The organism is Ruegeria sp. CDSC054 (assembly GCF_059610645.1).
The window spans coordinates 454,158-567,204 of sequence record NZ_JBXWOA010000001.1 but is presented as its reverse complement, the minus strand read 5'-3'; the positions used below and the strand labels follow the sequence as shown (position 1 = coordinate 567,204).

At 57.4% G+C, this 113,047-nt stretch carries 110 protein-coding genes and 1 tRNA gene (2 of these 111 only partly in view); 54 read left to right on the top strand and 57 right to left on the bottom strand.

All coding sequences use genetic code 11. The features are described 5' to 3' along the window. The 6 genes from AC2FGC_RS02815 to AC2FGC_RS02790 form a co-directional block, all read right to left on the bottom strand. Positions 1 to 172, bottom strand: partial view of an MFS transporter gene (locus AC2FGC_RS02815; protein WP_496781389.1) — the start only. 1,043 nt of this gene lie to the left of the window's left edge; the window shows 172 of its 1,215 coding nt (coding positions 1–172); the start codon lies at positions 170 to 172; the stop codon falls past the left edge of the window. A 62-nt stretch (positions 173 to 234) separates the two neighbouring features. Beyond that, positions 235 to 855: an ImuA family protein gene (locus AC2FGC_RS02810; protein ID WP_496720082.1), complete on the bottom strand. Its 621-nt coding sequence runs from the start codon at positions 853 to 855 to the stop codon at positions 235 to 237. A gap of 60 nt (positions 856 to 915) precedes the next feature. Next, a complete protein-coding gene (locus tag AC2FGC_RS02805; RefSeq protein ID WP_496722418.1) occupies positions 916 to 1,497 on the bottom strand; it encodes a retropepsin-like aspartic protease family protein in 582 nt (193 codons plus the stop codon). Between the two features lie 39 nt (positions 1,498 to 1,536). Then, on the bottom strand, positions 1,537 to 2,160 hold the full coding sequence (locus AC2FGC_RS02800) for a MarC family protein (protein WP_496722419.1): 624 nt from the start codon (positions 2,158 to 2,160) through the stop codon (positions 1,537 to 1,539). Beyond that, complete coding sequence (locus AC2FGC_RS02795; RefSeq protein ID WP_496781388.1) at positions 2,157 to 2,549, bottom strand: ACT domain-containing protein; 393 nt, start codon at positions 2,547 to 2,549, stop codon at positions 2,157 to 2,159. The genes AC2FGC_RS02800 and AC2FGC_RS02795 overlap by 4 nt, the downstream gene beginning before the upstream one ends. Further along, entirely contained in the window at positions 2,546 to 4,396 is a 1,851-nt protein-coding gene (locus AC2FGC_RS02790) for an ABC-F family ATP-binding cassette domain-containing protein (RefSeq protein WP_496781387.1), read from the bottom strand. Before AC2FGC_RS02790 ends, AC2FGC_RS02795 begins: the two co-directional genes overlap by 4 nt. 108 nt (positions 4,397 to 4,504) lie before the next feature. Between AC2FGC_RS02790 and AC2FGC_RS02785 the strand changes: the two genes are divergently transcribed. Further along, positions 4,505 to 5,707, top strand: coding sequence for a multidrug effflux MFS transporter (locus AC2FGC_RS02785; RefSeq protein ID WP_496722424.1), 1,203 nt, complete (start codon positions 4,505 to 4,507; stop codon positions 5,705 to 5,707). Positions 5,708 to 5,821: 114 nt separating this feature from the next. Further along, positions 5,822 to 6,244, top strand: a complete 423-nt coding sequence (gene ndk, locus AC2FGC_RS02780; RefSeq protein ID WP_496722426.1) for a nucleoside-diphosphate kinase — start codon at positions 5,822 to 5,824, stop codon at positions 6,242 to 6,244. A 57-nt stretch (positions 6,245 to 6,301) separates the two neighbouring features. Here ndk and AC2FGC_RS02775 read toward each other — a convergent pair whose 3' ends face one another. Continuing rightward, positions 6,302 to 6,649, bottom strand: a complete 348-nt coding sequence (locus AC2FGC_RS02775; protein ID WP_496722428.1) for a TfoX/Sxy family protein — start codon at positions 6,647 to 6,649, stop codon at positions 6,302 to 6,304. A gap of 162 nt (positions 6,650 to 6,811) precedes the next feature. Here AC2FGC_RS02775 and AC2FGC_RS02770 point away from each other — a divergent pair, with 162 nt between their 5' ends. The 3 genes from AC2FGC_RS02770 to AC2FGC_RS02760 are packed head-to-tail and all read left to right on the top strand — an operon-like array spanning position 6,812 to position 9,549. Continuing rightward, complete coding sequence (locus AC2FGC_RS02770; protein ID WP_496722430.1) at positions 6,812 to 8,326, top strand: CHAD domain-containing protein; 1,515 nt, start codon at positions 6,812 to 6,814, stop codon at positions 8,324 to 8,326. Positions 8,327 to 8,329: 3 nt separating this feature from the next. After that, on the top strand, positions 8,330 to 9,085 hold the full coding sequence (locus AC2FGC_RS02765; RefSeq protein ID WP_496722432.1) for a ParA family protein: 756 nt from the start codon (positions 8,330 to 8,332) through the stop codon (positions 9,083 to 9,085). Then, complete coding sequence (locus tag AC2FGC_RS02760) at positions 9,082 to 9,549, top strand: CYTH domain-containing protein (RefSeq protein ID WP_496781386.1); 468 nt, start codon at positions 9,082 to 9,084, stop codon at positions 9,547 to 9,549. Before AC2FGC_RS02765 ends, AC2FGC_RS02760 begins: the two co-directional genes overlap by 4 nt. On the opposite strand, the gene AC2FGC_RS02755 is transcribed toward AC2FGC_RS02760, so the two are convergent. From AC2FGC_RS02755 to AC2FGC_RS02715, 9 genes are all read right to left on the bottom strand, one after another. Beyond that, on the bottom strand, positions 9,546 to 10,916 hold the full coding sequence (locus AC2FGC_RS02755) for a sensor histidine kinase (protein WP_496781385.1): 1,371 nt from the start codon (positions 10,914 to 10,916) through the stop codon (positions 9,546 to 9,548). The genes AC2FGC_RS02760 and AC2FGC_RS02755 overlap by 4 nt on opposite strands. Beyond that, entirely contained in the window at positions 10,909 to 11,589 is a 681-nt protein-coding gene (locus AC2FGC_RS02750) for a response regulator transcription factor (protein WP_058273791.1), read from the bottom strand. Before AC2FGC_RS02750 ends, AC2FGC_RS02755 begins: the two co-directional genes overlap by 8 nt. Positions 11,590 to 11,770: 181 nt before the next feature. Continuing rightward, on the bottom strand, positions 11,771 to 13,213 hold the full coding sequence (locus tag AC2FGC_RS02745) for a Do family serine endopeptidase (protein ID WP_496722440.1): 1,443 nt from the start codon (positions 13,211 to 13,213) through the stop codon (positions 11,771 to 11,773). 755 nt (positions 13,214 to 13,968) lie between these two features. Continuing rightward, complete coding sequence (locus tag AC2FGC_RS02740; protein ID WP_496722443.1) at positions 13,969 to 14,568, bottom strand: nucleotidyltransferase family protein; 600 nt, start codon at positions 14,566 to 14,568, stop codon at positions 13,969 to 13,971. Positions 14,569 to 14,599: 31 nt separating this feature from the next. Further along, positions 14,600 to 17,017, bottom strand: coding sequence for a GcvT family protein (locus AC2FGC_RS02735; protein WP_496781384.1), 2,418 nt, complete (start codon positions 17,015 to 17,017; stop codon positions 14,600 to 14,602). Between the two features lie 203 nt (positions 17,018 to 17,220). Beyond that, the gene (locus AC2FGC_RS02730) at positions 17,221 to 18,531 is read right to left on the bottom strand and encodes an HlyC/CorC family transporter (RefSeq protein ID WP_496722447.1); all 1,311 of its coding nucleotides are present in this window, start codon (positions 18,529 to 18,531) and stop codon (positions 17,221 to 17,223) included. A gap of 63 nt (positions 18,532 to 18,594) precedes the next feature. Then, the gene (locus AC2FGC_RS02725) at positions 18,595 to 19,548 is read right to left on the bottom strand and encodes a site-specific tyrosine recombinase XerD (RefSeq protein ID WP_496722449.1); all 954 of its coding nucleotides are present in this window, start codon (positions 19,546 to 19,548) and stop codon (positions 18,595 to 18,597) included. A 2-nt stretch (positions 19,549 to 19,550) separates the two neighbouring features. Continuing rightward, complete coding sequence (locus AC2FGC_RS02720) at positions 19,551 to 21,074, bottom strand: hypothetical protein (RefSeq protein WP_496722452.1); 1,524 nt, start codon at positions 21,072 to 21,074, stop codon at positions 19,551 to 19,553. After that, positions 21,064 to 21,213, bottom strand: a complete 150-nt coding sequence (locus AC2FGC_RS02715) for a hypothetical protein (RefSeq protein WP_170557697.1) — start codon at positions 21,211 to 21,213, stop codon at positions 21,064 to 21,066. Before AC2FGC_RS02715 ends, AC2FGC_RS02720 begins: the two co-directional genes overlap by 11 nt. A 79-nt stretch (positions 21,214 to 21,292) precedes the next feature. On the opposite strand from AC2FGC_RS02715, the gene AC2FGC_RS02710 reads away from it, so the two are divergent. Both AC2FGC_RS02710 and aroB read left to right on the top strand, forming a co-directional pair. Continuing rightward, positions 21,293 to 21,880 carry a shikimate kinase gene (locus tag AC2FGC_RS02710; RefSeq protein WP_496722454.1) on the top strand — a complete coding sequence of 196 codons (588 nt, stop codon included), beginning with the start codon at positions 21,293 to 21,295 and terminating at the stop codon, positions 21,878 to 21,880. Beyond that, positions 21,881 to 22,993, top strand: coding sequence for a 3-dehydroquinate synthase (gene aroB / locus AC2FGC_RS02705; RefSeq protein WP_496722456.1), 1,113 nt, complete (start codon positions 21,881 to 21,883; stop codon positions 22,991 to 22,993). Here the strand turns inward: aroB and AC2FGC_RS02700 are convergent, their stop codons facing one another. After that, positions 22,994 to 24,064 carry a site-2 protease family protein gene (locus AC2FGC_RS02700; protein ID WP_496722458.1) on the bottom strand — a complete coding sequence of 357 codons (1,071 nt, stop codon included), beginning with the start codon at positions 24,062 to 24,064 and terminating at the stop codon, positions 22,994 to 22,996. It lies immediately after the preceding gene. Between the two features lie 18 nt (positions 24,065 to 24,082). Beyond that, entirely contained in the window at positions 24,083 to 24,589 is a 507-nt protein-coding gene (ssb, locus tag AC2FGC_RS02695; protein ID WP_496722461.1) for a single-stranded DNA-binding protein, read from the bottom strand. Positions 24,590 to 24,796: 207 nt separating this feature from the next. On the opposite strand from ssb, the gene AC2FGC_RS02690 reads away from it, so the two are divergent. Then, entirely contained in the window at positions 24,797 to 25,378 is a 582-nt protein-coding gene (locus AC2FGC_RS02690) for a lytic transglycosylase domain-containing protein (protein WP_496722463.1), read from the top strand. A gap of 62 nt (positions 25,379 to 25,440) precedes the next feature. On the opposite strand, the gene AC2FGC_RS02685 is transcribed toward AC2FGC_RS02690, so the two are convergent. The 5 genes from AC2FGC_RS02685 to miaA all read right to left on the bottom strand — a co-directional run bounded on the left by AC2FGC_RS02685 (position 25,441) and on the right by miaA (position 33,168). After that, complete coding sequence (locus AC2FGC_RS02685) at positions 25,441 to 27,528, bottom strand: dipeptide ABC transporter ATP-binding protein (protein ID WP_496722466.1); 2,088 nt, start codon at positions 27,526 to 27,528, stop codon at positions 25,441 to 25,443. A gap of 91 nt (positions 27,529 to 27,619) precedes the next feature. Next, a complete protein-coding gene (locus tag AC2FGC_RS02680; protein ID WP_496722469.1) occupies positions 27,620 to 29,083 on the bottom strand; it encodes an ABC transporter permease in 1,464 nt (487 codons plus the stop codon). Between the two features lie 12 nt (positions 29,084 to 29,095). Beyond that, positions 29,096 to 30,142 (bottom strand): ABC transporter permease, encoded by a 1,047-nt coding sequence (locus tag AC2FGC_RS02675; protein ID WP_496704324.1) that lies wholly within the window; start codon positions 30,140 to 30,142, stop codon positions 29,096 to 29,098. 135 nt (positions 30,143 to 30,277) lie between these two features. After that, positions 30,278 to 31,948 (bottom strand): ABC transporter substrate-binding protein, encoded by a 1,671-nt coding sequence (locus AC2FGC_RS02670; RefSeq protein WP_058273778.1) that lies wholly within the window; start codon positions 31,946 to 31,948, stop codon positions 30,278 to 30,280. Positions 31,949 to 32,274: 326 nt separating this feature from the next. Continuing rightward, on the bottom strand, positions 32,275 to 33,168 hold the full coding sequence (gene miaA, locus AC2FGC_RS02665; protein WP_496781383.1) for a tRNA (adenosine(37)-N6)-dimethylallyltransferase MiaA: 894 nt from the start codon (positions 33,166 to 33,168) through the stop codon (positions 32,275 to 32,277). A gap of 97 nt (positions 33,169 to 33,265) precedes the next feature. On the opposite strand from miaA, the gene pyrH reads away from it, so the two are divergent. Further along, complete coding sequence (gene pyrH / locus AC2FGC_RS02660) at positions 33,266 to 34,018, top strand: UMP kinase (RefSeq protein ID WP_109312162.1); 753 nt, start codon at positions 33,266 to 33,268, stop codon at positions 34,016 to 34,018. Between the two features lie 53 nt (positions 34,019 to 34,071). On the opposite strand, the gene AC2FGC_RS02655 is transcribed toward pyrH, so the two are convergent. Next, entirely contained in the window at positions 34,072 to 34,449 is a 378-nt protein-coding gene (locus AC2FGC_RS02655; protein ID WP_496722475.1) for a VOC family protein, read from the bottom strand. Between the two features lie 274 nt (positions 34,450 to 34,723). Between AC2FGC_RS02655 and AC2FGC_RS02650 the strand changes: the two genes are divergently transcribed. From AC2FGC_RS02650 to AC2FGC_RS02615, 8 genes are all read left to right on the top strand, one after another. Further along, positions 34,724 to 35,950: an aminotransferase class V-fold PLP-dependent enzyme gene (locus AC2FGC_RS02650; RefSeq protein ID WP_496781382.1), complete on the top strand. Its 1,227-nt coding sequence runs from the start codon at positions 34,724 to 34,726 to the stop codon at positions 35,948 to 35,950. A 54-nt stretch (positions 35,951 to 36,004) separates the two neighbouring features. Beyond that, positions 36,005 to 37,429, top strand: coding sequence for a cryptochrome/photolyase family protein (locus AC2FGC_RS02645; protein WP_496722479.1), 1,425 nt, complete (start codon positions 36,005 to 36,007; stop codon positions 37,427 to 37,429). Between the two features lie 69 nt (positions 37,430 to 37,498). Next, entirely contained in the window at positions 37,499 to 38,707 is a 1,209-nt protein-coding gene (locus tag AC2FGC_RS02640) for a class I SAM-dependent methyltransferase (RefSeq protein WP_496781381.1), read from the top strand. 16 nt (positions 38,708 to 38,723) lie between these two features. Then, positions 38,724 to 39,164, top strand: coding sequence for a TrgA family protein (locus tag AC2FGC_RS02635; protein ID WP_496722483.1), 441 nt, complete (start codon positions 38,724 to 38,726; stop codon positions 39,162 to 39,164). 32 nt (positions 39,165 to 39,196) lie between these two features. After that, the gene (locus AC2FGC_RS02630; RefSeq protein ID WP_496722485.1) at positions 39,197 to 40,312 is read left to right on the top strand and encodes an NUDIX domain-containing protein; all 1,116 of its coding nucleotides are present in this window, start codon (positions 39,197 to 39,199) and stop codon (positions 40,310 to 40,312) included. Positions 40,313 to 40,381: 69 nt separating this feature from the next. After that, entirely contained in the window at positions 40,382 to 41,416 is a 1,035-nt protein-coding gene (locus tag AC2FGC_RS02625; protein WP_496781380.1) for a cysteine synthase A, read from the top strand. Next, positions 41,416 to 43,845, top strand: a complete 2,430-nt coding sequence (locus AC2FGC_RS02620; protein WP_496722489.1) for a DUF3772 domain-containing protein — start codon at positions 41,416 to 41,418, stop codon at positions 43,843 to 43,845. The genes AC2FGC_RS02625 and AC2FGC_RS02620 overlap by 1 nt, the downstream gene beginning before the upstream one ends. Before the next feature lie 90 nt (positions 43,846 to 43,935). After that, positions 43,936 to 44,025, top strand: a tRNA-Ser gene (locus AC2FGC_RS02615). Between the two features lie 46 nt (positions 44,026 to 44,071). Here the strand turns inward: AC2FGC_RS02615 and AC2FGC_RS02610 are convergent. Beyond that, positions 44,072 to 45,103 carry an AbrB family transcriptional regulator gene (locus tag AC2FGC_RS02610; protein WP_496722491.1) on the bottom strand — a complete coding sequence of 344 codons (1,032 nt, stop codon included), beginning with the start codon at positions 45,101 to 45,103 and terminating at the stop codon, positions 44,072 to 44,074. 110 nt (positions 45,104 to 45,213) lie between these two features. Between AC2FGC_RS02610 and AC2FGC_RS02605 the strand changes: the two genes are divergently transcribed. Continuing rightward, entirely contained in the window at positions 45,214 to 45,891 is a 678-nt protein-coding gene (locus tag AC2FGC_RS02605; protein WP_496722493.1) for a GntR family transcriptional regulator, read from the top strand. Positions 45,892 to 46,020: 129 nt separating this feature from the next. Here AC2FGC_RS02605 and AC2FGC_RS02600 read toward each other — a convergent pair whose 3' ends face one another. Then, positions 46,021 to 46,899 carry a LysR family transcriptional regulator gene (locus AC2FGC_RS02600; RefSeq protein WP_496781379.1) on the bottom strand — a complete coding sequence of 293 codons (879 nt, stop codon included), beginning with the start codon at positions 46,897 to 46,899 and terminating at the stop codon, positions 46,021 to 46,023. A gap of 106 nt (positions 46,900 to 47,005) precedes the next feature. On the opposite strand from AC2FGC_RS02600, the gene AC2FGC_RS02595 reads away from it, so the two are divergent. The 3 genes from AC2FGC_RS02595 to AC2FGC_RS02585 are packed head-to-tail and all read left to right on the top strand — an operon-like array spanning position 47,006 to position 48,653. Continuing rightward, positions 47,006 to 47,347: a hypothetical protein gene (locus tag AC2FGC_RS02595; RefSeq protein ID WP_496781378.1), complete on the top strand. Its 342-nt coding sequence runs from the start codon at positions 47,006 to 47,008 to the stop codon at positions 47,345 to 47,347. Between the two features lie 3 nt (positions 47,348 to 47,350). Continuing rightward, a complete protein-coding gene (locus AC2FGC_RS02590) occupies positions 47,351 to 47,605 on the top strand; it encodes a hypothetical protein (protein WP_496781377.1) in 255 nt (84 codons plus the stop codon). A gap of 43 nt (positions 47,606 to 47,648) precedes the next feature. Continuing rightward, positions 47,649 to 48,653, top strand: a complete 1,005-nt coding sequence (locus AC2FGC_RS02585; RefSeq protein ID WP_496722501.1) for a GlxA family transcriptional regulator — start codon at positions 47,649 to 47,651, stop codon at positions 48,651 to 48,653. Positions 48,654 to 48,660: 7 nt separating this feature from the next. Here the strand turns inward: AC2FGC_RS02585 and AC2FGC_RS02580 are convergent, their stop codons facing one another. The 5 genes from AC2FGC_RS02580 to AC2FGC_RS02560 form a co-directional block, all read right to left on the bottom strand. Beyond that, a complete protein-coding gene (locus AC2FGC_RS02580; RefSeq protein WP_496781376.1) occupies positions 48,661 to 49,221 on the bottom strand; it encodes a sarcosine oxidase subunit gamma in 561 nt (186 codons plus the stop codon). Beyond that, positions 49,214 to 52,159 carry a sarcosine oxidase subunit alpha family protein gene (locus AC2FGC_RS02575; RefSeq protein WP_496781375.1) on the bottom strand — a complete coding sequence of 982 codons (2,946 nt, stop codon included), beginning with the start codon at positions 52,157 to 52,159 and terminating at the stop codon, positions 49,214 to 49,216. Before AC2FGC_RS02575 ends, AC2FGC_RS02580 begins: the two co-directional genes overlap by 8 nt. Next, positions 52,156 to 52,443, bottom strand: coding sequence for a sarcosine oxidase subunit delta (locus AC2FGC_RS02570; protein ID WP_496722507.1), 288 nt, complete (start codon positions 52,441 to 52,443; stop codon positions 52,156 to 52,158). The genes AC2FGC_RS02575 and AC2FGC_RS02570 overlap by 4 nt, the downstream gene beginning before the upstream one ends. A 13-nt stretch (positions 52,444 to 52,456) precedes the next feature. Next, a complete protein-coding gene (locus tag AC2FGC_RS02565) occupies positions 52,457 to 53,707 on the bottom strand; it encodes a sarcosine oxidase subunit beta family protein (RefSeq protein ID WP_496781374.1) in 1,251 nt (416 codons plus the stop codon). 77 nt (positions 53,708 to 53,784) lie between these two features. Next, positions 53,785 to 54,648, bottom strand: coding sequence for a LysR family transcriptional regulator (locus AC2FGC_RS02560; RefSeq protein WP_496722511.1), 864 nt, complete (start codon positions 54,646 to 54,648; stop codon positions 53,785 to 53,787). A 107-nt stretch (positions 54,649 to 54,755) separates the two neighbouring features. Between AC2FGC_RS02560 and AC2FGC_RS02555 the strand changes: the two genes are divergently transcribed. The 6 genes from AC2FGC_RS02555 to AC2FGC_RS02530 are packed head-to-tail and all read left to right on the top strand — an operon-like array spanning position 54,756 to position 60,454. After that, complete coding sequence (locus tag AC2FGC_RS02555; RefSeq protein ID WP_109311679.1) at positions 54,756 to 55,355, top strand: amino acid synthesis family protein; 600 nt, start codon at positions 54,756 to 54,758, stop codon at positions 55,353 to 55,355. Beyond that, entirely contained in the window at positions 55,327 to 56,106 is a 780-nt protein-coding gene (locus AC2FGC_RS02550) for an alpha/beta fold hydrolase (protein ID WP_496722514.1), read from the top strand. The genes AC2FGC_RS02555 and AC2FGC_RS02550 overlap by 29 nt, the downstream gene beginning before the upstream one ends. Then, a complete protein-coding gene (locus AC2FGC_RS02545) occupies positions 56,103 to 57,023 on the top strand; it encodes a flavin reductase family protein (RefSeq protein WP_496722516.1) in 921 nt (306 codons plus the stop codon). Before AC2FGC_RS02550 ends, AC2FGC_RS02545 begins: the two co-directional genes overlap by 4 nt. Then, entirely contained in the window at positions 57,023 to 58,057 is a 1,035-nt protein-coding gene (locus AC2FGC_RS02540) for an LLM class flavin-dependent oxidoreductase (protein ID WP_496722518.1), read from the top strand. Before AC2FGC_RS02545 ends, AC2FGC_RS02540 begins: the two co-directional genes overlap by 1 nt. 8 nt (positions 58,058 to 58,065) lie before the next feature. After that, complete coding sequence (locus AC2FGC_RS02535; RefSeq protein ID WP_496722519.1) at positions 58,066 to 59,544, top strand: aldehyde dehydrogenase; 1,479 nt, start codon at positions 58,066 to 58,068, stop codon at positions 59,542 to 59,544. Between the two features lie 43 nt (positions 59,545 to 59,587). After that, on the top strand, positions 59,588 to 60,454 hold the full coding sequence (locus AC2FGC_RS02530) for an urea carboxylase-associated family protein (protein WP_496722521.1): 867 nt from the start codon (positions 59,588 to 59,590) through the stop codon (positions 60,452 to 60,454). Here AC2FGC_RS02530 and argE read toward each other — a convergent pair. Together argE and AC2FGC_RS02520 are read right to left on the bottom strand one after the other, a co-directional pair. After that, entirely contained in the window at positions 60,451 to 61,608 is a 1,158-nt protein-coding gene (gene argE / locus AC2FGC_RS02525) for an acetylornithine deacetylase (RefSeq protein WP_496722523.1), read from the bottom strand. The two genes, AC2FGC_RS02530 and argE, sit on opposite strands and share 4 nt — an antisense overlap. Further along, positions 61,605 to 62,789: a M24 family metallopeptidase gene (locus AC2FGC_RS02520; protein ID WP_496781373.1), complete on the bottom strand. Its 1,185-nt coding sequence runs from the start codon at positions 62,787 to 62,789 to the stop codon at positions 61,605 to 61,607. The genes argE and AC2FGC_RS02520 overlap by 4 nt, the downstream gene beginning before the upstream one ends. A 195-nt stretch (positions 62,790 to 62,984) precedes the next feature. Here AC2FGC_RS02520 and AC2FGC_RS02515 point away from each other — a divergent pair, with 195 nt between their 5' ends. The 7 genes from AC2FGC_RS02515 (at position 62,985) to AC2FGC_RS02485 (ending at position 71,219) form a co-directional block, all read left to right on the top strand. Further along, positions 62,985 to 64,130: a M24 family metallopeptidase gene (locus AC2FGC_RS02515; RefSeq protein WP_496781372.1), complete on the top strand. Its 1,146-nt coding sequence runs from the start codon at positions 62,985 to 62,987 to the stop codon at positions 64,128 to 64,130. Then, complete coding sequence (locus tag AC2FGC_RS02510) at positions 64,127 to 64,834, top strand: maleate cis-trans isomerase family protein (RefSeq protein ID WP_496722528.1); 708 nt, start codon at positions 64,127 to 64,129, stop codon at positions 64,832 to 64,834. The genes AC2FGC_RS02515 and AC2FGC_RS02510 overlap by 4 nt, the downstream gene beginning before the upstream one ends. A 149-nt stretch (positions 64,835 to 64,983) precedes the next feature. Next, the gene (locus tag AC2FGC_RS02505) at positions 64,984 to 66,075 is read left to right on the top strand and encodes an ABC transporter ATP-binding protein (protein ID WP_496781371.1); all 1,092 of its coding nucleotides are present in this window, start codon (positions 64,984 to 64,986) and stop codon (positions 66,073 to 66,075) included. 112 nt (positions 66,076 to 66,187) lie between these two features. Continuing rightward, entirely contained in the window at positions 66,188 to 67,279 is a 1,092-nt protein-coding gene (locus tag AC2FGC_RS02500; protein WP_496781370.1) for an extracellular solute-binding protein, read from the top strand. 69 nt (positions 67,280 to 67,348) lie between these two features. After that, the gene (locus AC2FGC_RS02495) at positions 67,349 to 68,620 is read left to right on the top strand and encodes an ABC transporter permease (RefSeq protein ID WP_496722532.1); all 1,272 of its coding nucleotides are present in this window, start codon (positions 67,349 to 67,351) and stop codon (positions 68,618 to 68,620) included. Positions 68,621 to 68,625: 5 nt separating this feature from the next. Continuing rightward, positions 68,626 to 69,837, top strand: a complete 1,212-nt coding sequence (locus AC2FGC_RS02490) for an ABC transporter permease (protein WP_108858770.1) — start codon at positions 68,626 to 68,628, stop codon at positions 69,835 to 69,837. A 161-nt stretch (positions 69,838 to 69,998) separates the two neighbouring features. Continuing rightward, positions 69,999 to 71,219 carry an aminopeptidase P family protein gene (locus tag AC2FGC_RS02485; RefSeq protein ID WP_496781369.1) on the top strand — a complete coding sequence of 407 codons (1,221 nt, stop codon included), beginning with the start codon at positions 69,999 to 70,001 and terminating at the stop codon, positions 71,217 to 71,219. 21 nt (positions 71,220 to 71,240) lie between these two features. Here the strand turns inward: AC2FGC_RS02485 and speB are convergent, their stop codons facing one another. Further along, positions 71,241 to 72,215 carry an agmatinase gene (gene speB / locus AC2FGC_RS02480; RefSeq protein ID WP_496781368.1) on the bottom strand — a complete coding sequence of 325 codons (975 nt, stop codon included), beginning with the start codon at positions 72,213 to 72,215 and terminating at the stop codon, positions 71,241 to 71,243. 150 nt (positions 72,216 to 72,365) lie between these two features. Here speB and AC2FGC_RS02475 point away from each other — a divergent pair, with 150 nt between their 5' ends. The 3 genes from AC2FGC_RS02475 to AC2FGC_RS02465 all read left to right on the top strand — a co-directional run bounded on the left by AC2FGC_RS02475 (position 72,366) and on the right by AC2FGC_RS02465 (position 74,759). Then, complete coding sequence (locus AC2FGC_RS02475) at positions 72,366 to 73,208, top strand: glycosyltransferase family 25 protein (protein ID WP_496722539.1); 843 nt, start codon at positions 72,366 to 72,368, stop codon at positions 73,206 to 73,208. Between the two features lie 127 nt (positions 73,209 to 73,335). After that, positions 73,336 to 73,704: a group I truncated hemoglobin gene (locus AC2FGC_RS02470; RefSeq protein ID WP_199528462.1), complete on the top strand. Its 369-nt coding sequence runs from the start codon at positions 73,336 to 73,338 to the stop codon at positions 73,702 to 73,704. Beyond that, positions 73,701 to 74,759, top strand: a complete 1,059-nt coding sequence (locus AC2FGC_RS02465; protein ID WP_109311633.1) for an adenylate/guanylate cyclase domain-containing protein — start codon at positions 73,701 to 73,703, stop codon at positions 74,757 to 74,759. The genes AC2FGC_RS02470 and AC2FGC_RS02465 overlap by 4 nt, the downstream gene beginning before the upstream one ends. A gap of 8 nt (positions 74,760 to 74,767) precedes the next feature. On the opposite strand, the gene AC2FGC_RS02460 is transcribed toward AC2FGC_RS02465, so the two are convergent. From AC2FGC_RS02460 to guaA, 9 genes are all read right to left on the bottom strand, one after another. Then, positions 74,768 to 75,382 carry a TetR/AcrR family transcriptional regulator gene (locus AC2FGC_RS02460; RefSeq protein WP_058271885.1) on the bottom strand — a complete coding sequence of 205 codons (615 nt, stop codon included), beginning with the start codon at positions 75,380 to 75,382 and terminating at the stop codon, positions 74,768 to 74,770. Positions 75,383 to 75,485: 103 nt separating this feature from the next. After that, complete coding sequence (ppk2, locus tag AC2FGC_RS02455; RefSeq protein WP_496722542.1) at positions 75,486 to 76,355, bottom strand: polyphosphate kinase 2; 870 nt, start codon at positions 76,353 to 76,355, stop codon at positions 75,486 to 75,488. 49 nt (positions 76,356 to 76,404) lie between these two features. After that, positions 76,405 to 77,358, bottom strand: a complete 954-nt coding sequence (locus AC2FGC_RS02450; protein WP_496722544.1) for an alpha/beta fold hydrolase — start codon at positions 77,356 to 77,358, stop codon at positions 76,405 to 76,407. After that, positions 77,348 to 78,265 (bottom strand): homoserine O-acetyltransferase MetA, encoded by a 918-nt coding sequence (metA, locus tag AC2FGC_RS02445; protein ID WP_058271457.1) that lies wholly within the window; start codon positions 78,263 to 78,265, stop codon positions 77,348 to 77,350. The genes AC2FGC_RS02450 and metA overlap by 11 nt, the downstream gene beginning before the upstream one ends. Before the next feature lie 39 nt (positions 78,266 to 78,304). Next, positions 78,305 to 79,177, bottom strand: coding sequence for an ATPase (locus AC2FGC_RS02440; protein WP_496722546.1), 873 nt, complete (start codon positions 79,175 to 79,177; stop codon positions 78,305 to 78,307). Between the two features lie 49 nt (positions 79,178 to 79,226). Continuing rightward, the gene (locus tag AC2FGC_RS02435) at positions 79,227 to 80,123 is read right to left on the bottom strand and encodes a DMT family transporter (protein ID WP_496722548.1); all 897 of its coding nucleotides are present in this window, start codon (positions 80,121 to 80,123) and stop codon (positions 79,227 to 79,229) included. Between the two features lie 104 nt (positions 80,124 to 80,227). Next, on the bottom strand, positions 80,228 to 81,355 hold the full coding sequence (locus AC2FGC_RS02430; RefSeq protein WP_496722550.1) for an OmpP1/FadL family transporter: 1,128 nt from the start codon (positions 81,353 to 81,355) through the stop codon (positions 80,228 to 80,230). 121 nt (positions 81,356 to 81,476) lie between these two features. Then, positions 81,477 to 82,382 carry a DMT family transporter gene (locus tag AC2FGC_RS02425; protein WP_496722552.1) on the bottom strand — a complete coding sequence of 302 codons (906 nt, stop codon included), beginning with the start codon at positions 82,380 to 82,382 and terminating at the stop codon, positions 81,477 to 81,479. Between the two features lie 97 nt (positions 82,383 to 82,479). Continuing rightward, the gene (guaA, locus tag AC2FGC_RS02420; RefSeq protein WP_496781367.1) at positions 82,480 to 84,039 is read right to left on the bottom strand and encodes a glutamine-hydrolyzing GMP synthase; all 1,560 of its coding nucleotides are present in this window, start codon (positions 84,037 to 84,039) and stop codon (positions 82,480 to 82,482) included. A 91-nt stretch (positions 84,040 to 84,130) separates the two neighbouring features. On the opposite strand from guaA, the gene AC2FGC_RS02415 reads away from it, so the two are divergent. Next, positions 84,131 to 84,571, top strand: coding sequence for a GNAT family N-acetyltransferase (locus AC2FGC_RS02415; RefSeq protein WP_496781366.1), 441 nt, complete (start codon positions 84,131 to 84,133; stop codon positions 84,569 to 84,571). A 133-nt stretch (positions 84,572 to 84,704) separates the two neighbouring features. Next, positions 84,705 to 86,249: a trimethylamine methyltransferase family protein gene (locus tag AC2FGC_RS02410; RefSeq protein WP_496722559.1), complete on the top strand. Its 1,545-nt coding sequence runs from the start codon at positions 84,705 to 84,707 to the stop codon at positions 86,247 to 86,249. On the opposite strand, the gene AC2FGC_RS02405 is transcribed toward AC2FGC_RS02410, so the two are convergent. Continuing rightward, on the bottom strand, positions 86,250 to 86,549 hold the full coding sequence (locus tag AC2FGC_RS02405) for a DUF6477 family protein (protein WP_496781365.1): 300 nt from the start codon (positions 86,547 to 86,549) through the stop codon (positions 86,250 to 86,252). A gap of 240 nt (positions 86,550 to 86,789) precedes the next feature. On the opposite strand from AC2FGC_RS02405, the gene AC2FGC_RS02400 reads away from it, so the two are divergent. Next, positions 86,790 to 87,899: a DUF6456 domain-containing protein gene (locus AC2FGC_RS02400; protein WP_496722563.1), complete on the top strand. Its 1,110-nt coding sequence runs from the start codon at positions 86,790 to 86,792 to the stop codon at positions 87,897 to 87,899. A 52-nt stretch (positions 87,900 to 87,951) separates the two neighbouring features. Then, positions 87,952 to 88,875: a hydrogen peroxide-inducible genes activator gene (locus AC2FGC_RS02395; protein WP_496722565.1), complete on the top strand. Its 924-nt coding sequence runs from the start codon at positions 87,952 to 87,954 to the stop codon at positions 88,873 to 88,875. Between the two features lie 47 nt (positions 88,876 to 88,922). Here AC2FGC_RS02395 and AC2FGC_RS02390 read toward each other — a convergent pair whose 3' ends face one another. Next, on the bottom strand, positions 88,923 to 89,471 hold the full coding sequence (locus AC2FGC_RS02390) for a peroxiredoxin (RefSeq protein WP_496722566.1): 549 nt from the start codon (positions 89,469 to 89,471) through the stop codon (positions 88,923 to 88,925). 263 nt (positions 89,472 to 89,734) lie between these two features. Here AC2FGC_RS02390 and lipA point away from each other — a divergent pair, with 263 nt between their 5' ends. Further along, complete coding sequence (gene lipA, locus AC2FGC_RS02385) at positions 89,735 to 90,685, top strand: lipoyl synthase (protein ID WP_496722568.1); 951 nt, start codon at positions 89,735 to 89,737, stop codon at positions 90,683 to 90,685. Further along, complete coding sequence (locus AC2FGC_RS02380; protein ID WP_496781364.1) at positions 90,682 to 91,824, top strand: amidohydrolase; 1,143 nt, start codon at positions 90,682 to 90,684, stop codon at positions 91,822 to 91,824. Before lipA ends, AC2FGC_RS02380 begins: the two co-directional genes overlap by 4 nt. Positions 91,825 to 91,828: 4 nt before the next feature. On the opposite strand, the gene AC2FGC_RS02375 is transcribed toward AC2FGC_RS02380, so the two are convergent. Together AC2FGC_RS02375 and hpt are read right to left on the bottom strand one after the other, a co-directional pair. Further along, positions 91,829 to 92,188 carry a hypothetical protein gene (locus AC2FGC_RS02375; RefSeq protein ID WP_496722572.1) on the bottom strand — a complete coding sequence of 120 codons (360 nt, stop codon included), beginning with the start codon at positions 92,186 to 92,188 and terminating at the stop codon, positions 91,829 to 91,831. Between the two features lie 131 nt (positions 92,189 to 92,319). Next, the gene (gene hpt / locus AC2FGC_RS02370; protein ID WP_058271886.1) at positions 92,320 to 92,862 is read right to left on the bottom strand and encodes a hypoxanthine phosphoribosyltransferase; all 543 of its coding nucleotides are present in this window, start codon (positions 92,860 to 92,862) and stop codon (positions 92,320 to 92,322) included. A 71-nt stretch (positions 92,863 to 92,933) separates the two neighbouring features. Here hpt and AC2FGC_RS02365 point away from each other — a divergent pair, with 71 nt between their 5' ends. Then, on the top strand, positions 92,934 to 93,380 hold the full coding sequence (locus tag AC2FGC_RS02365) for a type II toxin-antitoxin system RatA family toxin (protein ID WP_058271887.1): 447 nt from the start codon (positions 92,934 to 92,936) through the stop codon (positions 93,378 to 93,380). Positions 93,381 to 93,417: 37 nt separating this feature from the next. Then, positions 93,418 to 94,713: an MmgE/PrpD family protein gene (locus AC2FGC_RS02360; protein WP_496781363.1), complete on the top strand. Its 1,296-nt coding sequence runs from the start codon at positions 93,418 to 93,420 to the stop codon at positions 94,711 to 94,713. Here the strand turns inward: AC2FGC_RS02360 and pyrC are convergent. Beyond that, the gene (gene pyrC / locus AC2FGC_RS02355) at positions 94,710 to 95,747 is read right to left on the bottom strand and encodes a dihydroorotase (protein ID WP_496781362.1); all 1,038 of its coding nucleotides are present in this window, start codon (positions 95,745 to 95,747) and stop codon (positions 94,710 to 94,712) included. The two genes, AC2FGC_RS02360 and pyrC, sit on opposite strands and share 4 nt — an antisense overlap. 154 nt (positions 95,748 to 95,901) lie before the next feature. Between pyrC and AC2FGC_RS02350 the strand changes: the two genes are divergently transcribed. Further along, positions 95,902 to 96,810: an AAA family ATPase gene (locus AC2FGC_RS02350; RefSeq protein WP_496722580.1), complete on the top strand. Its 909-nt coding sequence runs from the start codon at positions 95,902 to 95,904 to the stop codon at positions 96,808 to 96,810. Then, entirely contained in the window at positions 96,810 to 98,066 is a 1,257-nt protein-coding gene (locus tag AC2FGC_RS02345; protein WP_496781361.1) for a vWA domain-containing protein, read from the top strand. Before AC2FGC_RS02350 ends, AC2FGC_RS02345 begins: the two co-directional genes overlap by 1 nt. A gap of 3 nt (positions 98,067 to 98,069) precedes the next feature. On the opposite strand, the gene AC2FGC_RS02340 is transcribed toward AC2FGC_RS02345, so the two are convergent. After that, complete coding sequence (locus AC2FGC_RS02340; RefSeq protein ID WP_496722585.1) at positions 98,070 to 98,570, bottom strand: hypothetical protein; 501 nt, start codon at positions 98,568 to 98,570, stop codon at positions 98,070 to 98,072. Between the two features lie 241 nt (positions 98,571 to 98,811). Here AC2FGC_RS02340 and AC2FGC_RS02335 point away from each other — a divergent pair, with 241 nt between their 5' ends. The 5 genes from AC2FGC_RS02335 to AC2FGC_RS02315 all read left to right on the top strand — a co-directional run bounded on the left by AC2FGC_RS02335 (position 98,812) and on the right by AC2FGC_RS02315 (position 104,742). Then, entirely contained in the window at positions 98,812 to 99,780 is a 969-nt protein-coding gene (locus tag AC2FGC_RS02335) for an XdhC family protein (protein WP_496722588.1), read from the top strand. Beyond that, positions 99,777 to 100,778: a molybdopterin-binding protein gene (locus AC2FGC_RS02330; protein ID WP_496781360.1), complete on the top strand. Its 1,002-nt coding sequence runs from the start codon at positions 99,777 to 99,779 to the stop codon at positions 100,776 to 100,778. Before AC2FGC_RS02335 ends, AC2FGC_RS02330 begins: the two co-directional genes overlap by 4 nt. 153 nt (positions 100,779 to 100,931) lie before the next feature. Further along, positions 100,932 to 101,417 (top strand): (2Fe-2S)-binding protein, encoded by a 486-nt coding sequence (locus AC2FGC_RS02325; protein WP_109311614.1) that lies wholly within the window; start codon positions 100,932 to 100,934, stop codon positions 101,415 to 101,417. 79 nt (positions 101,418 to 101,496) lie between these two features. Next, positions 101,497 to 103,857: a xanthine dehydrogenase family protein molybdopterin-binding subunit gene (locus AC2FGC_RS02320; protein WP_496781359.1), complete on the top strand. Its 2,361-nt coding sequence runs from the start codon at positions 101,497 to 101,499 to the stop codon at positions 103,855 to 103,857. Between the two features lie 93 nt (positions 103,858 to 103,950). Further along, complete coding sequence (locus AC2FGC_RS02315) at positions 103,951 to 104,742, top strand: FAD binding domain-containing protein (RefSeq protein WP_282168405.1); 792 nt, start codon at positions 103,951 to 103,953, stop codon at positions 104,740 to 104,742. A 48-nt stretch (positions 104,743 to 104,790) separates the two neighbouring features. Here AC2FGC_RS02315 and AC2FGC_RS02310 read toward each other — a convergent pair whose 3' ends face one another. Beyond that, on the bottom strand, positions 104,791 to 105,678 hold the full coding sequence (locus AC2FGC_RS02310; protein WP_496781358.1) for a MurR/RpiR family transcriptional regulator: 888 nt from the start codon (positions 105,676 to 105,678) through the stop codon (positions 104,791 to 104,793). A gap of 101 nt (positions 105,679 to 105,779) precedes the next feature. Here AC2FGC_RS02310 and AC2FGC_RS02305 point away from each other — a divergent pair, with 101 nt between their 5' ends. Both AC2FGC_RS02305 and AC2FGC_RS02300 read left to right on the top strand, forming a co-directional pair. Further along, positions 105,780 to 106,550: a beta-keto acid cleavage family enzyme gene (locus AC2FGC_RS02305; protein WP_282168403.1), complete on the top strand. Its 771-nt coding sequence runs from the start codon at positions 105,780 to 105,782 to the stop codon at positions 106,548 to 106,550. After that, on the top strand, positions 106,547 to 107,869 hold the full coding sequence (locus AC2FGC_RS02300; protein WP_496781357.1) for an aspartate aminotransferase family protein: 1,323 nt from the start codon (positions 106,547 to 106,549) through the stop codon (positions 107,867 to 107,869). Before AC2FGC_RS02305 ends, AC2FGC_RS02300 begins: the two co-directional genes overlap by 4 nt. 88 nt (positions 107,870 to 107,957) lie before the next feature. Here AC2FGC_RS02300 and infC read toward each other — a convergent pair whose 3' ends face one another. The 7 genes from infC to cobA form a co-directional block, all read right to left on the bottom strand. Beyond that, entirely contained in the window at positions 107,958 to 108,539 is a 582-nt protein-coding gene (infC, locus tag AC2FGC_RS02295; RefSeq protein WP_496722603.1) for a translation initiation factor IF-3, read from the bottom strand. Positions 108,540 to 108,666: 127 nt separating this feature from the next. Further along, a complete protein-coding gene (locus AC2FGC_RS02290) occupies positions 108,667 to 109,500 on the bottom strand; it encodes a ferredoxin--NADP reductase (RefSeq protein ID WP_113789088.1) in 834 nt (277 codons plus the stop codon). A 107-nt stretch (positions 109,501 to 109,607) separates the two neighbouring features. After that, entirely contained in the window at positions 109,608 to 110,015 is a 408-nt protein-coding gene (locus AC2FGC_RS02285) for a DUF934 domain-containing protein (protein WP_496781356.1), read from the bottom strand. Continuing rightward, positions 110,012 to 110,773 (bottom strand): phosphoadenylyl-sulfate reductase, encoded by a 762-nt coding sequence (locus AC2FGC_RS02280; protein ID WP_109311607.1) that lies wholly within the window; start codon positions 110,771 to 110,773, stop codon positions 110,012 to 110,014. Before AC2FGC_RS02280 ends, AC2FGC_RS02285 begins: the two co-directional genes overlap by 4 nt. Continuing rightward, positions 110,763 to 112,427, bottom strand: a complete 1,665-nt coding sequence (locus tag AC2FGC_RS02275) for a nitrite/sulfite reductase (protein WP_496781355.1) — start codon at positions 112,425 to 112,427, stop codon at positions 110,763 to 110,765. Before AC2FGC_RS02275 ends, AC2FGC_RS02280 begins: the two co-directional genes overlap by 11 nt. A 68-nt stretch (positions 112,428 to 112,495) precedes the next feature. Next, positions 112,496 to 112,810 (bottom strand): DUF2849 domain-containing protein, encoded by a 315-nt coding sequence (locus AC2FGC_RS02270; RefSeq protein WP_170557547.1) that lies wholly within the window; start codon positions 112,808 to 112,810, stop codon positions 112,496 to 112,498. Further along, positions 112,810 to 113,047, bottom strand: partial view of a uroporphyrinogen-III C-methyltransferase gene (gene cobA / locus AC2FGC_RS02265; RefSeq protein ID WP_496739888.1) — the end only. Its footprint extends 539 nt past the window's final position; the window shows 238 of its 777 coding nt (coding positions 540–777); its start codon lies off the right edge, out of view; the stop codon is at positions 112,810 to 112,812. Before cobA ends, AC2FGC_RS02270 begins: the two co-directional genes overlap by 1 nt.

Genomic DNA, 113,047 nt, shown 5'->3' with positions numbered 1-113,047 from the left:
TGGCCAATGTGTAAGGCATCGCGGCCTCGGCACGTCCGGCGTTGAATTGGGTTTCGATGGCGGGCATCACAACGATGACGGCCCACATTCCCACATTGGCCACGGTTGCGATGATCAAAGTGATCGCAAGTCGCAGCCAGGAGTATCGGCTATCGTGGATCGCGTGGCTCATCCTGAAACGCTAGGGCTCGGCCCTTGCTTTGGCCAGTCACAAACCCCGTGAGGGGGGCGTGATCACACGGGTGTGTCTTCTGTGGCGATCTGTTGCAGGTGCAAACCGGCTCGCGGTTTGGTCTGCGTGGCATGCCAGCTGACCGGGGGCAGGGCGCGGGCGCGGCGGCGGGTTAGGGTCCAGCGCCGGGCCTCTGCCTGATGGTTTGCGGCCATGTGCCAGCGCGTCTCTACCCCCTGTGCACCACCGTCACCAGGGGTCAGCAGCATCCCAAGCGGAGCCCGCCCCATCGCACCACCCTGTTCTGCGGCCAGATGCATGCGCCGCACTGGCGTCAGCCCCGGCGCGCCCGGCAGATCACCGACAACCAGAGGCATGGCCGCGCTGCGCAGCGCCTCTTCTACGCACCACAGCAGGTCTTCGGACCGGGTCGGGCGCACAAAGATGAACCGGGCGGGGTCGGCAAAGGCCATCATGCCATCGGGATTAAGCTGGCCGGGCTCCCATGCGGGCGCGATCCACAGCACCGGCCCCTGCATCTGCCCCGCCAGCCACATGGCAAAGCTGCGCCGGGCGGGGCCGCAAGCCTCGTGCACGCGGGCCAGTTGCAGTCTGATCTGCGGATGAAGATCTATCCCCGGCACCTCACGTGCGGGTTTGCGGCCAAGAAGATGTGTAGACATGCTGTCAGGTTAGCATGTTCTTGTTTTGTTCTCAATTGTGGAATTGCGACAACGGACGTCTTAACGCGACAAAAGCAGGCGGCCATTGGCGAACTGGATATTCGAGAACCGATGCAGGTAATCCATACCCAGCAAGGATTTGTCCAATTCCCCTTCGTTTACCCAGGCCGAGATATTCTGGTCCGTGATCGGCCCCAATGCCAGCGTGTCCAGGCGCACCGGCGCGGTACGCACAACGCCATTGGCCGTATTTGCCCGGCCGAAATAATTCAACTGATCGGGATCAATCCCAACACGTTCGGCATCCCGCGAGCTTAGAACAATCTGGCTTGCGCCAGTGTCCACCAGAAAGGTGATCGGTTCTCCGTTCACATCAATGGGCAGATAATAGTGTCCGTCGGAGGCGCGCGGAACCTCTATGGTCTGGCCGGTGACATTCATTTGCGGGGCAGGGCCAACAGTGGTGCGGATGTCTTCCCACAGGCCGACAACGGCAATGACACCGATAAAGATAAAGACCCACGCCAAAGCCTGTTGCAGCGTTTTGTTCAAAGACTGGCGGTTTTGCGCGACAAACCACGCCACAACGGCCGTACCAAGCACGGCCAGATATACCAAACGTCCAATGTTGTCGCCGTCCATAGCGCTCCTCACCATATTCACTGAAAGATATATGGGGTTTTACGACGCAAATCCAAAGGCCTTGAGGCCGTCCAGGATGAATTGAACCGACAACGCCGCCAGCAGCATCCCCAACAGCCGCGTCAATACGTTCAGGCCGGTTTTGCCCAGCAAGCGCGCAATCAGGCCGCCGGACAGGAAGAAGGTCAAAACCACGGCCATGACGGCCAGCATGACGATACAGGCCTCGACAATGCCAAGAATACCCGGGTGCTGTCCGGCCAGCAGGATAATCGTCGCAATTGATCCGGGACCGGCGACCAGCGGAATGGCCAGCGGGAACACGGACGGGTCGTGGTGTTCCTCTTCTTCCTCGACTCGGTCTTCACGGCGTTTGGTGCGTCGTTCGAACAGCATGTCCAATGCTGTAAGGAACAACAACGCGCCCCCGGCGACCTTGAAGGCCTCCATCGAGATACCGACAAAACCCAGCACCGCTTCGCCAAAGGCGGCAAAGGCAATGAGTATGCCAGAGGCCACAGCACAGGTGCGATAGGCGGTCCGGCGACGGGCGCGGGCGTCCATGTCCTGAGTTAAAGCCACAAAAATCGGCGCGGTGCCAAAGGGGTCAATCACCACGAACAGGGTGGTGAAGGCAGTGATGAAAAAGGCGAAGTCGATCATTTGCCGGCACCTTGTTGGAGGTCTAACAGAACGGCCACAGCTTTTTCCGCCAGATTGCTTGGAACATAGACGTGGTCATGGTGATACCCCGCGACCATGTTTGCCGGAATTCTACTTTGGGCAAGAGCATCGGACACAGCGGCAGTCAAGCCAACGCCTTCCAGTGAGGAATGAACCCGCAACGTTATGCACTTCATACTGATGGCGCCAGCGGGTGCTGCGTCGATTGGCACGATAAGGGACAGTCCTTCGGCCTCCATGCAACTGGCCCGCGTTCCTTCGGGCCAAGCTTTGTCATGCGGCCAAACAACAAAGGCGAATTCTGCGTCCTGAAGTTCAGGGCGCATGCCTGCGATCATGGCAGTCGTTTCGATTACGGGTTTCGTCATGTCGCTTCGGCCTTTTCAAGACGCTCTGCGGCGACAACCCAAAGGGCCTCGGCTTTTTGCATGGCTTCGACCACTTCGGCAAACTTCCGGTTCCACGTTGCAAGATCGTTTTTCCTGTCGTCCTCGTAAAGCGCAGGATCTGCCAGTTTGGCCGACAGTTTATCATGCATATCCGTTAGCTTCTCGATCCGGTCCTCGCATTTGCGAAGATCCGCCCGCAGGTTCAGCACTGCCTCGCGCGAGGGGCGCTTGGGCTTGATCACTTGCGGTTTCTCTTTGGCCGGTTTGTCGCGTCCCAGCAGCATGGTGCGATAGGTCTCGAGATCTCCCTCGAAAGGTTTGACCGTTCCGTTCGAAACCAGCCACAGATGGTCCGCGACCAGCGACAATAGGTGCATATCGTGGCTGACCAGAACCACCGCACCGGAATAGGCGGTCAACGCTTCGACCAGCGCCTCACGGCTTTCGATATCCAGGTGGTTGGTCGGCTCGTCCAGGATCAACATATGCGGCGCGTCGATGGTGGCGATCAGCAGAGACAGGCGTGCCTTCTGGCCGCCCGATAGACGACCAACCTTGGTTTCAGCCTGATCCGCGTTCAGCCCGAACCCCGCCAGACGCGACCGCCACTTGCCCGGCGCCTCGTTCGGGCGCAGGCGTCGCAGATGGTCCAGCGGCGATTCGTCCACATAAAGCTCATCCACCTGATGCTGCGCAAAATAACCAATCCGCAGCTTGTTGCTGCGGGTCATCTTGCCAGTCATTAAAGGCAGGCGGTCGGACAGCAGCTTGGACAGGGTCGACTTGCCCTGACCGTTCTTGCCCAGCAGCGCGATCCGGTCATCCTGGTCAATACGCAGGTTCAAGCGGCGCAGCACCTCGGTTTCACCATAGCCCGTCACGCCGCCTTCAATCTGAATGATCGGCGGGGACAGCTCTTCTGGCTCTGGGAAGGAGAATGCGCGCAGAGCGGCCTCTTGAGGGGTTGAAACCAGCTGAATGCGCTCGATCATTTTCAAGCGTGACTGGGCCTGAACTGCCTTGGATGCCTTGTAGCGGAAGCGATCCACGAAACTCTGCAGATGGGCGATCCGGGCCTTGGCTTTCACGTTCTCGGATTCCGCCTGTGCCAGTCGTTCAGCGCGGCGTTCGGCGAATTTGTCATAAGGAACCGCGTAATAGGTCAGCTTGCGGTCTTCCAAATGTAGGATCGACCCCACCGCGCGGTTCAGCAGCCCGCGGTCGTGGCTGATGATAATGACGGTATGCGGATATTTGGCCAAATAGCTCTCCAGCCACAGCGCACCTTCGAGGTCCAGATAGTTCGTAGGCTCGTCCAGCAGCAGCAGATCGGGCTGTGAAAACAGCACAGCCGCCAACGCCACGCGCATCCGCCAGCCGCCCGAGAAGTCGGAGCAGGGGCGCAACTGGTCGTCATCATCAAACCCAAGACCTTTGAGGATCGAGGCAGCGCGCGCCTCGGCAGACCAGGCGTCGATATCTACCAGTCGTGTCTGGATTTCGGCGATACGTGTGGGGTCGGTCGCGGTGTCGGCCTCGTCCATCAGCGCACTGCGCTCAGTATCGGCCGCCAGAACCGTGTTGATGAGCGACACATCCGAGGAGGGCACCTCTTGCGCCACTCCGCCAATCCGCGCGCGCTTGGGAATTGTGATATTGCCGGATTCCAGCGCCAATTCGCCCCGGATCAGCCGGAACAGGGTTGTCTTCCCCGTGCCGTTCCTCCCCACAAGGCCTACCTTGTGCCCATCGGGAATGGTTGCGCTGGCCCCATCGAACAGAGGGCGGCCTTCAACCGCGTAGGTTATGTCTTGAATCCGTAGCATGACGCGCTCTTAGCAGAGCCTTGGTGCCGCCGCCAGCAGCTTGATATGTTCAATATCCAGGCAATGTGTTAGCGCTGATCCGGTTGGCATTACTCGACGGTTTTCATCATGCGCGCGGCTCAGACGCCTCCTTCTTTGGTCACTTTGATCTTCGCTACGGCGTTGTCGGTGCTGTCGTTGAACATGTTCCTGCCGTCGCTTGCGAGGATGGCCGAGGGCTTTCAGGTCGACTACGGACTGATTAACTTGTCAGTCGCCGGGTATCTGGCGGTGTCCGCCGTGTTGCAATTGATCATGGGGCCGTTGTCCGACCGATATGGTCGCAGACCGATCCTGTTGATTTGTATGGTATTTTTCACAGTGGCCTCCGTTGGCTGCGTATTGGCCGAGTCGATCTGGATATTCCTCGGTTTCCGTCTGCTTCAAGCAGCGGTGGTGGCCGGACCCGTGCTGTCCAGCGCCTCGATCAGGGATCTCTATGCCCCGAACGAGGCCGCCAGCAAACTGGGCTATGTTGCGATGGCAATGGCTTTGGCACCGATGCTAGGCCCAATGCTGGGCGGCGCACTGGATATGCTGTTCGGTTGGCGAGCCGGGTTCATTTTGTACTCGGTCCTGGGGGCGGGGATGCTGGTGCTCTTGTGGGCGGACATGGGTGAGACAAATGCGAACCGATCCGCAACATTCTCGGCTCAGCTAAAGGAATACCCGCACCTGTTTCGCGCGCGTAGGTTCTGGGGTTACGCGCTGTGTGCCGCGTTCTCGATCGGCGGGTTCTTCAGCTTTATCACCGGTGCGCCATTGGTCGCCGCGGTCTGGTTCGACCTGAGCCCTGCCATGCTGGGTCTGGGGATCGGAATTATTACCGGCGGCTTCATGGTGGGCAATTTCATTACCGGGCGCATAGCAGCACACACGAAGCTGACGACGATGATCCTGATCGGTCGGGTCGTTGCCTCGATTGGCCCTTTCTGCGGGTTGCTGCTGTTCACAGCAGGTCTGGGCTCGGTCTGGGTGTTTTTCGGCTCGGCAATTTGCGTGGGCTTCGGTAACGGGCTGACGAATGCCAACGCCTCGGCCGGCGTAATGTCCGTGCGACCCAATCTGGCGGGCAGCGCCGCGGGGCTTTCTGGTGCGCTGATCGTGGCGTTGGGAGCCATTCTGACCTTGATGACCGGCGCATTTGTTAGCCCCGAAAATGGGCCCTATCTGGTGTTGGGCATGATGTTCGCCAGCAGCTTTGTCGGATTGCTTGCGGTGCTTTACGTTCGCCGGATCGACGCGTCAGAGCCCTTGCCGGACACAATCTGATCGCCAAGACCCATTGGCGCAATCATTCCACTTTTCATGAGGCACATACCGTGTTAGGCGGCGCGCGATGGATTTCGGCGCGTACCTCGCGCCATATAGTAAGGAGAGGCCGATATGGCACTGGAACGCACATTCTCGATCATCAAACCTGATGCAACCCGTCGCAACCTGACTGGCAAGATCAACGCCAAGTTCGAAGACGCTGGCCTGCGCATCGTTGCGCAAAAGCGCATTCACATGACCAAAGCTCAGGCTGGCAAGTTCTACGACGTGCATGCCGAGCGTCCGTTCTATGACGAACTGTGCGAATTCATGTCCTCCGAGCCGGTTGTCGTTCAGGTTCTGGAAGGCGAAGGCGCCATTGCAAAGAACCGCGAAGTCATGGGCGCAACCAACCCCGCAGACGCAGCACCCGGCACCATCCGCGCCGAGTTCGCTGAATCGGTTGGCGAAAACTCGGTCCACGGTTCGGACGCGCCTGAAACTGCTGCCGTTGAAATCGCGTACTTCTTCTCGGGCATCGAACTGGTCGGCTAATCCGCCGTCAGACGAAGTTCAGGGCCGTATCCCATTGGGGGTGCGGCCTTTTTCGTTTCAGACCTGTTTAAGATCTTTCGGCGCAACGCGTATACCTATCGCATCCAGATCAGAAATCATCTGGGTTTCCGGGGCGGTGCTGACGCTGGTTTTTATCGCGTCGAACTTTTCGCGCAGCGCCTTCTTTTCCTCGCCCTTGCAGTCGTTCCAGGCGCGCCCCTGTAATCCCATCACCAGCACGTAGTATCCAATGAAATGCGGCCGGGTTCCCGCCTGTAATAGCCGTGCGTAGGCCTCATCCGCCCCCAAATCGCGCAATTCCTGCGCAGAATGAATGCCTGCGCGTGCGCAGGATTGCTCAAAAGCCGGGCCGAGATTGCGGATCGATGAAACAGGATCAGACATACCCCCGTCTTAGCCAAATGTCCGGACAGAGTCATTCGGTTGTTCGAGCAGAATCAGATGTTCTGGTCATTGCTGTTGATCAACGGAGTTAGTCGTTGATCGGATCGCAGGAATATGAATTCATGATCACGTACTGGATCCTCGGTGAAAGGGACGCTCTTAATGGCTCGGGTCAAAAACTGTTTTGTTATCCCGGGAGCATTCGATGAGGCGGGTTTTACCAAATCTTTAAAAGAACTGGCATTGCGGTTTGAGGCCGCTGAACCTGCTGGAAATTTTGATATTCTGGATTGTCATGACCAATCCCTCAGGGCATCTGCCAAAGTTTTGATCGAGACCGATGAGTCTTTGATCCTTTTGCACGGTGCCCGAGCCGTAACCCAGTGGTGCAAGGGTAAGGGCAAGTTCGTGCAGGAATTGCCTGTCGGACCCGTCAAGGCAGGTCTAGCGGGCTTTCCCAAGTTGCGCGCGTTGATGAGCGTCGGGGCGGGCAGGGCCAAACACCGCTCGTTTGCCATTCTGGGTGACCTGCAAAAGACGCAAGTGCGCGGCACGATGATGTTGATGTCCTCGGATCAGGGGCAGGTAACAGTTGTAACCGTTCAACACATGCGCGGATATGACCGGGCGTATAGGACTGTTTGTGAAAAGCTGACTAAGTTGGAGGCTGGCAAAAGCAAGGCGAAGCCATTGTTCGACTGGTTGTTTCCCGACGCGACCATATACAGGGCCAAGCCCGAAATCCGCGTTAGTAAACAAGAACCATCAATTGAAGTCGCCACCAACATCATTCGCACCTATCTGGCGGTCGCGCGCCAAAATGAGGCTGGCGTGATCGATGATATCGATACTGAATTTCTGCATGACTACCGCGTTTCTCTGCGCCGCGTGCGATCTGTGATCAGCCTGTTCAAGGGTGTGTTTTCGCCCGAACAAACCGCTGCACTAAAGCGCGAGTTTTCCGGTTTGATGGAACCCACTAGTCGCGTTCGGGATTTGGATGTCTATCTGTTGGAAAAAGACAGTTACTTCAATCTTATACCGCCGAACCTTCATGAAGGTGCCGTGACCATGTTTGCGCAATTCGAAAAGGAACGCAGCCAGGCACTTGGCCGTCTGTCCCGGCGCTTTCGGACGCAGAGCTATGACAATCAGATGAAAAAGTTGACCGAGCTATTTGCTGATCCGACAAACCTGCAGCCTGGCCCAAATGCAGATCGGCCTGCCTATGAATATGCGCGCGCGCTGATCTGGAAGCGATATCGCAAAACCTGCAAACTGGCGCGACGTATCACCTCGGACACGCCTGATGAAGATGTTCATAAGTTGCGGATCGACTGCAAAAAACTGCGTTATCTTATGGAGTTCTTTGCCCCTTTGTTCGTTGAAAAGGCATTTAAAACGATCATCAAGCCATTGAAAAGGCTGCAGGATAATTTGGGTCTATTCAATGATTTCTCGGTCCAACAAGAGGCGCTTCTGAGCTTTGTTAAACAGCACACCAATATGCAAGGCCGCGCTGATGCGCAGTTGGCCTTGTCCGTGGGCGGGCTGATTTCTGTTCTGGATCAACTCCAAAAGGCAGAACGCGACCGAGTCATTGCAAATTTCAAGCACTTCGACAGCCCGGACATCCGGCACCTGTTCCGCAGTTTGTTTCATCAAAAGGAGGGCTGAAGAGTGAAGATCATTGCCTGTTACAGCAACAAGGGCGGTGTGGGTAAAACCGCCACCTCGGTCAATCTGGCGCATGCCTACGCAGCAGCAGGGCACAAGGTTTTGCTATGCGACCTGGATCCGCAAGGGGCGTCTGGGTTTTATCTGCGCGTCAAGCCGTCCAAAAAGCTGACAGATGCACGGTTTTTTGACGATGTCGCGCGCTTTACCAAGTCCATTCGAGCCAGCGATTTCGAAGGGCTGGACGTGCTGCCAGCAAACATGACCTTCCGGGATTTTGACGTCTTCCTGTCGCGGATGCGGAACAAACGATCCAGGCTGAAAAAAGCGCTGATCTCGGCGGGCAGCGATTATGAGGTGATCATTCTGGATTGCCCGCCCAACTTTTCGACCCTTTCGGAAAACATCTTCAAAGCCGCAGATCTGATCGTGATTCCGGTCATCCCGACGACGCTGTCTGAGCGGTCTTTCGATCAGTTGGTCGGTTTTTTCGATACCAACAAGTTGTCGAAGAAAAAGCTGACAGCATTCTTTTCCATGGTGCAACAGCGCAAGACCCTGCACCTTGAGACGATGGATGCGATGCGAAAGCTTTATCGAAAGCGGTTCCTGCACAGCTCAATCCCGTTTGCGGCGGATATCGAACGGATGGGGCAGAACCGTGCGCCGGTCAGTGAATTCGCCCCGCGCAGCGCCGCCAGCCTGGCATATCAAAAGCTGTACGATGAGATGGAAAACGGAGTGGTGTCAAAGCGATGAGCACCGAAATTGAACGCAAGTTTCTGGTGGCGGATCGGCCCGACCTGAGCGGCGCTGATAAGGCCGTCGTCCGCCAAGGTTATCTGACTGCACTGGACGATTCCACGGAATTGCGTCTGCGGCAAAAGAATGACAGGTATTTTTTGACGCTCAAAGGAGCGGGCTCCTTGGTGCGGGTGGAACGCGAGGCCGAGATCACGGCCGAGCAATTCGAAACCTTCTGGCCGGAAACCGAAGGACGTCGGGTTGAGAAAGAACGCTATACCGGAAAAATGCTAGACGGTCGGGTGTTTGAGCTGGACATCTTTCTGGGAAGCCTCGCGCCGCTGCGGCTGGTCGAGGTGGAGTTCGATACAGAGGCCGAGGCGCAGGCATACACGCCGCCCGACTGGTTCGGAACAGATGTGACGGCAGATAAACGTTACAAAAACAAGATGATGGCGATCAATGGTGTGCCAATCTAGGGCTTACGCGCCAGTTTGATTGTTGCCTCAAGGCCAGGTTCGCATTTGCGCGCCTCGAATGCGCCCTGATGCATGTGAGAAATCGCCGCCACCAGCGCCAGACCCAGGCCTGAGTTGCGCTCGGTCCTTGCGGGATCGAGCGTCACAAACGGCACCTGCAAACGTGGCAAATCCTCTTCAGGGACACCAGGGCCCCGGTCACGCACGCTCAGGCAGGTGTAGGGACCGCTTTCTGACAGGGTGATCGTGATTGCCGTCTTTTCCGGGGCATAACGCATGGCATTTTCCAGAAGATTTGACAGCGCTTGAGACAGAAGCGGGCGGTGCCCCTGAACAGTGTGGGCGGTGCCGACGACCTCAAGCGAGATGCCCTGATCGGCGGCAACTGGTTCGTACAACTCGACGACGTCACCGATCAGTTGCTGCAAGTCCACGGGTTCGAACTGTTCCCGCCCGACACCGGCCTCGGCGCGAGAAATTTCGGTCAACTGCCCAAGAACGCGCAGCACGTGGTCGATTTCCGCTGTCGCGCGTGCCACGTCGACGTCGCGGTCCAGATCGCTTTTGGATGGGTCAGACAGTGACTCGACCCTTTGACGCAGGCGGGACAGCGGGGATCGCAGGTCATGGGCGATTGAATTCGAGGTTGTGCGCAGATTGCTGATCAGTTCCTCAATCCGGTCCAACATGCTGTTCAGGGTTCCGGCCACTTGATCCAGCTCGTCCCCGGTTCCGCGCAAAGGCATGCGGCGGGACAGATCACCTGACACGATGTTTTCCGCTGTTCCAGCAAACTCGGACAGGCGAGTGAACACCAGCCGCGTGAAAAGCCAGCCGGTCAAAAGGCTTAGCGCCAGTGCAATTGCAAGCGCCAAGCCAACCGCGCGCAACAGCGCCCTGTCAAATTGCTGCCGTGCAAGGGCATCACGACCTACTAGCAGGCGTTCGCCGCCCGGCAAGCGGACCGAGGCGGCCGAGATCGGGACCAACTGGTCGTTATCGGCGCGGCGTAGTTCTAGGTCGACCCAGCCACTGCCTGCCGTGACGTCCGCAGGCCAGTGCTTGAGGTTGCCAGCCAGCTTTACACCGAACCGGTCAGTCAAAAGATACAAAGCATCCCGTTCGGACGCGGTTGGAATCCTGCGTTCAATGGCTTGCAACAGCCCGAATAGGCCGCGCCGTTCATATTCATCGGCCAGACCGGTTAATTCGGCGGATACCACTGAACGGGTCTCGCCCTCGATACTGCGATTGGCGGTGAAGTATACAAGCCCCAGCACGATGGCCGTCAGCAATGTGCTAAGAACCATGCTGGCTAGAACGAGGCGGGTGCGAGAATTATTGAACGAAAGTCGCAGGTTATCCATCGGATATCATGTAACCCGCACCTCGAACCGTTTCAATCAACGGCGGCCTGTCGCCTTCATCCAACTGGCGGCGCAGTTTTGAGATATGGACGTCGACCACGTTGGTATTTGGGTCAAAATGGTAATCCCAGACACCTTCCAGCAGCATGGTGCGCGATACGACGCGGTTCTTGCGGCGCAGGAAGAATTCAAGGATCTGGAACTCACGCGGGGTCAGGGAAATCTCTTGTCCATCGCGGGTGACTTTGCGTGTCAGTAAGTCCATTTCCAGGTCGCGGCAGGTCAGCGTCGCGGTTTCCTCAGATTCCTGCGGGCGCCGCAATAGGGCTTCGATCCGCGCGTGGAGTTCCTGAAACGAAAATGGTTTGACCAGATAATCATCCGCACCCGACCGCAACCCCTTAACCCTTTCGTCAACCGCGCTCATTGCGGTCAGCATCAGGGTAGGGGTCTTGACTCCAGCCGCCCTTAAGGATCGGATCAGCGAAAGGCCATCAAGACCGGGAAGCATCCGGTCCAGCACGATGGCGTCAAACCCACCATCCGTGGCGTGGTACAGACCCTCGCGGCCATCTGCGGCCTGCTCGACCACATAGCCTTCTTCGCCAAAGCCCTTGGCGATGAACTCACGAGTGTCCTCGTCATCTTCGACGATCAGCAGGCGGCGGCTCATGTTTCGGGTTCCTTTCTATCGGGATTTAAACACAAATTTCCTGAAAAGCACATGATTTGCGTAAACTACGTGCCGGGTGCGTTGCAGCGCACCCGGCAGTCCCGGCGGAATGCGGACAATTCAATCCGCCGAGGAGGCGCACGCCAGAAATCCCCATCAAATGGCGCACGCGGACTTCGGGTCAGGCGATTTCCACCGCCACGAAGATCTGGTTTCCGCCCCGGTTGATCAGCACCAGTGCAGGGTCAGTCTTTTCGCTGTCCAGCGCAGCCTTCAGCGCGTCGGGTGAGGCGGTTTCCTGACCGCCCAGTTTTACGATCACGTCGCCGCGTTGCAGACCGGCCTTGGCGGCAGGGCTGTCGGGCTTCAGATCAGTGACGACCACACCATCGACATTCTCAGCTACGCCCATTTGTGCGCGGTTGCTGTCGGTCAGCGGTGCGACGGTCACGCCCAACGCGGTGCCCGAGATACCTTCGTCCACCGATTTGTCGATCTCGGCCGAGGCGCTTTGATGCTGTCCGATTGTCAACTCGATCTGTTGCTCTTTTCCATCACGCAGAACGGTCATGACACTGTCGGTACCGACTTTGGTCGTGCCGACAAGGATCGGCAGGTCGCTGCTGGAATCGACGGCTTCATCGTTGAAGGTCAGGATAACGTCACCTTGCTCCAACACGCCCTCTGCGGGGCTGCCCGCGACGACATCTGACACAAGTGCGCCGGTCGAGGCATCGATCCCCATGGCCGCCGCGATCTCTGGGCTGACATTCTGGATTGAAACACCAAGCCAGCCGCGGCTGACCTGACCATCGTCACGCAGATCGGCGGCGATATGTTCAACGATGTTCGAGGTCACGGCAAAGCCCAGACCAACGGAACCGCCGGTGGGCGAGTAGATGGCCGAGTTCACGCCGATCACTTCGCCTTCCATGTTGAACAGTGGACCGCCCGAGTTGCCCTTGTTGATGGCCGCATCGGTCTGAATGAATTCAGCGTAGGGCCCGGCCGAGATATTGCGGCCTTTGGCCGAAACGATGCCCGTGGTCACGGTCGAATGCAGGCCAAACGGGTTGCCGATGGCCACGACGTCCTCACCCACGCGGATAACGTCGCTGTCCCCGATCTCAACGGCTTGCAGCGACTCGCTGGCGTTGATCTTCAGAACGGCGATGTCAGTCAGCGGGTCGGTGCCCACGATTTCGGCTTCGAAACTACGGTCGTCGCTCAGACGGACGGTCACGGTCGAGGCATTGTCGACAACGTGGTGGTTGGTGATGATGTACCCGGCTTCGTCGAGTACAAACCCCGATCCCAAGCCTTGCGATAGTCCACGCTGCGGTGCCTGAAAGCCCTCAGGCGCTCCGAAGCGTTTGAAGAACTCTCCAAAGGGGTGGTCTTCCAAATCAAAATTCTGTCCCTGTCCCGGTGCTTGCACGGGCACAATGTCCTGTTCGGCAATGATGGTCACCACCGAGGGGGACACGCTTTCAACCAGATCAGCCAGGGCTTCGTCTGCCAGCGAGGGCAGGGCGGTCGTGGCCAGCAGCGCGGCGCCAAGCGCGGATGCGCCAACGAGGCCTGTTGCACGTGGCAAAAGCAGTGAGGATTTACGGATGCTCATTTTTGTCTCCTGTTTATTTCACGCGATTGCAGCCGCGCGTTAACCGAGGAGATGAGGCATCAACCTGTGAGTTTCCTGTGTTGAGGATTAAGAAATCTTAATTTCGCCACAAACAGGTCGTCGTATGCGGACGGTTTGCCGAGATAATGGCGAATCGCTTGTCACGAATCAGCGATTGTTGCCAATTTGAAAGTCAAACCCTGATTTAACCTGAATTGATTCAGTTTTGGTAACAAAGGATCACTGGAAAGCCTTGGCGAAAATCCGCTCACCTCTTGGTTGTGGTGCGTTGCTGCAACCTGAGCAAATTAAGTACATATGCACCCAATAACTTTTATATATTACTAATAAAGAATATGCATAACGTCAGGTTTGGACCAAAATGGTCAGTTCATTGATCTTCTATAGGTAGATTTCGCCTCGGCGGGATGTTGCGCAAAAACCATTCCGAGACGCCAAAAATTAACCGTTCTTTCCAATTTTACATTGTTTGGAAGCACCGTTTGGGTGACGATGATCTTGCCCAAGCGAAGGGGGAGCCGACGGCACTAGGGGGTGCCAACGGCTTGTCACAGTCACTGGAAACGCTGAGCGGCATGTTAACGAGGGGGTCTTGTTTAGGTTCAGCGGCGGAATAGCCAGGGTGCCATAGGCATTTTTGGCAGCGTTTTCAGGATTGGTGAAAAGTGGTAGTCCTGTTTTGGGCAAACGGCCTGGTCGGTATCGACCAGGCCGTTTCTATTTTGGCAGGCTGGCTATGTGGCCCGCCTGGCCCGCCAGCGCGCCCAATCCTCGGGCGTGTCTAAATCCAACAGGGCGTTTTGGCCGGGCAATGGTTGAAGATGCACTGCATTCTTATGCGCCTGCACAACGGACTGCGCGCCCTCATCGCCTGTAAGTTGCCTGAGCTCTCTGAACAGCGGACGAGCAAACACAACCGGATGGCCGGGCTTTCCTGTGGCTGTCGCCCCACGCCAGATCAAGCAATTTGGATATTCTTGGATAGACTCTGCGACCTGCTTCAGGTCACCAACTGTGATTTCCGGCAAATCTGCCAGTAAAACCATGACAGCCCTGGCATCGGCGGGCACATGCGCAAGAGCACCGCGCAAACTGGCGTTCATGCCCTCATCAGCGTCGGGTATTTCAACTGCAACAACATCCATACCTTTCAAGGCGTCCTGGCGAGGATGCGGGGCAGGCGGTAACGCAACGATCACCGGGCCTACCTGCAACGCTGTTTGTGCGGATCGCCGTAGCAGGGGCATGCCATCGACGTTTTGCATCAGCTTGTCCGTGCCAGCCATGCGGCGGGATTGTCCGGCGGCCAGAAGAATGATGGGAATATCTCTCATGCAATCACATAGCCGCCATGGCCATCTTTTGTCATCCCCGCATGCGTGCACCGTCCGCATCGAACAGTGGGGTTGAGATCGCGCGCGCCTTGCGCATCTGGCCCAGTATCTCAATCTCGACCTCTAATTCGTCGCGTATACGGTCCGAGGGCAGGAAGCCCATGGCGATGGATTTCCCGGCATAGTGTGAATACCCGCCCGAGGTGCAGAATCCGACGACCGCACCATCCAGCCAGATCGGCTCATAGGCATTCACGTCGGCGTCGTCTGCATCCACTTCGAACGAGACTAGCTGGCGCGCGGTCCCCTCGGAGCGTTCAAGCTCGGCTGCGGCGCGACCGATAAAGCCGGTGTTCTTCGTGAAGGCAATAAAGCGATCCAGCCCGGTTTCCGCGGCAGAGTAGTCGGGTGAGAACTCGCTCATCCAAGACCCAAAGAACTTGTCCAACCGCAGGCTCATCATCGCGCGCATGCCAAATGGCACCATGTCGTGGGGCTGACCGGCCTGCCAAAGGGTCCACCACAATTGCCGTTGGGCCATCGGATCACAGTAGATTTCGTACCCCAGATCGCCTGTGTAGCTGACCCTTTGAACGGTGCAGTCGGTCATGCCGATGGTCATGCGGCGAACATCAAGGAACCTGAGGTCAGAAATGTTCGTGCGGGTGCATGCCGCCAGCACTTCTACGGCATTTGGGCCTGCGATCTGGAACCCGTTCAATCGGTCGGAAACATTTTCAATGGAAACGCCGTCTTCCTGATGTTGCAGGAACCAACGCATGTGAAAGGCCTGACTGCCATATGAAGCAGTCAACTGGAATTCGGTCTCGTTCAGGCAAGAGACAGTGAAGTCCCCGATCAGCTTGCCCTTATGCGACAGCATCGGCGTCAGGGACAACCGCCCCGGATTTGGAATTCGTCCGGCCATGACCCGATCCAGCCAAACTCGTGCGCCGGGACCAGTGATGCGGTACTTGCCGAAATTGTGGACTTCATTGATGCCTACGCTGTTGCGAACAGCTCGCACCTCGCGCCCGGTTGCCTCGAACGCATCCGAGCGTCGGAACGAGGGCGTTTCATAGCCCGGCTCATCGCCTTGCGCAAAATAGTTCGCAACCTCTAGCCCGTATTGCTGACCCCAAACCGCGCCCAGATCGCTGAAGATATCGTACATCGGGGTGGTCCGGTTCGGACGCGCGGCAGGCAGTTCTTCGTTGGGGTAGGCGACACTAAAGCGTTTCTGATAGTTCTCGATCACCTTCGGGCGCGTATAGCCAGGCCCGATCCAGTCGCCGAAGCGGGCGACATCCATGGCGAACACATCGCGCTCAGGCTCTCCTTCGATCATCCATTGCGCCAACGTTAGGCCAACCCCGCCGCCCTGACTGAAACCCGCCATCACGCCACAGGCGGACCAATAGTTGCGCATGCCCGGCACCGGCCCGACGAGCGGGTTGCCATCGGGCGCAAAGGTAAACGGTCCATGGATCACCGATTTGACACCAGCCTCGGCCAGAACGGGGAAGCGTTTGTAGGCAAATTCGATGCTGTCGGTGATCTTGTCATAATCGTCGGGCAGCAGTTCGTGGCCGAACTCCCACGGTGTGCCATCGACAGCCCAGGGTTTGCAGGGTTGTTCATAGAACCCAATACACAGCCCGCGCCCTTCCTGCCGCAGATAGCTTTCTCCGGCGGGATCCATCACATGCGGATGCTCGCCGCCAGCATCGATGATCGCTTCGATCTGAGGGATCGAGTCTGTCACCAGATATTGGTGTTCCATCGGGTGCAGGGGGAAATAGACGCCTGCCATCGCGCCAACCTCGCGCGCCCAAAGGCCACCGGCATTGACGATGTGTTCGGCATGGATCGTACCCTTGTCGGTAACCACATCCCATGTCCCATCGGTGCGTTGGATGGTCTCGCGTACCATGCAGTGCGTTTCGATCGTAGCGCCTCCCATCCGGGCCGCTTTGGCATAGGCATGGGTGGTCCCCGACGGATCCAGATGACCGTCCAGCGGATCATAAAGCGCACCGATGATCCCGTCGGTGGCGGTGATAGGAGCGATCTTTTTGATCTCATCCGGACCAACGATTTCCGTCTCCAACCCCATGAACCGATGCTTGGCGCGTTCTGCCAGCAACATGTCGAACCGATCCTGATTATCTGCCAGCGTCACTCCGCCCACATGATGCAGACCGCAGGACATGCCGGTAATCTCTTCCAGCTCTTTATACAGCCGGATCGTATACCCCTGCAGCGCCGCCATGTTGGTGTCGCCGTTCAGGGTGTGAAACCCACCCGCTGCGTGCCAGGTCGACCCGCTGGTCAGCTCGGAGCGTTCCAACAGCATCACGTCCGTCCACCCCAGCTTGGTCAGGTGATAGAGTACGGAACATCCAACGACTCCGCCGCCGATGACTGCAACTTGGGTTGTGAGTTTCATGCACGTCTCCTGATGGCTATGCCGTCAGTCTCAATAGGAAAGCTGCCTTTGCAATAGCTTCAGCGACAGAAAGTGTCGCGGAAGGCGATCCGGGTTCAGCACCTGCTGGCGACCCCAAACAGGAAGGATACGGTGGTTGTCCAAAAGAAAACCGGCGCTCGGATCAGAGCGCCGGTGGATTCTTGCAGTTTTTTGGGTTGTTCTCAGAGAGGTCGAACTTTCAGTTCGGTGATCCGGTTGCCTTGACGTTTTGTCACCTCAAAGCGGAAGCCGTGAAAGGAAAAGACCTGACCGACGGTTGGGATCATTTGCGCTTCGTGAATGACCAGACCGGCGATGGTATTTGCCTCATCGTCAGGCAAGGACCAATCCATCGCGCGGTTGGCGTCGCGGATCGTGGTGGCCCCTTCGACCAGAAACTGCCCATCTTCGGTTCGGGTCACGGATACGTCTTCGTCGATGTCGAACTCGTCCGCGATCTCGCCCACGATTTCCTCGAGGATATCCTCAAGCGTGATCAGCCCGCGCAGCGAGCCATATTCATCCACTACCAGTGCAAAGTGGCTGTGCATCCGAAGGAATTCGCGCATCTGATCGTCCAGAGTGGTGGTTTCCGGAACAAAATAGGGGTCGTTCGCGACCTTGAGGATGTCGAATTCTTTCAGTCGGTTATCAGCGTTCTCACTGCCGCCGGCATGGGCGTACATCGCGCGGAACAGGTCCTTGGCGTGGACGACACCAACGATGTTTTCCTGTTCGTCGCGAAACACGGGCAGGCGGGTGTGGCTGCTTTTCAGACATTGCTGAAGGATGGCCTCGGGCGAAGCGTCTGCATCGATCATCTCAATATTCGAGCGGTGCAACATGATCTCTTCAACCGTACGATCGCCCAGATCCAGCGCGCCAAGGATACGGTCGCGGTCTTCCTTTTCGACCACGCCTTCGGAATGACCAAGCTGCAACGCACCGGCGATTTCCTCGCGCACGGCCAGAATGTTGCTGTCCGGGTCGATCTGGACGCCAAACAGGCGCAGAACACCACGGACCAGCAAACGCACGGCTGCAACGATGGGTGAAAACACCGTCACGACGACGCCGATGATCGGTGCCACGGCAGCGGCGGCCTTTTCCGAATTGGTGATCGCGTAGGTTTTGGGCAGAACCTCGGCAAAGATCAGGACTAGAAGGGTCATTACAAGCGTTGCCAACGCAACGCCGCTTTCACCGAACAGCCGTGTGAAAAGCGCAGTCGCAAGCGATGCGGCAAGGATGTTGACAAGGTTGTTGCCCAACAGGACCGAACCGATCAGTCGTTCGTTATCGTCAGTGATGTCCAGGGCCTTCTGCGCACCGCGCGACCCTTTGTCGGCCTGCGCACGCAGTTTTCCGCGCGACGAGGCGGTCAATGCCGTTTCAGAACCCGAGAAAAAGCCCGATAGGACAAGCAAAAGTAGAATGGCGCCTGTGGTAAACCAGAATGCGCCGTCGATCAGAGAAGCAGAAGAGGGTTCCATCGGTCCTTGGTTGTTCGTGATACTGCATCCGTTATGGGGGTGCGCATGCTGTGGATCAAGGGGTTAGCCGTCGTCATCGCCGTCTTTCGCCAGCGGGTGATGTTGCAACACAAGCTCTGACAGGCGTTCGTCCAGGACATGGGTATAGATTTCCGTGGTCGCCACGTCGGCATGGCCCAGCAGGGTCTGGATCGACCTCAAATCGGCGCCATTCGCCAGAAGATGCGTGGCAAAGGCATGGCGCAGGGTGTGTGGCGTCACTTTTTCCGGCGAAACGCCGCCTTCTACGGCCAGTTCCTTGACCAGCAGGAAAAACCTGTGCCGGGTCAGATAGCCGGATTTACCGCGAGACGGAAACAGGAACTTGGAACGCTGAGCACCGTCTGCAACCTGCTTGTCCTCGGCCTCGTCCCTGATAAGCAACCACGCCGCCAACGCATCGCGCGCCGGAGGCGACAGTGGTACCATCCGTTCCTTGCCACCTTTGCCCAGCACTAGCAGCATCCGGGGGTCACCCCGGGCCGAGGAGACTGGCAGCGAAACCAATTCGGTCACCCGCATTCCCGTGGCGTACAGAACCTCCATCAGGCAAGTGTTGCGCACCCGGTCTGCATCTTTGCGGCCGGTGCGGCGCGCGGCCTCAAGCAAACGATCGACTTCAGCGACATCCAGCGTTTTGGGCAGGCGTTTTTGTCGACCGGGGCCTTTGATCTGAATGGCGGGGTTAGCTTCAAGCCAACCTTCTTCGAAGGCGAACCGGAACAGTTGCTTGATCGCGGACAACCGACGTGCGCGCGTGGAACGGGACAGGCCCTGTGCGTCGCAATCAATCAGGTATTGCTCAATCTGTTCTCTCTGTGTGTCAGGAAAACCCGTTTTTCGACGTTCCAACCAGGCCGAGAATTCTTTCAGATCGCGGCCATAGGCCAGCAGCGTGTTGGTCGCAGCGCCCAATTCAGCGGCCTGAGCTTGTAAAAAGGTGGAAATCCACAAGTCCTGCGTCGCCGGGGCCGCCACGATCAGCGGTCCTGCAGGATCAGCAAGTTCAGTGCGGCGCGGCGGGCGGTGTCCTCAAGACCCACACGGCGCAAAGTCGCGATAGCCGCTGTCAGGTCGACAAGGTTGCCGCGCGACCCATGCGCGAACCGCTGCATGGTCTCCAAGATCGCTTCCCCCAGCTGATCATTGTTTAGCATCGTTTCGATATTCGGCGGGACCGGAGCAGCCCATGCAAACCCTTGCGCAACCGCATCCGCCAGAGGCGAAGGAGAGCGCGCGCGCCCCGGATCTCCTTGCGCTAACGCCGCCAGAAAGTGATTTTCGTCGGATTGACCGGGCACAGAAAGGGCCGCCGTTTCATACAGTTCAGACAACAGCAGGATACGCCAGCGCAGCTGTTCCGCCGACGGGTCCGTCAGCTCTATCTGCGACAGGCGTTCTGCGAACAATTCTGCAAAGGGTACCTCTAATCCGATCAGGCGCATTTGCGCCCACACGGTCTTCAAAGCCCGAGCGATTTTCTCGGGATCGCGTGAATCCAGCGCAGACTCGAACCGTTGCACGGCCGAGACCCTGTCCCAAACTGCGCCGGACGCGGCTGGAGAGCGCTCGGTATACAGCCCCAGCAATTGGTTGGGGGTCAGCGCGCCGATGCGGGTCAGCCGCTCAGCCGCTTCGATCTGCGCTTTCCACCCGGCTACGTCCCGCAGGTCGGCATTTGCAAAGGCACGGGGCAGAGGGGCCGATGGCAGGCGTTCTCCGATCGCCTCAAACAGGCGAAAGGTCAGTGGGCTGGGATCATCTGGTTGCGGAAGGTATTCGGCTTCTTCAAACAACTCGGGGCTGAGAAAGCGATCCAGCACATCCAGCTCATCTGGTGGCAATATCTGCAATGCGTGCGCCGCTTCCAGTGTGAGGGCGGCTGATGGCCAGTCTCCGCGCCGCGCCTTGCAGAAAATCTGTGCGGCGTAGTCCTGAGACAGGTGTGGCTTCGCGATCAGCGACGTACAGCTGCGATCCTCGTCCCCGGTGAGCAGGGTGGCGTCAAACCAGCGCTGGAACCTTTCGCGTGTGTCGGTCGGACCGGCCAATTGGACCAGCGATTGCGCCGGGTCGGCTGCGCCAAGTTGCATCAATCGGTCGATGCGGGCCAATAGTAGCGTTTCCTCGGCGCCGGAACTGGCAGGTGCGCGGGCCTCGGACAGGATCAGCGTAAACAACAACCGCTGCATGGCGGGGTTATAGCGAACCGGCACATCGGTGATCAGCTCAGCCAGCCGGTCGGCATCACTATTCTGCCAAAGGTGCACCGGCAGGCCAGTCACCGACGACGACACAAGCCCCAACGGCTGTGACAGTGCCTCAAGCGGAGAGACTTGGATATCCGGCTGAATGCCCGTCTCCGTGACCGGTGGTTCCAACAGGACAGTCCCTGGCAGGTTTTCCGGAGGGTCCGTCAGCCAATCGATGACGGAAAGAGGAGCCTGTTGCGCCTGCGCTGAACCGGCCAGCAATAAGGCAGCCAGTGCGGCTTTATTCAACATTCAGGATTACCGGCTCTCGGATCTCGTCTTGCGGGGCCGAGAAATCCACCCCGAATATCGGACCCAGATACGCATATCCCACCAGCCCGACAAAACACAGGCAAACAATATATATCAGGAACTTGATCAGACGGCCCATTGCTCAACGCTGCCCCAATTTTGTCTTTTGCCATAGTTATAGCTGGCATTTTTCGTAAGATCACGTCATTCACGTTGAAATGAGCGAAATTAAGCATAACGCCCACACAGAAGGTACTGATGCGGTCTTTGAACTGCACAAAACCGTCGTTCTTGTTGGCATGATGGGGGCCGGAAAGACGGCTGTAGGCCGTGCATTGGCCGCAAGGTTGGGCGTTCCGTTCCTAGACAGTGACGCCGAGATCGAATCGGCCGCCAATATGACCATCCCCGAGATTTTCGAGCGTGACGGTGAGCCGTTCTTTCGTGCCAAGGAAAGTCAGGTCATTGGGCGCCTGCTGGACGAGGAAAAAGGCATCCTGTCAACTGGCGGCGGCGCGTTTCTGTCTGAGCTGAATCGCCAGATGATCACCGAACGCGGGGTCTCGGTCTGGCTGCGGGCTGATTTGAAGGTGTTATGGAACAGGGTCAAACACAAGGACACGCGGCCTTTGCTGCGCACGGCTGACCCTTATGCGACCTTGCGCGACTTGTACGAAGCCCGCGTTCCGGTTTATGCGCAGGCAGGGCTGACGGTTGAATCCGATGGCGAAACCTCGATTGAAAATATGGTGGACCGGGTGGTGGAGTCGATGTTGACGCGCCCCGACGTATTGGAACGGAAGTAAATGCACCAAACCGTACATGTAGAGCTGGGCGAACGCTCGTATGACGTGGAAATCGGGCCCGACCTGCTGGCACAATCCGGCACAATGATTGCACCCTTATTGCACCGGCCCAAGGTCGCCGTTCTGACGGATGAGAACGTGGCCGGGTTGCACCTGAATGCGTTGCGGGATGGTCTGGCAACTGCTGGTATTGAGATGACCTCGCTGGCCTTGCCCGCGGGCGAAGCCACAAAAAGCTGGCCGCATTTCGAGCGCGCGGTTGAATGGCTTTTGTCGGAAAAAGTCGAACGCCGCGATGTGGTCATTGCCTTGGGTGGCGGGGTCATTGGAGATCTTGCGGGATTTGCCGCGGCCGTTTTGCGGCGCGGTGTCCGTTTCGTCCAGATACCGACCTCTTTGCTGGCGCAGGTGGACAGTTCTGTTGGCGGAAAAACCGGGATCAACGCACCACAGGGCAAGAACCTGATTGGGGCATTCCATCAGCCGTCTCTGGTTCTGGCGGACACTTTGGTTCTGGGCACCATGACACAGCGGGATTTCCTGTCGGGTTATGGCGAGGTCGTCAAATACGGCCTGCTGGGCGATGCTGCGTTCTTTGAATGGCTCGAAGCTAACGGTCCCGACGTTTCGGTTGGCGATATGGCCGCGCGCGTGCGGGCGGTGACACGCTCGGTTCAGATGAAAGCCGACATCGTAGCCCGCGATGAGACAGAGCAGGGCGACCGTGCGCTGCTGAACCTTGGGCACACTTTCTGTCACGCGCTCGAAGCGGCAACCGGGTATTCGGATCGTCTGCTGCACGGTGAAGGCGTAGCCATCGGCTGTGCGCTGGCGTTTGAGCTGTCCTCACGTCTTGGGCTGTGCTCACAGGAGGAGCCAAGCCGTGTTCGGGCGCACTTGCGTGCAATGGGAATGAAAACCGATCTGGCCGACATTCCCGGAGATCTGCCGGGTGCCGCGGCACTGGTTGATCTGATGGCGCAGGACAAAAAGGTCATCGATGGCCAGCTTCGGTTTATTCTGGCCCGCGGGATCGGGCAGGCGTTCGTAACTTCGGACGTCCCAAGGGACGCTGTATTGTCCGTGCTGGAAGACGCATTGGCGACGGTCTGATCAGCGTCCGCGGATCACCATCAATTCTCCGATGTTTTCGCGGGTGATGTAGCCAACCATTGCGCCGGCCTGCGTGCAAACTGCGACGGCGGGAGCACCCTTGTGTAGCTTTTCCAGCACGGTTTCCAAGCCGGTGGTCAATTCAACACGCGGGATCTCGGTTTCCATGATTGAAGTTGCCAGATCGGACCGAGGTGCCTCTTGCGCCATGGCAGTAAACAGCGTGCCGCGCGCAATAAAACCAAGCAAGTCTCCATTCGAACCCAACACGGGGAACTCGTGTTGCGTGGTGTGAATGACGGCCTGTGCGGCGGTTGCAAGCGTGTCGTTGGGCGATAGGGAGTGAAACTCGGTAATCATAGCGTCGCGGGCCAGCACCCGCCGCGCGACCGAGCGCATGGCCACATCGTGGCTTTCGGCATTGGCCGCGACGAACACGAAGACGGCGATCAAAACCAGCAGGGGGTTACCAGTGCTCAACCCAAGAAAACCAAACGCCACCGCCACGACCTGACCCGCAAGGGCGGCGATACGTGTGGCTTTTACCCGGTCCATCTTCAGACACAAAAGCGCGCGGAATACCCGGCCGCCATCCATGGGGAAGGCCGGGATCATGTTAAATACGGCCAGCAGCAAGTTCACATAGGCCAGCCGGTTCAACAGCCCGGCACTGGTCGAATCGATCCGGGCCAGGGAATCCAGCGTCATTCCGGCCCCCATGGCCATCAAAACGATCCAGATCACAATATTTACCGCCGGCCCGGCCAGAGCGACCCAGACTTCTTCCATGGGCTTCTCGGGCATCCGTTCTAGCCGGGCGAGCCCGCCGATAGGCAGCAAGGTGATGTCAGGGGTTTTGATGCCGTAGCGCCGCGCCATCAGCGCGTGGCCGAACTCGTGCGCGACAACGCAGGCAAACAGAGCCAGAACAAAGATCAGGTTGTCGATCGCGGCGGGCACCCCGCCTTGGGAATAGGCCGCAAAGGCGACCCAGCCCAGTAGCAGAAAAAAGGTGACATGGACCCTCAGTTCCGACCCCAGTATTCGGCCGAGAGAGAAGGACCATGTCATGTTGCGTCTCCGTTTGTCTTAGAACGGAATCTCGTCGTCGTCGATTCCGCCGGATGCAGGTGCAGGGGCAGGGGCGCTGGACTGTCCGCCATAAGGGTCGCCATAGCCGCCGCCCGCCTGACCGCCGCCATAGCTGCCTGACTGTCCGCCGCCGTAACTGCCTCCGCCTTCACCGCGTGCATCCAGCATCACAAGGGTCGAACCGAACCCCTGAAGAACAACCTCAGTCGAGTAACGGTCCTGCCCAGATTGGTCCTGCCATTTGCGGGTCTGCAATTGCCCTTCGAGATAGACCTTCGAGCCTTTGCGCAGATATTGCTCCGCCACGCGGACAAGCCCTTCGTTGAAGATCGCGACCGAGTGCCACTCGGTGCGCTCACGACGCTCGCCAGTATTGCGGTCTTTCCAGGTTTCGGATGTGGCGATGCGCAGGTTGCATACTTTGCCCCCGTTTTGGAAATTCCTAACTTCAGGATCGCGGCCAAGATTTCCGACCAGAATGACCTTGTTGACTGAACCTGCCATATATTTCCCCGTTCTTGTCTGTGTCGAGCGCGCCCGAATCTGACGCGAAGTTGCTACGCGACCCTATACGGCCTGCGTCATGGTTAAAACACAGTTGATGTGTGCAACGGTTGGCAAGAAACTACGCAGGTTCTGTTTACCAAGCTTTTATTCTTGCCTGAAATACCTATACTCATTCGGGTTCGAGAGCGAGCGGGATTGGCATAAATGCGTTTTCAAGTTGGTTGTTTTTCTGTTCTGTGCCTTGCGCTGGTTTCGGGTCCGGCAGCAGCGGACACCCTGTCCACCAAAAGCCGCAAGGACATCTTCCTCAAACAATCCAAGATTCTGGACTCGCGCGCAGCCACTCAATACCGCGATTCTGAACGGCTGAAGCCAAAGACCGCGCAGCCATCTCAGGTCATCAAGCGGTATAATGGTAAATATCGCGGCCAATACCTGGCGCTGGCGCGGCAAGCAGCCCGGAAACACAGTGTCCCGGAAGAGTTGTTCTTGCGACTGGTGCAACAGGAAAGCGGATGGAACCCGCACGCGGTGTCTCACAAAGGAGCACTGGGTCTGGCGCAGCTGATGCCTGGAACCGCGCGCCTTTTAGGTGTGAACCCGCATGATCCGAAGCAAAATCTGGAAGGCGGGGCCCGTTATTTGTCGTGGCAGTATCGCAAGTTCAAATCCTGGCGGCTGGCGCTGGCGGCTTATAACGCCGGTCCGAAAGCCGTGGAAAAGCACGGCGGCGTGCCACCTTACAAAGAAACCCAGAACTATGTGAAAGTGATCTGGGGCGGCTGAAAAACTACCAACCCAAGTCAGAAAAGAACCGGCGCTGTGGCCGGTTCTTTGCGTTTGGGCTGTTACTCGGCCGCGATTTTGATGACCGGCTCCATGCGGGCCAGAACCTCTTCGGAAAGATGGCACTTGACCTGATGCCCGTCCGAAAGGGTTTTCACCGGCGGCACATCTTTCTCGCACAGTCCGCCCGGCACTTCGGATTTCCAGCGACAGCGCGTCTGGAAAGGGCACCCCGGGGGCGGGTTCATGGCCGAGGGGATATCACCATCCAGAACGATATGCGCTTTTTCAACCGACGTATCCGCGATGGGAACAGCACTCAGCAACGCTTCGGTATAGGGGTGATAGGGCGGCGAAAACACCTGGTCGGTGGTCCCCAGCTCGACCACATGGCCCAGATACATCACCATCACCCGGTCGCTGAGATAGCGCACAATCGACAGGTCGTGACTGATGAACAGCAAGGTTGTCTTGTGTTCGCGCTGAATCTCCATCAACAGGTCGGTCACCGCCGCCTGCACAGACACATCCAATGCCGACACAGGTTCGTCCGCAACTACGATCCGCGCATCGCCTGCAAAGGCGCGCGCGATACCGACGCGCTGTTTCTGTCCACCGGACAACTGACGCGGCATCCGATCGGCAAAGGCGCGCGGCAGCTTCACCAGGTCCAACAATTCCAGCATGCGTTGTTTTCGCTCAGCCTCGGAATTGCCGATGCCAAAAATTTCCAGCGCGCGGATGATCTGCCGCCCAACGGTCATCGAGGGGTTCAGAGTGTCAAACGGGTTCTGGAACACCATTTGAACTTCGCCCACGGTTTTGGCGTCACGTTCTTCGATGGGCACATCTTCGATGTTGCGGTTGTCCAGAAGGATTTGCCCATCTGTGGCTGTTTCAAGCCCCATCAACACTTTGGCAAAGGTGGATTTACCGCACCCAGATTCGCCTACAATCGCCAGCGTCTCAGACTCATGCGCCTCAAAGCTTAGCGTTTCGTTGGCTTTGACTACCTTCTTCTCACCGCCCCCGAACAACGCATTGGCGGCTACCTCATAGTATTTCTTGAGGTTGTCCATTTTCAGGACAACGCGACCGATTTCACCTTTTTCTTTCTTGTCGGCCAAAGTGATCGGGGCGTTCCAGTCAATCTCCTTGTACTTCAAACAGCGTGTGTGGTGGCGGTCATTGCCGGGCACAGGCTCCATCAGAATGTTCTGCGCGTCGCAGCGGCCTTCTTCGAAATAGTCGCAGCGCGGGCCAAAGTTACAGCCTGACGGGCGTTCGTGGGGCAGGGGGAAGTTCCCCGGAATAGCCACCAATGGGCGGGCGTTCTTGTCTGCCCCCGGCAACGGGATCGAGCGGAACAGCGCCTGCGTATAGGGGTGCTGCATCTCGTCGAACACATCGTGTATCGAGCCGCGCTCAACCGCCTCACCCGAATACATCACGCAAAGCCGGTCACAGGTTTCCAGAACCAGACCAAGGTTGTGCGAGATGAACAGCATCGAGGTGCCGTATTTCTTACCCAAATCCCTGACCAGCTCGACTACGGCGGCCTCTACCGTCACATCCAGTGCGGTTGTCGGTTCATCCAGAATCAACAGCGCCGGCTTCGACATCAGCGCCATCGCGATCACGATACGCTGCTGCTGCCCCCCTGACAGCTGATGGGGGAACGAGTTCAGCATCCGCTCGGGGTCGGGGAGGCGTACGTCCGTTACCACTTCCAATGCGCGGGCATGGGCCTCTTCCTTGCCGACTCCCTCGTGGATCATCGGCACTTCCATCAATTGCTTGCCGATCTTCATCGCCGGGTTCAGCGAGGCCATCGGTTCCTGATAGATCATCGCGATCTCATTGCCGCGGATATCGCGCAATTCATCCGCGCTCATCTCGGCCAGATCGCGGCCTTTGAACTTGATCGAACCGCCTACAACCCGCCCGTTCTTGCCGAGGTCCTGCATGACCCCAAGTGCCACAGTGGACTTGCCGCAACCGGATTCTCCGACCAGTCCAACAGCCTCGCCGGGCTGTACGCTGACCGAAAAATCCATCACGGCGGGAATTTCCCGAAGGCGGGTGAAGAAAGAAATCGAAAGTTTGTCGATCTCAAGAATCGGGCCGTCATATTCCGCCAATTTGTTCATCTTGTATCTCCTCGCGAGAGTCCGGGGATCCCCTTCATCTGGCTAAAAACATCCTGGGGGTCCGGGGGCAAAGCCCCCGATCGCTCTCACATCAGTCCTTCAGGCTTTCTTCGCGCAGTCCATCCGCAAGCAGGTTCAAACCAAGAACCAGCGACAGCAAGGCAAAGGCAGGCGGAAGGGCAGGGTGCAGATAGATAGAAAGTAGCTTGCGCCCTTCATTGATCGTAGAGCCCCAATCGGGGCTTTCCGGAGGCAGTCCCAATCCGAAGAAACCCAAGGTTCCCAACAGGATCGTGGTATAGCCGATACGCAGACAGAAATCGACGATCAGCGGGCCACGTGCATTGGGCAGGATCTCCCACAGCATGATGTACCAAGGGCCTTCGCCACGGGTCTGTGCCGCCGCCACGTAATCCCGTGTTTTGATGTCCAGCGCGAGACCGCGCACGATGCGGAAAACCGTAGGCGAGTTCACGAAGACCACCGACACAAACACCACAAGGATACCGCCTGGGATATCGAACAGGTCCAGATAGGTCGGCAGACCCCAAATGCTGTAGTCATCCGTGTTGATGACGTAACCACCGGTCGAAATCAGCGACAGATACAACCACAGTGCGATACCCAGAACCCCGATCAATAGCGGAGTGCGGAAATTCGGGCGGGTATAATACCGCGAGTTTAGCAGAACGCCGATAAACAGTATCGGGAACACGAACAAAACGGCCGCCATATAGTTCGGCACACCTGTCGCCACGATTTCCGGCGTGACCAGCAAGTAGAACAGCAGGATGACCGGGAAAGCCAGGATCAGATTGGCAAGGAAGGACAGGAACGTGTCCAGACGTCCGCCATAGTACCCGGCTGGTAGACCAAGAGTGATCCCGACCATAAATGCGAACATGGTCGCAAGCGGAGCGATCTGAACCACGATCCAAGCACCTTTGACCATTCGGCTAAAGACGTCGCGGGCAAGGTTGTCGCCGCCCAGAAGGTACCAGGCATACTCACCTTCTTCGGGACTTGGCAGTGGTGTTCCCGGCACTTTGTTCTTCATGCCCGATACCTGAACCAACGGGTCATGAGTGATGATCAGATCCAGCGCACCGAAGATGCCGGTGAAGACCCAGAACATCACAAGGCCAAAACCGATCATGCCGATGGGGCTGTCGAACAGTTTGCCGTAAAGGCCGAGGCGACGTTTGAAGGCAATCGACATTGCAAACAGGATGATCAGCGATAACCACACAGGAAGAAACTGCTGCGAGATCGCTCCGATTATACCGGCACTGGTCCCCATGAGGATGCCAAGCACGATGTAGGCCAAGGCAAGCGCGACACAGGCGGAAAAGCTGTATCTCAGAGCCTTTTGTGTTAGCCCACGTAGCCCGTTGCCGCCGCTTATGGTGCCGTCGATATTCACGCTCATCGGGGATTCGGGCAGCACAATGCTTCCGATAATCCAAACGACGATTGATACGATCAACGCGGCAAGCGCGATCATCAGGATAGGGTTCAGAATGGCGATAGAGCCGGTCCAGCTTAGAGGTTCCATGATCTATCTCCCTTAAGAAATACGGATGCGCGGGTTGAGGTAGACATAGCCGATATCGGAGATCAGCTGCGTCACCAGCACGACAAAGACCGACACGACCGAAATCGCCAGCAAGAGCTGAATGTCGTTGTTGCCTGCAGCCTGTACCAGTGCCCAACCGAAACCTTTGTAGTTGAACAGGGTTTCAACAATCACCACGCCATTCAGCAGCCATGGGAACTGCAGCATGATGACGGTAAAGGGCGCGATCAGCGCGTTTCGCAGCGCGTGCTTCATAACGATGTTGCCAAAGGAAACACCTTTAAGCCGCGCGGTTCGGATGTACTGCGCCGTCATGACCTCGGTCATCGACGCGCGGGTCATCCGGGCGATATAGCCCATCCCGTACAGTGAGATGGTCAGTACCGGCAGGAAGAAGTTCTCGAAGGTTGGGTTGTCCATCGCCGACGTCGCCGTGCCCTTGAACCATTTCAGGCCGACGGTCGACGAGGTGAAGATCGCGATGAAGATCACGCCCGACACATATTCCGGTGTCGCCGTGGTAATGATCGAGAATGTGGACAGGGACCGGTCCAATGCTGATCCTTCGCGCATCCCGGCCAACACACCCACCAGCAGCGCAGATGGCACCATCAGAACCAGAACCCAGAACATAAGATAGCCGGTATTGCCGAGACGTATGCCGACGATTTTGCCGACATCATCCTTGAAAACGGTTGAGTAACCCCAGTCACCCTGCAATACGCCGCAATATCTGGGAGTCGTTTCCTCGGTCGATCCCGGGCGGGTACACGTTCCAAGGAACGTTCCGTCGTCAAGTGTCTTGGAAAAGCCAGGGAGAACGCCCAGCCATTGACCGTACTTGACGAGAGTGGGTTGCAGATAGCCGCGATTGTCCAACCAGGTCTCAACCTGTTCGTCGGACATCCGCTGGTTGCCCTGCGTTTTCGCAAGCTTTTCCAGGTTCGGGTAGAGGTTGGTCAGAAAAAAGACCACGAAAGTCAGGCACAATGCAGTGAGTAGCATGACGCCGAACCGTCGGAGGATGAATAGTCCCATGATGGCCCCTGTTGTTCGGGTGTTCCGCAGATCATTGGACCATTGTCTGGCCTCGGACATCCGACCCCGCGTCGGCCTGTCTGCGGCTGGAAAGGGGCGCCCTGTTCAGGCGCCCCCATTAACGTCTGGCAGGTTTTAGGCCGCCCAGCCCCACTTATAGTGGTGGTGCTCGAAGGACACGTGCATGTCGGTGCCAACAAGCCCGTCTTTCATGTGGCGGTACAGCGAACGCCAGTAAGGCTGAATGGTCACGCCTTCCTCCTGGATCATCGCCTCGCCCTTGGCGACCACTTCACGGCGCTTGTCGGCATCCGCGATGGCCAGTGCTTCGGTCAGAAGCGCGTCAAACTCGGCATTTGCCCAGCCGAATTCGTTCCAGGCTTCACCGGTACGATAGGCCAGAGCCCAGATTTGCACGCCCAGTGGACGGTGGTTCCAGTTGGTCGAGCTGTAGGGGTATTTCGCCCAGTCGTTCCAGAAGGTGTTACCCGGCAGAACGGTCCGCTTGACCTTGATACCCGCGTCACGCAGCTGCGCTGCAACCGCGTCGGTGGTGTTCCGGCGCCAGTCGTCATCGATCGAGATCAGCTCGTGCTCGAAATCGATCATTCCGGCTTCTTCCATCAGCGCACGTGCGCCTTCCGGGTCCACTTTCTGCGGTGGCAGTTCGTAGTAGTCCGGGTGGATCGGACCAACATGGTGGTTTTCCGCAGGCGAACCGCGGCCGCCATAGCCCAGTTCCAGACAGATCGAGTTATCAACCGCCATTTGCAGAGCCTGGCGCACACGCTTGTCTTCGTATGGCTTCTTGCCGTCGATCTCGGCCAGCTGGTTCGGACGGATGACAATGGTGTTCATGGTCACAACTTCGGATTTGATGTACCCGAGGCTGTCCATCACGTCGATGAATTCACCAACCGATTCATACAACATGTCGACTTCGTCGGATTCCAGCGCGGCCAGCCAAGCGGACGGGTCGGTGCCGTAGTCAATGTAGACGATGCTGTCCAGTGCCGGGCGACCAAAGATCTCTTCGCCCCACCAGGTGTGGTTCTCGTTGCGAACGAGGGTGGCTTTCACGCCGACTTCCAATTCCTGCACCAGATATGCGCCGGTGCCCACATTGTTGAGCAGATCGGTTTCACTGAACGAGCTGTGTACAATAGCCGCCGGATAATCTGCCATGCCCGCAATCAGCGAGATGTCAGAAGCTGGCAGGTTCAGTTTGACGGTGTTGGCATCGACAACTTCGATTGCGCCGTCAATGGCCTGACCAGATTCAGGATCGATCAGTGTCGCAAAGCGACCTGCCATCGAGTTGGTTTCCGAACTCTTGTCACACCAGCGCCCAATGTTGCGGGCCACATCTTCCGCGGTGAAGTCGTCACCGTTGTTCCATTTGACGCCCGGGCGGACTTTCAGAGTGTAAACGGTTGCGTCGTCGTTGACTTCCCAGCCCTCCAGCAACATGCCGCGGAACGTACCGTCCGAGTTGTACTCGACCAGATACTCGAGCGTGCCGCGGGTGACGTTCGCGATCTGCGACCAGTCATAGGTGCGTGGGTCCTTCAGGGCGCGCACTTCCTGCTGAACGCGCAGGGTGCCGCCTTCTTTCTTTGCGTCTTCACCGGCCGCACGTGCCGGGGCGGCCAGTCCGATCATGCCATAGGCTGCGGCCGCGGTGACCCCAAGACCGGTGGTACGGGTCAAAAACTCGCGCCGGTTCAGTTTGCCGTCCCGATATTCCTGTGCGTGCATTTCTGCCGCCCAGTGCATCGGTGCTCCGGTCATTGTTTGATTATTCATTAACGTTACTCCCTGTGAGACAGTATTTTTTGGATGAAGTGTCGAACCGCTCAGGCCGGAATGCTCCGGCCGGCAGGTTCATTGGTCTTCTGATCTCGGATTTCGGACATCCCCATGACCGACATTCGGCACCAGAATTTGGGTGAGGTCAATGTTCGAAATCGTCATTCGAGGTACAAAAACGACATTGACGGGCTGAGTTTATCGCTATCAGCATTTTCAGCCCCAGGGGAATCCCTTGGCAGGTTCAGTTTCGCGGCAGTGGATTCGCCGCGAATTCCTTGAACGTGTGTTCGCGATCAATGCGACTTCAACCGCATCAGGTATCACTTTGATAAGTCGACTCGATTCCAACTTTTCATGCGGGCGCGAAACCAGGTGCGCTGTCGTTTGGCGAATTGGCGGGTCGAAATCGTGGCCCGTTCGCGGGCTTCATCCAACGTCATGGTGCCGTCGATATAGGCCATCAACTCGGGTACTCCGATGGCTTTGAATGCCGGAAGCGACGGATTATAGCGGTCCCGCATCCTTTCAACCTCGTTCAATGCACCGGTGTCCAACATCAGGTCAAAGCGGCGCGTGATGCGGTCCAAAAGCCATTGTTTATCCACGTCGAAAACGATGGGCACTGTGTTCTTCACGTCCAAAACCGGGGGTGGTGTGGCGTCTTGCCAGTCACTGAGGTTTCGACCGGTGGCATTGTACACTTCCCATGCCCGCTGAACACGGGCGCGGTTTTGTGTGTCGATCCGGGCTAGAGTATGCGCATCCACACCCGCGATCAGAGTCTGCAAGGTCAGGCTGTCCGCCTCGGCCCGGATTTCGGACGGTGTAGGTGGAATATCGGCCATACCTTCGGTCAGCGCAGAAAAATATAGGCCGGTGCCCCCTACAATGATGGGGCGTGCGCCGCCGGTCAGCAGTGGTTTCACCTCGCGCAACCAATGGCCGGTGGAGTAGTCTTGGTCACATGAGATATGTCCGTACAGAAGATGCGGTGCGCGGGTTTCCTCCTCAGCCGACGGGCGGGCGGAAATCACGCGCCAGCAATCGTAGACCTGGCTGGCATCGGCGTTCACGATGACGCCACCGAACTGCTCGGCGATCAACAGGGCAAGGGCGGACTTTCCAGATGCAGTGGGGCCTGCAATCAATACAGGTTTCCCATCAGGAATGGGGGGCAGGCGGTCCAATATCTGTGATCTTGCGGGTTCGGTCATCTCGGACTGCCTCATTCCTTACCAATCGCATTGAACCTGCGGCGGTTTTGCTTCATTTTGCGCCTGAAAATAAACCCGTGCCAGCCCGGAGCGCAACATGACCATTTCCCCGACCACCGACACCGCCGAAATCACAAAGGCAAGGTATGATCGCGTAATGCTGAAAATCTCGGGCGAGGCGCTTATGGGCGATCAGGGGTTCGGTCTGCATCCGCCTACAGTTCAGCGCATCGCGCAAGAGATCAAATCGGTGCACGATCTGGGCGTCGAGATCTGCATGGTGATTGGCGGCGGGAATATCTTCCGCGGTCTCAGCGGATCGGCACAGGGGATGGAACGGACTACGGCTGATTACATGGGCATGCTGGCAACGGTCATGAACGCGCTGGGGATGCAGTCCGCGTTGGAAGAAATCGGCGTTTTCACCCGGGTAATCTCAGCCATCCGCATGGACGAGGTGTGCGAGCCCTATATTCGCCGTCGCGCCGTGCGCCACCTTGAGAAAAAGCGGGTCTGCATCTTTGCTGCCGGCACCGGAAACCCGTATTTTACCACCGACACTGCCGCGACCCTTCGGGCCAACGAAATGGCATGTCAGGCGATCTTCATGGGTAAGAACGGCGTCGATGGTGTTTATGATAAGGACCCCAAGGAACACGCGGATGCCGTGCGGTACGACACCGTCAGCTATGATGATGTTCTGGCCAAACGCCTGCGGGTTATGGACGCGTCGGCCATTGCACTGGCGCGCGACAACAATCTGCCGTTGATTGTCTTCGGGCTGGACGAACCGGGCGGGTTCCGGGGCATTTTGGCCGGTGAGGGGACCTACACCAAAGTTCAGGGTTAACGCTGGCCTCAACGTTCAGGATCAGGCCGGGCCAGGTTGCCCGGCCTTTTTGCTTAAGTGCCTTCAAAGAAGCCCACGGAGTTGCCATCGGGATCCGTTGCATAGAAGAACCGACCAGCCGGTATTTGGATCGGGTCGGAAATGACTTTTCCACCAGCTGTTTCTACGCGCTTCATTACGTCCTCCAAAGCGCCATCTGCAGCCAGATGTAATGTTGGGCCGTGACCTTGTTGCGCAGGTTTGCCGGGATAAAGGTGCAGCGCGACACCGGTGGCGGGATCGGCGGGTTTGAAAACAGCCATGGGGTTTGGGGCATTCGGGTCAAGCTCGAGTGTTGCGCCGGTCACTTGCGTATAAAAGGCGATGGCCTTCTCCATGTCCTGTACGGGCAATTCGCCCCACACAAGAAAGTCCTTGGGTTTGTAAGTCATGTTCGTCCCTCACAATCGTTGGAATGTGGACACTGTGCCAAATCCTGATGACAGATTCTGACACCAGCGGCGATGCTTGACCGAGTTGCGATCGTCAGGTTATCTGAGCCCGTCACAGGAGCAGGAGGATATCTGTCCCTGGGGCTGCCGCCGAACCATAAACTTGTGACTGGATCGCGGCTTGGCTGGAAGACCTGCCATGTTTTCGGAGCGGTCCGGGATCATGAAAGGACCGACAATCAGGACGTGGACAAAAACCAAGGAGAGAGGCGGGATGACATCCCTTGATATCGATTTTGTACGTGGGCAGTTCCCCGCGTTTTCCGAGCCCAGCCTGCAAGGGCAGGCATTCTTCGAAAACGCTGGGGGATCATACACTTGCAAGCAAGTGCTCGATCGCCTGACGCGGTACTACACCCAGCGTAAAATTCAACCCTATGCACCCTATGAAGCCAGCCGTCTGGCGGGTGAGGAAATGGATGAGGCCCGCGCACGCATGGCGGCCATTCTGGGGGTCGAGACGGATGAGCTGAGCTTTGGCCCTTCGACCACGCAGAACACCTATGTCCTAGCGCAGGCTTTTCGCCAATGGATGCAACCGGGCGAGGCCATTGTTGTCACCAATCAGGATCACGAGGCAAATTCAGGTCCGTGGCGGCGGCTAGCGGACGAGGGGATCGAAATCCGCGAATGGCAGATTGATCCCGAAACTGGCTCGCTGAACCCGATGGACCTGGAAAACCTGCTGGACGAAAATGTTCGTGTGGTGTGCTTTCCCCATTGCTCAAACGTGATCGGAGAGATCAACCCGGTGACTGAGATCACCGCGATTGCTCATGCCGCGGGGGCATTTGTGTGCGTGGACGGGGTGTCCTACGCGCCACACGGGTTTCCGAATGTGGGTGATCTGGGGCCGGATATCTATCTGTTTTCGGCCTACAAAACATACGGACCGCATCAGGGGTGTATGGTCATCCGGCGTACGCTAGGTGAAATGTTGCCGAACCAGGGGCACTACTTCAACGGCGACGTGCTGTACCAACGGTTTGCTCCGGCGGGGCCGGACCATGCCCAGATCGCGGCCAGCGCGGGGATGGCGGATTACATTGATCTGCTGTGCGACCATCATAGCGGGCCAACCGGCGAAGCGGCCGAGCGTGGTTCATTCGCCCATGATCTGATGCGCTCGCACGAGGTTGCATTGTTGCAACCGGTTTTGGACGCAGTCAAAGACCGCAACGCCGTTCGCCTGATCGGAACATCCGATGCCAACCGCCGCGCGCCGACTGTGGCCCTGGCGCTGAACCGCAATGCAGAAGCCGTTGCCGCTGATCTGGCTGGATATGGCGTCATGGCTGGTGGCGGAGATTTCTATGCCGTGCGTCCGTTAACCGCGATGGGGGTCGATCTGGATCAAGGCGTGCTGCGGGTCAGTTTCACGCACTATACGTCTCAACAGGAAATTGATCAGCTTTTGAATGCACTAGACGACGTTTTGTGATCCAATTCCGCCTCTGCTTCGTAACCGAAGAAAGAAGAAAAGAGCAGGGCGGACATGGAACAGCAGCGGTCACCGATTATCATGTGGTTCCGACGGGATTTGCGCCTGTCGGACCATCCTGCACTGAGCGCCGCGGTTGAGAGCGGGCGAACAATCATACCAGTTTTTATTTTGGACCACTCGGTCCAGGCTTTGGGCGCAGCACCGAAATGGCGGCTTGAATTGGGCCTTAAGGCTTTTGCAAGGACGCTAGAGCTGTCTGGCAGCCGCCTGATCTTGCGTCAAGGGGATGCGCTGACCGTTCTGCGGCAGCTTGTCGTCGAAACCGGTGCAAGCAGCGTTTACTGGACCCGCGCATATGACCCTGACGCCATTGCCAGAGATACGAAAATCAAGACAGCGCTGACCGACCAAAATGTCACCGTTAAGTCCTTCGCCGGCCATCTTTTGTTCGAGCCTTGGACCGTGGCGACGAAAACAGGGCAGCCGTTCCGCGTGTTCACGCCGATGTGGCGTTCAGTGCGCAGCCGCGACGTTCCGATGCCCAGCGATGCTGTGGCCCATCTCAGATCGCCTGCGACGTGGCCTGTTTCCGAAAATCTCCAAGATTGGCATCTGGGCACGCAGATGCGCCGCGGAGCATCCGTGGTCACACCCCATGTCCGACCGGGCGAAACCGCGGCTTTTGAGTCTTTGCATCATTTTCTGGACCGCATCGCCGACTACTCAGATCACCGGGATCGTATGGACTTGGACGGGACATCTAACCTGTCCGAGTATCTTTCGTTAGGTGAAATTGGCCCACGCAGTGTCTGGCACGCAATTCAGCGGGCCGGGATGACGGGCGTTCAGGGGGGTGAACCCTATTTGCGCCAATTGGTCTGGCGCGAATTTGCTTATCACCTAATGTATCACACCCCATCCTTGCTCAGCGGTAATTGGAAGCCGGAGTGGGATAGATTTCCCTGGAATACTGATGCGGACCAGCCCGAAGTTCTCGCTTGGAAGCAGGCGAAAACTGGCATCCCAGCAGTCGATGCCGGGTTACGGCAGATGTATGTGACCGGGCGAATGCACAATCGGGCCCGGATGATCGTAGCGAGTTACCTGACCAAGCATCTGATGACCCATTGGAGAATTGGCATGGATTGGTTCGCGGATTGTCTGGTCGACTGGGACCCGGCGGCAAACGCGATGGGCTGGCAATGGGTTGCAGGGTCGGGGCCCGATGCCTCGCCATTCTTTCGCATCTTCAATCCGCAAACACAGCAGGAAAAGTTCGATCCGCAATCTGACTTCGTTCGGCAATGGATTGCCGAGGGGCAGAGCAATCCACCAGCAACAGCACTGGCGTATTTTGATGCGGTTCCGAAGTCATGGAACCTCAGTCCACAGGACCCATACCCGCAACCCGTTGTCACTTTGGCAGCCGGTCGGGCGCGTGCATTGGCGGCCTATGAGGGCCGAAAAAACCAGTAACGAATTGAAAACTTGCCACAAACACAAACTCGGCCTAGCCTGTTTGCGCGGCCGCACAGGGGAGAGCGGATGACTTTGATGACCACCGAGGGGCAGAAAGACCTGCCCAGATACTTTGCGCAAGTATTCAAAATGGTTAGCCGGATGCAGTCCGGCCGATTGGACATCGGACTACCGGATGGTCGTGTCTTCCGAACCGAGGGCACCAAACCCGGGCCGGTTGCCCGTGTGGATATCCACAATCCAGACGTTTTCGCCCGCCTGGTCCGCGAAGGTGAACTTGGTTTTTCTGACGCATATCTGGAAGGTGACTGGAGTACGCCGGACCTGCGATCCTTTATGGACCTGGTGCATGTGGGCAATGAAACGGTCTATGATGATTTCACCGGCAAAGTCCTCGTGCAGATGTATGAGCGGCTACGATTCTGGTTGCACCGCAATAACCGGACACAGGCCAAAAAGAACATCTCGTACCATTATGATCTGGGCAATGATTTCTATGGTTTGTGGCTTGACGACACGATGACCTATTCCAGCGCTCTGTTCGAAACAGGGCAGGAAAGTCTGGAAAAGGCGCAGACCGCAAAATATGCCAGTCTGGTTGATGAAATGGGCGCAAAACCCGGAGATCATATTCTTGAGATTGGCTGCGGCTGGGGTGGCTTTGCTGAATATGCTGCGAAAGAGCGTGGCCTGCGGGTCACAGGTCTGACGATCAGTCAAGAGCAGTTGAGGTTTGCGAGGCAGCGTATTGAAAATGCTGGCCTTTCAGATTTGGTGGAATTCAAGTTGCAGGATTACCGGGATGAACGTGGCCAGTATGACGGAATCGCATCGATCGAGATGTTCGAAGCAGTAGGTCAAAAGTACTGGCCTGTGTATTTCGACACTGTGCGTGAGCGGTTAAAACCCGGGGCGCAAGCGACGTTGCAAATTATCACCGTCGCGGATCATAGATGGGATGTATATCGTAACGGTATTGATTTCATTCAGAAATATATTTTCCCGGGCGGTATGCTTCCGGCGCCGTCCGTATTGAAGGAACAAGTTGCTCAGGCGGGTTTGAAGGTCGTCAATTCGAAAGAATTTGGCAAAAGCTATGATCTGACCCTGCGCCGCTGGTATGACACGTTCAACGACAAGTGGGACGAAATCTCGGAAATGGGCTTTGATGAGCGTTTTCGACGCATGTGGAATTATTATTTGACCGCCTGCGGAGCAGCCTTTGACACCGGCAATTGCGATGTGACACAGATCACTATAGCGAAACCGAGTTAAGGAACGGACTTCAGAAATGCCCACTGCCTCAAAGCTTGTTGCCGGTTTATGCCTTTTGATCGTGGCGTTCTTGGTTTCGAGTATGGTCATCGAAAACGGTGATGAAGGTAAAAACTACGGTATGTTTACCTACGTAAACATGGCTTTGGGCGTGATCTGCGGATGGTGGATCATGGGCAAGCGTGCCGGCCGGGGCTGGACTGCCGCAATCAACAACGGCTTGACCGGAATGGCGGCGCTGGTGTTCTGGGGCCTTTTTGTTCAGGGTGTCAACGAAATGCTCCGCCTGGCAATGCGCCATCGGTATGACGGCCCGTTTGAGGCGCTGATCTCTATCTTTAAAATCGGCGTTGAATATGGTCAGCAACTTGTGGTGCCCGAAATCTTGTGGACTTTGGTCATTGGGGCTTTGGTCACTGGGCTGGTCACCGAGGAAGCAGCCCGCCGGTGGCGGTGAGCTAACAACTTAAAGTACGAAAGAACCCAACAGTGTCAGATCTGTTCTTTTATGGCACGCTGCGGCACTTGCCATTGCTGGAGCTTGTTTTGGGACGTCCAGCGTCCAAACTTGAATTTGCCCAAGCCACTCTGAAAGATCATGCAGTCCATAGCGTGCAGGATCAGGCCTTTCCCATGATTGTTCCTGAGGAAGGCAGTCTGGCCAAAGGGTTATTGCTCCGGGGATTGAATGAGGAAGATCAGAACCGTTTGGTCTTCTACGAAGGTGGCTTTGATTACGACCTGCGCGCGCAGACAGTTGATTTGGCCGACGGATCAAATGCGCAAGCCCTTGTTTTCTATCCGGAGCCGGGGCTTTGGAACCGCGGCTGCCTTTGGTCCCTGCAGGGTTGGTTGGAAGAGTGGGGCGCGATGACAATGCTCGCCGCGCAAGAGGTTATGGCGTATTACGGCAAAGTCGATGCGGGACAGATTGCGCGCAGCTTTCCGTCGATCCGGACGCGTGCATGGGCGAAGCTGGCTGCGCGTCAACGTACGACAGGCGATGCACGAGACACGGCCAATGACGTCATCGTGCACGACCGTAAACCGGCATATGTCAATTATTTCGGGATGGAAGAAGTCGCGTTGCAGCATCGCCAGTACGATGGCTCGATGGGCAAAGTGCTGAACCGAAGCAGCCTGATGCAGGGCAGCGCCGTGATCGTCCTGCCATATGATCCCGTGCGGGACACGGTGCTGTTGGTCGAACAATTCAGGGCACCGATCTTTCTGGCTGAGGATCCTGAACCCTGGATGTGGGAGCCAGTTGCTGGAATGATCGACTCAGGCGAAACGCCGGAACAGGCGGCCCTGCGCGAGGCCGAAGAAGAAGCCCAGATTGCGTTGAACAGGTTGGAATATGCGGGCGGCGCGTATTCCTCCAGCGGGTCATCGACCGAATATCTATACCTTTATGTAGGGTTGGCTGATCTGACCAAGACCATCGAAGATGGCGGGTTGGCCACGGAAGGCGAGGATATCCGAACCCAGATTCTGCCTTTCAGCGATTTCATGGACAGGGTCGACAGCCATGGGTACAAGGATTTGCCGCTTTTGGCTGTGGCCCATTGGCTTGCACGTCACCGTGAGCGCCTGCGCGGATGATTTTCGCCGCTTGTGGTCATCGCGCACCACAGGTAAATCTGCGTTGATCCGAAATGAAATGAGGGCGCCATGCGCATTGCACGAGACCTTGCCGACGCAGTCGGAAAAACCCCGCTGATCCGCCTGCGTCGCATCAGCGAAGAGACCGGGTGCGAGATTCTCGGCAAGGCCGAATTCATGAACCCCGGCCAGTCGGTCAAGGATCGTGCGGCGCTCTACATCATCCGCGATGCCGTCGCGCGCGGTGACCTGAAACCGGGCGGCACCATTGTCGAAGGCACGGCAGGTAACACCGGGATCGGTCTGGCGCTTGTTGGCGCGTCGATGGGATTCAAGACCGTTATCGTCATCCCTGAAACGCAGTCCGAAGAGAAAAAGGACATGCTGCGACTGGCAGGTGCTCAGTTGGTTCAGGTTCCGGCCGCACCGTATCGCAACCCCAACAATTTTGTGCATTACTCGCGCCGTCTGGCCGAAGAACTGGCGCAGACCGAGCCCAACGGTGCGATCTGGGCCAACCAGTTCGACAATGTGGCGAACCGTCAGGCACATGTGGAAACGACCGGTCCCGAAATCTGGGAACAGACCGATGGCAAAGTTGACGGGTTCGTCTGTGCCGTGGGCTCGGGCGGTACATTGGCGGGCGTAGCGGACGCGCTTCAGCCCAAAGGTGTCAAGATCGGTCTGGTCGATCCGATGGGGGCGGGGCTGTATTCGTTCTACACCACCGGCGAAATCGCGATGGAGGGCGGCTCGATCGCCGAAGGCATCGGTCAGGTGCGCATCACCAAGAACCTTGAAGGCTTCAAGCCAGATTTTGCCTATCAGATGACGGATAACGAGGCGCTGCCTTACATCTTTGATCTGCTGCGCGATGAAGGCCTGGTCATGGGCGGATCAACCGCCATTAACATGGCTGGTGCGGTGCGCCTGGCCAAAGATCTGGGACCGGGCCACACCATCGTCACCATCCTGTGTGATTATGGCACCCGCTATCAGTCCAAGCTGTTCAACCCGGACTTCCTGCGTGAAAAGGAATTGCCTGTCCCGGACTGGATGACCGAAGCTCCGCGCAGCATCCCCGGCGTTTTTGAGGACGTGTGATGCTGCGGCAGGTTCGCCTGTTTCTGACCCTTGTCGCAGTATGTATTGCGATGCTGTGCGGCCCCGCTGCCGCGCAGCTTACAGATCGTCAAAGCGAATATTATCAGGGCTGGGTCAAAACGGCGGACCGTGCCGAGACGGTGATCGAGGCCGATCGCGCGTCGAACGCGTCGCTCGAAAACCTGCGCGCCGAGATCAACGAATACCGGGACGATTTCAACCGGGCACGCGGTGCAAACACCGAACGTATCCAGACGCTTGAAAATCAGATCAAGGCTCTTGGTGCAGCGCCCGAAGGCGACGCGACCGAACCGGAAGACATTGCCACACTACGAAAGCACCTAGACGAGCAGCTGAACAGTTTGCGCGTCCCGCAGATCATCTCGGAAGAGGCATTCAGCCGGGCCAATGGCCTTATTTCCGAGATAGACAAACTATTGCGGGACCGTCAGGCGAAAGAACTTTTAGAGCGCGGACCGTCGCCCCTGAACCCCACCCATTGGCGGCCTGCTTGGGTTGATGTGAACGAAGCTGCGCAAGCGTTGTTCAACGAAGCCCGGCGGAACCTGAGAACTGACGTCGTTCATGAACGTTTGCGTTCCCGTGGCCTAGGTATTCTGGCTTTGGTGTTCGTTGCTGGTGTTCTGCTGTTTTACGGCAAGCGCTGGTCGGAAGCCGCTGGTGCGCGTTTGCGAGCCCTGGGAGGGCAGGGAAGTGGCGTATGGACGTTCCTGACCTCGTTGCTGCGCATTATCCTCCCCTGGTTCGGCGTCTGGCTTCTGGTTCAGGCTGTTGTGATGACAGGCGTTCTGGGGCTGCGCGGGACGCTGTTGATGGAAAACGTGCCCTATTGGGCGGCGATCATCCTGTATTATGACTGGATTGGCCGACAGGTTTACGTGCTGCAAGCGGCGCAGGGGTTCAAAAAACTGTCCCGCCAGAAAGTCACTGAGTTACGCGTCTACCTCGACTTTCTTGCCGGGCTCCTGATCCTGCATGAACTGGTGAACCTGTTCGATCAGATCGAAAATATCTCGGATGCGACGCGCGCCGTCGTCGCCTTTCCGGTCATCGTCGCAACAGCTTTGATTCTTCTTCGCGTCCGTCGCGTCCGCAGCGTTGATGTCCCGGTCGATGCAGGTGAGCCGTCCGAAACGGCCCGTGCTGCCGGGTTCAGCCAACTGGTTGAGTTCATTCGACGCGCTTTGTTCTTCCTGGGGATCGCCAGCCCGATTTTAGCGATGCTGGGGTATACGAATGCGGCTGAGGCAATCGTTTTCCCGGCCGTGCGTTCATTGGTTCTTATTGCAGCGCTGGTCATCGTCCAACGCTTCCTGACGTCTGTTTACGGCTGGCTCGGCGGGCAGGGCGATAAGGCCAAGGACTCGCTGTTTTCGGTTCTCATCGGCTTTGCAATGGCCATTCTGGCTATGCCCGTGCTCGCGCTGTATTGGGGTGCGCGTCAAACCGACCTGCAGGAAGTCTGGTCGCGCCTGCTGCAGGGGTTTGACATTGGCGGGGTAACCATCTCGCCCAGCAACTTCTTTACGTTCCTTGTCATATTTGCCATCGGCTATGGCCTGACGCGGATGCTGCAAAGCGGGCTGCGCAATTCTCTGTTGCCAAAGACCAGCATTGATCCAGGCGGGCAAAACGCGATTGTTTCGGGCACCGGGTATGTCGGTATTTTCCTGGCCGCGCTGGTTGCGATAACGATTGCCGGTTTCAACCTGTCATCGCTGGCTATTGTTGCCGGTGCGTTGTCAGTCGGGATCGGCTTTGGTCTGCAGACCATCGTGTCGAATTTTGTGTCGGGCATTATCCTTTTGGTCGAACGCCCAATCTCGAAAGGGGATTGGATCGACGTGAATGGGATGATGGGGTACGTCCGTGATATTTCCGTCCGGTCCACGCGGATCGAGACGTTTGACCGCACGGATGTGATCGTTCCGAACTCGGACCTGATCAGCGGCGTTGTCACGAACTATACACGCGGCAATACGATCGGGCGGGTGATTGTGCCGGTCGGCGTCGCCTATGGGACTGATACCCGAATGGTGGAGAAGATTCTGGGCGAAATCGCGAATTCACACCCGATGGTTCTGGCGAATCCAGCGCCCAGTGTGGTGTTCCAGGGGTTTGGCGCAGATTCGCTGGACTTTGAAATCCGGGCCATCCTGCGCGATGTGAACTGGGTGCTGTCAGTCAAATCCGACATGAACCACGAGATCAACCAGCGCTTTGTCGAAGAGGGGATCGAAATCCCGTTTGCACAGCGCGATCTCTGGTTGCGTAACCCCGAGGTGTTGCAGGGCAGCGAAGCCCAACCCAGCGAGAACACCGACGAAATACCGTCGGCAAAGCCATCCACAAATCCCGTCGAGATGACCGAGGGCGATTTGGCTGATGGTGACGGCGACGAGATTTAAACGCCTTTGCAAGGCTTTCGATTTCAGGTGAAATTTCACCTCAATGGGGCCTTGCAAATCCCTCGGCGATAGTTCAAATAACGCCGGCACGGAGAGGTGGCCGAGTGGTCGAAGGCGCACGCCTGGAAAGTGTGTAGGCGGGAGACCGTCTCCAGGGTTCGAATCCCTGTCTCTCCGCCACAATCCCCTATCAACATTCATCCAGCCGCGTTTGGACGTGAATCCGTCAACCCCTGGATTTCGACCAGCGCAGAAGTAGGTTGGCCGCGACTGGCGCGCCGATGATCACGACGACAATGCGCGCCAGGTGGTGTGTGACCACATAGCCCAGATCCGCCCCTGATACGATGGCCAGCACTGTCATCTCTGCCTGACCGCCCGGTGCAAAAGCTAGAAAGGCTTCGACCGGATGGCCCAGCCCCAGCGTGGTGACCACTGCCGTGAAAGCAGCGGCCAGAACGGCCAGCAAGATCACATAGGTGAACCCAGCCGCCACGACGCGTGTGAGTTCCGACCACGTGACGCCGACGAACTTGACGCCGATCCCACAGCCGATGAAGAATTGGGCGAACAGGATCGCCTCGCGCGGGGGGCGGGTATGGATGAAATCCCCAAGCGATAAGGCCGCTGTCAGGATTAATGGTCCAAGAATCGAGGCACCGAAAAGCCCGATCTTCTCTCCACCTTTCCAGCCGACAAAAGCTGCGACCGCCATGAGTATCAGTTCATGCAAGGGTAGGGCCGAGGCAGGTTCGCCCAACGGGTTGGTCAGTTCGGCACCGTAAAACAAAGTCAGGAACAAAGGGGCAAGGGTGACGATAATCAATACGCGCGTCCCGTGGATCAGCGATAGGGTTCGCGGATTGGCACCGGCCTCGGCTCCAAAGATAACCATGTCCTGAAACCCGCCCGGCATGGCTGCAAAAAACGCAGTTTTGTCGTCAAAGCCCCAGAATTTACGAAAGAACGGCACGCCAACCATTGCAATCAGCAGGATAAATACTGGTATCAGCAAAAGGGACGCCGCCATCTTTGGTAGTTCCGCGAACAGGCTGGGTGTGATCGACGCCCCGACCGCGACGCCAAGTATAGTTCTGGACGCGACCGAGACTTGCCCGAAATCCCGCATGGGTGCGTGTGCCAAAGCGGCAATCAAACACGCTGACATCGGCCCGAACAGAAAGGGCAGCGGCAGGTTTAACGCCCAAAAAACTGCAGTTCCCAACATAGCCAATATCAGCGTGACTGACCGTTGCATCAGCGGCGACAAATGAAGGCTTGAGGCGGTCAAGGATAGTGTCCGATTTCGTTGACTAAGGCATGTATCCAAATGTATACAAAGAGACTCAATATGCAAGATTGAGAATGATGAAAACTCAAGAAGATCCTAATCAGACCGGCCCGCAGGGGAATTCCGCTTATCAGCGCTTGCTAGATGAAATTCGCGAGGGTGTTTTGTTGCCTGGTGAACGGCTGAGAGAGATCGAGCTGTCCGAAAGACTGGGTGTCAGCCGAACACCTGTGCGCGAAGCGATACGGCAACTCGAAGCGGATGGGTTGGTTACGCATGTCCCTAGGCTGGGCGCAACGGTTCGCAGCCTGAGCTATTCGGAAGTCATGGAGCTGTACGAAATGCGCGCCGTACTTGAGGGCACGGCGGCACGTTTGGCGGCACGCTCGGCTTCGGATGTGGAACTGGACGAACTGAATGTCCTGAACAATCGCCTTGCCGAGGCTGGCACCGGTCCGGTGGCCGCCCAGTTGCACCGTATTTTCCACGCCACGCTATTGGATGCCGCCAAAAACCGATTTCTCACAAAGTCGATGCTATCGCTGCAAAAGGCGTTGTTGATATTGGGCCCGTCCCAAATGCTGGACGGTCAGCGCGCGGACGATGCCGCAGGTGAGCATCGCCGTGTGATGGAAGCCTTAAAGGCTCGTGACGGCGACGCAGCCGAGCTGGCGATGCGCGCCCATGTTCATGCGGCACAGCGGATGCGTATCCGCGCGTTGCAGAAACGGGACCGCGCAATTGATCAGGCCTGACCTGAGGAGCTGATTGACCTAGCTCTTGGTCTTAGGTTCCTTCGGCAAACCACTCTTCCCATCCGCAGAAGTCGACGGAAAACCCGGCCATCGTAGAGGTCGTTGTTTAGGCTCTTCCGGTACAAACACTCAGCTGACCACTTTCAAAGGGTTGGCGCCTTCAACCTCGCGGCTGATCTCTTGAACCAGCGCCATCGCGGCAGGGTTTCGGCGCTTAACATGCATACGCGCGACAAAAACGATGGCCGGGGGATCGGGGAATACGCCTTTGATCACCTCTATGTCCGGTGTGACATGCATTCCATTCAACAGGGCGACGCCCAAACCGGACCGCACGGCCGACTGAATGCCATTGGCGCTTGGGCATTCTAATACGTTATCGAAGCGGTGCCCTTGCAGCTGCCCATCTCCGAAGCCCCATTTGCGATAGAAACATTGGCTGTCGAAGGACAGAAAGGGAACAGGTGCTGTCGTATCCAGTTGGAAATCCGGTGATTTTACCCAGTGGAGTGTGTCCTCGAACAGGATCAGGTCATCTGGCCGCGCATCGTGCCGAAAGATTTGCATGACGGCGACATCCAACTCTCCGGCCTTCAACCACTCTTGCACGTTCAGACTTTGACTGGTGCGTGTTCGGACCTGAACGTCCGGGTAAAGCCGTGTGAAACGACCCAATATGCGGGCGATGTCGCTGGTTGCCGTGTCTTCGGTCATGCCCAGCCGGAGTGCGCCGGCCAAGGGTTTCTTGCCCAAACTGGCCAGCGCCTCATCGTGCAGGGCACATATTCGGCGGGCATAGTCGCACAGGCGCAGACCAGTATCCGTGAACAGAGGGCCACCGGGTCGTCGCGCCAGCAGATCGCAGTCCAGGGCTTGCTCTAACCGTCTGATTTTGTGGCTGACTGCCGATTGCGACAGCGCCAGATGCTCGGCCGCGCGCGTCACGCCGCCATGGGTTGCGATAGCCAGAAGGGCGCGCAGGGCGTCAATTTCCAATCGGTCGGTCATTTGCAGCACCATGACAATTTTGGATCACACCATGAATATCATTCATTTGTGTCACATGCGAGCATCGAGTTACCAGTTAGAAAATTCAGCATTCAGGAACCGTCGCATGACAGATCTCGTCTCGGACCACATGGTGATCAAAACCTCGCGGATGGCCGTTGGAACCCATAGGGAAGGCGATCCGGTGATTTTGGTCCACAGCACATTATCTTACATACGGTGCGACGTGCCGCCTGTACGGGCAGCGGCGGGCAACAGGGTACACTTGTTCGATCTGGCGTGTCTTGGTCAGTCCGAACGACCTTGGAATCCGGCGCTTAATGGGTCGGTCACTGATCAGGTTCCCGTCGTTCACAAGTTGCCGAAAAACTGCGGTCAATCCCCGATAAATGATCAGCCCAAACAGACACCCGCGCCGCTGATCAATCTCCTGAAGCGAAAGGGCTGAGCTATGACGGATCAAATCAAAACCCGTGACCGGCGCGGTCTGACGACCGTATTCGAAATCACCGGTTCGGTTCTGGCCATGGCCTATGCATTGTTGATCGCTTCGAATACGGGGGCCGAGTTGGTCGGTTTTGCCCTGTTGTTATTGTCCTCGGGCCTGTTTGCGGCCTGGGCCGTGATTGATCGCCGCTGGACGTTCTTGTTGTTGCAGGGCTTTTATGCGGCCTCGGCGATCATCGGCTTGATCCGGTGGGCATGAACTTCGCATAGGGCAGTTGTGGAAATCTTGTTAGAACAGCCTTATGCGCAATGAAGACAGAATCAAAATCGGCTTTTTGCTGTTCGACGGCTTTCCCATGGCTTGCCTGACCTCGGTGATCGAGCCGTTGCGGGCGGCTAATGAAATCGCCGGGCAAGAGGCGTTCTGCTGGTCGCTGCTGTCCGAGCGCCAACAGAAAATACGATCCAGCGCAGGTGTCCGGTTCGAGGCCGAGCAATCTCTGGCCGACTGCAAGGATATCGACATCTTGTTCCTTCTCAGCAGCCCAACGTCCGGCTTTGATAATACAACCGTTGGCAACGGTGCTCTGCGCAGTCTTGGACGGCATGGCACTGTTTTGGGTGGGATTAGCGGTGGTGTTTTCCCATTGGTCCGGTCCGGGGTGATGGGGGGGCAACCTGTTTCCGTCCATTGGTGCTATGAGGCCGCATTTCTGGCTGAGTTTCCCGAAGTCGACTCGCGTAGCGAGGTGATCGTGAAAACGGCGACACGCTACACTGCAGCCGGTGCCGCTGCCGGGTTCGATCTGGCCCTGCATCTGATCGAGGATCGGCTGGGTGGCGATGTTGCACACGAGGTTGCCTGTTGGTTCCAACATCCGATGATGCGGGGGGCCGGTGTGCGGCAACAGGTTCCGACCACGACCGCGCCGGAAACCGGGGACAGCCTTCCACCGTTGGTGTCGCGCTGCGTCGACCTGTTCGCCGGTCATATGAGCGATCCGATTTCCATCGCAGAGGCCGCACAGCAGATCGGGGTTACGCCGCGCCAGGTGGAACGCGCATTTAAGCAGGCGACGGGCCAAAGCCCCAGCCATTACTATCGCGCCATGCGCATGAAGGCGGCACGGCAGATGGTGGTCTATACCAAAGATCCAATCGCAGACATCGCCGCTGCGATTGGCTATGGTTCAGTGGCGCCGCTTGTGACGCATTATCGGTCGGCCTTTGGGCTAAGCCCCAGCGAAGACCGTCGCAGAATCAACCGCTTCCGTGTCGAAGGTAACGCGCCGCTGCCGTCAGTCTGACGTTGCTTTACAACGCCGACCGCATTGCAGTGACAATGGCATGATGCAACGACCCGGCGGATGAACGGGGGCCATAAATGCTGAACGCCTTATCTGAGTGACAGAGAACAAAGCAGCCAACGTGGTGAATTGAGCAACGAGCGACGTTGCCCGCGTCCATTTTACGAAGATCAAGCATGCACAACAGCTCCAGCACTGCCGGTATTTGATCCCCATTCAGGTCGAACCGTGTCCAACCGTCGGTCTGTTCTGTCACCGACGCGGTATCGCCCAAAGCGGACTTCACCTGATCAGTAAGCTCTTCGTGCGTGTCAAAAGGCGCCTCGATCATCCACTGATCCGGACCGGCCCAAAAGGCGGTGACAGTGTCACCAGCATGTTGGCCGACATTGGGAGCAGGGGCACCGATCAGCTTGGCCAGGGCTTTGCTGGCCTTGGTTTCTTGTCCCATTCGTGCGGCGACAGATGCCAACGCGACGCCCGGAACTTCCAGGCACGTAACCCCGCCAACAGTGTCGACCTGCGGTTCGGACCCGCCCAATGCGGTTATTGCAACTAGATCATGCACGCAGACGCTCTCCTTCGGGGTCAACGAAATGGGCCGATACAATTTCGACTTCGACGGTCAGATCGGTCAATGGGGACACAAGGCGCATTTTCTCGCCCATTCGGTTGGCACCGTCCCTCAAAAGACCCAGCCCGATATTGCTGTTCAGAATGGGCGAATACGCAGCCGAAGTGACATAGCCCTGATCGTGCGCGGCATCCACCGGGCCGGTCGTGTTCATCAAATGGCCACCAGCGGTGACTTTTTCTTCGGGCGATACCGGTTTGATCCCGACCAGCCGCAGGACATCCGGTTCTACCAAGGCCTCTCGTTCGGACAGGGTCGATCCGATGCTGTCTTTCTTTTTCGACACCATCTTACCCAATCCAAGATTCAATGCCGTTGTGGTGCCATTCAACTCGTTGCCGGCCGCGTGGCCCTTTTCGATCCGCATGACGCCCAGCGCTTCGGTGCCGTAGGGGACTACGTCAAATTCTTCGCCGTCGGCCATCAAACGTCGCATAAGGGCGTCGCCATAGCGCGAAGGCACCGCGATTTCGAAGGCCAACTCTCCCGAAAATGAGATCCGGAACAGCCGCGCCCGCAACCCGCCGCAGACCGTAATGTTGCCACAGCCCATGAACGGGAACGCGTCGTTCGAGATGTCGAATTCAGGGTCGACAATCTTTTGCAGCAGCTTGCGCGAATTGGGACCAGCGACAGCATATTGCGCCCAGGATTCGGTGGTCGAGATCAGCTGCACATCCATATCCGGGAACAGGCATTGGCGCACAAATTCCATGTGACGATAGACATTTACCGCGTTGGCCGTGGTCGTTGTGACGACAAAATGATCCTCGGCCAGACGCGCGGCTGTGCCATCATCCATCACCATGCCGTCTTCGCGAAGCATCAGGCCATAGCGGGTTTTTCCCACGGGAAGCTTGGCGAAACCGTTCGCGTAGACGCGGTTCAGGAAATCAGCCGCGTCCGCACCCTGGACGTCGATCTTGCCCAGTGTCGTACAGTCGCACACCCCGACGGAGGCGCGGGTCTGACGGACCTCGCGATCCACGGACTCGCGCCAATGTGTTTCGCCCGGAAGGGGGAACCACTGCGCGCGCAGCCAGTTGCCGACCTCGACAAACACAGCGCCCCGTTCCTTGGCCCAATAATGCGAGGGCGTCAGGCGCGTGGGGTGGAATTCTTGTCCCTTCATCCGACCGGCGAAAGTGCTGATCGGAACAGGCGTGTAGGGCGGGCGGAAAATGGTTGTTCCTGTTTCGGGGATCGTCTTTCCGGCCACCTCGGCCATGATCGCCAATGCGCTGGTGTTCGAGGTCTTGCCCTGATCAGTCGCCATGCCCAGCGTGGTATAGCGTTTCAGGTGTTCAACTGACCGGAACCCTTCCTGATAGCTGAGTTTGACGTCTTTGACGGTCACGTCATTTTGCTGGTCCAGCCATGCGCGTTTGCAGCCTTCGACATACCAGAACGGTTTCTGCGCGATCGGAGTATCCTCGGCCTCGGGCAAGACAGGCTGAGCAACGCTCAGCTCCAGCGCTGCCGCGGCAGCCTCGGCACCGGATTGCAATGCACCTTGCGTAGACATCACTCCGTTCGCTGCGCCCGCGACAGTCAATCCGACGGGCAGATTTGAACCGGGCACAAAGGCGGCCAGATCGTTGTTCCAGACCGGACGCCCGCGCTGATGGCAGGTCAGGTGCACATTCGGGTTCCACCCCCCCGAAACGCCCAGCGCGCCGCAATCCAGCGTGCGGGTCGAGCCGTCGGGCAGGGCAACTTCGACAAAGGTGAGACCAAGACGCCCCTTGGTATTCACAACCTGAGCGCCGCTCAGGACTTCGTAATCGTAGTTGACCGGAGCATCCTCACGTACGTCGACAATGGCGCAAATGTGAACGCCCTTGGCATGCAGGTCGGCGGCGGTGCGATGACCGTCGTCGTTGTTGGTGAAGATCGCCACGCGCTGAGAGGCTGTGGCCGCGAACCGATTGGCATAGGTTCGCAACGCGCTGGACATCATGATGCCGGGGCGGTCGTTGTTTTCGAACGCAATCGGACGCTCGGTCGCGCCAACACACAGCAAGGCCTTCTTGGTGTAGATACGCCACAGGATCTGGCGCGGCTTACCGGCGGGCAGGGTGGCCACGTGATCTCCGGTCCGTTCTACAGCGCCATAAATGCCATGGTCGAACGCGCCGATGACGGTTGTTCTGGCCATCAAGCGGACATTGGGCATACTTGACAGTTCGGCGACAGCCTGCGCGGCCCAGTCGCTGGCGCTTTGGTCGTCGACCGAGAATGTCTCGCTGTTCAGACGTCCGCCGAACCGAAAGTCTTCATCTGCCAGGATAACGTCGGCACCCGCGCGCCCTGCGGTCAGGGCTGCCATCAAGCCCGATGGACCGGCACCGATGATCAGCAGATCACAGTGGCGGAACCCTTTGTCATATTCGTCGGGGTCAGCCTCCATCGACAAAGAGCCAAGGCCAGCGGCGCGGCGAATGATCGGCTCATAGATTTTTTCCCAAAAAGCGGCCGGCCACATGAAGGTCTTGTAGTAGAACCCGGCGGACAGGAAATTCGAGAACAGGTCGTTTACGCCAAGCGCATCGAATTTCAGGCTGGGCCAACGGTTCTGCGATTGCGCCTCAAGCCCGTCAAACATCTCGGTCGTTGTGGCCCGTGTGTTGGGTTCCTGCCGGTTGCCAGAGCGCAGCTCGACAATGCCGTTGGGTTCCTCGGATCCGGCGGTCAGAAGGCCGCGTGGGCGGTGATACTTGAACGAGCGTCCGATCAACCGCACGTCATTGGCCAGCAAAGCCGAAGCCAGTGTATCGCCGGGATGGGCGGTATAGTTGCGGTTGTCGAACCGAAAGTTAACAGTGGTGTTGCGGTCGATCTGGCCACCGCCCAGCCTGTTGGATTGCGTCATTTGGATCGCCCCCGCGCGCGGGCCACATCGCGGGCCAGTTCTACCTTAGAAATCTCATGAGTGGTGGTGTCGCGGGTCACGACCAGCCAGGATCGGTCGCCAGCCTCGTGATACCAGAGTTCTTGATGCTCGCCTGCGGGATTGTCGCGCAAGTAGCCGTATTCATAGAACGCGTCCGCCGCGTTATCGGCCCGCCAATCAGGACGGTTGATCAGTGATGCGTCACCCAGATAGGTGAATTCAGATGCGTCGCGCGGGCCCAGAAGGGGATGGTTGATAATCATTCTCGTGCTCCCCTCAATGCAGGTTGGGCTGATTGCCCACGCCTTTTTCGTCGATCATCCGGCCCGTGCGGAACCGGTCGAGACGATAGGCTGTGGCGGTAGAGTGCGGTTCGTCCTTCGCCAACAGATGCGCAAAACAGTAACCGGACGCCGGGGTCGCCTTGAACCCGCCGTAACACCATCCGCCGTTGAAATAGAGACCCTCGACCGGCGTGCGGTCGATTATGGGTGAGCCATCCATCGACATGTCCATAACACCACCCCACATGCGCAGCAGGCGGGCACGCCCGATCATCGGCATCAATGAGACGCCGCCTTCGCAGACATCTTCGACCACCGGCAGGTTCCCGCGTTGCGCATAGGTGTTGTAACCGTCGATGTCGCCGCCAAAGACCAACCCACCTTTGTCGGACTGGCTGACATAGAAATGTCCGGCCCCATAGGTGATGACGCTGGGCAGAACCGGCTTCAGACCCTCGGACACAAACGCCTGTAACACGTGGCTTTCGATCGGTAGGCGCATGCCCGCCATGCCCATCACCCGGCCCGAGTTTCCGGCAACAGCGCAGCCGACTTTGTTAGCCCCGATAAAGCCCTTTGAGGTCTCGACGCCCAGGCATTTGCCGTTCTCGATACGCAGTCCGGTGACTTCGCAATTCTGGATGATGTCGACACCGTGGCTGTCCGCGGACCGGGCAAAGCCCCAGGCCACGGCATCGTGGCGCGCGGTGCCGCCCCGCCGCTGGGCCAGACCGCCTTTGATCGGGAAACGCGCGTCGTCGAAATTCAGATAGGGGTGTTCTTTGCGCACCTGATCGGCATCCAGCAATTCGGCATCTGCACCGTGCAGGATCATCGCATTGCCGCGCCGCGTATAAGCGTCGCGCTGACCATCCGTGTGGAACAGGTTGAGTATTCCGCGCTGGCTCATCATGGCGTTGTAGTTCAGGTCTTGTTCAAGCCCTTCCCACAATTTCATCGAGAATTCATAGAACGGCTCATTCCCGTCCAGCATGTAGTTCGAGCGGACGATCGTTGTGTTCCGCCCGACATTGCCTCCGCCGATCCAGCCCTTTTCGACAACCGCGACATTGCGATGACCGTAGACCTTCGACAGATAATGGGCCGTCGCCAGCCCATGACCACCACCGCCTATGACGATAATGTCGTAATGAGTTTTGGGTTCGGGGTCACGCCAGACCGGTTTCCACCCTTTGTGGCCGGTAAGCGCCTCTTTGATGACTCGAAAGCCTGAATATCGCATGAATCGGACCTTTTTTGCCAGAATTAACTATTTTCCTGCTCAGCGATATCCTCAGATGCGACATTGGTGTGTCTGAATCAGACCCTTTGCTGTGCCGAGCCGGGAACCAATTGTGAAAACCATGATACAAAGGCGTCAACCTCGGGTGATGCGCGCTGCACGGCCAGAAAGTACCCTTCGGCCGCTGGAGCAGTCTCATCGAAAGCACGCGCGACCTGTCCGGTCTGCAGAGCGTGATCAGCGATAAGTGCATTCACCAAGGCCACGCCGTTCCCGGAAGCCGCCAATTGCAAGGCGAGGCCGTAAGAATCGACATAATAGGCCGGGGTATGGATTTTATGACCGGTGACTTCCGCCCAGGTTGACCAGTTGTCTGACGTTCCCACGGCCTCGATCAACGGCAAGTCCTGAAAAGCGCCAACCAAGCCAGGTGCTTTTACCGCAATCAGGTCATTTGGTCGTAAGGGCATTGCATCCCGTCCAACCTGTTTTTCCGACCCGAACCGGATTTCGACATCGGCGCGCAGGGCCGAGTATTCATCGGGCCAGATCGTGCTGACAAAGCGAATGGACGTGTCTGGGTTTTGGTCGCGAAACTGGGGCAGGGCAGGGGAAATCAACCATTCGATGATGCTGATCGACGCCGCAACAGTGACGTGTCTGGCCCGTTCCTCTGCCAAATACGGAGAGGCGGCGGATTGCAGCAATTGCAGTGCGGCTTCGACTTGCGGCAGCAGCTTTCGCCCTTCATCCGTCAAGGAAAGACCGCGCGGGTGCCGATGAAACAGGACGACGCCAAGCCGGGATTCCAGCGACCTGATTTGCTGGCTTACGGCGGATTGGGTCAATCCGATTTCATCCGCCGCAGCTGTTGAGCTCAACCTTCGGGCCGCGGCCTCGAACGACCTGAACCATGTAAGGGGGGGCAGTGTTTTGGGCATGTGCAACCGACCTAGTAGCTTTGTTAATACCTAAGACCCAACTTCTTTCGTTTGTCAAAGTGCCGGCCAATCAAAGATATTTCTCGTACTCAAGATTGGGGGATAACGTGCAGCCGGAAATTCGTAAAATAGTGACCTTCGACGAAGAAGTGCTGATCGAAGGATATCGCAAAGCCGAACGGCCGTGGCGCATGTTCGCCGTGGCAGCGGTTGTCACGAACCCTTGGGCCGGACGTTTCGTCGAAGATCTGCGGCCTGAAATTTTGGCCTATGGCCCAATTCTGGGCCAAGAATTGACCGACAGGATGATCGCGCTGGCCGGAAGCGGCGAGGCGATTGAGGCTTATGGCAAGGCCGCGGTTGTGGGGTTGGACGGAGAGGTCGAGCATGCTTCGGGCCTGATCCACACGCTGCATTTCGGAAATATCTTCCGGCAGGCAGTTGGCGCCAAGTCCTATCTTTCATTCACCAACACCCGGGGGCCTGCGAACACACCGATCATGGTGCCATTGATGGACAAGAACGATGCAGGCCGCCGGTCGCATTACCTGACGCTGCAATTCGCCATCCCCGATGCGCCCCGTGCGGATGAGATTGTTGTGGTTTTGGGCGGAGCAACCTCGGGCCGTCCGCATCATCGTATTGGCGACCGTTATCAGGACTTGAAGGATCTGGGCCATGACGTGGACAACCCGGCCTCGGTCTGACATCGGCGGGCTCGCCGCGATAGACGAAGGCGAAGGCCCGCTTGTGGTTCTGCTCCATGGCGTTGGCTTGCGGGCCGAAGCCTGGGGCGCACAGATCGATGCGCTGTCTGCCGCCGGGTATCGTGTTCTGTGTCCGGATATGCCCGGGCACGGGGAAACCCCGTTCCAAAGTGCTATTGGGCTGGATGGATACGCCAACCCGATCGCGGCCCGATTGACCGAGCCTGCCGTTCTGATTGGGCATTCCATGGGCGCCTTGATCGCTTTGGACATTGCGGCATCGGGTCATGATCAGGTGAGAGGCATTGCCGCGTTGAACGCAATTTACCGCCGAACCCCCGAAGCGCGCGTGGCTGTTACGACACGCGCGGCGGCGCTGGATGCTGAGGCCATGAACGATCCCACCGTGACTTTGCAGCGTTGGTTTGGCGATCAGGTTTCCGAAGAATGCGAAGCCTGTTCGCGTTGGCTAAAAGATGTCGATCCGAGCGCCTACAAAGCGGCCTATACCGTCTTCGCCGAAAGCGATGGACCGACTAACGCACAACTGGGGCAAATCAAATGCCCGGCACTGTTTATGACGGGCGGGGATGAGCCGAATTCCACACCGGGCATGTCACAGGGCATGGCGCAGAAGGTGACAAATGGGCGTGTCGAAATTGTTCCGAACGCCGCCCACATGATGCCCATGACGCACCCGGCTAACGTTAACGCCAATTTGCTTGAGTTCGTTCGGAGGTGCCTGCCATGACCGAGGTTGATACCCGCGCCCTGCGTGATGCTTTCGGCAACTTCATGACCGGCGTGACGGTTGTGACGACCCGGGATACGTCCGGCAACCCGGTCGGGTTCACGGCGAATTCCTTCACGTCTGTGTCGCTTGATCCGCCCTTGCTGTTGGTCTGTCCCGGCAAGTTTCTGTCCACCCACGATACCTTTGCCGGATGCGCGCACTTTGCGGTGAATGTTCTGGCAGATGGGCAGCAGGGCGTCTCGAACACCTTCGCTAGTTTCAAGGGCGACCGATTTGGTCGGGTGGCGCATAGCGACGGGGCCAATGGCTTGCCGCTGATCGACGGAGCGCTGGCGCAGTTCAGTTGTGAAACGCATCAGGCGCTGCCCGCAGGCGACCACACGGTTCTGATTGGTCGTGTCACAGACTTCACCCATATCGGTGGAAACGGTCTGGGCTACGTTAACGGATCGTACTTCAGTCTTGGACTTGAGCGTGAAATGGACGCGCAGGTTCCAACAATCTGCGGCGCGATTGTCGCGGCGAATGGCAAAGTTCTTCTGGAATGCCACCAAGGCGCATTTCGCCCGGTTCAAATCGCCGGTGCAGAACCCGGGGGGCAACGCAACAGGCTGGCACAGGGCCTTTCCGATCGGGGCATTCAGGCGCAGATCGAACAGGTTTATTCTTCGTTCAACGATGCCGAAACGAACCTGCACTATACGTTCTTTCTGGCGTCCTGCGGTCAGACCACCCAGACGGGCAATGCCAAATGGGTAGATATCGGGGATCTGGCCGGTCTGACCTATGCCAGCAAAAGTTTGCACCACATGATGACCCGCTACGCCCTTGAAGCCCGCGAAGGCGTTTTCGGGCTGTATCTCGGTGACGCTGAGCGCGGCGAAATTCACAGTTTCGGTAAAGGAGCCATTTGATGAAGTTTTCACTGTTTGCCCACGTGGAACGTCTGACGCCGGATCAGCCTCACGATGTGCTTTACGATGAATTCGTGAGCCTTGTAAAAATGGCTGACGATGGTGGCATGCGGGCGGTCTGGACCGGCGAACATCACGGGATGGAATTCACCATTGCGCCGAACCCGTTCCTGTCTCTGGTCGATCTGGCACACCACACGCGCAATGTGCGGTTGGGGACCGGGACGGTAATTGCGCCGTTCTGGCATCCTATCAAACTGGCAGGTGAGGCCGCCGCAGCGGATCAGATGACAAAAGGGCGTATCGAGTTGGGGATCGCGCGCGGTGCGTATTCCTATGAATATGAACGCCTGATGCCGGGAATGGACGCATGGGAAGCTGGGCAGCGCATGCGCGAGTCCACCCCGCTGTTGCCTCAGATCTGGAAGGGCGATTGTTCCCATGAAGGCGAGTTTTATGCGTTTCCGGCCGCAACTTCGGCACCGAAACCATATCAGGAGGACGGCCCGCCAATCTGGATCGCGGCGCGGGACCCAAACAGCCATGAATTCGGCGTTCACAACGGATTCAATATTCAGGTCACCCCACTGTGGCAGGGCATGGAAGAGATCGAGACCCTGATGGCGCGGTTCAACGATGCCTGTGACAGCTACGCGGGGCCGCGCCCCAAGATCATGCTGTTGCACCACACCTATGTCGGAAAAGATGACGACGATGTTGCGCAGGGCGTGCAAAATCTGCGCCGTTACTACAATTACTTTGGTGCATGGTTCATGAACAAACGGCCAGTTGAACAGGGCTTGATCAAGCCGATTACCGAAGCCGAGATGGACGCGAACCCGATGTATACCAAAGAAAATTTGGGCCGTGATCTGACAGTTGGGACCGCCCAACAGGTGATCGACCGGATCAAGCGCTATGAAGATCTGGGTTATGACGAGTTTTCGTTCTGGGTCGACAGCGGCATGACCAACGAACGTAAGCGTGCCTCTTTGGCGCGATTCATCGACGACGTGATGCCGGCATTTCAGTGAGGACCACCATGGGAAACCTACCGCATTTTCAGCTGTTCATTGACGGCGTCTGGACCGAAGGATCAGCCTCGCAGGTGATGACGTCACAGAACCCGGCCACGGGCCAGGGGTGGGCCACATTCGCGTGCGCCGCGCCCAGTGATGTTGAACTCGCCATCGCCGCCGCCAAACGGGTTCTGGATGACCCGGAATGGCGGGATATGACACAGACGCAGCGGGGCAAGCTGCTGTATCGTCTTGCCGATCTGGTGGCAGAAAACGCCAAGCGCCTGGGTGAGTTGGAGACGACCGACAGCGGAAAGCTGTTGGCGGAAACCTCGGCGCAAACCGGATATGTTGCCGATTACTACCGCTACTATGCGGGTCTGGCAGACAAGATCGAAGGCACGGTCCTGCCCATCGACAAGCCTGACATGCATGTCTTTACCTCACGAGAACCGATTGGAGTCGTGGCCGCGATCGTGCCGTGGAATGCCCAGATGTTCCTGACCGCGACCAAGCTGGGCCCGGCGTTGGCTGCCGGGTGTTCCGTGGTGCTGAAAGCATCGGAAATCGCGCCCGCACCCATGCTGGAATTCGCCAAGCTGATTGAACAGGCTGGGTTCCCGTCCGGCGTTGTGTCGGTCATCACCGGTGACGCCGAAAACTGTGCAATTCCACTGACCCGCCATCCTGATGTCGACCGAATTGCTTTTACCGGCGGGCCAGAGACCGCCCGCCATGTGGTGCGAAACTCGGCTGAGAACTTTGCGGTCACGTCATTGGAATTGGGTGGGAAATCCCCGATCCTCGTGTTTGAGGACGCCGATATGGACGGTGCAGCAAACGGTCTGATCGCAGGTAACTTCGGCGCATCCGGTCAGAGTTGTGTGGCGGGTACACGGGGGCTGGTGCATCGGTCAATCCTGGAACCTCTGGTCGAACGGATCGCCGAAAAGGCCAGCGCCATCCGGTTGGGTGATCCTTTGCAGCCCGAAACGCATGTTGGACCGCTTTGCACGGCAGCGCAGGTGCGCAAGATCGAAGAGACCTTGGACAAAGCGCAGGGGCAGGGCGCGACGATCCATTTCGGCGGAGAAACTGCAGACCGTCCCGGAAATTACATGAATCCCACTTTGGTCGAATGCGTGTCACCCGAGACCGAAACCTTGAAGATCGAAATGTTCGGACCTGTCATGTCGTTGCTGCCATTCGATACCGAAGAAGAGGCTATCGCGCTGGCAAACAGCACGCCTTACGGGTTGGGGTCGGGCGTGTTCACGCAGAACCTTGCGCGCGCGCATCGCGTATCAAAACGGATTAGGGCTGGGATCTGCTGGGTGAACACTTATCGCGCGATCTCTCCTATCGCGCCGTTTGGCGGGTTCAATCAGTCGGGATATGGCCGCGAGGCCGGCGTTGAGGCGATCCTGGATTACACCAGAACCAAGACCACCTGGATCAGCACCGCGCAAGAGCCGATGGCGAACCCTTTCATAATGCGCTAAGGATTCGGAAAGGCAGGGATTTCCGGAGGGAGGTGAGGGGCGCATGAAACTGACAAAACCGAACTTCCCACCACCGACCGATGCCGCCGACCGCAAGGCCATTGCCCCAGTAATCTGCTACCCACCGGACTCGTTGCAGCAGCCTGATCTGATTGGTTTGGGCCAACTGCGCGAAGGTGCCGTAAAGGTGGCCGAGGCCACTGCTGCCCCGCGTGACGCGGCTTGCATTGATGTTCCGGCTGGCGCTTTCGTCAGAGTGGTTTCGGTCGACGGTCCTCAGGTTGGCGACCTGAACATGTGGAATAAGCATGACCTGACCGAGCGGTTCTATTCCGGCAAAACCCGCGCGCTGCACGGCACGCACCTATCGACCGGAGACCGGATGTGGTCGAGCTTTCCCAACATGCGACCGATGGCGACGATCGTTGCCGATACTCTGGACTGGTATGGGTTCGATACCTATGGCGGATCGGTCCATGACGTGATTGGCACACGGTGTGATCCGTATACCGGGCGTTTGCTATCGGGGGACGACTATCACTATTGCTGCCACTCGAACCTGACCCGCGCGCTAGCCAGCCATTGCGACCTGCCGCTGCATGAGGCCGAAATGCTGGTGCATGACGTACTGAACGTGTTCATGTGCACCGGATTTACCCGCGACACGGGCCAGTATTTCATGAAGGCCAGCCCGGTGCGGCCTGGCGATTATCTCGAGTTCTATGCCGAGATTGACCTGATCGTCGGCCTGTCTGCTTGCCCCGGCGGGGATTGTTCGTCGGAACATTCTTCGGATGCCGCTGCCTGCCATCCGTTGGTGATGGAGGTCTATGATCCCGGCGAGAAAGCGCGTGCGGCGCATGTGCAACCGGATCGATCAAAATATGACCGCACGCACGGAACCGGTTAACGAGTCAGGCGCTGACCCAAACGGGTTAACATTCTGCAGCACATGTCCAACTGTTCGATTTCAAGAAACTCGTCCGCCTTGTGGGCCTGAGCGATCGAACCCGGCCCGCAGACGATCGCGTGAACGCCCAGTTTCTGGAACAACCCGGCCTCGGTCGCAAAGGCGACAACACCAGTGCCGTTCGCGCCTGTTAGCTCAGCCACCAAATCACGGGCCGCGTTTTCTTCCATGGGTTCAAGGCCTTCGACCTCGGCGATAGCCTCTTGCGTGATGCTCGAGTCGCTGTGGACCGCTTGCATTTCCGGCAACAGTGAATGCTGTACGTAGTCCGAAAGGGTCTTTTTGACGAGGTCGGCGTCGCTTGCTTGCACGGGCCGCATCTCCCACAAGACCTCGGCCTTGCTGGCTATGACGTTATGGGCAACGCCGCCTGAAATTTGGCCGATATTGACCGTCGTCCAAGGCGGCTCGAACCGGCTGTCGGCGGGTGCGCGGGACTTGAGGATATGGCGCAGCTCCAGCAGTTTGCCGATGTATCGCGCGGCATACTCCGCAGCATTCACCCCGTCATCGGGGGCAGAGCTGTGTCCCTCTAACCCGGTAAAGCGAGTTGTATATTCAAAGCAGCCCTTGTGCCCCTCAATCACGCGCATCTCAGTCGGTTCGCCGATAATCGCGATGTCCGGAACGATGCCGCGTTCGGACAAGTCATCGACCAGCGCTTGCGCACCAAGGCAGCCGACTTCCTCATCGTAAGTAAAGGCAAAGTGCAGCGGCTGGGTCAGCTTCCCGACATCCAGCGTTTCGCCGAAAGCCACCGCCGCAGCGATAAAGCCCTTCATGTCGCACGTGCCGCGACCGTAGAGTTTGCCGTCATTTTCAGCCATCTGGAACGGATCGGTCGTCCAGTCCTGATCGGCCACCGGTACCACGTCCGTATGGCCGGACAAAAGGATGCCGCCGGGTTGATCCGGCCCGACGGTGGCAAACACGTTGGCCTTTGCCCCGGTCTTGTCTCGAGTGACGATACACCTCGCACCGAATGCCTCGAGCCGTTCGGTCAGGTAGTTGATCATTTCCAGATTCGAATCCGCAGATACCGTCTCAAAAGCAATCAGGTCGGCCAGTATTTCCATGGTTCTAGGTAAAGTCATGGCTTCACAAACAGCTTTCTGGGGCGGTTGCAGAAACATTCGGCGGGACCCGACTCAGTGATTAGGATCGGCTCGGTGATCTCCAACCCCCAATCGTCCATCCAGAGGCCGGGCATGAAGTGAAAGGTCATGCCGGGTTCCAGTACGGTCTCGTCCTCGGGTCGCAGGGAAATCGTGCGTTCGCCCCAATCGGGTGGGTAGCTGAGGCCAATCGGATAACCGCATCGCGCGCCGCGCTTGATACCCGCCCGTTCCAGCGGGTCAGCTAGAGCCAACGCGATATCACGCGCCTGATTGCCGGCCCGCGCGGCCTCTAGTCCCGCTTCAAGCCCTTCTACCAGGGCGGCTTCAGCACGAAGCAAATAGTCGGGTGGCTTACCCAAAAAGACCGAGCGGCAGAAGGGCGCGTGGTAACGGCGATAGCATCCTGACAGTTCGAAAAATGTACACTCTCCGGATTTGAATGGTTCACCGTCCCAAGTCAGGTGCGGTGCGGCGGCATCCGGGCCGGACGGGAGCAGCGGCACAATGGCCGCGTAATCGCCCCAATCCTCGCCAACTCCGGTGACTGCGTCATGGTAGATTTGCGCGACGAGGTCGTTCTTGCGCATACCCGGTTCGATGCGCTCCAATACGCCGTCGGTCACATGCTCGGATATCCGCGCAGCTTTTCGCATTAGCGCAATTTCCTCATCGGATTTCACGGCACGCTGCCAGTTCACCAATGTGTTTGCGTCGACCAGCTCTGCGTCGGGCAACTCTGCCAGCAAAGTCAGGTGCGCTTTGGCTGAATAATAATAATTGTCCAACTCGACACCGATCCGCCCCTTCGCGATACCAGTATCCGCAATCAGCGCTGCCAGATCCTGCATGGGGTGACGCACGGTGGATTGTACGTATTCGTCCGCATAGCCGTGGATCCGGTCATTGGACATCCAAACAGTTTTACGCGCGCCGTTGGCATCCTGATTTCGGCCCCACCAGATCGGGTCGGCATCCTGAAGCACAAGTACCCCTTGATGCACATAGAACGACCAGCCCTCATAGCCCGTCAGCCATGCCATGTTTGAAGGATCTTCGACAAACAAAGCATCCAACCCGGCGGCTGCCATGGCGGCGCGGGTCTTTGCCAATCTGCGGTCGTACTCGGCGCGGCTGAAGGCCGGATCTGAATGGGGCATTTTAGGCTCCTGCCTTGGGCGAGTTTTGTTGACAGAACTTGACGAATGCGATCACGTCAATGGGCATCACGGGAAAGACACCAAATTGAGAATCTCACCTACGCCCCATCGCGGCGGCCAAAAGCTGATCAATGGCACTTGCTTGAGAATTGACGCAGACGCGCAGGTTATCCACTTTTTCTCTGAGGTCACGGAATGAGGGGGTTTGACACATCTGAGTTCGCAGCACGTACGGAACGCGCGCAAAACAAGATGCAAGCCTCTGGTCTGTCGGCCCTTTTGCTGACGACGGAACCTGAGGTCCGATATTTTACCGGCTACCTGACGCGTTTTTGGGAAAGCCCAACACGGCCCTGGTTTCTGATTGTACCTGCCAGTGGCAAGCCGATTGCGGTGATCCCTTCGATCGGGGCCGCGCTTATGGCCGAGACATGGCTCGACGATATCCGAACCTGGGCTGCGCCGGATCTGGCCGACGATGGCATTAGCCTTTTGGCTGATACACTCCGCGAGGTGACGCCCGACGACGCAAAGATCGGACTACCAGATGGGCATGAAACGCATGTCAGGATGCCGTTGGCAGACCTTCGACGTCTGCAACAGACAGTCGGTCAGCGAGACCTTTGCGGCGATGAAGGGATCGTACGCGCGCTGCGGATGGTGAAATCATCAGCGGAGATTGCAAAGATTGAAACGGCATGCGCCATCGCCGGGCGTGCCTTTCAGCGGGTTCCCGAAATCGCCAAAGAAGGCGTGGCGCTGGATGCTGTGTTTCGCCGGTTTCAAATGCTGTGCCTGGACGAGGGGGCCGATTGGGTTCCCTACCTTGCCGGTGGTGCGGAACAGGGTGGGTATACCGACGTAATTTCCCCGGCATCTGATACGCTGCTGCAGCAAGGCGATGTCTTGATGCTGGACACCGGCCTGGTTTGGGATGGGTATTTCAGTGATTACGACCGCAACTGGTCAATAGGGTCCGCGAGCCAGCAGGTTAAGTCGGCCTACAGTGCTTTGATTGAAGCATCGGATGCGGCATTCGAGATTGCGCGTCCGGGCGCCACGGCGGCTGACTTGTTTCAGGCGATGAACTCTGTGCTGTCGCGCCACGATGCTGACACTGGGGCAGGGCGTTTGGGGCATGGTTTGGGGATGTCTTTGACAGAATGGCCATCTCTCATTCCAACCGACCACACAGTTTTGGAACCAGGCATGGTCCTGACGCTTGAACCGGGCATTGCCGTGGGTGGAAAGATCCTTGTCCACGAAGAAAACATCGTCATAACCGAAGAAGAGCCCCGCTTTCTTAGCCCTCGCGCTGGTATGGAGTTGCCCGAGATATGACGCGATTACCCTATACAGTTGATGCAGATGATCCCGCCACGCCCCCAATGGGTCTGATCGTCTTGCAGACAGACGAGACCCTTGAGCCGGAATTCAACGCGTATTTTTCTGATCGTAGCTGTCCGATTTATGTCTCCAGAATTCCCAGCGGCAAAGAGGTGACGACAGATACTCTGGCGGAAATGGAAACCGCGTTACCTGCCGCTGCCGATCTGTTGCCCAAGACCCGACCATATCGTGTGGTTGGTTATGGCTGCACCTCTGCCAGCTCGGTTATCGGCTCGGATCAGGTCGAACAAATGGTTCAAAAAACTTGCGAGGCAGAGGTTGTTACAAACCCATTGCGCGCGGCCTCGGCCTGCGCCCACGAACTTGGCGTAGCAAAGTTTGCACTTTTGTCGCCATATATCGAAGAAGTGAACGATCCCTTACGCCATGCATTTGCGCAAAATGGCATTTCGATGGATGTTTTTGGCACATTCGGCGAAGCCGAAGAGGCCAAAGTCGCGCGGATTTCACGGAAGTCTCTGATTGAGGCTGCAGTGAGTCTTGGGCAGGATGATTCAGTTGAAGCTGTTTTTCTAAGCTGCACGAATCTAAGAACTTTTGATGTTATTCCGATTGTGCAGGAACGCCTTAAAAAACCGGTGCTTTCCAGCAATCAAAGCCTTGCGTGGCACATGCGCAAGTTGAATTCTGCCTGAAAACTCTGCTGCTTCCTTTTTAATCGTTACCTACGTGTCATATTTTGGTTGCGTGCCGCACCCTGCATGTCCTTAAATGGCCTCGACAAGTCTTTGAGATCCGGATGAACCGGGCAGGCAAGGACTGCACAGGGGAGACTAATCGGTAAATGTCCAATGACGCAGCGTTCGTCGAGTTTCAGCATGTCCAAAAATCTTATGATGGCGAGATCCTTGTTGTAAAAGACCTTAACCTTTCCATGCCGAAAGGTGAGTTTCTTACAATGCTTGGGCCCTCGGGTTCCGGCAAGACAACTTGCCTGATGATGCTGGCAGGATTTGAAACAGCCACCCATGGCGAGATTATGTTGGACGGGCGACCGATCAATAATATCCCACCGCACAAGCGCGGTATCGGCATGGTTTTCCAAAATTACGCTCTTTTTCCGCACATGACGGTGGCAGAAAATCTGTCGTTCCCTCTGGAAGTGCGGAAAATTGGCAAAGACGTAAGAGAAGAAAAGGTCCGCCGGGCGCTTGATATGGTGCAGATGGGGGCCTTTGGCAGCCGTCGACCGGCGCAATTGTCTGGGGGTCAGCAGCAGCGGATTGCCCTTGCCCGCGCGCTGGTGTTCGAGCCCGAGCTGGTTCTGATGGATGAACCACTGGGCGCGCTCGACAAACAGCTGCGTGAGCATATGCAGTTTGAAATCACGCGTCTGGCCCATGAACTTGGGATTACGACGGTCTACGTGACCCACGACCAGACCGAGGCGCTGACAATGTCAGATCGCGTTGCGGTATTCGACGATGGGCGCATTCAACAGCTTGCGCCGCCGGATCTGCTGTATGAAGAGCCTGAAAACAGTTTCGTTGCCCAGTTCATTGGTGAAAACAATACATTGGAAGGCGTTGTTAAATCAATCAACGGCGACGAATGTGTTGTGGCGCTGGATGACGGATCTGAAATTGACGCCAAGCCGGTCAATGTCCATGCGGCAGGTGATCGGACCAAAGTGTCAATCCGGCCTGAGCGGGTGGAATTCAACAAGGATCGCCTGCACGCCGATGCGCATACACTGAAGGCAACGGTGAAAGAGTTCATCTACATGGGCGATGTCTTCCGCTTCCGTCTGTCGGTTGCCGGGAATGACGACTTCATCATCAAGACGCGAAACGCCCCGGACGCTATCAAGCTGTCACCGGGCCAGGAAGTCGAAATCGGCTGGCTTGCGCGCGACTGCCGGGCATTGGACGCCTGATCAGGAATTGCCCCGCTCATGGCACCATATTGTGCGGGGAAAGGCATGGGAGGGTTACCCCGTGGCCCAACCGCAATGATCAAGATAAACGGGAAAAAACAGGGAGTTAACGATGAAAGTTACTAAAACCACTCTTATGGCGGGTGCGATTGTGGCTGTTGCCGGCGCCGCGTCAGCCGAAGAGATGACGATCGTCTCTTGGGGCGGCGCATATTCAAAGTCGCAGCTGAAAGCCTATCACGAGCCCTATTCGGAAAAGACCGGCGTAACCATTCTGAACGACGATAGCTCGGCCGAAGCGGTTGCGAAGCTGCGCGCGATGAACGAAGCGGGCAACGTCACCTGGGACGTAGTTGATGTTGTGGCCGCCGACGCCATTCGTCTGTGCGACGAAGGCCTGGCGCTGGAAATCGACCCGGATACCATGCTGGCACCTGCACCGGACGGAACCTCGGCTGCCGATGATTTCGGTGACTTGTTGGTCAGCGAGTGTTTCATCCCGCAAATCGTTTATTCGACCACATTCGGGTATCGTACGGATCTGGTGGGTGACACCCCGCCATCGGATGTTTGCGCGGTCTTCGATCTGGAAGCCTATCCTGGCAAGCGTTCGCTTGAAAAGCGTGCCATCAACAACATGGAATGGGCTCTGATCTGTGACGGCGTTGCCAAAGACGACGTCTATGACGTTCTGGCGACTCCTGAAGGGCAAGATCAGGCCCTGGCCAAGCTGGACACAATCAAAGACAACGTTGTCTGGTGGTCTGCAGGCGCGGACACTCCGCAGTTGCTGGCTGACGGTGAGATCATCATGGGATCGACCTACAACGGTCGCCTGTTCAGCGTGATCGAAGAGCAGAAGCAACCCGTTGCAATGCTGTGGGATGCCCAGATCTTTGATTTGGATGGTTGGATCATCCCCGCCGGCCTGAGCGAAGAGCGTCAGAAGCGCGCGCTGGACTACATCATGTTCGCCACCGATACGCAGCGTCTGGCGGATCAGGCCAAGTACATCTCGTACGGTCCGGCCCGTGCATCTTCGGCTCCGCTGGTCGGTCAGCACGCCGATCTGGGTATCGACATGGCACCGCATATGCCGACCGATCCGGAAAACGCCAAGAACACTTTCCTGTACAACTATGAGTTCTGGGCTGACTATCGTGATGACATCGAAGCAAAGTTCCAGGCTTGGCTGGCGAAGTAATCGCTGATTGAACCAAAAAATCTGCCGGGGCCAAATTGGGCCCTGGCGTCAAAAAATCAAGGAACGCAGATGAGCGACGCAACTCAATCAGGTCCGATGTTGGCGGCAGATGGTACGCCGCTGAAGAAATCACTGGCGCGTTCATTGCGTCGGCGTAAATTGCGGGCGTTGGCTCTAGTTGCGCCACTTTTGCTATTTGTACTGCTATCATTCGTCATACCTATCATTTCCATGCTATTCCGATCGGTCGAAAACGGGATAGTCTCAGAGACACTTCCTTTGACTGTCGTTGAGTTACAGCAATGGGACGCCGAGAGCGGGGAATTGCCGGACGAAGCTTTGTATGAAGCATTTATTCGCGACATGGTTGTTGCCGTTGACGCCAAGCAACACACAAGACTAGGTACCCGCTTGAACTACGAACAGACGGGAATGTCGTCGATGTTCCGAAAATCTGGACGCCAGATCAAGCGGTTGGATACGGAAGCTGACGCCCCGTTCAAGGAAAAATTGATCGAAATTCACGATGGTTGGGGGGACGTGGACACGTGGCGCGTGATCAAGACGCACGCGGTGCCGATCACCAATGGATACTTTCTGAACGCTATTGATATGCAGCGCACACCCGAAGGGGCGCAAGCGCAACCCGAAGATAAGCGCATCCTCATCAAGCTGTTCGGCCGGACATTGTTCATGTCGCTGATCATTACCGGGGCCTGTATTCTGCTGGCCTATCCAGTTTCTTACCTGCTCGCCAATCTGCCGATGCGGGCTTCAAACATGCTGATGATTTTGGTGCTGCTACCATTCTGGACCTCGCTGCTTGTGCGCACCTCCGCCTGGAAAGTGATGTTGCAGCAGCAGGGTGTGATCAACGAAACGCTGGTCTGGCTGGGCTTTGTTGCCGATGATGCGAGGCTGGTGATCATCAACAATCAATTCGGCACAATCATTGCGATGACGCATATTCTGTTGCCGTTCATGATCTTGCCGATGTATTCGGTCATGCAGACGATTCCACCGTACTACACCCGTGCGGCCAAATCCATGGGTGCCACCAACTGGACGACCTTCTGGCGGATTTACTTCCCGCAATCGATACCTGGTATCGGTGCGGGTTCGATCCTCGTGTTCATTCTTGCCATCGGATACTACATCACACCCGAGATCGTTGGCGGCACCAAAGGTGTCTTTATATCGAACCGGATTGCGTACCACATCTCATCCTCTCTGAACTGGGGACTGGCTGCGGCGCTGGGGACGATCCTGCTGGCGGTCGTTCTTCTACTCTACTGGTGCTACGACAAGATCGTCGGCATTGATAACGTCAAGCTGGGATAAAGAATATGGCAGCACTTACACCAATATCCCGCAAACCGTTGTCGGTGGTTCTGCCGGCTGTCGCAATCGCCGGAGGATTTCTGGGCATGTTCGTCGGAGCCGGGCAGGACAACGTTCTGCTGGGCATCCTGATCGGCGCTGCTTTGATGGCAGGGCTGGCATGGCTGTATATCAACGTGCTGGACAACGAACGCGTTGCGCGCTGGATTACGATACTTGGTCTTGCTGCAATTGGGTTTTTCTTCGCAGGCATTACAGGCTTGATCGTCGGGCTGCTGGCGGGGTGGTTCTTCGCCTTCTTCATCTTCTGGCTCTACGAGGGGCGCTATCGGCAAAAATTGCTGCCTTACATGACGGCTGGTCAGGTGTTGTGGCATTTTACTTTCCGGGTGATCTGCGGGGCAATCTTCGTGTTCCTGATCACGCCGATCCTTGTGGTTCTGCCGCTGTCTTTCAATGCGCAGGACTTTTTCACCTTTACGCCCGAAATGTTGCGTCTGGACCCTGAAGGGTATTCGCTGAAGCATTACCGCGATTTCTTCACCAACAATGAATGGCAGCGTAGCTTCAAGAACTCGCTGATCATCGCACCAATTGCGACCATCATTTCGGTATCGCTGGGCACTCTGGCGGCGATAGGTCTCAGCCAGTCGCATGTTCCGGGGCGTCGGGCCATTATGGGCATTCTGATCTCGCCAATGATCGTTCCGCTGATCATCTCGGCCACGGGTATGTTCTTTTTCTACAGCGACATCGGCCGCTTTTTGGAAGGTACGCTGGGCATGAACAAGAACTTCGTCGGCTATGTGAAAGTCGTGCTGGCCCACGCGGTTCTGGGGATTCCCTTCGTCATCATCACGGTGACCGCAACGCTGGTCGGGTTTGACCAATCCCTGACGCGGGCTGCTGCGAATATGGGTGCAGGTCCGGTGCGGACGTTCTTCAAGATCCAGATGCCGCTGATTTTGCCGGGTGTAATCTCGGGCGGATTGTTTGCCTTCATCACTTCGTTTGACGAAGTTGTGGTGGTTCTCTTTGTCGGATCAGCCAGCCAAAAGACATTGCCTTGGCAGATGTTCACAGGCCTGCGTGAACAGATCAGCCCGACCATTCTGGCCGTTGCGACCATCCTTGTCGTGATCTCGATCGCGCTGCTGACCACGGTCGAACTGCTGCGGCGGCGGTCTGAACGCCTGCGGGGGCTCACCCCGGCTTGACGCGACTCAAAAGCTGATTTAGCGATTTCACCATGCTCCCCGGTCACGATGGCGTCGTGACGCAACGCGGGGTGCATGGCTCTCGGATCCCGAGGCCGCTCGTCCTGAACGCCGGGACTTGTGGCCGGGCGATGCCAGTCCGGCGTTGAGGAGAGTCAAAGATGGAAGATCTAAACAACCGCCCCGAGTTTTTCACCTGCCATAACGGTGACAAAGCGCCGTTGCCATTCAGCCGGGCGGAGTACGAGCGTCGCCTTGCCAGCCTGCGCGCGACCATGGCGGCACGGGACATTCCCGCAGTTCTGCTGACGTCGATGCAGAACATCGCTTACTACTCGGGCTTCCTGTACTGCTCGTTTGGTCGCCCTTACGGCTGTGTTGTAACGCAGGATGCCTGTACCACGGTTTCGGCCAATATCGACGCCGGGCAGCCCTGGCGCCGGTCGGTCGAAGAGAACGTGATCTACACCGATTGGAAGCGGAACAATTACTGGCGTGCCGTGGCCAGCCTGATCGGGTCCGCGCGCCGGGTCGGTATCGAGGGGGACCACATGACCCTGGCAATGCGCGACACTGCGCTGGATATGCTGGGGGCACCAGAACTGATCGATATCGCGCCTGATACGATGGCTGCACGGATGGTGAAATCAGCCGAAGAGATCGAATTGATCAAAGGTGGCGCGCGTACTGCAGATGTTGGTGGCGCAGCTATCCACGCCGCGATCCGTGAAGGCGCGACCGAAATCGAGATCGCCATGGCTGGGCGTGACGCAATGGAAGCCGAGATTGCCCGCGCCTATCCGGATGCCGAATACCGCGACACATGGGTTTGGTTTCAGTCAGGCCTGAATACAGATGGCGCACATAACCCGGTCACCAAGCGCGCGTTGGAAAAGGGCGATATCCTATCCCTGAACACTTTCCCGATGATTTCAGGTTATTACACAGCGCTGGAGCGCACTCTGTTCCTAGGCGAACCCGACGTCGATAGCCTGCGCATCTGGAAAGCCAACGTTGCCGCGCATGAGTTGGGTCTGAGTCTGATTAAACCCGGCGCGACCTGCTCGGGAATCTGCGAAGAGATCAACCGTTTCTTTGCCGACGAGGGTCTGCTGCAGTACCGGTCCTTTGGGTACGGCCACTCCTTCGGTATCCTCAGCCATTACTATGGGCGCGAGGCAGGTCTGGAATTGCGTGAAGACATCGACACGGTTCTGGAACCCGGCATGGTCGTCTCGATCGAACCGATGCTGTGGATTCCCGAAGGTCAGAAGGGTGCAGGCGGATACCGGGAACACGATATTCTGGTGGTCGAGGAAACCGGTGCCGAAAACATTACCGGCTTCCCCTATGGCCCTGAACACAACACGATCAGTGCATAATTGATCTGGCAGGAAGGGCGGTCAGCCCTTCTTGCCACGTTCGTGGAAGATGAATCCGATGAAGTTCAGCAGAACCTGAGCCGCCAGAATCTGCGTGCTCTCGGTCGGGTCGTAATTCGGAGCCACTTCGACCAGGTCGATCCCGACTACGTCTCCGCGTTTCGCAAGCCCCTGACTTATCTCCAAGACATCATAGTACTGGAACCCGCCGTGGCTGGGCGTGCCAGTGCCAGAGGCGATGGACGGGCAGAATGCGTCGATATCAATCGTGACATAATACCGGGCGCCTTCCGGGATGCGCGCCAACACGCCATCTGTACCGAGCTTGCGCACTTGCCGAACAGACAAAATGTCCGACCCACGGGCGCGGGCGTCCTCATATCCTTCTTTGGCGGTTGACGACACGTTCCGGATGCCCAGTTGCGTCATGCCCGAAACGTATGGCTTTTCAATTGCACGCCGCATGGGGTTGCCGTGTCCGGCGGTCACGCCATGCCGTTCGTCCACGAAATCCAGATGTGCGTCGATCTGAACAACGTGGATGGGTCCGTTTTTTTCGCAATCTTTCTCGAAAGCGTTGATACACGGGATGTTGATCGAGTGATCTCCACCGATAGTGACGGGCAGGGCGCCCGCGTTCAGCATCTTTTCCACACCGAACTGAATGTTCGCGTGGCTTTCTTCGGTTTTGGTGTGAATGATATCCGCATCACCGATATCGACCATCCGGACGGACGCATCCAAGTAGGTAGCATCATCCTCGTGATCATACGCGCCTGCGTGCCCAAAGCTGAACAGGGTCGACGCCTCTCGCACCGCCCTTGGGCCGAAACGGGCGCCCGAACGCCATTGCGTGCCGAAATCAAAAGGGGCTCCCATGATGGCGACGTCGGCTTCGATTTTGTCCCAATCCTCGACATACGGAGCCTTGCCAAAGGTCGAAATGCCCACAAACGGAAGGTTGAGGCGGCCGCCAGAATATCCATGAGACGTCATTCCAAGAATCCTGTTTATTGTTTTCCCAGCGCAGCTTAATCGGGGCTTCTAATTCTGAATAGGCATAACGCAATGCTTATTGCCCAAGCGCGGACTTGATTGTCCGCCTCACCGGTGTGTATCTGGCGTAACCGCTTGAAAGGAAACGCCGTGGGACGTCAGGAATTGCCACCAGAGACGGGTGCCTTTTTTATCAATCTAGATCGGGTTCCAGCGCGCCGCAGTTTCATGGAAACGCAGTTCAATCATGCCGGCTTGGAGGGTGCCACCCGGTTCAGCGCGACGGATGCCCAGATACCCGGAGTCGTGGACGCCAGTGGTTATGTTGCCGGAACGGGCAGTCGCTGGGGTTTGACGCAAAGCGAAGTCGCCTGTTTCGAAAGCCATCGCGCGGTTTGGCAGACTGCGGTGGATCAAAGCCTGAATGCGGTGGCCATTTTCGAAGATGACGTCGAAATGTCTGTTCAGGCAGGATCTGTGATTTCTGCACTGTTAGAGGCCCCGAATGCCTTTGACATGGTGAAGCTGGACTATTCCCCCAAGCCCCTTCGTTTTGGTCCAGAGACGCATATCGCAGGCGTAATCGTCCGGCCCATGCTGGAAATGGCGCCGAGTGCGGCCGCCTATGTGCTTTCTCAGCGGGCCTGCCAGAAACTGCTGAATTGGTCCGAAAAGTATTCGGATCACCTGGATGATTTCGTCTCCATCCCACGGTCGGATTGGCGGATGTATCAGTGCTGTCCGGCTGTTGGGGTGCAGATGATCTGGTCGAAACAGCAAGATCACACGGTCGAAGAGGTGAAGGTCAGTGAACGATCCCAAGACCAGAAAACCAACAGCGGGCTGGATAAGGGGCCGCTTTGGTTCCGCCTTCGGCGGGAATTGGTCGCGGCGCGGCGCAAGCTGTATTGGCGCATGGGGGGGCAGACGCGATTGCTGGAACAGGGGGGATATGTCGGGTTCATCCCCTGCGCCGACGATCTGGGCGTGTAAATTCAAGCCTCACCAACGCCACCTAAACGGACATCCCGCGTTGCATCCGCGTCATAAGCGTTAACAAAACTGTCAATATGATATAATCTCGTGACGTTAGTGGTGAATAACGTTTGGGTTATGTGTCGTGGGGCAGACAATTTACGAAAGATACGGTGGTTTCAAAACGATCTCGCGGATCGTGATGACCTTTTACGAAATGGCGTTGGAGTCCGATCAGATCGGCGGTCATTTCGAAGACATAGACATGCCCCGTTTGATTGATCATCAGACCAAGTTCGTTTCGTCCCTGGTTGGGGGACCTGCATCCTTTAGCGATGACAGGATCGAGGCGGTTCATCGTCACCTGAACATCTCTCACGCCGATTTTGATGAGATGGCTGCGCTTTTCAGAGAAGCCCTGTCGATGCATGGAATGGAAGACGCGCATATAAAAATTGCCCTTGATGCCATCGAGTCAAAACGAGCCATCATCGTGGCACGCGACGCCGCATGAGTATTCTGGCCATAAACGAACAGCTGCTCCGCGCGATCGGTGTCGGCGTCGCTGTTGTGCGGGCTTCGGATTTGGGTTTCGTGTTTCACAACGGTCCATTTACCGAGTGGTTTGGGGCACCGGCCGAAGGTCAGACCCTGTTGGATTATTTTCCCGACCTTGATCCAAAAGAGCTTGAAGACGTTAAACAATCCGGCCTCCGCTATTCGGTCGAGCTGCAGGTCAAACCCAAGCGCCGGACGCTGATATTTGCGGTCGCGGTGTCCTTGGCAAACGGCCTTTCCGAACAGGTGCTGGTGGTCGAATTTCAGAACATCACCCGCATTCGCGAGCTTGAGAGCATGATCGACAGCTATTCGACCATGGTCGAACGTAACACGCGCGAATTGGAACGCGAGAAAGAGCGGGTCGAACGGCTGCTGTTGAACCTCATGCCACGCGCTGTGTACGAAGAGTTCAAGACCTTTGGTGTCGTTACGCCGCAGCTCTACGATCAGGTCTCGGTCGTGATGCTGGATTTTGTGGGCTTTACGGATTTTGCGGCAAAGACCGACCCGACTGTGACACTCAGCGAGTTGAACGATGTTTTCACGGCCTTCGACAGGATCGTCGAACAATATGGGTGCGAACGGATCAAAACTATCGGGGACGCTTATCTGGCGGTCTCGGGTATGCCGGACGCTACACCGGATCATGCGACGGCCGTGGCCCATTGTGCGGTGCGGTTCTTGCGATATCTCGAACGGCGCAACGAAAGCCATCCGCATAAATGGCAGGCTCGGATCGGTCTGGGAATGGGGCCGGCTGTCGGCTCGGTCGTGGGTATTCAGAAATACGTCTACGACGTGTTTGGTCCGGCCGTGAACATTGCTTCACGCCTGCAAGTCTTTGCAAACCCAATGAATATTGTCGCCCCGGAAGAGATGAAATACGCGTTGATTGACGAGTTCCAGGTCTCGGATATTGGGCCGGTGGATATCAAGGGCATGGGGCAGATGGATCTGATTAACGTCACCTCGGGCCTTAGTGTTCCGGCACCAAGGCCCAGGTTCTAGCTCGAACCTCAATCGTCCTGCGGAACCAGACCTAAACCTCGCAAATATATTCCAATGCCACTTTCCAACAGATCCTCTGGCGGAAATGGAGAGCTGGCACCTGTGTTTCGGGCATAAAGCTCAACAACGCCATGGCTCATGGCCCAGATATGAGCACTGAACATCGACGCAGGTGGCCGTTTTTCTGGCGGGATGTGTTGCGAAAGATCTGCGGCCGCTTTCTCCAGGACGCTCTTGGCCCGGTTCGCGGCCAGCGCCAATTCAGGCGTTCGGTTAACGGAAATCCCGCTTTCGAACATGGCGATGTAGTGACCAGGGTGCTTGCGGGCAAAAGCCAGATAAGCCCGACCGGTTGCCTCAAACGCAGCAAGGGCCGAGGGTTGGCCCGTGTCGTAGGCGTACTGCATCAAGTCGGCAAACATCTCGAAACCCTGCCGGGCGGCCTCGGCAATCAGGTCCTCGCGTCCCTGAAAGTGCCTGTATACAGCTGCAGGCGTTACACCCGCGGTCTTTGCGGCCTCGGAAAGGGTAAAGCCTGTCGGACCTTTTTCTTCGATCAGCGAAAGAGCGGCCTCGATCAGGGCTTGCTTGAGATTGCCGTGGTGATACCCGCGTTTCGCCATGCCTGTGTCACGAGCCTTTTTGTTTAAGTTCCGGGGAACCAAGACATAATCCACGCCTGCCGGTTCGTCCAACCCTTGGCAGCAATGGAGCGCGAAAATGTCATCACTCGTCCAACACCTCGGGTCCGCCGCAAATCAGTGGATCGATCTTGCCAATAGCCTTCTTGTCTTTTTCATCATATTCCAGCGCGTGCAAAACAGTTCGTATTGCCGCGATGCGGGCGCGTTTTTTGTCGTCTGAGCGAATGATGGTCCAAGGGCAAAGGTCTGAGTGACTGCGGGTCAGATTTTCCGAGATCGATTGCGTGTACTCGTCCCACTTACCAAGCCCCGCAATGTCGATTGGGCTAAGTTTCCATTGCTTTAGCGGATCTGTCTCACGTGCCAGAAAGCGGTTCAGTTGCTCCGCGCGCCCGACGTTAAGCCAGAATTTGAACAGTTTGATCCCGTCATTCACCAGTCCGGTTTCAAGCGGCAGAACTTGCCTGAAAAAACGTTCGCGTTCTTCGGGTTCGCAAAAACCAAAGACGTTTTCGACCACACCGCGATTGTACCAGCTGCGGTCAAAGAACACGATTTCGCCTGCCGCAGGCAGATGTTGAACGTAACGTTGGAAGTACCATTGGCTGCGTTCGGTATCAGAGGGTTTGCTGAGCGCCACGTTGCGGGCGCCGCGCGGATTTAGGTTCTCGCGAAAGCGTTTGATCGTACCACCTTTTCCGGCGGCATCGCGGCCTTCGAAAATGATTGCAACGCGATTGTCTGTTTCCCTGACCCAGGATTGCATTTTGACCAGTTCGATCTGCAGCAAATCCATCTCTTTGTCGTAATCCTTACGCTTCATTCGTTCTTCGTAAGGATATGTCGGGTTTAGAATGTCGTCTTTCTTTGCGTTTTCAATGGCTGATCGCACCTCTTTCGGGGCGTCCTTGCGGAAATACTTTTCAATGGAACCTTTTTCCGAACGGGCCATTAGCTACCTCGCCATAAAATCCATATCCTACTATGGATTAGCTGGCGGTTTAACGCAAACCCGCTCGCTCGGCCGCGCGGTCGATAGCTGATGCGACCTCGGGGGCAGCCACAACCTGCGGCATGTGACCAATACCCGGAAGCTCGATCAGTTCCGCGTCAGGGATTTGGTCGACCAGTTGTTCTGCATGCCAGGCAAACTTGACAGTGGTGTCAGCCGTTCCGTGAACAACTTCGGTCGGTACGGAAATTTCCCCATATCGGGGTTGCAGGGCGCGAACTTCGTCCAGCAGGTTGGCCCGTTGCTTGGCATTCGCATGCATCGAGGCGCGTCGCATCGTCAGGCCGGGGCCGAAATGCTGAGCATACCCTGCGGGTGCCGTCTGCGGGGCAAAGACTTTGTCCAGCGCTTGTTCCACGTACCATTCAGGGACAAACGCGGTGATCAGGGGCAGGGCCAGCGTATTGCCCGCTTCAGTCGACGCCAGTTTGTTGAAACCGTCCAGCGGCGTCTCCCACGGGATCGCAGCCGGTGCGATCAAAACAAGGGCAGAAATGTTGTCGGGCCGGGTGACCGCCCAAGCCAGCGATACGGACCCGCCATAGCTTTGCCCTGCAACAATAGGTTTTTTCGCCCCTAATTTGGCTGCAGCCTTTTGCAGGATTAACGCTTGTTCTTCAATGGTTTCGCCGTCCGGATTGAAGCTATCGCTATAGCCCAGACCGGGTCGGTCGAACACGATTACACGGAAGTTCTCGGCCAGGATCGGTGCAAGAGCAAAGGTCATGTCACGGGTGTTACCGCTGGATCCGTGGATCAGAACCACATCGGGGCCGTCGCCCATGACCACCGCATGGACGGCGATACCGTCGACCATCACCATTTCACCCTCGGGGGGAAACCGAGCCTCAGCCGCAGCCTCATTCTGTGCTGCGCGCCAGACTGTGAGCAGAATCAGACCCGATAGGACGAGGGCAAGGAATATCAGAACTTTAATGACCAACGTCTTCCATGTTGAACGGTGTGGACTGGTAAATCTCGTTGATCCAATTGCCATAAAGTAGATGCGCATGGCTGCGCCATCTGTTTTGCGGCGGTTGTGATGGATCGTCGTCTGGATAGTAGTTCATCGGCACGTTGATGGGTGTCCCGTTCGAGACATCGCGATCATATTCCTGCTTCAACGTATCACTGTCATATTCGAAATGGTTGAAGATATAGATCGCACGATGCGAAGGGTCCTCGACCAGACAGGGGCCGACCTCATCACTGCCCAACAATGTCGTCAGGCCGGGCGCGCTGTTGATCTCAGATTGGTTCATTGTGGTCCAGCGGCTGACCGGGATCACGCAATCATCAGAAAACCCACGCAAAAACGGGGAAGAAGGGGCCAGATTCTGGTGCCGATAGCAACCAAACGCCTTGGCATCGAGCGCCTGTTTGTCGATGCCGTGGAAATGGTTGATCATCGCCATCCCACCCCAGCAGACGCCAAAGGTGGAATGGACGTTCGTCTGCGTCCATTCGAATACTTCGGTCATTTCGTCCCAATATGTGACGTCATCGAACTCCAGATGCTCGATTGGCGCGCCCGTGATGATCAGGCCGTCGAATTTCTGATCCTTAACCTCTTGGAACGGTTGATAGAATTCGGCCATGTGATCAGCGGCGGTGTTTCTGGTGCGATGTTCGGTCATGCGGATCAACGACAGGTCAATCTGCAGAGGCGTGGCACCAATCAGGCGCGCGAACTGGTTTTCGGTCTGAATCTTCTTGGGCATCAGATTCAGCAATCCGATCCGCAAGGGGCGGATGTCCTGACGCATTGCCTGATCCGCAGCCATGACCATGACGCCCTCTTTGGTGAGAACGTCGTAAGCGGGCAGGTCGGAAGGGATCTTGATCGGCATCAGGTGCAAGCCTTTGGAGTTACTGTGTAGAGGCGGTAATTAAGCCCGGTTTGTCCGGGTCTCAAGGGTGCGTTCGATCAACTCATCGAAATCACCCGCATCGCGGACCTTGTGCATGTCGTCAGCGGTGACTGTGACACCCCAATTGTCCGCCATGGCCTGATAGCGCGGTTGGCGGTGCGCCAGTGCGCGGGCATAGGTCCAGCGGATAAAGGCGTCCGGGTCGACGTCCTCGGGTGCGTAACCATGTTCGGTGAGGTATTCGTCCCAGACCCGGGTCAGAAACTCTGCCTGATAGGACATCGGCTTGGGGGCCTTATCGAAACGGCGGATCAGTTCTGCAGTGTGATCCTCATCGCCCTTAATCCAGATCATCAGGGTTTGGCGGGACAGCTCGGACAAGACATGATCAGCCGGGTCCTCAGGATCGACCCATTCGCAAATTGACCCGCCGGTATCACAGATGAAGTTCGGGTATTGATACAAACGCTTGGCGCGGTCGATGAAATACTCGGTGTCTAGCAGGGCGTGGATCTCAGCCAGGCGGAACTGTTCTTGCCTGCGACGATATTCCGTAAGCTCAAGCCCGCCGTGCGCCGGGTTTCCCGGTTTGCCCAGATAGGTCGCAACCGGTGTCAGGTTTTCGAACGAGATATTCGAGCCGATATAGATCGAATCCGACAGCAACAGGTCGCGCAGGAAGGGCACCTTCATCGCCTCGGCCTTGGCATTGTCGATGATGTATTCGCCCATGTACCGGGTGCCGATGCGGTAATCGATCGAGTAGTGGAACCAGTCCCCGGAATCACGCAGCACGTTCGACACATAGGTCTTGCCCAGCCCAGACATGCCGAAGAACAGAACTTTTTTCCGGGCCGCTTCGCGCCAGTCCTTTGCCGAGCTGTAGATCATTATCCGCTGTCCCTTTTTCTGACCTAGCTAAAACGGGCAGGGGGCGGCGTCAATCACGTGAGCGGGACCAGTTGAGAATCAATAGCCCGATCGCCAGCACGGCAAAGCCCAAAAAGGCCTGCGGCGGTAAGGTTTCGTCGCGCACCAGAGTGCCCAAAACGATGGCAACAGGCGGTATGACAAGCGTTACCAACATCAGGTTTCCGGCCCCGGCCATGGCCAGAACGCGGTAATACAACAAGTACGCTCCGGCGGTTGCAATCAGAGCGTAATAGGCAATGGCCGCCCACGTTATCACCGGCAGGTTCAAAACGGGAAGCCCGTCGACCACGAGGGAAACAGGCAAAATCAGAATGGTTGAGCCGGTCAGCATGCCAGCTGCGGCAACTATGGGAGACAAGCCAGACAACTTGATTCTGGCCCAGGCGCTGGCCAACGCGTAAGAAACTGTTCCGGCGATGATTGCCAGTTGGGCAACGCTTTGAAGGTTGAAAGTTGCGAAATTCTTAAGGCCAATTGCAATTGCTACACCCAGAAATCCCAGACCGACGCCCACTCCGCGCGCGAGGGTCAATCGCTCGTCCTTGAAGAACATTGCAGCGATCAGAACGCCGAAAACAGCGGTTGCGGCATTCAGGATCGAGGTCAGGCCAGTCTCGATGTAAAGCTGCCCCCAAGCCATAAGCGAGAAGGGGATGGCATTGTTCAACAACCCCATCATCAGGAATGCGCCCCAGATGCGCGGACTGGTAGGAACACTCAGCTTTTTAACCCAGACAACGATCCACAACGCCAGCATCGCCCAGAATACGCGGTGCAGAACCGAGGTCATGACGGGGATCGTGTCCAATGCGACGCGGATCGAGATAAAGGATGCGCCCCAGATCACGCCCAGAAGCAACAGTTCGGCCCAAGCCCTTGGAGACAGGTGTTTTTGAGGTTCCATAGCCCGTTCTCGCATTCCCCAAGGCGATGTTCGACCCGAAACTTGCGCAAAGAAAAACCCCGCCGAAAGTGGCGGGGTTTTTGTAGTTGGTTCGGTAGGCGGGATCAGTTCAGCGTGTAAGTGAGCTGAAGGCCGACGCTCCATGCCGAGTTGCCCGAGAATTCGCCACCTGTTGTGGTGGTCGCGTCTCCGATGTCGGTATAGCGGATGCCGCCAGAAATCTGAGCCTGCTCGAAGGAGTATGTACCACCTACGCCAAGGCTCCAGAAACCGTCGGTGGGGCCGAGGTTCGAAACAGCAGAACCCGAGGACGTTTCATAGCCCGCAGAGATCGCGCCAGAAAACTCTTCGGTGAACTTGTAGCCAAGACCCAGTGTGTAGGTGAAGGTATCGTCCGCATAGTCAACCAGGTTCTGTTGCGCAGCGGCAGTATAAACCGGCGGTGCCAGAACTGTCTGCGGCCAGTCAACCCAGCGGATCGAGCCGAACAGCAGCGTTTTAGGTGCCACACCGGTCTGGAAGTCCAGATTTACCGATTGAGGCGTCACAACTTCGGTTTCGGTCTGTGCGGTCACAAGCGGTGCGGGGACGGGCGGTGGTCTCCGGTTGATGGACTCTGTCGAGTCGAAATCGTGTGTGATTTTCGAGTTGTAGGTCAGTGCGACACGTGCCGCGATCTCGGGACGTTCCCATGCGACGCCTATGACGTAACCGAAGTCAACCTCAGAGCCGGATTCAAATTCGTAACCGGCAACAACCGGGACAGCAACGGTTGCCTTGGCCCGTTGTGCGCGAATACCGCCGATTGCGCTGAAGCCGCCATCGAACTTGTAACGAACCAGGGCAGTAATCGCATCAACATCCGCTTTAGCGCGCAAAACGTCGGTGCGACCACCAAAAGCGGCCAAGGGGTTCTGCGACAAAGGATAGTTCGACGGGTATTCGACATCGGCACCGTACGGCTCATCATAGATGAGAGCAAAGTCCAACTGATCGGTAAACGAATGCTTGTACGCTAGGTGTGGTGTCCAGAAGCTTTTGGCGATGTTTCCGGAATCAACACCGTTCTGCTCACCGCTCACGTCGGGGTTTGCGTAACCCAAACGGAACTGAACAACAGAACCTTCCTCAAACAGAATGTTGACGCCCTGGCCGCTGCGATCAAGACCGCCTGCGTAAGCACCGGTTGCGCCAACGCATACCGCACACGCCTGTAGAAGCGCTTTTTTCATTAGTTCCTCCCTCTAGGTCTCCTGGAGGTCAGCGCCTGTTGATATGTGGTGCGGGCTGACCTGCATTGTGGTGCTCGTTATTTTCTTGAGCTTTACCTTATCGTCAACTGGTGACCGTGCGTTACTTGTGTTGAGTGTCGCGTAGAGGTGTTGCCAAACTGTTACGATTCTCGGCGTGAACGTTCAGGAAAATACCTACGAAAATTACCGCAGCGCCTAATAGAGTCCAGTGATCCAGCGGTTCGTGATACAGAACCATACCTATGACCGCGATTGTGGGCAGGCGTGCAAAGTCAAACGGCACCACAACGGTTGCCGGGGCAATCGCCAGCGCATTTGTGATGCAGTAATGCGCCAGCAGCCCGGCCAGTCCCACCAGTAACAAAAACGGAGCTGTGCCTGCCGAGGGCAGGGTGATTTGTCCGTCGATACCCGATGCGATCAGCCCCAGCACGGCTTGCATTACTGTCAGCCAGAACATGATGCATCCGATGCTGGCAAAACGAGTGAGGGACTTTGTCGATATCGTTGTTAAGGCGAAGAAAACAGCGGACATAGCAGCGGTCATCACACCTGCACTGAGAGGCACGGTGCCCGGCCGGGCGACCAGAAGAATTCCAGCAAAGCCAATCAGCGCCGATAACATGCGCACGGTCGTCAGGCGCTCTTTCAATAGAAGTGGAGACAGCAGTATGACCCATATGGGCTGGGTAAACTCCAGCGCAAAAACCTGCGCCAACGGAATGACGCTGACCGCATAGAACCAGAGGTTTTGCCCGGTGAAATGCAATACGTTCCGGATGCCGTGCAAGCCGATCCGTTCAGTCGAAACCTGGTGCCACTTTCGCGTCAGAGTCAGGATCAGGGCGACCACGCAGATGCCGACGAGGCTGCGATAGAACATGATCTCGAACGTGTCGTGGGTCACGCTCAGTTCGCGGCCCGCGATTGCCATGGACGAGAAAGAGGCAATCGCCCCGGTCATCCAGAGCGCTGCCTTGCCGATCTGTGGTCTGGCCGTTTCCATCCGGGCGCCTGTAGATTTTGGTTATACCAAATTGATTGCTATCGATTTTTTCACGGCGTGAAAAACAAAAAAGCCGGGACAGAGCCCGGCTTTCGCATTATTCCCACTCGATGGTTCCGGGTGGTTTTGATGTGATGTCATAGGTGCATCTGTTGATGCCCTTGACCTCGTTGATGATCCGTGTGGCCGTTTCGCCAAGGAACTCGTGGCTGAACGGGTAGTAGTCTGCGGTCATGCCATCCACCGATGTCACCGCGCGCAGAGCACAAGCGTAGTCGTAGGTGCGACCATCGCCCATGACGCCCACCGTGCGCACGGGCAGGATGGCCACAAAGGCTTGCCAGATGTCATCGTACAGACCGTGCTTGCGAATCTGGTCGATATAGACCGCATCCGCTTCGCGCAGGATATCCAGCTTTTCGCGGGTGATCTCGCCGGGGCAGCGAATCGCCAGGCCGGGACCGGGGAATGGGTGGCGGCCGATAAAGCTCTGGGGCAGGCCCAACTCACGACCCAGCGCGCGGACTTCGTCCTTGAACAGCTCGCGCAGCGGCTCGACTAGTTTTAGGCCCATCTTTTCGGGCAGGCCGCCTACATTGTGGTGCGACTTGATCGTGACCGAGGGGCCGCCCGAGAAGGACACAGATTCAATCACGTCGGGATACAGGGTACCCTGCGCCAGGAATTCGGCGCCGTCGATTGTGTCGGCGTGTTTCTGGAACACGTCGATGAACAGCTTGCCGATGATCTTGCGCTTGGTCTCGGGGTCGCTTTGACCTTCGAGTTCACCAAGGAACAGATCGCTTTCGTTCGCGTGGATCAGCTGGATGTTGTAATTATCGCGGAACATGCCGACGACTTCTTCGGCCTCGTTCTTGCGCAACAGCCCGTGGTCGACGAAGACGCAGGTCAGCTGATCACCGATCGCCTCGTGGATCAGGATCGCCGCTACCGAGCTGTCGACGCCACCGGACAGGCCGCAGATGACTTGTTTGTCGCCGACCTGCTCGCGGATCTTTTCGATCATTTGTTCGCGATAGGCACCCATGGTCCAATCGCCCTTGAACCCGGCCAGCTTGACGAAATTCTCATACAGCATGGCACCCTTTGGGGTATGGTGCACCTCGGGGTGGAACTGAACCGCGTAGAAGTGACGGTCGCTGTCCGCTGTAATCGCGAAAGGTGCGTTTGGCGAGGTGCCGTAAACGGTGAAGCCGGGTGCGATTTTGCTGACATGGTCGCCGTGACTCATCCAGACCTGTTCGTCACCGTCCGTAAACCAGCCTTCCAAAATATCAAGCTTAGCCTGCGGGGTAACAAACGCACGCCCGAACTCGGCCGTGCCGTGTCCGCTTTCAACTTTGCCGCCCAGTTGGTGCATCATCACCTGTTGGCCGTAGCAGATACCAAGCATTGGAACGCCGTAATCAAAAATCTCTTGCGGTACACGGGGCGAACCCTCACGTGTCACGCTGTCAGGACCGCCCGAGAATATCACGGCCTTGGGGGCCATTTCCCGCACAAAGTCCATCGTGACTTTTTGATAGGGGTGGATTTCGCAATAGACGTTCAGCTCGCGCAGGCGGCGCGCAATAAGCTGCGTAACCTGGCTGCCGAAGTCGATGATCAGAAGGCGGTCATGGGTGTCTTGGGTCATGGATGGCTATTAGGTCGCAAGCCTTGCATGTGCAAGCGCTATGAAGTCATTTGTGCAATTGTGCCTCAGGATAATACAGAAAGAGCGCGAGATGCCCGAAATCAAGCTACGCCGCGCAAGTGCTGCAGATACCGAAGCCGCCACAACCTGCATTGCGGCAGCCTATGCGGATGCATTGCGTGATATTCCTGATCTGCCCGATGTCACGGACGGCGTTGGCGAGGACATCGCTGCGCATCATGCTTGGGTTGCCACGAAGGATGAAGACATCGTCGGGTTTATTGTTTTTGACCGGGTCGATTCTGCGGTGATGATCTTTAACCTCGCCGTATCGCCAAAGGCACAAGGGGCAGGGTTGGCGAGGCGGTTGATCGAAATAGCTGAACAAAAAGCCAAGGGAACGGGCACCGCTAAGCTCAGGTTGCGAACGCATAAATTAATGCAAGCGACAGTCTCCATGTATCTCTACTTAGGGTGGCACGAGAAAGAGGTGAGCGGAAAGACCATCCTGATGGAGAAGGAACTTACGTGATCAGAGCAAGTGCCTGACGGTTTTGGTTCCTGCGGATGTCGCTTTTCCCCCTATAGCGCCGTAAATTAGATGCTTTGCCCCAAATGCTTGCTGTAACAAACTGATCAACTCAATCATTAGACAGGATCTTCTCATGGCAGAGGCAAACACCCGGCGTCGGGCAAGAGGTGGCGGTGGCGCCGCCCGCCGGGCCGAACGTACCGCGGTTCGCATCGAAACGGCGAAATACATCGAACGGAATATTCCGAACTTCGAGGTTCTCAACGAAGAAGCGTTGGAAATCATCGAAACCAATGCGGAAACCATTCTAGCCGAAGTCGGCGTGAACTTTGTCGACAACCCAGCCGCGTTGCAGCGCTGGAAAGATGTTGGCGCCGATGTCGATGGTGAACGCGTCCGCATTCCGCGTGGTCTGGCACGTCAGCTGATCAAAACCGCGCCCAGCGAATTCACGCAGCACGCCCGTAACCCCGAAAAATCGGTTGTCATCGGTGGCCGTAATCTGGTTCTGGCCCCGGTGTACGGCCCGCCTTTTGTGCGGGACGCGCAAGGTGGCCGTCGCTATGCGACTATGGAAGATTTCAACAAGTTCGTGAAACTGGCCTATATGTCCAAGTGGTTGCACCATTCGGGCGGGACTGTTTGCGAACCCACCGACGTTCCGGTGAACAAGCGTCACCTGGACATGCTGATGGCGCACATGACCTTGTCGGACAAGCCGTTCATGGGCTCGGTCACCGATCCCAGCCGCGCGCAGGATTCGGTTGAGATGTGCGAGATTCTGTTCGGCAAAGAGTTCGTTCAGGAAAACACGGTGATGACCTCGCTGACCAACATCAACTCGCCGATGACCTTCGACGATGTGATGATGGGCGCGCTTGAGGTTTATGCGAAGAACAATCAGGCCTGCATCATCTCGCCCTTTATCGTGGGCGGTGCGATGGCACCGGTTTCGATTGCGGGGACACTGACGCAGGTTCTGGCCGAAGTTCTGGCCGGCGTGGCCTATAGTCAGATCATCCGCCCGGGTGCACCTGCAATCTTTGGTGCCTTTGTGTCGTCGATCGACATGAACTCTGGTGCACCGACCTTTGGTACACCTGAGGCTTCGTTGGTCACCTACGGAGCGGGCCAGTTGGCGCGACGTCTGAATCTGCCGTTCCGCTCGGCCGGGTCGTTCTGCGGCTCGAAACTGCCTGACGCACAGGCGGCCTATGAGACCGCGAACTCGCTGAACATGGGGCTGATGTCTGGTGTGAACTTCATGCTGCATTCCTGCGGCTGGCTTGAAGGCGGTCTGGTGGCCGATTTTGAAAAGTTTGTCATGGATGCCGACCAGTTGGGTGTTCTGCATAGCCTGGCCAAAGGCGTGGCATATGATGAGAATGCGCAGGCGATGGATGCGATCCGCGAGGTTGGCCCCGGCGGCCACTATCTGGGCTGCGCCCATACGCAGGCGAATTTCAAAGAAGCGTTCTGGAAGTCCGATGTTCTGGATTACAAACCCTTCGAGACCTGGGAAGACGAAGGCGGGCGCGACACACGCCAATTGGCCACGTCGCGGGTCGAGCATCTGCTGGCCAACTACCAGCAACCGCAACTCGATCCCGCCGTCAACGAAGCATTGAACGCATACGTGGCGGAAAAGAAAGCTTCCATGCCGGATGCCTTCACCTGATCATTGATATTGCGCGGCGCGACTGGCTTTGAACAGTTGCGCCTCGCCCAACAGCGCGATCAGCAGGTCCAGATGGCGGACCAACGAATAGGCGGCGTCTTCGGCCAGTCTTTGGGCGTTAACCTCTCGTTCCAATTCCAACAAACGAACCAGCCCAGACCCTGTGCCGGGCAGTGATCCGTATCCCAGAACACGCTGAAGATGCCGATCCCGATCATACTCCTGCGCCCCAATTTTTGCGGCCCGAGCCAACAGGCGTGGGCGGCGGAGCGTTGTAATCATGGTCATCAGGTCCTGCATTTCGGTGATCCCTTGGTTGAACAGAAGAAAGCCATTTGTCACACAACCTAAACGAGTGTTGCCTTGTGCGGGTTCCCTCCGAACTCTGACTTCATGAGTGTTTATGATTTTGAATCAAATCTGGTTGTTGTCTCTCCCGGTTAACGAACGAGTAACGAAAGCGGCTCTAGTTAGGATTGGTTAACACATTCACCGGGGGCGATTGAGAACCGATTGTTTTGTCGACGAGGGCAAGTAACTATGCAAGAAAACATGGCTTTCACCATTCCGGCGTGGGTGCCTGAAGGGGCGCAGAGATACCTGGCGCATACTGAAACCGGTCAATCGATCCGCGACATCGCGCGATCTGTGGGGTGCCATGCGTCAACCATACTCAGACAGATCCGACGTATTGAAATGCGCCGCGACGATCCATTGGTGGATGCTGCGCTGCAGGCGCTGGCAGAGGTCCATTTCACGGATCAACAGGGGCGTGCAGGATCCCTGAACGAGCCTTTGGGGGTTCAGGCCAACGATGCAACAAGCAAGGACGATGAGTTTAACCGCGAAGCTCTTCGAATACTGCGCCGCCTTTGCGAAACCGGCGCGGTTCTGGCCGTGGCGGAAGAGATGGACAAGGCCGTGGTCGTTCGGGACACCGGCGACAGCGGGACCGCAAGAACCGCAGTCGTCGATTGCACGATTGCGCAAGCGCTGGCTCTGAATGATTGGATATCCTGCGATAATCCCGGACGTATTTCCCGGTATCGCATCTCTTCCTCTGGGCGGTCGGCCTTAAGCCAACTGATCGCCGAGGCCGAGAACAAAGCGCGCGCCAGAAACGAGTTCGGCATGGCCGAGGCGCAATCGCCGTTTCAGGGGCATGGCGAACAAAGACAGGACAGGTCGTCGCACGGCGCCAGACGTATTCGGTACAGTGCTGCCGAAAGCCCGCTGATCGCGTTGGCGCGCAGGCGGGACAAGGACGGAAAGCCCTTTCTCGACGAAACTCTGGTCGGCGCTGGGGAACGGCTGCGCGAAGACTTTGAACTGTCGCAGATCGGTCCGCAGGTTGCCCAAAACTGGGATCACTTTCTAACTGCCGGGGGGCGGGGAAGTTTCGCAAATGGAACGTATGCAGGCCAGGGATCGTCAGACGCGCGCGCTCGGGTTGAACGTGCCCTGTCGGATCTGGGACCGGGGTTAAGCGACGTGGCACTGCGGTGCTGCTGTTACCTTGAGGGGCTCGAATTGGCTGAAAAACGCATGGGCTGGTCGGCGCGTTCCGGGAAGATCGTGTTGCGCATCGCCTTGCAACGCCTCAAGCGCCATTACGAAGATCAAGCAGAGAAAACTCGCCTGATTGGGTAGAAATTCCATAATTCGCAGTTGAGGTTTCAGGGGGTAGTGATAGGAATTGCCTATGAATTTTACCCTCAGACAGCTTCAGTATTTCAATGCGGTGGCGGATCAGCGCAATTTTGGCCGTGCAGCGCAGGTCTGCCATGTTTCGCAGCCCGCGCTGTCGGTTCAAATCAAAGCGTTGGAAGAGACTTTGGGCGGGCCGCTGTTCGAACGTCAGGCCCGCGACATCCTGCTGACGCCATTGGGGCGCGATGTGATGGACTACGCCAGTCAGGTGCTTGGCGCGGCAGACCGTCTGGACCAGTTCGCAAAGGATCATTCCGTTGGGCATCGGTCCTTGGCGATTGGGATCATCCCGACCATAGCCCCATATCTTTTACCCGGAGTGCTTGCCGGGCTGCGAACAGCTGACGTCTCCTTGCGGGTGCAGATCCGCGAGGCCCGGACCGAGCGCTTGCTGGCCATGCTGCGGGCCGGGGAAATCGATGCCGGTGTGATGGCCTTGCCGGCCGGTGGCAGCGAATTGTTCGAATTGCCGCTTTTCGAGGATCGCTTTCTGCTTGCCGGAAGCGCGGGGCGGCTTGGGACAGTACACTCAGACCCGGATGCCTTGCGCCCGGTGGATCTGCAGACCGCGCAGTTGATGTTGCTGGATGACGGGCATTGCCTGACGGATCAGGCTCTTGAGGTCTGTGGTCAGGACAGAAGCAGCGGTTTGATCAATATGGGGGCGTCCTCATTGGCGACTCTGTCGCGATTGGTTGCCGAAGGGTTTGGTCTGACACTCATGCCTGAACTCGCGGCGCGCTCGGAAACCGAAGCAGTTCCGGGGCTCAAGCTCATGCGGTTCGGGGCACCGCAGCCTGCGCGGACGGTGGGGTTGGTCCGGCGCCTTTCGACGGGACATGAAGACTGGTTCGACAGTCTGGCGGAAGTCATCCGGCGTGTTGGCGAAGATATTGTAACCGAGACCCGTCATTAAAAAAGGCCCGCCAGAGGCGAGCCTTTGATACGTCAGCCTGACACTTCTTATGCCAGTGCCGGTTCTTTGGCTTCTTCCAGGTGCTTCATCAGGGTTTCCGGGGACGAAACGCCATAGGGGTCTTCTGGGCAGTTGTCCATCAGGCCGGGCTCTTCGAACCAAGCTTCGACCACACCATCCGTTACGATGGCAGCGTAGCGCCACGAACGCATGCCAAAGCCCAAGTTTTCCTTGTCGACCAGCATGCCCATTTTGCGGGTAAATTCGCCCGAACCGTCAGGGATGACTTTGACGTTTTTAAGGCCCTGATCCTTTGCCCATTTGTTCATGACAAAGCTGTCATTCACGGACATGCAGTAGATTTCATCGATGCCCTTGGCGGTGAAGTCGGCATAACCGTTTTCGAAACCGGGCAGTTGGTAGGTCGAGCACGTGGGTGTGAACGCACCGGGCAGGGAAAACAGGATAACGCGCTTGCCCGCGAAGTAATCCGCGGTTGTTTTGTCTTCCCAACGGAACGGGTTGGATCCTTCGATTGCTTCGTCGCGGACACGGGTGTGGAAGGTAACGGAAGGCAGTTTTGCGCCGGTTTTCATCTACGGGCTCCTGTGATTCACATTAGAATTAATGGTGACTTAAAACAGTTCTAAACCGCCTTCAACGCCAGAAATGCTGCAATTGCGATATAACTTTAGGTGGCTGCAAACGAAAGTTAATCTGCCTAGAGTGTTTGAAGTTCCGGGCTATTTTCTGCGAGTGCAAACGTACCGTGCATGGCGGGTATACCCGGGTGGCATAGTCTGCGCGGGCGTATTATGTTAGGGCAAAGCAAATTGACCCAAAGTCAGGAAAGCCAGCCGTGCGTGATCTGAAGATCCCAGAACAACGTCATCCCGAAAAAGCGCATCGTCCAGACAATGCGCAGCCAAAAAAGCCCAAGTGGATACGCGTCAAGGCACCCGGCGGTAAGGGTTATGCTGAGACGCACAAGATCATGCGCGAAAACAATCTGGTCACTGTCTGTGAAGAGGCCGGATGCCCAAATGTCGGCGAATGCTGGAGCCAGGGCCACGCCACCATGATGATCATGGGCGAGATTTGTACCCGCGGTTGCACGTTCTGCAACATCGCGACAGGCCGCCCTGATGATCTGGATGTTTTTGAACCAGGTCGTGTGGCCCACGCAGTCGAAAAATTGGGCCTGAACCACGTCGTGATCACGTCGGTTGACCGCGATGACCTGAAGGACGGAGGTGCCGACCATTTCGCGCAGACGATACGCGCGGTGCGGCATCGGTCGCCTAAGACGACGATTGAAATCTTGACACCAGATTTTCTTAAATGTGATTCTTCCGTTCTTGAGACTGTCGTCGAGGCCAAGCCGGATGTGTTCAACCACAATCTGGAAACCGTACCCGGCCTGTACCTCGAAGTGCGTCCCGGTGCGCGTTATTTCCACTCGTTGCGGTTGTTGCAGCGTGTCAAAGAGCTGGACCCGTCGATCTTTACTAAATCAGGAATCATGGTCGGCTTGGGTGAGAACGAGCAAGAAGTCCGGCAGGTCATGGATGACATGCGCGCCGCCGATATCGACTTTCTAACCATCGGCCAGTATCTGCAGCCCACGCCCAAGCACCATGGTGTGGATCGGTTCGTGACGCCGGAAGAGTTCGCATCCTATGAAAAGGCAGCTTATGGCAAAGGGTTCCTGATGGTGTCCGCGACACCACTGACCCGGTCATCCTATCACGCGGGCGATGACTTTGCCCGGTTGCGTGAGGCTCGCCAGAAAAAGCTGGAACAAGGGTGACACCCGAAGCGCACGCGCGGCTGACACGCCTGCGCCACGACCTGCACCAATATCCCGAACTTTCCGGGCAGGAGCGTGAGACCGCTGCCCGCATGACAGAGCTGTTGCAGGGATTCGGTGCGGACCATGTGCTTACCGGACTGGGGGGGCACGGTGTTGCCGCGGTTTTTGACAGTGGGCAAGCTGGGCCGACCGTGGGTATCCGGTGCGAGTTGGACGGACTGCCGATTCAAGAACTTGGCACGCACCCCTATGTGTCGAAGGTTCCGGGCAAAGGGCATTTGTGCGGCCATGATGGGCACATGACGATGGTGCTTGGCGTTGCCGAAGACCTGGCGCGACAGCGACCTAATAAGGGTCGGGTGGTTCTGATCTTTCAACCGGCTGAGGAAACCGGGCAGGGCGCCATCGCCTTTCGCACGGACCCCCAATTCGCGCAGATCGCGCCGGACTACGTGTTCTCTCTGCACAATCTGCCGGGATTGGAACTTGGTGCCGTTGAGTTATGTCAGGGTTCGGCTAACTGCGCCTCGCGCGGGATGAAGATAATCCTGACCGGCAAGACATCCCATGCGGCTGCGCCTCAGGATGGGAATTCCCCGGCTCGGGCAATGTCTGAATTGATGTTGCAACTGGCAGGTTTGGGCGCAGGCGGCGCGTTGGACGCTGATTTTGCGCTGACAACGGTGACGCATGCCCGTTTGGGAGAGCCGACTTTCGGCGTCGCTCCGGGGCAGGCCGAGATCTGGGTAACCTTGCGTACTGTTTCAGACGCCCGGATGCAAACGCTGATCACCGAGGCCGAAGCGCTGGCGCGCCGCGCCGCATCCGCCGACAGTTTGGGTGTTGAGATCACCTATGACGATGTCTTCGAGGCCTGCGTCAATCACAGCGACGCGGTGAACATCATCGCAACGGCCTGCGCCGAGCGTGGAGTACCGTGCCATTCAACAGAGACGCCGCAAAAGTTCTCAGAAGATTTCGGGCAATTTGGGAAAGGCGCGAAAACGGCGATGTTCTGGTTGGGCGCGGGGCAGGATCATCCGCAATTGCATAACCCTGACTATGATTTCCCAGATGCACTTATCTCGGTAGGAGTAGACGTATTTGTTGCCGCAATTCGATCACTTAATGGCTGAAACTTCAGTTTACGAGATCGCTCACTATTCCAACGGCATCAATGACTGTCTTAGTGTCATCTGATATCGACAGGATTTCGTCATCCACGCGGATATATCGCTGACCGGCGGGTAGAGGCTTCAACTTCCAGCCGTCCAGGTCATCAAGATAGTCAAAATTCAGATCGTTAGGGAGTTTCTGACCTCGCGTATAACGCTTGATCTGTCCGGACGGTACACCAACGCCATTATTGGTCTTTATCGACTTTTCGATTTTCGACTTGTCTGGGCCTTTCCCTTTGCCCTTGTTGTCTTTTGCGTCCGCAAGACCAACCATTGCGGCGACGGCGCAAGTCGCCAGAAGCCCAATAGACATTACTTTCATAAGCAGAATCCTCCCAAGATGGTCGGAGGGTAATCTGTTGTTGAGGGCGTTGTCCAATGGTATTCAATTAAGTGAATGCAAAGGTGCGCAGCTACTTTGACTATTGGAATCTGGGTTTGTTTTTGCCCCTCTCAGTCTTCGACAAAACGAACCTTACCAATAAACGGCAGGTTGCGATTGCGCTGCGCGTAGTCGATCCCGTAACCCACAACGAATTCGTCCGGAATTTCAAAGCCGATCCAATCGGAACGGAAATCGACCTCGCGCCGGCTGGGTTTGTCCAGCAAGGCAATGGACTTAAGTCGGCTTGGCTTGCGGCTGCGCAAGAGTTTTGTAACGTGGTTCAGCGTGTGGCCGGTGTCGACGATATCCTCGACCGCTAAAACATCGCGCCCTTCAATCGCACCGCGCAAGTCCTTGAGAATGCGTACTTCCCGGCTGCTTTCCATCGCGTCTCCATACGAGGATACTTCGAGGAAATCGACTTCGATCGGCAGGTCCAGCTCGCGCACCAGATCCGCGATGAAGACGAAACTGCCGCGCAGCAGGCCGACCACGATCAGCTTGTCGGTATCTCCGAATTCTGCCGTGATTTCGCGGCATAATTCCTCGATTCGGGCTGCAATCGCCTTGGCCGAGATCATCGTATCTATCACATATGCGCGGTCGCTCATCGCTGCCCCCTTGATCTTTGGCGCGCAACATACGACATGACGCGCCATTGTCACCTGAAAAACCGGACGCCATGCCTACTCATTCGGAAACACGTCACCTTCCTTACACTGCTCAGCAGATGTACGAGCTGGTCGCGGACGTGGCAAAGTATCCCGAGTTTCTGCCGTGGTGCGCAGCCGCCCGCATTCGTCGGACCTATGCGGCGGGCGAGGCGCAAGTCATGGAGGCAGACTTGGTGATCTCGTTCAAAGTGTTTCGCGAACGGTTCGGCAGCCGGGTAACACTGTTTGCCGATCAGAAAAGAATCGACACTGAATATCTGGACGGTCCTTTCAAATACATGAAATCCGACTGGCAATTCGCTGACGCCGACGATGGCGGATGCAACATCACGTTCCACGTGGATTTCGAATTCAAGAACGCGATCCTTCAGGGGATCATCGGCGTGGTCTTCAACGAGGCTATGCATCGGATCGTTCAGGCCTTTGAGACCCGCGCGAAGGACTTGTACAGCTAGGTCTTTACCCCGGGTTGGCGGTCGCTAGACTGCGCCCATGACCGATTTTACCACATCACTGGCAGCCTTCGCGGCGGGGCCTATCAAGACGACTTTGCAGACGCGGGTCGTTACGTCTCTTTCTGTTTTGGACTGGATTGCTGTCGGGCGTGCCGGAGTTGATGAGCCTGTTTCCCGGACAGTGCGCGACCTTGTGCTTGGCGAAGAGGGTGCGGAACAAGCGCGCCTTTTTGGCGGAGGTGGGGCACCCCTGCGCGGTGCTGCATTGGTAAACGGAACCGTGTCGCATGCTCTGGATTATGATGATACGCATTTCGCCCATATTGGCCACCCATCGGTTGCCGTCCTTCCGGCGGCGCTGGCCATAAGCGAATGGGACGACCGTATTCTGGTCGATTTCCTTGAGGCCGCGCTGGTTGGGATGGAGACGTCCATTCGGATCGGCCTCTGGCTGGGGCGCGAACACTATCAGGCGGGCTTTCACCAGACCGCCACGTCTGGCGCATTTGGTGCGGCTGTCGCTGCAGGGCGCATACTGGGGTTCGACGTCGAACTGATGCGAAAAGTTCTGGGCCTGACAGCGACTCGGGCTGCCGGTCTGAAGGCGCAATTCGGAACGATGGGAAAACCTTATAACGCGGGTCTGGCGGCCTCTGCCGGGGTTGAGGCCGCTTTGTTGGTGGCATCGGGATTCGATCCCAATTCAGACGCGCTGGAAGGGTCCTATGGATTTGGCGCGACACATAAAGGACAGTCTGACATTGCAGCCTCATTGGATGGGCTGGGTGCGGAATGGCTTTTTGAAAGCGTCAGTCACAAGTATCATGCGTGTTGTCACGGTTTGCACGCAGCACTTGAGGCGGCGCGCGACCTGGATATCGCCGAACCGGAAGTCGCCGAGATCAAGATCAAGACGCACCCGAGATGGATGAGTGTCTGTAACCAGATGTCCCCGTCGACCGGGCTGGGAGCCAAGTTCTCTTATCGAACCGTGATTGCGATGCAGGCGCTTGGGTATGATACGGCCTTGCCTGGCAGCTATTCGGACAAGATATGCGCCGACCCGCGGCTAGTATCCTTGCGGGACCGAGTTTCTGTCGAAGCGGATGACAGTTTGTCGGAAACGCAGGCGCAGCTGACCTTGTTGCGCCGGGATGGGGCAAGGCGCGAGGCCACGCATGACCTGTTGGCCCCCATGACTTTGGCAGATCGTGAGGACCGCGTGCGCGGCAAAGCCAACAAGCTGATTGGGGCAGATGACGCGGACGCGATCTGGTCGATGCTGCGCACCGGAGGCCGCGCCCGCGATTTGTCTGCGTTGCTGGCGGGTTAAGTCACGCGCCAGTGCAACGGGAAACCCGGTTCAAACACTGTGACGGGTCCGTCATCGGATTCGATCTTGTTCGGGTATTCTACTGGTGCGCCCTTGGTCAGGGTGATGGTTTCCTCGTTCACCGGCAGGCGATAGAAAGCCGGGCCATTCAGCGAAACAAAGCCTTCCAGCTTGTCCAAAGCGCCTTCACGGTCAAACATTTCCGCGACAAGTGACATTGTGTTGGTCGCCGTGAAACACCCCGCACACCCGCAGGCCATTTCCTTGTTGGCGTCGGTGTGGGGTGCGCTGTCAGTACCCAGGAAAAACCGCGGATCGCCCGATGTCGCAGCCGCCAGCAACGCCAGACGGTGTTCTTCGCGCTTGGCGACAGGCAGGCAATAGTAATGCGGCTTGATTCCACCAACGAGGATATGGTTGCGGTTGATGATCAGGTGGTGCGCCGTGATCGTTGCACCCAGATCCTTGTCATTGGATTTGACGTAATCGACACCGTTCGCGGTCGTGATGTGCTCCATAACCACGCGCAGTCCGGGAGTGGTCTTGCGGATCGGATCCAGAACGCGGTCGATGAACACAGCTTCGCGGTCGAAGATGTCGATCTCGGCGTCGGTGACCTCACCATGTACGCACAAGGGCAGGCCGATCTCGGCCATCTTTTCCAGCACCGGACGCACTTTGTCGAAGTCCTGCACGCCCGAGGCAGAGTTGGTTGTTGCGCCCGCCGGGTACAATTTGACCGCTTTGACCAAACCGCTGGCATGGGCTGCTGCCATATCATCGGGGTCCGTATCCTCGGTCAGGTACAGGGTCATCAACGGCTCGAACGTCATGCCTTCGGGTAGCGCGGCCAATATCCGGTCGCGATAGGCGGCAGCCTGATCGCCGCGCACGACCGGCGGCACAAGGTTCGGCATAATGATCGCGCGGGCAAAATGACGCGCGGTTTCGGGCAGGACGGCCTGCAACATCGCGCCATCGCGCAGGTGCAGATGCCAGTCGTCGGGGCGGCGGATCGTGAGGGTATCGGTCATGGCCTTCCGCTAGCACAGCGGACCCGGCGGTGAAAGACCTTCAATTCGGTCCCAGACCTTGTCAACTTGTGCGATCGTCGTAAGTCCCGGAAAGAACACGGCCTTGACGCGCGCGAGCGCCCATGACCTGTTGTGCCAAGGGAGAGATCGAAACATGACACAGCCAGATTCCATCGACGCCGTTCAATCCACGCTGGGCGCGCAAGGTTATGTCTGCGGGCGCGCGCTGGCGACGGTGGTGTTTCTGTCCCTGAAACTGGGCCGACCACTGTTTCTGGAAGGTGAGGCCGGGGTGGGCAAGACTGAGATCGCCAAGGCCCTTGCCGCCGGACTGAATCGTCGCCTGATCAGGTTGCAATGCTACGAAGGTCTGGATGCCTCTTCCGCTGTTTACGAATGGAATTTTCCGGCGCAGATGGTGGCGATCCGCACGGCCGAAGCCTCGGGCGGGGCGGATCGGGGCACATTGCAGACCGAGCTATTCTCGGACGAGTACCTGATTGAACGCCCGCTGCTGCAGGCAATGCGCCCGGACGAACATGGTGCGCCGGTCCTGCTGATCGACGAACTTGATCGCACGGACGAACCGTTCGAGGCCTTCTTGCTTGAGGCGCTCAGCGATTTTCAGGTCACGATTCCTGAACTGGGCACGGTCAAAGCACCGGAGCCGCCCATCGTGATCGTCACCTCGAACCGCACACGCGAAGTGCATGATGCACTAAAACGACGCTGCCTCTATCATTGGGTCGACTACCCCGATTTCGACCGAGAGATCGAAATCCTGCACGCGCGCGCGCCGGAAGCTGCCGAAGCGCTTAGTCGTGAGGTCGTGGCCTTTGTTCAGCATCTACGCACCGAAGACTTGTTCAAGAAACCGGGTGTGGCGGAGACGATTGATTGGGCCAAATGCCTGCTTGCGCTGGACGTCATCAACCTTAGCCCCGAAGTCATCGGTGATACCTTGGGTGCGATCTTGAAATATCAGGACGACATCCAGAAATTGCAGGGGTCCGAGGCCAAACGAATACTGGATCAAGCCAAAGCGTCGCTGGAACCAGCCTGATGGCTGAACAGCTTCCGATCGACATTCCTGACAACCCCAAGCTGGCGCAGAACATCACTCATTTTGCGCGGGCGTTGCGTAAAGCCGGGTTGCCGATCGGAACTGGGCGCGTTGTTGACGCCATTCGCGCGGTACAAGCGGCGGGGTTCACGGAAAAACAGGATTTCTATTGGACACTGCACGCCTGTTTTGTGAACCGCCCGGAACACCGCACTGTATTTGCGCAGGTCTTTCGCCTCTATTGGCGTGACCCCCGATATCTTGAACACATGATGTCGATGATGCTGCCGGCCATCCGTGGCGTACAGGAAGAACGCAAGGCTGACGCGGCCGAAAAGCGCGCGGCCGAGGCGTTGTTGGACGGGGTCGAACGTGATCTGCCCGAGGTGGCTGAGCAGGAAGAGGAGGCTGAGTTAGAGATCGACGCCTCGCAAACGGCGTCCTCCGAGGAACGCCTGCGCAGTCTGGACTTTGAGCAGATGAGTACCGCCGAGATCGCGCAAGCCAAGCGCATGCTGTCGCGGCTTGCTCTGCCGGTAAAGCCGATAGAATCCCGGCGCGGTCAGGCCAGCCACCTGGGGCACCGTATCGACCGGGCGCGAACCCTGCGCGCAGCGATGCGTCAGGGTGGCGAGCTGCGCGATATTGCCAAGCTCAAGCCCAAACCTCGTTGGCCCAATCTTGTTGTGCTCTGCGATATTTCGGGGTCAATGAGCCAATACAGTCGCGTCGTTCTGCATTTCCTTCATGCCGTTTCGAATGCCAAAGGGGCGGGCTGGGCCAAGGTTCATGCGTTTACGTTCGGGACGCGCCTGACCAACATCACTCGCCATCTTCAGCAGCGCGACGTAGATGCCGCGCTGGCCGCCGCCGGGGCCGAGGCGCAGGATTGGGAAGGGGGGACGCGGATTGGCGAGTGTCTGCACGCGTTCAACCGCGATTGGTCGCGGCGGGTCATGGGGCAGGGTGCTGTGGTCCTATTGATCTCGGACGGGCTGGATCGCGGAGACCCCGAGGCGTTGGGTAAAGAGGTGGAGCGTCTGCACCTGTCCGCGCGCCGTCTGATCTGGTTGAATCCATTGCTGCGGTGGGATGGGTTCGCGCCCAAAGCGCAAGGTGTCGCGGCCATGCTGCCGCATGTGGACAGCTTCCGTGCTGGTCACTCGATCGCGTCGTTGGAAGATCTGGCCAATGTCATCTCAAAACCCGATGACGTGGGTGAGAAAGCGCGGTTGTTGTCCGCGCTTTCCGACTGAGTATCAGCTCAGCTGTTCTTCGTTACACTTGCGGGCCATTTCCATGGCTTTGTAAGTACCGGTCAGATCAACGGTGAAGGCAAATTCCTTTTCCGGGAACACAACCATAACCTTTTGCTTGGCGAGGTCATCGGCGAATTGGGGATCGTCAGACAGGACGTACCCACCGGAGTAACCCTTGGTGATGTTGCCCTTCATACCGGTTGCTTCACCAACATAGATATTGTCGCCCAGCAGGACCGCGACAGCTTCTTTTTCACCGCGCTTGATGTCGGTCTTGGCCTTGGTGAAGACGCCGACATATCCGACGCTACGGTCTTCGGTCAGACCCATCTGAACGACATTTTCGGCGCCGTCTACAGCTTCAATCAGGCAGGATTTCTTGTCTTCGTCGATAAAGACTTTCCAACCTTCAACTTCGCCGTAACGCAGGAAAGTGTCCGCGGATGCAACGCTTGCGGTGAACAGGCCAAATGCCATTCCGAGTGTAATAATGCGTTTCAACTCTCTGTCTCCGTTGTGAAAAATTAATATGCGCATACTGGAATGCAGCAGCTATGCATGTAGGCTAGAATCTGGTTCAGGTGCAATCAATGATTAGTCGTTGGCGTGCTGATCTGGGCTTGTATACGCCGATTCAGGTCGTTGCGTAAGTGAGTGGGGAACATTCGATATTGGTCTTAAGGCTCACTTTTCATTGCGCCAAACCTGCCTATGTTGGATCAGAACAGGCCGGGAGGGTGCAATGGACAGATTCGACAACAGCCCAGAGACGGCTCTTGAATGGCATGACGAAGGTCATCCAACCGCGCTGGCCACGGTGGTTGAAACCTGGGGAAGCGCGCCGCGCCGTGTCGGGGCTCAGTTGGTGATTGCCGCAGATGGTCGCATCGAAGGCTCGGTGTCCGGTGGCTGTGTAGAAGGCGCGGTCATCGTCGAAGCGCTTGAAGCGATGGACGAGGGTGAGGCGCGTCTGTTGGAGTTTGGGGTCAGTGACGAGGATGCATTTGCTGTGGGTCTGGCCTGTGGCGGAACGATCCGTGTTTTAGTGGAACCCATCGGTTCGGTCCTGCCAGAATCCATGTTGCGAGATCTGGTCAAAGCCCGCGCACAGCGGGAACCGGTGGCCTATGAAGTTAATACCGAAACCGGTCATCGGGCTTTGCGGCGGAAAGCCTATTCAGACCGAATGCGCATGGACCGATCAGGTTTTGAGGAGGACGGACAGACATTTGTTGCGGTCCACAACCCTCCGCTGCGATTGATAATTGTGGGAGCAGTGCACATTGCGCAGGCGCTGGTTCCAATGGCCCGGATCGCCGGATATGATCCGGCCATCATCGACCCGCGCGACGCCTTTGCCTCTGGTTCCCGTTTTCCGGGCGAAACCATCCTGACTGATTGGCCGGACGAGGCGGTGGCCAAGCTGGGCATGGACACGCGAACCGCTGTTGTCTTGCTGACACATGACCCCAAATTGGACGACCCGGCTTTGGAATCCGCCTTGAAGGCGGGCGTGTTTTATATAGGGGCTCTGGGGTCCACGCGTACGCATGCCAAACGAGTTGCTCGCATGAAAGAGGCGGGTTTTTCGGACGAACAGATTGCCCAGATCCACGGACCTATTGGATTGGATATCGGCGCGGCGGATCCGTCCGAGATCGCGGTGGCCATCCTCGCCCAGATGACGGCCGTGCTGCGGGGCAAGGCGTGAAATTCGGTCCCGTTCCTGTCGCTGAGGCCACCGGCGCGATCCTTGCACACTCTGTCCAGGTGCAGGATGCCAAGTTGCGCAAAGGATTGCTGCTGACGTCCGAACATGGCGCTCAGCTGGGTGCAGCTGGATATGATGAGGTCACGGTTGCGCAGCTTGAGCCCGGCGATTGCCACGAAGACGAGGCTGCTGAAATGTTGGCCGCAGCGCTTGCGCCTGATCCAGACGCTGCCGGTTTACGGGTAACGCAGCCGTTTACCGGGCGCGTGAACTTGCTGGCCGACGGGCCGGGTGTTGTCGAATTGGACGTCGCGGCCCTGCAGGAGTTCAACTGCGTCAACCCGATGATCACCGTAGCGACGGTGCCGCAATATCAACAGATGGGCCCGGGCGGGATGGTCGCTACGATCAAGGTGATATCCTATGCCGTTCCAAAGGATGACGTCGTGCAGGCCGCTGGTCTGGCTAGGGCCTCGATTCGTCTGGTGGCACCGGTACATAAAACGGCAGGGCTGATCGTAACGGATATTCCCGGAGGTCCCCCCAACGAAAAGGGGATCGCAGCCATTCGCGGCCGGGTAGAAACCCTTGGCATGGACCTCAGCGATGTACGGATCGTTCCACACAAAGCCGAACCGCTGTCGGAGGCTATTTCAGAGGCTGCCGGTGACATTGTGATGATCCTGACCGGCTCTGCGACATCTGATGTTTTTGATGTTGCACCTCAGGCCGTGCGGGCGGCTGGCGGTCAGGTGGATAGGTTCGGCATGCCTGTCGATCCCGGCAATCTGCTGTTTCTTGGATCACTCGGCCCAAGGCCAGTAATCGGATTGCCCGGATGCGCCCGTTCGCCTGCATTGAACGGCGCGGATTGGGTCTTGTCGCGGGTTGCTTGCGGCATCGAAACAACCGGCGCGGACATTGCTGGGATGGGGGTTGGCGGGCTGTTGAAAGAAATCCCGACGCGGCCGCAACCACGCGCGTCGCGCAAAAGGTGATGTGGCAGATTTTAGCTTTTCTTCTTAGGCGGCCGAGATAGAAAAGACGACCCCTACGAACGTCGGATATTGGCGCTAAATATTTTTGTTCTCAAACAAATTTTCCCGTGTTTAACTCGGCGACAGCGATAAAAGCCAATAGGGGAGGATCTTATGACCAAGGTCTCAATGACCGTGAACGGTAAGACCGTGAGCGGTGAGGTGGAAGGGCGGACGTTGTTGTCCGGTTTTCTACGCGAGAATCTCAATCTCACTGGCACTCATGTGGGTTGCGATACAGCGCAATGCGGCGCGTGTGTTGTTCATGTGAACGGCGAGGCCGTGAAGTCCTGCAATATGCTGGCGCTTGAGGCAGACGGGGCTGATGTGGGCACGATCGAAGGCCAGGCTAACCAAGATGGCTCGCTGAACGTGATTCAGCAGGCATTTCAGGACCATCACGGCCTGCAATGCGGTTTCTGCACACCGGGAATGGTCATGAGTGCTGCAGCACTGCTGAAAGAAAACCCGCGCCCGACCGAAGCCGAGGTGCGCAAGTATCTGGAAGGCAACCTGTGCCGTTGCACCGGCTACCACAACATTGTCAAGGCGATCATGGCCGCATCTGGTCAGGACGTCAGCAGCATCGCTGCCGAATGATGCCGCTGCGGGCGTCCGATGAAGCGCCCGTGGGAAGACATAGGATGCACAGCATCCGTTTATGGGAGGAGAACAAGCAATGCCCAAAGACAGTGGCATCGGAGCCAGTTCCAAGCGGCGCGAAGACGTACGCTTTCTGACGGGAGCGGGCAATTATACCGACGACATCAACGTACGTGGCCAGGCCTATGTACATTTCCTACGGTCCGACATCGCGCATGGACGGATCCAAAGTATCGACACCTCTGCAGCTGAAGGCATGCCGGGCGTGGTGAAGGTTTTCACCGGCAAGGATTTCGAAGGCGTGGGCGGGATGCCCTGCGGTTGGGAAGTGACCGACAAGCACGGCGCGCCGATGCAGGAGCCGCCGCACCCCATTTTGGCACAAGGTAAGGTGCGCCATGTGGGCGACCCGATTGCGGCCGTTGTGGCAGACAGCCTCGAACAGGCCCGTGATGCGGCCGAGGCGATCGATCTGGATATCGAAGAACTGCCGGCTGTCATGAACATGAAAGCTGCTGCTCAGGATGGGTCGACGCTGGTTCACGACGATCTGAAAAACAACATCTGCTATGACTGGCAATTGGGTGAGACGGACGACGCCAAGGTCGATGAGGTCTTTGCCAATGCAGCTCACGTAACGACGCTGGATCTGGTCAACAACCGCCTGGTCGCAAACCCGATGGAACCGCGTGTGGCGGTGGGTGAGTACAAGCGTGGTACGGACGAATACACGCTATTTACCACGTCGCAAAACCCGCATGTGATCCGCCTGCTGATGTGTGCTTTTGTTCTGGGCCTGCCCGAACATAAAGTGCGCGTGGTGGCCCCGGACGTGGGCGGCGGTTTTGGCACCAAGATATTCCACTATGCGGAAGAAGCGTTCTGCACCTTTGCCGCCAAGGCCTGCAATCGCCCGGTCAAGTGGACCTCAAGCAGGTCCGAGGCGTTCATGTCCGATGCCCATGGCCGCGACCATGTCAGCAAGATCGAGTTGGCGCTGGATGCAGACAACAACTTCATCGGCCTGCGCACCAACACCTATGCGAACCTTGGTGCGTATCTGTCGACCTTCTCTAGCTCAGTTCCGACCTGGCTGCACGGCACGCTGATGGCAGGCAACTACAAGACGCCGGTCATTCAGGTGAATGTGAAGGCGATGTTCACCAACACGGTGCCGGTGGACGCCTATCGCGGCGCTGGACGCCCAGAGGCGACCTACCAGCTGGAGCGTGTCGTTGACAAAGCTGCACGCGAGTTGGGTGTTGATCCGATTGCCCTGCGCCGTCAGAACTTTATCACTCAGTTCCCCTATGACACTCCGGTCGCACTGACTTATGACACCGGGGATTACAACGGGACGATGGACAAGCTTGAGGTCGCTGCCGATCTGGCGGGTTTCGCCGCGCGTCGGGCCGAAAGCGAAGCCAATGGCAAGCTGCGTGGTCTGGGCATCAACTGCTATATTGAGGCCTGCGGTATCGCGCCTTCGAACATCGTCGGGATGCTGGGGGCCCGCGCGGGTCTGTATGATGCCGCAACTGTTCGGGTGAACGCCACCGGTTCGATCAGCGTCATGGTGGGCGCACACAGCCACGGGCAGGGGCACGAGACGGCCTTTCCGCAAGTCGTAGCCGACATGATCGGTATCGACGAGTCGATGGTCGAGATCGTTCATGGTGACACCTCCAAGATCCCGTTTGGTATGGGCACATACGGTTCGCGTTCGCTGGCCGTTTGTGGTTCGGCCATGGTCAAGGCGACGGAAAAGGTGATCGAGAAAGCGAAGAAGATCGCGGCCCACCTTTTGGAAGCGTCCGAGGCCGATATCGAGCTTAAGGACGGTCAGTTCAGCGTCGCGGGCACGGACAAATCGGTGGCCTGGGGTGATGTGACCCTGACGGCTTATGTTCCGCACAACTATCCGCTGGAAGTTGAGCCAGGGTTGGAGGAGACCGCGTTTTACGACCCGGCCAACTTTACTTACCCCGCCGGTGCATATGCGTGCGAGGTCGAGGTTGACCCCGAGACCGGTCAGGTGACCATCGAGGCCTTCACTGCCGCTGACGACTTTGGCAACATAGTCAACCCGATGATCGTCGACGGTCAGGTTCATGGCGGTATCGGTCAGGGTATTGGTCAGGCGCTGCTGGAAAACTGTGCCTATGACGAAAACGGTCAGTTGCTGAGCGCGTCTTTCATGGATTATGCGATGCCGCGCGCGGATGACGTACCTTTCTATGGTGTCGATCATTCCAGCCAGACGCCCTGTACGCATAACCCGTTAGGTGTGAAGGGCTGCGGCGAAGCCGGTGCAATTGGCTCGCCGCCGGCGGTGGTCAATGCGGTGTTGGATGCGCTGAACTCGGGCGGCAAGGCGGTCGATCACATCGATATGCCGGTGAGCCCGTCCCGCGTCTGGGCGGCGATGAACAGCTGATTGGTCGGGTGGTCTGGGGGCTCTGCCCCAGACCCTCGGGATATTTTTAGCCAGATGAAGGGCGGATCCGCGCCTTTCGGAAAGGAAAGCGAAATGTACAATTTCGAGTTTGAAAAGCCCTCGACCGTTGCTGATGCCGTTTCGGCGTTGGGAGGCGAGGATGCACAGGCGTTGGGGGGCGGCCAGACGCTGATCCCAACGCTGAAACAGCGATTGGCAGCGCCGTCTACGCTGGTGTCGCTGGGTGGGATTCCCGACATGCAGGGGGTTTGCATCGAGGATGACGGGTCGGTCGCCATTGGTGGCGCAACAACCCACGCAACGGTGGCGTCAGAGGCCGCCGGCAGCTATCCGGCGCTGGCCGCACTGGCTGGGCAGATCGGCGATCCGGCGGTGCGCAATCGAGGAACAATCGGTGGCTCACTGGCCAACAATGATCCGGCAGCGTGCTATCCGGCGGGCGCTTTGGGATCAGGTGCGACGATCATCACCAATACGCGCCAAATCGCAGCGGATGATTTCTTCGAGGGTTTGTTCAGTACAGCCTTGGAGGAAGGTGAGATCATCACCACGGTCAATTTCCCGGTGCCACAAGCGGCCAGCTATCAGAAGTTCCTGCAACCCGCATCGCGCTTTGCGCTGGTCGGAGTGTACCTGGCACGCTTCGCCGACGGTGTTCGCGTTGCGGTAACAGGGGCCAGTGAGGATGGTGTGTTCCGCTGGTCCGAGGCAGAAGAAGCCCTGAACAAGGAGTTTCGGCAGGACGCCTTGACCGGGCTGAGCATCAATCCCGCGAACATGATTGCCGACTTGCACGGCAGCAAGGCGTACCGCGCGCATCTGGTCAGTGTCATGACTAAGCGGGCCATTGAAGCCTGCATGTAAGCTTAAAACTTTTAAAAAAGCCCCGGACCTTATGGCCAGGGCTTTTTTTTACTTCCGTCTTATTCTGGGCGGCTGGGATGGTTGCCAGTATGCGCCTGTGTCTTCTCGGGACTTTTGGTAATTGTCCACGCGATCGCGCGCGACGTCTCCGCCCGCTTGAAACAGGTGACCTAGTAGGCATTCCAGTACCACCATGGCCCCGGCATAGTTCGAGAAGTGGTGCAGAGATCGCGTGCTGATGGGGAAAACCACGTCCGGCTCGATCCCGGATGCGATCACTTCGCTGTCGGCAATCAGGATGAGCGGCACATTCATGCGTCGCGCCAATCGCATTGATTGGATGGTGTCGGCGGAATAGGGATGGACGGTGATTGCAATCAGGCAATCGTTGGGGCTTGCGTCCAACAGATCATCTGCCGCGGACCCCATGTGGCGCGGAACAAGTTGCAGACCGGGGTGTGCCATGCGTCCGGCATAAGAAAAATAGTATGACAGGGCATAGCTGGCGCGCGTGGCGGTGACAAAGCACCTGTCAGCAGACGTCATAATTTCAACGGCGCGCTTGACGCGTTCAGGGTTCATTAACCTCAGGGATCGCATAACGACGTTCTGCGCATTCTGGGCAAATTTTGCCTGGGCAGCGCTGAATGAATCACCGTCTTGCATGTCGGCAAGCCAACTTTGGCTCAGATGATCCTCACCATCTGTGACCAACGCATCGCGGAACGGAGCGCGCAGGCCGTCGAAGCGGTCATATCCCATCCGATCCGCCAGCCGGACCAGAACGTTTGAGCTGACGCCGATCTTTGCTGCGGTTTCTCGAATTGAGTCCAGCCCGAAATCTCCGGGATGGTCGAGGATGTATTTTGCCGCCATCTGCAATCCGGGAGGCAACTGGTCAATCTGCTGTCGCAGAGCATCGGTAAGCTGGCTCAAAGACTTGGTCATCCGTGAAAGAAAACAAATGTTATGAAAGATGTAAATTGAAAACGCGCCTAAGGTCCTTAACTGGGTTAAAAGTTGAAAAGGGTGCTCATATGTCCAAAACACTGCCGCAATCGCATACGCCCTATGTTCTGGTGGCGCCGAACGGTGCCCGGAGGGGGCATGCGGATCACGCTCAGCTTCCGGTGTCGGTGCAGGAGATCGTATCGACTGCACAAAGTTGCTTTCGGGCCGGTGCAGATGGAATCCACTTGCATGTGCGCGATGATCAGGGGCAGCATTCTCTGGATGCCGGGCGTTATCTTGAGACGATGGCAGAGTTGCGCCGTGCCGTGCCTGAAATGGACATTCAGATTACGACCGAAGCGGCGGGTATCTTTGATGTCCCGGCCCAATTGTACTGTTTGCAGCACGTAAAGCCAAAATGGGCTTCGATCTCGGTCCGGGAAATCGCGCGCGTGCCGGACCTCGCGGATCGTGTTTATGGCCTGTGTGCTGAGCAGGGAACGCATGTTCAGCATATTCTCTATGACGATGCAGATGCTGCGTTTCTGGCAGACTGGCAGGCCCGCGGGATCGTCCGCGACGGGCAAACTGATCGGCTGTTGGTTCTGGGGCGTTACACCTCGGGGCAGGAATCTGCACCGGAAGACCTTGATCACTTTCGGCAAACCCACTCCAGTTGGATGGTCTGTGCATTCGGAAAGCAGGAACATGCTTGCCTAAAAACGGCTGCGGATCGTGGCGGGGATGTGCGAGTTGGATTTGAAAACAGTTTGACCGCCCAGGACGAAAGTGCCTGGGCGAACAACGCAGCGTCGGTGTCCGCGCTGGTCGCGGCTTTGAAAGGACCTCAGCAATGAGCCACGTTTTTCCACGTCATACCAAATCGAACTTGCCAGTCGCCGTTGGTGGCGACGGGTGTTACCTGATCGACGATCAGGGGCAACGCTATCTGGATTGTGGTGACGCTGCGGTGTCATGCCTTGGGCATTCGAACCCGGCGGTCATTGAGGCCGTTCGGCGGCAGGTCGAACAGATCGCTTTTGCACATACCGGTTTCATGACATCCGAACCGGCCGAGGCGCTGGCCGACCTGTTGGTGGAACACGCGCCGGGTGATCTGGACCGTGTGTACTTTGTCTCTGGCGGGTCCGAGGCGACCGAGGCGGCGATGAAACTCGCGCGGCAGTACTTTCTTGAAATTGGCCAGCCCGAGCGTCGCCGGGTGATCGCGCGGCGGCAGAGCTATCACGGGAACACTTTGGGCGCGTTGTCGGCTGGAGGTAACGAATGGCGGCGCGCGCAGTTTGCTCCGATGCTGATCGAGATGACACATATCGCGCCCTGTTTCGAATACGCTGAAAAGCCGGATGCCGAGAGTAGCTTTGACTACGGCCAGCGCGTCGCGAATGAGTTGGAGGCCGAGATCCTGCGCTTGGGTCCTGAATCGGTTATGGCTTTCATGGCAGAACCCGTCGTGGGAGCAACGCTGGGTGCGGTTCCTGCGGTTGAGGGGTACTTTCAGCGTATTCGCCAGATATGTGACCAATATGGCGTTCTGTTGATTCTTGATGAAGTCATGTGTGGCATGGGGCGGACCGGGCATTTGTTTGCCTGCGATCATGATGGGGTTTCGCCGGACATTCTGTGCATCGCCAAAGGGTTGGGTGCTGGATACCAACCGATTGGTGCGATGATGTGCACCGGGAAAATCTATAATGCAATCCGCGACGGGTCCGGGTTCTTTCAGCATGGTCACACCTATATTGGTCACCCGGTTGCGACAGCAGCGGCCCTGGCTGTTGTCACCGAACTTACCACGCGCGCGTTGCCCGCGCGCGCCGGTGTCATGGGCGAAAAGCTGCAAGCGGCGTTGCAGGCCGAATTCGGACAGCATCCGAATGTCGGTGATATCCGTGGCAGGGGGCTGTTTCGAGGGCTGGAGCTGGTGGCTGATCGCGAAACAAAAACACCGTTTGATCCGGCTCATGGCGTAGCAGGCAAAATCAAGAAAGCCGCGCTGGCTGAGGGCCTGATCTGCTATCCCATGTCCGGTACACGGGATGGGCGTCTTGGGGATCATGTCCTGCTGGCCCCGCCATTCATCATTGAAGACGCGCAAATAGACGAGCTTGTGGGCAAACTTGGTCGGGCGATCTCAACCTCAATCCCCGGCTGAAGCGCCGCGTGGCCTGTACCTAAAAACCAACAAAAAAACCCTGTCAGAGCGGATCTGACAGGGTTTCGAATTCGATATGCACAGGGGCTTATTTCTGTGGCAGCGGACCGATCAGCATGATCATCTGACGGCCTTCCATCTTCGGCATGTTTTCGACCTTGCCGATGTCTTTGGTGTCGGCCGCAACACGTTCCAAAAGTTCACGACCCAGATTTTGGTGCGCCATTTCACGACCGCGGAAACGCAGGGTCACTTTGACCTTGTCCCCGTTTTCAAGAAACTTGAACACATTCCGCATTTTCACGTCGTAATCATGAGTGTCAGTGTTGGGTCGGAATTTGACCTCTTTGATCTCAATGATCTTCTGTTTTTTGCGGGCTTCGGCTTCGCGTTTCTGCGTCTCGTATTTGAACTTACCAAAGTCCATGATCTTGCAGACCGGTGGGTTTGCGTTGGGCGAAATTTCGACCAGATCAAGACCGGCATCAACTGCCATCTGCATGGCTTTGGCGGGATGAACCACCCCGACATTTTCACCTTCAGCGCCAATCAGACGGATTTCGGGGGCACGGATCTTATCATTGACGCGGGGGCCGGTGTCTCTTTGCGGCGGCGCGTTGTGAGGTCTGCGGGCTATGGGTTCATTCCTTTGATGATTGCAGAAATTCAAGGCCGGAATTTAGACTGGCCTGCACGCCGATTCAAGCGGCATAAGTACAGGCCAGCCCGAAAAAACGGGGTTTGTCAGAGGTTTTTCGCCAGTCCGGGGCCAAATGCCCTGGATCCGGTGCATCGGGTTAACCAACAAAGGCTTTTTCGATGACAAATTCTTTGGGTTCGGAATTGGCACCTTCGCGTAGGTCGAACTCTTCCAGAATCTTTTTGATGTCCAGGTTGAAGGCCAAAGACCCGCAGACCATAGCGCGGTCGGTTTCCGGTTTGATGCCGCCTTCGATGCCCAGATCAGCAAAAACCGTGCCGTCTTTCAGCAATTCGGTGATGCGGCCCATCTTAGGGCTTTCTTCCCGCGTGGTGGTTGGATAATAACGGATTTTGTCGGCAAAGCCTTCGCCCATCAGCTCGGCCAGCATCTCATCCTGGCGGATGCTTTCGATCAGCTGACGGCCATATTCCAATTCACCCACTTCGCGGCAGGTATGGGTGATGATGACCTCGTCGTAATCCTCATAGGTCTGCGGTTCGCGCAGCAAGGACGCGAAGGGCGCAAAACCGGTCCCGGTGGCAAAGAACCACAGGCGCTTACCGGGCAGCAGGGCGTCGTGGACCAGCGTGCCAACGGGCTTGGGCCGCAGAATGATCTGATCGCCGGGCTTGATGTGCTGCAGTTTCGATGTCAGCGGGCCATCCTGTACCTTGATCGAGTAGAATTCCAGCTCTTCGTCCCAGGATGGCGACGCGATGGAATACGCGCGCAGCAGCGGCTTGCCGTTGTCGCCCAGCAGGCCGATCATCACGAACTCGCCCGAGCGGAAGCGCAGCGAGGCGGGACGCGAGACCTTGAAAGAAAACAGGCTGTCTGTCCAATGTTTGACATCTGTTACGGTCTGGGCGTCCGGAAGGACGGGTGCCTTGACGGCGGTTGCTTCGGTCACGGGTTTCATCTCTGTCATCGTTTCACTATCGGCTGGGTAAACCGACATCTCCGTTTAATCTTTGATCCAAGTCAGGAAAAGGGGCTAAATGCCCCTTTGAAGTCACAAGCTGGCGATTGGCGGGGTTAGCCGCGCAGGCGGGCCTGATAGCTATGATCTTTCCAATTGGCGCGGGCCAGCCACTGATCTTCCGGCTGGCGATTGGCCAGTGCGTCGTCGATTTCGACTTCATCGAACCCGCTGCGGCGCGCCATGGCGTATTGGTCGGCCAGAACATGGCCACGGGCCCGCAGACGACCGGTGTAGCCTTTCAGGCGCAGCACGCGGGCGATGGTAAAGCCACGACCATCCGCCGAAGACGGGAAGTCCACGCGGACCATGCGGGCGCTACCCAGGCGATCGACAAGCTCATCGGGGTCAGTGTCCGAGGCGACGTCCAGCGCAACCACATCATTGGCCGCGTCTTCCAGCGTGACAAAGCCATCTGTCCAGTCGTCGGGGGCGAACCCCTCATCCGTTACGATTACGTTCATGTTTTCTCTCCAGCGCGCACCATCTTGCCATCGACAAAATGAATGCCGCATTCTTCTTTGTTCTGATCGCGCCAGCGTCCGGCGCGAGGGTCTTCCCCTTCTTTGACCGGTGAGGTGCAGGGCGCACAGCCGATCGAGGGGTAACCTTTGGCCACCAGCGGATGCCGGGGCAGGTTGTTTTCATCCATATAGGCGCGCACGTCTTCGGGCGCCCAATGGGCCAGCGGGTTTACCTTGATCCGACCGGTGCCGTCTTCGACCTCAAAGAAGTCAAGCGCGGCGCGTGTGCCAGACTGGAACCGCTTCCGACCCGAGATCCAGCCGTCATAGCCCGCCAAAGCACGCTGCAGCGGGAAGGTCTTGCGCAGGTTGCAGCAGGCATCCGTGTCGCTCAGGCGCAAGGCGCCGTAGGGGTCTTCGCGCTGAACATCCTCATCATCTGCGCGGATGATGTGGACGTTCTTCAGGCCAAGCCGATCTGAAACGTCCTGCTGATATTCCAGCGTTTCGGTGAACAGCATCTGCGTGTCCACAAACAGGACCGGCGTGGCTTTGTCGACCACGGCTGCCATGTGCAACAACACCACCGATTCCGCCCCGAAGCTGGAGACCAAAGCAAGCTCTTCGATTGCCTCCAACGCGCCATGCATGACGTCATGGGCACTGTGGTGGCGGAACTGGGTGTTCAGCGCTTCGACCTTTTCGGTCAGCTCCGCGCGGTCAGCCCCCAGTTCCGTCTGGATCAGGTCAAGCGGCATTCGCTCGCGCCTCGGGGTAGAGGGCAGCCTTGAACGGCGCCATGCCTACGCGGCGATAGGTTTCAAGGAATGTCTCTTCGGCGCTGTCACGCTGTTCCAGATAGGTTTCGACGATGCGTTGGACGGCAGGCACGATCTCATCATAGGCAAAGCCCGGGCCGGTGCGGTCGCCAACGGCTGCAGTTTCGGTCGCGTCACCACCCAGAGTGATCTGGTAGTTCTCGACGCCTGCGCGATCCAGACCCAGGATGCCGATGTGCCCCACGTGGTGGTGACCACATGCGTTGATGCAGCCCGAGATCTTGATCTTCAGGTGACCGATATCATGCTCAAGCTTCAGATCATCGAAACGGGTCGCGATTTCCTGTGCAACCGGGATTGAACGGGCCGTTGCCAGCGCGCAGTAATCCATGCCGGGGCAGGCGATGATATCGCTGATCAGGCCGATATTGGCGGTGGCCAGTTCGTACTCTTTCAGCTTCGCATGGATCGCAGGCAGGTCCGACTTGTGGACATGGGGCAGGATCACGTTCTGCTCATGGCTGATACGCAGCTCGTCATAGGCGAACTCTTCGGCCAGATCAGCCATCACACGCATCTGCTCAGCTGTCGCATCGCCCGGCGTCTGACCGTGCTTCTTGATCGAGATGGTGACGATCGCGTGGTCCGCGTTCTTGTGCGGCGCAATGTTGGTGTCGACCCACGAGCGGAAGACCGGATCGTTGGTGTAAGCGCTTTCAAACGACGCAACCGAGGCTTCACGGAAGGTTGGCGGGGCAAAGTGGCCCTTGATCTCTTCCAACAGGTTCATATCCGCGCCTTTGAACTGCGGGCGAACCTGCAGGAAGCGCTCGTTGACTTTGGCGCGGATGGCGTCGATGCCGTGCTCATGCACCGTGATCTTGATGCGCGCTTTGTACTTGTTGTCGCGGCGGCCAATCTGGTTCCACACGGAAACGGTGGCCTCTAGATAAGCCAGCAGGTCGTCAAAGGCGACGAATTCGGACAGTTCTTTACCGATCATCGGCGTACGGCCCAGGCCACCACCCACGATAACGCGGGCACCCAGAACGCCGTCACGCTCGACCAGTTGCAGGCCGATGTCATGCGCCTTAATCACGGCACGGTCGTTTTCCGAGCCGGTGATGGCGATCTTGAACTTACGCGGCATGAACTGGAATTCCGGGTGGTCGGTCGACCACTGTCGCAGCAGTTCCGCATAAGGGCGCGGGTCGGCGACCTCATCCGCGGCGGCACCGGCGAAATGGTCGGCGGTCACGTTGCGGATTGTATTGCCCGAGGTCTGAATAGCGTGCATGCCAACCTCAGCCAGCGCGTCCAGCATGTCTGGCACGTCGTTCAGTTTCGGCCAGTTATACTGAATGTTCTGACGGGTGGTGAAATGGCCGTAGCCCTTGTCCCACTTCTCGGCCAGCAGGGCCAGTTGACGCATCTGCGCGCTGGAGAGCGTGCCGTATGGAATGGCAACCCGCAGCATATAGGCATGCAATTGCAGGTACAGGCCGTTCATCAGGCGCAGGGGTTTGAATTCATCCTCGGTGAGCGAGCCGTCAATGCGGCGCTCGACCTGCGCGCGGAACTGCGCGTTACGTTCTGCCAAAAATGCTGTGTCGAACTCGGAGTAGCGATACATGATTAGCTGTCCTTAGTTGCAGCCCCGAACCTTGGGGCCTTGAGTAGGGGAGAGAGACGGGCCAGAGGTTAGGCCCGGGGCTGCGGGGAAGTTTCCTGTTTGCCGTGGGCATAGTTGGACGGACCAGTGCGGCGGAAGTCTTCCCGGAAATGGGTGGGCTCGGGGCCGTTGTCGCCGGCGACGGCATCGGCAAGATAAGCACCAACGATCTTGCTGGCCTGACGTGTTGCATCCAGCAGGCGGACCTGCGCGTGGGCTTCGTCGGTGATCAGCTCGGCCTCGGACAATTCGCGTGACCAGCGATCGTCTTCGGTCAAATAGATAACGTCACCTTCCAACAAGTCGTTGGCGGTCACCACTTTGGGGGTAAAAGCGCGGGCCATCAGGCGTGCTCCTTCTTGAATTCGGTCAGGGCCACGGCCGCCTGGCGCGGGGCGAGGCCATAAAATGTCAGGGTAGGGCCGTCCATTTCGGCGGCGTTCAAATCGGTGGGCAACTGGTCCAGCGTTGTTTCCAGAATGCGCTGGTCGGGGCGCGTAGCGTTTTCGACCAATGTCACCGGTGTCTGGCGATCTGCGCCGTGCATGATCAGGCGGCCTTGAATAAAGCGGGCGGACTTT

What these genes read in the sequence shown, in the direction of transcription:
- AC2FGC_RS02810 (WP_496720082.1), bottom strand. Translation starts at nt 855, where the DNA reads ATGTCTACACATCTTCTTGGCCGCAAACCCGCACGTGAGGTGCCGGGG.
- AC2FGC_RS02805 (WP_496722418.1), bottom strand. Translation starts at nt 1,497, where the DNA reads ATGGACGGCGACAACATTGGACGTTTGGTATATCTGGCCGTGCTTGGT.
- AC2FGC_RS02800 (WP_496722419.1), bottom strand. Translation starts at nt 2,160, where the DNA reads ATGATCGACTTCGCCTTTTTCATCACTGCCTTCACCACCCTGTTCGTG.
- AC2FGC_RS02795 (WP_496781388.1), bottom strand. Translation starts at nt 2,549, where the DNA reads ATGACGAAACCCGTAATCGAAACGACTGCCATGATCGCAGGCATGCGC.
- AC2FGC_RS02790 (WP_496781387.1), bottom strand. Translation starts at nt 4,396, where the DNA reads ATGCTACGGATTCAAGACATAACCTACGCGGTTGAAGGCCGCCCTCTG.
- AC2FGC_RS02785 (WP_496722424.1), top strand. Translation starts at nt 4,505, where the DNA reads ATGCGCGCGGCTCAGACGCCTCCTTCTTTGGTCACTTTGATCTTCGCT.
- ndk (WP_496722426.1), top strand. Translation starts at nt 5,822, where the DNA reads ATGGCACTGGAACGCACATTCTCGATCATCAAACCTGATGCAACCCGT.
- AC2FGC_RS02775 (WP_496722428.1), bottom strand. Translation starts at nt 6,649, where the DNA reads ATGTCTGATCCTGTTTCATCGATCCGCAATCTCGGCCCGGCTTTTGAG.
- AC2FGC_RS02770 (WP_496722430.1), top strand. Translation starts at nt 6,812, where the DNA reads ATGGCTCGGGTCAAAAACTGTTTTGTTATCCCGGGAGCATTCGATGAG.
- AC2FGC_RS02760 (WP_496781386.1), top strand. Translation starts at nt 9,082, where the DNA reads ATGAGCACCGAAATTGAACGCAAGTTTCTGGTGGCGGATCGGCCCGAC.
- AC2FGC_RS02755 (WP_496781385.1), bottom strand. Translation starts at nt 10,916, where the DNA reads ATGGATAACCTGCGACTTTCGTTCAATAATTCTCGCACCCGCCTCGTT.
- AC2FGC_RS02750 (WP_058273791.1), bottom strand. Translation starts at nt 11,589, where the DNA reads ATGAGCCGCCGCCTGCTGATCGTCGAAGATGACGAGGACACTCGTGAG.
- AC2FGC_RS02745 (WP_496722440.1), bottom strand. Translation starts at nt 13,213, where the DNA reads ATGAGCATCCGTAAATCCTCACTGCTTTTGCCACGTGCAACAGGCCTC.
- AC2FGC_RS02740 (WP_496722443.1), bottom strand. Translation starts at nt 14,568, where the DNA reads ATGAGAGATATTCCCATCATTCTTCTGGCCGCCGGACAATCCCGCCGC.
- AC2FGC_RS02735 (WP_496781384.1), bottom strand. Translation starts at nt 17,017, where the DNA reads ATGAAACTCACAACCCAAGTTGCAGTCATCGGCGGCGGAGTCGTTGGA.
- AC2FGC_RS02730 (WP_496722447.1), bottom strand. Translation starts at nt 18,531, where the DNA reads ATGGAACCCTCTTCTGCTTCTCTGATCGACGGCGCATTCTGGTTTACC.
- AC2FGC_RS02720 (WP_496722452.1), bottom strand. Translation starts at nt 21,074, where the DNA reads ATGTTGAATAAAGCCGCACTGGCTGCCTTATTGCTGGCCGGTTCAGCG.
- AC2FGC_RS02715 (WP_170557697.1), bottom strand. Translation starts at nt 21,213, where the DNA reads ATGGGCCGTCTGATCAAGTTCCTGATATATATTGTTTGCCTGTGTTTT.
- AC2FGC_RS02710 (WP_496722454.1), top strand. Translation starts at nt 21,293, where the DNA reads ATGAGCGAAATTAAGCATAACGCCCACACAGAAGGTACTGATGCGGTC.
- aroB (WP_496722456.1), top strand. Translation starts at nt 21,881, where the DNA reads ATGCACCAAACCGTACATGTAGAGCTGGGCGAACGCTCGTATGACGTG.
- AC2FGC_RS02700 (WP_496722458.1), bottom strand. Translation starts at nt 24,064, where the DNA reads ATGACATGGTCCTTCTCTCTCGGCCGAATACTGGGGTCGGAACTGAGG.
- ssb (WP_496722461.1), bottom strand. Translation starts at nt 24,589, where the DNA reads ATGGCAGGTTCAGTCAACAAGGTCATTCTGGTCGGAAATCTTGGCCGC.
- AC2FGC_RS02690 (WP_496722463.1), top strand. Translation starts at nt 24,797, where the DNA reads ATGCGTTTTCAAGTTGGTTGTTTTTCTGTTCTGTGCCTTGCGCTGGTT.
- AC2FGC_RS02685 (WP_496722466.1), bottom strand. Translation starts at nt 27,528, where the DNA reads ATGAACAAATTGGCGGAATATGACGGCCCGATTCTTGAGATCGACAAA.
- AC2FGC_RS02680 (WP_496722469.1), bottom strand. Translation starts at nt 29,083, where the DNA reads ATGGAACCTCTAAGCTGGACCGGCTCTATCGCCATTCTGAACCCTATC.
- AC2FGC_RS02675 (WP_496704324.1), bottom strand. Translation starts at nt 30,142, where the DNA reads ATGGGACTATTCATCCTCCGACGGTTCGGCGTCATGCTACTCACTGCA.
- AC2FGC_RS02670 (WP_058273778.1), bottom strand. Translation starts at nt 31,948, where the DNA reads ATGAATAATCAAACAATGACCGGAGCACCGATGCACTGGGCGGCAGAA.
- miaA (WP_496781383.1), bottom strand. Translation starts at nt 33,168, where the DNA reads ATGACCGAACCCGCAAGATCACAGATATTGGACCGCCTGCCCCCCATT.
- pyrH (WP_109312162.1), top strand. Translation starts at nt 33,266, where the DNA reads ATGACCATTTCCCCGACCACCGACACCGCCGAAATCACAAAGGCAAGG.
- AC2FGC_RS02655 (WP_496722475.1), bottom strand. Translation starts at nt 34,449, where the DNA reads ATGACTTACAAACCCAAGGACTTTCTTGTGTGGGGCGAATTGCCCGTA.
- AC2FGC_RS02650 (WP_496781382.1), top strand. Translation starts at nt 34,724, where the DNA reads ATGACATCCCTTGATATCGATTTTGTACGTGGGCAGTTCCCCGCGTTT.
- AC2FGC_RS02645 (WP_496722479.1), top strand. Translation starts at nt 36,005, where the DNA reads ATGGAACAGCAGCGGTCACCGATTATCATGTGGTTCCGACGGGATTTG.
- AC2FGC_RS02640 (WP_496781381.1), top strand. Translation starts at nt 37,499, where the DNA reads ATGACTTTGATGACCACCGAGGGGCAGAAAGACCTGCCCAGATACTTT.
- AC2FGC_RS02635 (WP_496722483.1), top strand. Translation starts at nt 38,724, where the DNA reads ATGCCCACTGCCTCAAAGCTTGTTGCCGGTTTATGCCTTTTGATCGTG.
- AC2FGC_RS02625 (WP_496781380.1), top strand. Translation starts at nt 40,382, where the DNA reads ATGCGCATTGCACGAGACCTTGCCGACGCAGTCGGAAAAACCCCGCTG.
- AC2FGC_RS02620 (WP_496722489.1), top strand. Translation starts at nt 41,416, where the DNA reads ATGCTGCGGCAGGTTCGCCTGTTTCTGACCCTTGTCGCAGTATGTATT.
- AC2FGC_RS02610 (WP_496722491.1), bottom strand. Translation starts at nt 45,103, where the DNA reads ATGCAACGGTCAGTCACGCTGATATTGGCTATGTTGGGAACTGCAGTT.
- AC2FGC_RS02605 (WP_496722493.1), top strand. Translation starts at nt 45,214, where the DNA reads ATGAAAACTCAAGAAGATCCTAATCAGACCGGCCCGCAGGGGAATTCC.
- AC2FGC_RS02600 (WP_496781379.1), bottom strand. Translation starts at nt 46,899, where the DNA reads ATGACCGACCGATTGGAAATTGACGCCCTGCGCGCCCTTCTGGCTATC.
- AC2FGC_RS02595 (WP_496781378.1), top strand. Translation starts at nt 47,006, where the DNA reads ATGACAGATCTCGTCTCGGACCACATGGTGATCAAAACCTCGCGGATG.
- AC2FGC_RS02590 (WP_496781377.1), top strand. Translation starts at nt 47,351, where the DNA reads ATGACGGATCAAATCAAAACCCGTGACCGGCGCGGTCTGACGACCGTA.
- AC2FGC_RS02585 (WP_496722501.1), top strand. Translation starts at nt 47,649, where the DNA reads ATGCGCAATGAAGACAGAATCAAAATCGGCTTTTTGCTGTTCGACGGC.
- AC2FGC_RS02575 (WP_496781375.1), bottom strand. Translation starts at nt 52,159, where the DNA reads ATGACGCAATCCAACAGGCTGGGCGGTGGCCAGATCGACCGCAACACC.
- AC2FGC_RS02570 (WP_496722507.1), bottom strand. Translation starts at nt 52,443, where the DNA reads ATGATTATCAACCATCCCCTTCTGGGCCCGCGCGACGCATCTGAATTC.
- AC2FGC_RS02565 (WP_496781374.1), bottom strand. Translation starts at nt 53,707, where the DNA reads ATGCGATATTCAGGCTTTCGAGTCATCAAAGAGGCGCTTACCGGCCAC.
- AC2FGC_RS02560 (WP_496722511.1), bottom strand. Translation starts at nt 54,648, where the DNA reads ATGCCCAAAACACTGCCCCCCCTTACATGGTTCAGGTCGTTCGAGGCC.
- AC2FGC_RS02550 (WP_496722514.1), top strand. Translation starts at nt 55,327, where the DNA reads ATGACGTGGACAACCCGGCCTCGGTCTGACATCGGCGGGCTCGCCGCG.
- AC2FGC_RS02545 (WP_496722516.1), top strand. Translation starts at nt 56,103, where the DNA reads ATGACCGAGGTTGATACCCGCGCCCTGCGTGATGCTTTCGGCAACTTC.
- AC2FGC_RS02540 (WP_496722518.1), top strand. Translation starts at nt 57,023, where the DNA reads ATGAAGTTTTCACTGTTTGCCCACGTGGAACGTCTGACGCCGGATCAG.
- AC2FGC_RS02535 (WP_496722519.1), top strand. Translation starts at nt 58,066, where the DNA reads ATGGGAAACCTACCGCATTTTCAGCTGTTCATTGACGGCGTCTGGACC.
- AC2FGC_RS02530 (WP_496722521.1), top strand. Translation starts at nt 59,588, where the DNA reads ATGAAACTGACAAAACCGAACTTCCCACCACCGACCGATGCCGCCGAC.
- argE (WP_496722523.1), bottom strand. Translation starts at nt 61,608, where the DNA reads ATGACTTTACCTAGAACCATGGAAATACTGGCCGACCTGATTGCTTTT.
- AC2FGC_RS02520 (WP_496781373.1), bottom strand. Translation starts at nt 62,789, where the DNA reads ATGCCCCATTCAGATCCGGCCTTCAGCCGCGCCGAGTACGACCGCAGA.
- AC2FGC_RS02515 (WP_496781372.1), top strand. Translation starts at nt 62,985, where the DNA reads ATGAGGGGGTTTGACACATCTGAGTTCGCAGCACGTACGGAACGCGCG.
- AC2FGC_RS02510 (WP_496722528.1), top strand. Translation starts at nt 64,127, where the DNA reads ATGACGCGATTACCCTATACAGTTGATGCAGATGATCCCGCCACGCCC.
- AC2FGC_RS02505 (WP_496781371.1), top strand. Translation starts at nt 64,984, where the DNA reads ATGTCCAATGACGCAGCGTTCGTCGAGTTTCAGCATGTCCAAAAATCT.
- AC2FGC_RS02500 (WP_496781370.1), top strand. Translation starts at nt 66,188, where the DNA reads ATGAAAGTTACTAAAACCACTCTTATGGCGGGTGCGATTGTGGCTGTT.
- AC2FGC_RS02495 (WP_496722532.1), top strand. Translation starts at nt 67,349, where the DNA reads ATGAGCGACGCAACTCAATCAGGTCCGATGTTGGCGGCAGATGGTACG.
- AC2FGC_RS02490 (WP_108858770.1), top strand. Translation starts at nt 68,626, where the DNA reads ATGGCAGCACTTACACCAATATCCCGCAAACCGTTGTCGGTGGTTCTG.
- AC2FGC_RS02485 (WP_496781369.1), top strand. Translation starts at nt 69,999, where the DNA reads ATGGAAGATCTAAACAACCGCCCCGAGTTTTTCACCTGCCATAACGGT.
- speB (WP_496781368.1), bottom strand. Translation starts at nt 72,215, where the DNA reads ATGACGTCTCATGGATATTCTGGCGGCCGCCTCAACCTTCCGTTTGTG.
- AC2FGC_RS02465 (WP_109311633.1), top strand. Translation starts at nt 73,701, where the DNA reads ATGAGTATTCTGGCCATAAACGAACAGCTGCTCCGCGCGATCGGTGTC.
- AC2FGC_RS02460 (WP_058271885.1), bottom strand. Translation starts at nt 75,382, where the DNA reads ATGGCGAAACGCGGGTATCACCACGGCAATCTCAAGCAAGCCCTGATC.
- ppk2 (WP_496722542.1), bottom strand. Translation starts at nt 76,355, where the DNA reads ATGGCCCGTTCGGAAAAAGGTTCCATTGAAAAGTATTTCCGCAAGGAC.
- metA (WP_058271457.1), bottom strand. Translation starts at nt 78,265, where the DNA reads ATGCCGATCAAGATCCCTTCCGACCTGCCCGCTTACGACGTTCTCACC.
- AC2FGC_RS02440 (WP_496722546.1), bottom strand. Translation starts at nt 79,177, where the DNA reads ATGATCTACAGCTCGGCAAAGGACTGGCGCGAAGCGGCCCGGAAAAAA.
- AC2FGC_RS02435 (WP_496722548.1), bottom strand. Translation starts at nt 80,123, where the DNA reads ATGGAACCTCAAAAACACCTGTCTCCAAGGGCTTGGGCCGAACTGTTG.
- AC2FGC_RS02430 (WP_496722550.1), bottom strand. Translation starts at nt 81,355, where the DNA reads ATGAAAAAAGCGCTTCTACAGGCGTGTGCGGTATGCGTTGGCGCAACC.
- AC2FGC_RS02425 (WP_496722552.1), bottom strand. Translation starts at nt 82,382, where the DNA reads ATGGAAACGGCCAGACCACAGATCGGCAAGGCAGCGCTCTGGATGACC.
- guaA (WP_496781367.1), bottom strand. Translation starts at nt 84,039, where the DNA reads ATGACCCAAGACACCCATGACCGCCTTCTGATCATCGACTTCGGCAGC.
- AC2FGC_RS02415 (WP_496781366.1), top strand. Translation starts at nt 84,131, where the DNA reads ATGCCCGAAATCAAGCTACGCCGCGCAAGTGCTGCAGATACCGAAGCC.
- AC2FGC_RS02410 (WP_496722559.1), top strand. Translation starts at nt 84,705, where the DNA reads ATGGCAGAGGCAAACACCCGGCGTCGGGCAAGAGGTGGCGGTGGCGCC.
- AC2FGC_RS02405 (WP_496781365.1), bottom strand. Translation starts at nt 86,549, where the DNA reads ATGCAGGACCTGATGACCATGATTACAACGCTCCGCCGCCCACGCCTG.
- AC2FGC_RS02400 (WP_496722563.1), top strand. Translation starts at nt 86,790, where the DNA reads ATGCAAGAAAACATGGCTTTCACCATTCCGGCGTGGGTGCCTGAAGGG.
- AC2FGC_RS02395 (WP_496722565.1), top strand. Translation starts at nt 87,952, where the DNA reads ATGAATTTTACCCTCAGACAGCTTCAGTATTTCAATGCGGTGGCGGAT.
- AC2FGC_RS02390 (WP_496722566.1), bottom strand. Translation starts at nt 89,471, where the DNA reads ATGAAAACCGGCGCAAAACTGCCTTCCGTTACCTTCCACACCCGTGTC.
- AC2FGC_RS02375 (WP_496722572.1), bottom strand. Translation starts at nt 92,188, where the DNA reads ATGAAAGTAATGTCTATTGGGCTTCTGGCGACTTGCGCCGTCGCCGCA.
- hpt (WP_058271886.1), bottom strand. Translation starts at nt 92,862, where the DNA reads ATGAGCGACCGCGCATATGTGATAGATACGATGATCTCGGCCAAGGCG.
- AC2FGC_RS02365 (WP_058271887.1), top strand. Translation starts at nt 92,934, where the DNA reads ATGCCTACTCATTCGGAAACACGTCACCTTCCTTACACTGCTCAGCAG.
- AC2FGC_RS02360 (WP_496781363.1), top strand. Translation starts at nt 93,418, where the DNA reads ATGACCGATTTTACCACATCACTGGCAGCCTTCGCGGCGGGGCCTATC.
- pyrC (WP_496781362.1), bottom strand. Translation starts at nt 95,747, where the DNA reads ATGACCGATACCCTCACGATCCGCCGCCCCGACGACTGGCATCTGCAC.
- AC2FGC_RS02350 (WP_496722580.1), top strand. Translation starts at nt 95,902, where the DNA reads ATGACACAGCCAGATTCCATCGACGCCGTTCAATCCACGCTGGGCGCG.
- AC2FGC_RS02345 (WP_496781361.1), top strand. Translation starts at nt 96,810, where the DNA reads ATGGCTGAACAGCTTCCGATCGACATTCCTGACAACCCCAAGCTGGCG.
- AC2FGC_RS02335 (WP_496722588.1), top strand. Translation starts at nt 98,812, where the DNA reads ATGGACAGATTCGACAACAGCCCAGAGACGGCTCTTGAATGGCATGAC.
- AC2FGC_RS02325 (WP_109311614.1), top strand. Translation starts at nt 100,932, where the DNA reads ATGACCAAGGTCTCAATGACCGTGAACGGTAAGACCGTGAGCGGTGAG.
- AC2FGC_RS02320 (WP_496781359.1), top strand. Translation starts at nt 101,497, where the DNA reads ATGCCCAAAGACAGTGGCATCGGAGCCAGTTCCAAGCGGCGCGAAGAC.
- AC2FGC_RS02315 (WP_282168405.1), top strand. Translation starts at nt 103,951, where the DNA reads ATGTACAATTTCGAGTTTGAAAAGCCCTCGACCGTTGCTGATGCCGTT.
- AC2FGC_RS02305 (WP_282168403.1), top strand. Translation starts at nt 105,780, where the DNA reads ATGTCCAAAACACTGCCGCAATCGCATACGCCCTATGTTCTGGTGGCG.
- AC2FGC_RS02300 (WP_496781357.1), top strand. Translation starts at nt 106,547, where the DNA reads ATGAGCCACGTTTTTCCACGTCATACCAAATCGAACTTGCCAGTCGCC.
- AC2FGC_RS02290 (WP_113789088.1), bottom strand. Translation starts at nt 109,500, where the DNA reads ATGACAGAGATGAAACCCGTGACCGAAGCAACCGCCGTCAAGGCACCC.
- AC2FGC_RS02285 (WP_496781356.1), bottom strand. Translation starts at nt 110,015, where the DNA reads ATGAACGTAATCGTAACGGATGAGGGGTTCGCCCCCGACGACTGGACA.
- AC2FGC_RS02280 (WP_109311607.1), bottom strand. Translation starts at nt 110,773, where the DNA reads ATGCCGCTTGACCTGATCCAGACGGAACTGGGGGCTGACCGCGCGGAG.
- AC2FGC_RS02275 (WP_496781355.1), bottom strand. Translation starts at nt 112,427, where the DNA reads ATGTATCGCTACTCCGAGTTCGACACAGCATTTTTGGCAGAACGTAAC.
- AC2FGC_RS02270 (WP_170557547.1), bottom strand. Translation starts at nt 112,810, where the DNA reads ATGGCCCGCGCTTTTACCCCCAAAGTGGTGACCGCCAACGACTTGTTG.